At 52.1% G+C, this 115,343-nt stretch carries 109 protein-coding genes, 5 tRNA genes and 1 riboswitch (1 of these 115 running past the window's edge); of the genes, 93 read left to right on the forward strand and 21 right to left on the reverse strand.

The annotated features are described in order from the left end of the window. Window positions 1–136 precede the first annotated feature (136 nt). The 3 genes from menD to ACFR81_RS02525 all read left to right on the forward strand — a co-directional run bounded on the left by menD (window position 137) and on the right by ACFR81_RS02525 (window position 3,757). On the forward strand, window positions 137–1,873 hold the full coding sequence (menD, locus tag ACFR81_RS02515) for a 2-succinyl-5-enolpyruvyl-6-hydroxy-3-cyclohexene-1-carboxylic-acid synthase (RefSeq protein WP_343876265.1): 1,737 nt from the start codon (window positions 137–139) through the stop codon (window positions 1,871–1,873). A gap of 77 nt (window positions 1,874–1,950) precedes the next feature. Further along, window positions 1,951–2,661, forward strand: coding sequence for a demethylmenaquinone methyltransferase (locus ACFR81_RS02520; RefSeq protein WP_068169172.1), 711 nt, complete (start codon window positions 1,951–1,953; stop codon window positions 2,659–2,661). Between the two features lie 25 nt (window positions 2,662–2,686). Further along, the gene (locus ACFR81_RS02525) at window positions 2,687–3,757 is read left to right on the forward strand and encodes a polyprenyl synthetase family protein (RefSeq protein ID WP_343876264.1); all 1,071 of its coding nucleotides are present in this window, start codon (window positions 2,687–2,689) and stop codon (window positions 3,755–3,757) included. A 107-nt stretch (window positions 3,758–3,864) separates the two neighbouring features. Here ACFR81_RS02525 and rarD read toward each other — a convergent pair whose 3' ends face one another. Further along, window positions 3,865–4,872, reverse strand: coding sequence for an EamA family transporter RarD (gene rarD, locus ACFR81_RS02530; RefSeq protein ID WP_068169170.1), 1,008 nt, complete (start codon window positions 4,870–4,872; stop codon window positions 3,865–3,867). Window positions 4,873–4,938: 66 nt separating this feature from the next. Next, window positions 4,939–6,300 (reverse strand): DUF6882 domain-containing protein, encoded by a 1,362-nt coding sequence (locus tag ACFR81_RS02535; RefSeq protein ID WP_068169169.1) that lies wholly within the window; start codon window positions 6,298–6,300, stop codon window positions 4,939–4,941. Between the two features lie 293 nt (window positions 6,301–6,593). Here ACFR81_RS02535 and ACFR81_RS02540 point away from each other — a divergent pair, with 293 nt between their 5' ends. Then, on the forward strand, window positions 6,594–7,922 hold the full coding sequence (locus tag ACFR81_RS02540) for an SseB family protein (protein ID WP_343876263.1): 1,329 nt from the start codon (window positions 6,594–6,596) through the stop codon (window positions 7,920–7,922). 100 nt (window positions 7,923–8,022) lie between these two features. Here the strand turns inward: ACFR81_RS02540 and ACFR81_RS02545 are convergent, their stop codons facing one another. Then, a complete protein-coding gene (locus ACFR81_RS02545) occupies window positions 8,023–8,526 on the reverse strand; it encodes a Fur family transcriptional regulator (protein ID WP_141669357.1) in 504 nt (167 codons plus the stop codon). Window positions 8,527–9,349: 823 nt separating this feature from the next. Here ACFR81_RS02545 and ACFR81_RS02550 point away from each other — a divergent pair. Continuing rightward, entirely contained in the window at window positions 9,350–11,647 is a 2,298-nt protein-coding gene (locus ACFR81_RS02550) for an RNA polymerase sigma factor (protein WP_343876262.1), read from the forward strand. Window positions 11,648–11,780: 133 nt separating this feature from the next. Beyond that, window positions 11,781–12,671, forward strand: a complete 891-nt coding sequence (gene htpX, locus ACFR81_RS02555; RefSeq protein WP_068169178.1) for a zinc metalloprotease HtpX — start codon at window positions 11,781–11,783, stop codon at window positions 12,669–12,671. Between the two features lie 80 nt (window positions 12,672–12,751). On the opposite strand, the gene ACFR81_RS02560 is transcribed toward htpX, so the two are convergent. Further along, window positions 12,752–13,243 carry a YajQ family cyclic di-GMP-binding protein gene (locus ACFR81_RS02560; protein WP_068169165.1) on the reverse strand — a complete coding sequence of 164 codons (492 nt, stop codon included), beginning with the start codon at window positions 13,241–13,243 and terminating at the stop codon, window positions 12,752–12,754. A gap of 179 nt (window positions 13,244–13,422) precedes the next feature. Between ACFR81_RS02560 and ACFR81_RS02565 the strand changes: the two genes are divergently transcribed. The 3 genes from ACFR81_RS02565 to trxA all read left to right on the forward strand — a co-directional run bounded on the left by ACFR81_RS02565 (window position 13,423) and on the right by trxA (window position 14,368). Next, complete coding sequence (locus ACFR81_RS02565) at window positions 13,423–13,671, forward strand: hypothetical protein (RefSeq protein WP_343876261.1); 249 nt, start codon at window positions 13,423–13,425, stop codon at window positions 13,669–13,671. Between the two features lie 111 nt (window positions 13,672–13,782). After that, window positions 13,783–13,867, forward strand: a tRNA-Tyr gene (locus ACFR81_RS02570). Window positions 13,868–13,984: 117 nt separating this feature from the next. Beyond that, window positions 13,985–14,368: a thioredoxin gene (gene trxA, locus ACFR81_RS02575; RefSeq protein WP_068169160.1), complete on the forward strand. Its 384-nt coding sequence runs from the start codon at window positions 13,985–13,987 to the stop codon at window positions 14,366–14,368. 71 nt (window positions 14,369–14,439) lie between these two features. On the opposite strand, the gene ACFR81_RS02580 is transcribed toward trxA, so the two are convergent. Next, complete coding sequence (locus ACFR81_RS02580; protein WP_151145419.1) at window positions 14,440–15,453, reverse strand: DNA-3-methyladenine glycosylase family protein; 1,014 nt, start codon at window positions 15,451–15,453, stop codon at window positions 14,440–14,442. Between the two features lie 110 nt (window positions 15,454–15,563). Between ACFR81_RS02580 and ACFR81_RS02585 the strand changes: the two genes are divergently transcribed. From ACFR81_RS02585 to ACFR81_RS02605, 5 genes are all read left to right on the forward strand, one after another. Continuing rightward, a complete protein-coding gene (locus tag ACFR81_RS02585; RefSeq protein ID WP_343876260.1) occupies window positions 15,564–17,177 on the forward strand; it encodes a DUF2079 domain-containing protein in 1,614 nt (537 codons plus the stop codon). Window positions 17,178–17,539: 362 nt separating this feature from the next. Beyond that, window positions 17,540–19,504: a DEAD/DEAH box helicase gene (locus ACFR81_RS02590; RefSeq protein ID WP_343876268.1), complete on the forward strand. Its 1,965-nt coding sequence runs from the start codon at window positions 17,540–17,542 to the stop codon at window positions 19,502–19,504. Between the two features lie 152 nt (window positions 19,505–19,656). Further along, window positions 19,657–19,728, forward strand: a tRNA-Thr gene (locus tag ACFR81_RS02595). Window positions 19,729–19,767: 39 nt separating this feature from the next. Then, window positions 19,768–19,841 (forward strand) — tRNA-Met (locus ACFR81_RS02600). 1 nt (window position 19,842) lies between these two features. Continuing rightward, window positions 19,843–19,914, forward strand: a tRNA-Thr gene (locus ACFR81_RS02605). A gap of 100 nt (window positions 19,915–20,014) precedes the next feature. Here ACFR81_RS02605 and ACFR81_RS02610 read toward each other — a convergent pair. Next, window positions 20,015–21,313, reverse strand: coding sequence for an Nramp family divalent metal transporter (locus ACFR81_RS02610; protein WP_343876259.1), 1,299 nt, complete (start codon window positions 21,311–21,313; stop codon window positions 20,015–20,017). Between the two features lie 94 nt (window positions 21,314–21,407). Between ACFR81_RS02610 and ACFR81_RS02615 the strand changes: the two genes are divergently transcribed. The 5 genes from ACFR81_RS02615 (at window position 21,408) to ACFR81_RS02635 (ending at window position 25,397) form a co-directional block, all read left to right on the forward strand. Then, window positions 21,408–21,866, forward strand: a complete 459-nt coding sequence (locus ACFR81_RS02615; RefSeq protein WP_145176363.1) for an FAS1-like dehydratase domain-containing protein — start codon at window positions 21,408–21,410, stop codon at window positions 21,864–21,866. Then, window positions 21,866–22,336, forward strand: a complete 471-nt coding sequence (locus ACFR81_RS02620; protein WP_068169146.1) for a MaoC family dehydratase — start codon at window positions 21,866–21,868, stop codon at window positions 22,334–22,336. Before ACFR81_RS02615 ends, ACFR81_RS02620 begins: the two co-directional genes overlap by 1 nt. Window positions 22,337–22,441: 105 nt before the next feature. Further along, window positions 22,442–23,749, forward strand: a complete 1,308-nt coding sequence (locus tag ACFR81_RS02625; RefSeq protein ID WP_343876258.1) for an MFS transporter — start codon at window positions 22,442–22,444, stop codon at window positions 23,747–23,749. Between the two features lie 60 nt (window positions 23,750–23,809). Next, window positions 23,810–24,904: a UDP-N-acetylmuramate dehydrogenase gene (locus tag ACFR81_RS02630; protein ID WP_151145435.1), complete on the forward strand. Its 1,095-nt coding sequence runs from the start codon at window positions 23,810–23,812 to the stop codon at window positions 24,902–24,904. Between the two features lie 91 nt (window positions 24,905–24,995). Then, window positions 24,996–25,397, forward strand: a complete 402-nt coding sequence (locus tag ACFR81_RS02635) for a PGPGW domain-containing protein (protein ID WP_068169136.1) — start codon at window positions 24,996–24,998, stop codon at window positions 25,395–25,397. Window position 25,398: 1 nt separating this feature from the next. Here ACFR81_RS02635 and ACFR81_RS02640 read toward each other — a convergent pair whose 3' ends face one another. The 8 genes from ACFR81_RS02640 to ACFR81_RS02675 all read right to left on the reverse strand — a co-directional run bounded on the left by ACFR81_RS02640 (window position 25,399) and on the right by ACFR81_RS02675 (window position 33,918). Then, entirely contained in the window at window positions 25,399–25,836 is a 438-nt protein-coding gene (locus ACFR81_RS02640) for a GntR family transcriptional regulator (RefSeq protein WP_343876257.1), read from the reverse strand. 18 nt (window positions 25,837–25,854) lie between these two features. Continuing rightward, entirely contained in the window at window positions 25,855–26,994 is a 1,140-nt protein-coding gene (gene asd / locus ACFR81_RS02645) for an aspartate-semialdehyde dehydrogenase (protein WP_343876256.1), read from the reverse strand. A gap of 100 nt (window positions 26,995–27,094) precedes the next feature. After that, complete coding sequence (locus ACFR81_RS02650) at window positions 27,095–27,673, reverse strand: dihydrofolate reductase (RefSeq protein ID WP_343876255.1); 579 nt, start codon at window positions 27,671–27,673, stop codon at window positions 27,095–27,097. Between the two features lie 12 nt (window positions 27,674–27,685). Next, a complete protein-coding gene (locus tag ACFR81_RS02655; protein ID WP_068169125.1) occupies window positions 27,686–28,510 on the reverse strand; it encodes a thymidylate synthase in 825 nt (274 codons plus the stop codon). Window positions 28,511–28,676: 166 nt separating this feature from the next. Then, the gene (locus tag ACFR81_RS02660; RefSeq protein ID WP_343876254.1) at window positions 28,677–29,672 is read right to left on the reverse strand and encodes an NUDIX hydrolase; all 996 of its coding nucleotides are present in this window, start codon (window positions 29,670–29,672) and stop codon (window positions 28,677–28,679) included. Window positions 29,673–29,799: 127 nt separating this feature from the next. Beyond that, window positions 29,800–32,040, reverse strand: a complete 2,241-nt coding sequence (locus ACFR81_RS02665) for an RNA degradosome polyphosphate kinase (protein WP_343876253.1) — start codon at window positions 32,038–32,040, stop codon at window positions 29,800–29,802. Between the two features lie 30 nt (window positions 32,041–32,070). Further along, window positions 32,071–33,108 (reverse strand): mycothiol synthase, encoded by a 1,038-nt coding sequence (gene mshD, locus ACFR81_RS02670; RefSeq protein WP_190617957.1) that lies wholly within the window; start codon window positions 33,106–33,108, stop codon window positions 32,071–32,073. A gap of 117 nt (window positions 33,109–33,225) precedes the next feature. Further along, a complete protein-coding gene (locus tag ACFR81_RS02675) occupies window positions 33,226–33,918 on the reverse strand; it encodes a winged helix-turn-helix transcriptional regulator (protein ID WP_190617959.1) in 693 nt (230 codons plus the stop codon). Between the two features lie 156 nt (window positions 33,919–34,074). Here ACFR81_RS02675 and ACFR81_RS02680 point away from each other — a divergent pair, with 156 nt between their 5' ends. The 3 genes from ACFR81_RS02680 (at window position 34,075) to ygfZ (ending at window position 36,937) form a co-directional block, all read left to right on the forward strand. Continuing rightward, a complete protein-coding gene (locus tag ACFR81_RS02680) occupies window positions 34,075–34,821 on the forward strand; it encodes a hypothetical protein (RefSeq protein ID WP_145176345.1) in 747 nt (248 codons plus the stop codon). Between the two features lie 278 nt (window positions 34,822–35,099). Further along, window positions 35,100–35,792 (forward strand): heme-binding beta-barrel domain-containing protein, encoded by a 693-nt coding sequence (locus tag ACFR81_RS02685; RefSeq protein ID WP_068169111.1) that lies wholly within the window; start codon window positions 35,100–35,102, stop codon window positions 35,790–35,792. Next, window positions 35,792–36,937, forward strand: a complete 1,146-nt coding sequence (ygfZ, locus tag ACFR81_RS02690) for a CAF17-like 4Fe-4S cluster assembly/insertion protein YgfZ (protein ID WP_068169108.1) — start codon at window positions 35,792–35,794, stop codon at window positions 36,935–36,937. The genes ACFR81_RS02685 and ygfZ overlap by 1 nt, the downstream gene beginning before the upstream one ends. 99 nt (window positions 36,938–37,036) lie before the next feature. Here the strand turns inward: ygfZ and ACFR81_RS02695 are convergent, their stop codons facing one another. Together ACFR81_RS02695 and ACFR81_RS02700 are read right to left on the reverse strand one after the other, a co-directional pair. Continuing rightward, entirely contained in the window at window positions 37,037–38,068 is a 1,032-nt protein-coding gene (locus ACFR81_RS02695; RefSeq protein ID WP_343876252.1) for a 6-phosphofructokinase, read from the reverse strand. A 264-nt stretch (window positions 38,069–38,332) separates the two neighbouring features. Next, window positions 38,333–39,538, reverse strand: a complete 1,206-nt coding sequence (locus ACFR81_RS02700; RefSeq protein ID WP_068169698.1) for a pyridoxal phosphate-dependent aminotransferase — start codon at window positions 39,536–39,538, stop codon at window positions 38,333–38,335. 295 nt (window positions 39,539–39,833) lie between these two features. On the opposite strand from ACFR81_RS02700, the gene ACFR81_RS02705 reads away from it, so the two are divergent. From ACFR81_RS02705 to ACFR81_RS02765, 13 genes are all read left to right on the forward strand, one after another. Further along, window positions 39,834–39,906, forward strand: a tRNA-Trp gene (locus ACFR81_RS02705). 81 nt (window positions 39,907–39,987) lie between these two features. After that, window positions 39,988–40,257 (forward strand): preprotein translocase subunit SecE, encoded by a 270-nt coding sequence (secE, locus tag ACFR81_RS02710; protein WP_145175197.1) that lies wholly within the window; start codon window positions 39,988–39,990, stop codon window positions 40,255–40,257. Between the two features lie 86 nt (window positions 40,258–40,343). Beyond that, a complete protein-coding gene (nusG, locus tag ACFR81_RS02715) occupies window positions 40,344–41,180 on the forward strand; it encodes a transcription termination/antitermination protein NusG (RefSeq protein ID WP_343876250.1) in 837 nt (278 codons plus the stop codon). Between the two features lie 263 nt (window positions 41,181–41,443). Beyond that, window positions 41,444–41,872, forward strand: a complete 429-nt coding sequence (gene rplK / locus ACFR81_RS02720) for a 50S ribosomal protein L11 (RefSeq protein ID WP_068169692.1) — start codon at window positions 41,444–41,446, stop codon at window positions 41,870–41,872. Window positions 41,873–41,987: 115 nt separating this feature from the next. Then, a complete protein-coding gene (gene rplA, locus ACFR81_RS02725) occupies window positions 41,988–42,683 on the forward strand; it encodes a 50S ribosomal protein L1 (protein WP_068169688.1) in 696 nt (231 codons plus the stop codon). A gap of 101 nt (window positions 42,684–42,784) precedes the next feature. Continuing rightward, the gene (locus ACFR81_RS02730) at window positions 42,785–43,825 is read left to right on the forward strand and encodes an ABC transporter ATP-binding protein (protein WP_343876249.1); all 1,041 of its coding nucleotides are present in this window, start codon (window positions 42,785–42,787) and stop codon (window positions 43,823–43,825) included. A 287-nt stretch (window positions 43,826–44,112) separates the two neighbouring features. Beyond that, a complete protein-coding gene (gene rplJ, locus ACFR81_RS02735) occupies window positions 44,113–44,655 on the forward strand; it encodes a 50S ribosomal protein L10 (RefSeq protein ID WP_145175191.1) in 543 nt (180 codons plus the stop codon). Window positions 44,656–44,757: 102 nt separating this feature from the next. Continuing rightward, entirely contained in the window at window positions 44,758–45,132 is a 375-nt protein-coding gene (gene rplL, locus ACFR81_RS02740; protein WP_068169678.1) for a 50S ribosomal protein L7/L12, read from the forward strand. Between the two features lie 286 nt (window positions 45,133–45,418). Beyond that, the gene (locus ACFR81_RS02745; protein WP_083147168.1) at window positions 45,419–46,003 is read left to right on the forward strand and encodes a PTS sugar transporter subunit IIA; all 585 of its coding nucleotides are present in this window, start codon (window positions 45,419–45,421) and stop codon (window positions 46,001–46,003) included. A gap of 177 nt (window positions 46,004–46,180) precedes the next feature. Further along, complete coding sequence (locus ACFR81_RS02750) at window positions 46,181–46,819, forward strand: GNAT family N-acetyltransferase (RefSeq protein WP_068169672.1); 639 nt, start codon at window positions 46,181–46,183, stop codon at window positions 46,817–46,819. Between the two features lie 154 nt (window positions 46,820–46,973). Further along, window positions 46,974–48,485 (forward strand): glycoside hydrolase family 32 protein, encoded by a 1,512-nt coding sequence (locus ACFR81_RS02755; RefSeq protein WP_343876248.1) that lies wholly within the window; start codon window positions 46,974–46,976, stop codon window positions 48,483–48,485. Window positions 48,486–48,542: 57 nt separating this feature from the next. Further along, window positions 48,543–50,045 carry a glycoside hydrolase family 32 protein gene (locus tag ACFR81_RS02760; protein WP_343876247.1) on the forward strand — a complete coding sequence of 501 codons (1,503 nt, stop codon included), beginning with the start codon at window positions 48,543–48,545 and terminating at the stop codon, window positions 50,043–50,045. A 173-nt stretch (window positions 50,046–50,218) separates the two neighbouring features. Continuing rightward, window positions 50,219–52,210, forward strand: coding sequence for a sucrose-specific PTS transporter subunit IIBC (locus tag ACFR81_RS02765; protein ID WP_068169665.1), 1,992 nt, complete (start codon window positions 50,219–50,221; stop codon window positions 52,208–52,210). Between the two features lie 105 nt (window positions 52,211–52,315). On the opposite strand, the gene ACFR81_RS02770 is transcribed toward ACFR81_RS02765, so the two are convergent. From ACFR81_RS02770 to moaA, 5 genes are all read right to left on the reverse strand, one after another. Then, complete coding sequence (locus ACFR81_RS02770; RefSeq protein ID WP_068169663.1) at window positions 52,316–53,341, reverse strand: LacI family DNA-binding transcriptional regulator; 1,026 nt, start codon at window positions 53,339–53,341, stop codon at window positions 52,316–52,318. A gap of 86 nt (window positions 53,342–53,427) precedes the next feature. Beyond that, the gene (locus ACFR81_RS02775) at window positions 53,428–54,636 is read right to left on the reverse strand and encodes a molybdopterin molybdotransferase MoeA (protein ID WP_343876246.1); all 1,209 of its coding nucleotides are present in this window, start codon (window positions 54,634–54,636) and stop codon (window positions 53,428–53,430) included. 75 nt (window positions 54,637–54,711) lie between these two features. Then, a complete protein-coding gene (gene mobA / locus ACFR81_RS02780) occupies window positions 54,712–55,305 on the reverse strand; it encodes a molybdenum cofactor guanylyltransferase (protein WP_343876245.1) in 594 nt (197 codons plus the stop codon). A 5-nt stretch (window positions 55,306–55,310) separates the two neighbouring features. Next, on the reverse strand, window positions 55,311–55,586 hold the full coding sequence (locus tag ACFR81_RS02785; protein ID WP_190617981.1) for a MoaD/ThiS family protein: 276 nt from the start codon (window positions 55,584–55,586) through the stop codon (window positions 55,311–55,313). Between the two features lie 3 nt (window positions 55,587–55,589). Further along, window positions 55,590–56,648, reverse strand: a complete 1,059-nt coding sequence (moaA, locus tag ACFR81_RS02790; protein ID WP_190618600.1) for a GTP 3',8-cyclase MoaA — start codon at window positions 56,646–56,648, stop codon at window positions 55,590–55,592. 230 nt (window positions 56,649–56,878) lie between these two features. On the opposite strand from moaA, the gene modA reads away from it, so the two are divergent. The 58 genes from modA to ACFR81_RS03080 form a co-directional block, all read left to right on the forward strand. Further along, window positions 56,879–57,685 carry a molybdate ABC transporter substrate-binding protein gene (gene modA, locus ACFR81_RS02795; protein ID WP_343876244.1) on the forward strand — a complete coding sequence of 269 codons (807 nt, stop codon included), beginning with the start codon at window positions 56,879–56,881 and terminating at the stop codon, window positions 57,683–57,685. Window positions 57,686–57,748: 63 nt separating this feature from the next. After that, window positions 57,749–58,576 carry an ABC transporter permease gene (locus tag ACFR81_RS02800; RefSeq protein ID WP_343876242.1) on the forward strand — a complete coding sequence of 276 codons (828 nt, stop codon included), beginning with the start codon at window positions 57,749–57,751 and terminating at the stop codon, window positions 58,574–58,576. Next, a complete protein-coding gene (locus tag ACFR81_RS02805; RefSeq protein ID WP_343876240.1) occupies window positions 58,573–59,901 on the forward strand; it encodes a molybdopterin molybdotransferase MoeA in 1,329 nt (442 codons plus the stop codon). Before ACFR81_RS02800 ends, ACFR81_RS02805 begins: the two co-directional genes overlap by 4 nt. Window positions 59,902–59,910: 9 nt before the next feature. Further along, complete coding sequence (gene moaC, locus ACFR81_RS02810) at window positions 59,911–60,405, forward strand: cyclic pyranopterin monophosphate synthase MoaC (RefSeq protein WP_068169644.1); 495 nt, start codon at window positions 59,911–59,913, stop codon at window positions 60,403–60,405. A gap of 47 nt (window positions 60,406–60,452) precedes the next feature. Further along, window positions 60,453–60,959 (forward strand): MogA/MoaB family molybdenum cofactor biosynthesis protein, encoded by a 507-nt coding sequence (locus ACFR81_RS02815; protein ID WP_190617987.1) that lies wholly within the window; start codon window positions 60,453–60,455, stop codon window positions 60,957–60,959. After that, window positions 60,949–61,446, forward strand: coding sequence for a molybdenum cofactor biosynthesis protein MoaE (locus tag ACFR81_RS02820; protein ID WP_343876239.1), 498 nt, complete (start codon window positions 60,949–60,951; stop codon window positions 61,444–61,446). The genes ACFR81_RS02815 and ACFR81_RS02820 overlap by 11 nt, the downstream gene beginning before the upstream one ends. Before the next feature lie 6 nt (window positions 61,447–61,452). Beyond that, window positions 61,453–62,631, forward strand: a complete 1,179-nt coding sequence (locus ACFR81_RS02825) for a ThiF family adenylyltransferase (RefSeq protein ID WP_343876238.1) — start codon at window positions 61,453–61,455, stop codon at window positions 62,629–62,631. A 95-nt stretch (window positions 62,632–62,726) separates the two neighbouring features. Next, entirely contained in the window at window positions 62,727–66,482 is a 3,756-nt protein-coding gene (locus tag ACFR81_RS02830) for a nitrate reductase subunit alpha (RefSeq protein ID WP_068169633.1), read from the forward strand. Continuing rightward, the gene (narH, locus tag ACFR81_RS02835; RefSeq protein ID WP_343876237.1) at window positions 66,482–68,119 is read left to right on the forward strand and encodes a nitrate reductase subunit beta; all 1,638 of its coding nucleotides are present in this window, start codon (window positions 66,482–66,484) and stop codon (window positions 68,117–68,119) included. Before ACFR81_RS02830 ends, narH begins: the two co-directional genes overlap by 1 nt. Next, window positions 68,119–68,862, forward strand: a complete 744-nt coding sequence (narJ, locus tag ACFR81_RS02840) for a nitrate reductase molybdenum cofactor assembly chaperone (protein ID WP_190617995.1) — start codon at window positions 68,119–68,121, stop codon at window positions 68,860–68,862. The genes narH and narJ overlap by 1 nt, the downstream gene beginning before the upstream one ends. After that, on the forward strand, window positions 68,859–69,611 hold the full coding sequence (gene narI, locus ACFR81_RS02845; protein WP_190617997.1) for a respiratory nitrate reductase subunit gamma: 753 nt from the start codon (window positions 68,859–68,861) through the stop codon (window positions 69,609–69,611). The genes narJ and narI overlap by 4 nt, the downstream gene beginning before the upstream one ends. Window positions 69,612–69,678: 67 nt before the next feature. Further along, the gene (locus tag ACFR81_RS02850; protein ID WP_068169619.1) at window positions 69,679–70,896 is read left to right on the forward strand and encodes an MFS transporter; all 1,218 of its coding nucleotides are present in this window, start codon (window positions 69,679–69,681) and stop codon (window positions 70,894–70,896) included. Between the two features lie 108 nt (window positions 70,897–71,004). Next, window positions 71,005–71,113: riboswitch (glycine riboswitch) on the forward strand. A gap of 155 nt (window positions 71,114–71,268) precedes the next feature. Further along, window positions 71,269–74,115, forward strand: a complete 2,847-nt coding sequence (gene gcvP, locus ACFR81_RS02855; protein WP_343876236.1) for an aminomethyl-transferring glycine dehydrogenase — start codon at window positions 71,269–71,271, stop codon at window positions 74,113–74,115. A 101-nt stretch (window positions 74,116–74,216) separates the two neighbouring features. Next, window positions 74,217–75,332 (forward strand): glycine cleavage system aminomethyltransferase GcvT, encoded by a 1,116-nt coding sequence (gene gcvT, locus ACFR81_RS02860; protein ID WP_343876235.1) that lies wholly within the window; start codon window positions 74,217–74,219, stop codon window positions 75,330–75,332. Between the two features lie 149 nt (window positions 75,333–75,481). Next, window positions 75,482–76,963, forward strand: coding sequence for an L-serine ammonia-lyase (locus ACFR81_RS02865; protein WP_068169611.1), 1,482 nt, complete (start codon window positions 75,482–75,484; stop codon window positions 76,961–76,963). A 314-nt stretch (window positions 76,964–77,277) separates the two neighbouring features. Then, a complete protein-coding gene (gene rpoB / locus ACFR81_RS02870; RefSeq protein ID WP_068169606.1) occupies window positions 77,278–80,790 on the forward strand; it encodes a DNA-directed RNA polymerase subunit beta in 3,513 nt (1,170 codons plus the stop codon). 76 nt (window positions 80,791–80,866) lie between these two features. Then, entirely contained in the window at window positions 80,867–84,760 is a 3,894-nt protein-coding gene (locus tag ACFR81_RS02875) for a DNA-directed RNA polymerase subunit beta' (RefSeq protein WP_343876234.1), read from the forward strand. A gap of 586 nt (window positions 84,761–85,346) precedes the next feature. Then, window positions 85,347–85,721 (forward strand): 30S ribosomal protein S12, encoded by a 375-nt coding sequence (gene rpsL, locus ACFR81_RS02880; RefSeq protein ID WP_068169596.1) that lies wholly within the window; start codon window positions 85,347–85,349, stop codon window positions 85,719–85,721. After that, complete coding sequence (gene rpsG, locus ACFR81_RS02885; protein ID WP_068169594.1) at window positions 85,721–86,191, forward strand: 30S ribosomal protein S7; 471 nt, start codon at window positions 85,721–85,723, stop codon at window positions 86,189–86,191. The genes rpsL and rpsG overlap by 1 nt, the downstream gene beginning before the upstream one ends. A 75-nt stretch (window positions 86,192–86,266) precedes the next feature. Continuing rightward, on the forward strand, window positions 86,267–88,381 hold the full coding sequence (gene fusA, locus ACFR81_RS02890) for an elongation factor G (protein ID WP_068169592.1): 2,115 nt from the start codon (window positions 86,267–86,269) through the stop codon (window positions 88,379–88,381). Window positions 88,382–88,567: 186 nt separating this feature from the next. Beyond that, the gene (gene tuf, locus ACFR81_RS02895; RefSeq protein ID WP_068169718.1) at window positions 88,568–89,758 is read left to right on the forward strand and encodes an elongation factor Tu; all 1,191 of its coding nucleotides are present in this window, start codon (window positions 88,568–88,570) and stop codon (window positions 89,756–89,758) included. A gap of 478 nt (window positions 89,759–90,236) precedes the next feature. After that, a complete protein-coding gene (gene rpsJ, locus ACFR81_RS02900) occupies window positions 90,237–90,545 on the forward strand; it encodes a 30S ribosomal protein S10 (protein ID WP_068169589.1) in 309 nt (102 codons plus the stop codon). A 14-nt stretch (window positions 90,546–90,559) separates the two neighbouring features. Continuing rightward, window positions 90,560–91,216, forward strand: a complete 657-nt coding sequence (rplC, locus tag ACFR81_RS02905) for a 50S ribosomal protein L3 (protein WP_068169586.1) — start codon at window positions 90,560–90,562, stop codon at window positions 91,214–91,216. Between the two features lie 5 nt (window positions 91,217–91,221). After that, window positions 91,222–91,845: a 50S ribosomal protein L4 gene (rplD, locus tag ACFR81_RS02910; protein WP_068169581.1), complete on the forward strand. Its 624-nt coding sequence runs from the start codon at window positions 91,222–91,224 to the stop codon at window positions 91,843–91,845. Further along, the gene (gene rplW / locus ACFR81_RS02915) at window positions 91,845–92,150 is read left to right on the forward strand and encodes a 50S ribosomal protein L23 (RefSeq protein WP_145175132.1); all 306 of its coding nucleotides are present in this window, start codon (window positions 91,845–91,847) and stop codon (window positions 92,148–92,150) included. The genes rplD and rplW overlap by 1 nt, the downstream gene beginning before the upstream one ends. A 39-nt stretch (window positions 92,151–92,189) precedes the next feature. After that, window positions 92,190–93,026, forward strand: coding sequence for a 50S ribosomal protein L2 (gene rplB / locus ACFR81_RS02920; RefSeq protein WP_068169575.1), 837 nt, complete (start codon window positions 92,190–92,192; stop codon window positions 93,024–93,026). A 12-nt stretch (window positions 93,027–93,038) separates the two neighbouring features. Beyond that, a complete protein-coding gene (gene rpsS / locus ACFR81_RS02925; RefSeq protein WP_068169571.1) occupies window positions 93,039–93,320 on the forward strand; it encodes a 30S ribosomal protein S19 in 282 nt (93 codons plus the stop codon). Window positions 93,321–93,381: 61 nt separating this feature from the next. Beyond that, a complete protein-coding gene (gene rplV, locus ACFR81_RS02930; protein WP_068169567.1) occupies window positions 93,382–93,747 on the forward strand; it encodes a 50S ribosomal protein L22 in 366 nt (121 codons plus the stop codon). Then, entirely contained in the window at window positions 93,748–94,554 is an 807-nt protein-coding gene (rpsC, locus tag ACFR81_RS02935) for a 30S ribosomal protein S3 (RefSeq protein WP_145175129.1), read from the forward strand. Next, window positions 94,555–94,971 (forward strand): 50S ribosomal protein L16, encoded by a 417-nt coding sequence (gene rplP, locus ACFR81_RS02940; RefSeq protein WP_068169561.1) that lies wholly within the window; start codon window positions 94,555–94,557, stop codon window positions 94,969–94,971. It abuts the gene before it with no gap. A gap of 5 nt (window positions 94,972–94,976) precedes the next feature. Then, window positions 94,977–95,219, forward strand: coding sequence for a 50S ribosomal protein L29 (rpmC, locus tag ACFR81_RS02945; RefSeq protein ID WP_068169559.1), 243 nt, complete (start codon window positions 94,977–94,979; stop codon window positions 95,217–95,219). After that, the gene (rpsQ, locus tag ACFR81_RS02950; RefSeq protein WP_068169555.1) at window positions 95,216–95,488 is read left to right on the forward strand and encodes a 30S ribosomal protein S17; all 273 of its coding nucleotides are present in this window, start codon (window positions 95,216–95,218) and stop codon (window positions 95,486–95,488) included. The genes rpmC and rpsQ overlap by 4 nt, the downstream gene beginning before the upstream one ends. 408 nt (window positions 95,489–95,896) lie before the next feature. Beyond that, window positions 95,897–96,268, forward strand: coding sequence for a 50S ribosomal protein L14 (rplN, locus tag ACFR81_RS02955; RefSeq protein WP_068169553.1), 372 nt, complete (start codon window positions 95,897–95,899; stop codon window positions 96,266–96,268). Window positions 96,269–96,271: 3 nt separating this feature from the next. After that, complete coding sequence (gene rplX / locus ACFR81_RS02960; protein ID WP_068169550.1) at window positions 96,272–96,607, forward strand: 50S ribosomal protein L24; 336 nt, start codon at window positions 96,272–96,274, stop codon at window positions 96,605–96,607. Continuing rightward, window positions 96,607–97,167 (forward strand): 50S ribosomal protein L5, encoded by a 561-nt coding sequence (gene rplE, locus ACFR81_RS02965; protein ID WP_068169548.1) that lies wholly within the window; start codon window positions 96,607–96,609, stop codon window positions 97,165–97,167. Before rplX ends, rplE begins: the two co-directional genes overlap by 1 nt. A gap of 78 nt (window positions 97,168–97,245) precedes the next feature. Next, window positions 97,246–97,644, forward strand: a complete 399-nt coding sequence (rpsH, locus tag ACFR81_RS02970; protein ID WP_068169547.1) for a 30S ribosomal protein S8 — start codon at window positions 97,246–97,248, stop codon at window positions 97,642–97,644. Window positions 97,645–97,669: 25 nt separating this feature from the next. Further along, a complete protein-coding gene (gene rplF / locus ACFR81_RS02975) occupies window positions 97,670–98,206 on the forward strand; it encodes a 50S ribosomal protein L6 (RefSeq protein ID WP_068169544.1) in 537 nt (178 codons plus the stop codon). A gap of 2 nt (window positions 98,207–98,208) precedes the next feature. After that, window positions 98,209–98,568 (forward strand): 50S ribosomal protein L18, encoded by a 360-nt coding sequence (gene rplR / locus ACFR81_RS02980; protein ID WP_343876233.1) that lies wholly within the window; start codon window positions 98,209–98,211, stop codon window positions 98,566–98,568. After that, complete coding sequence (gene rpsE / locus ACFR81_RS02985) at window positions 98,568–99,260, forward strand: 30S ribosomal protein S5 (protein ID WP_068169539.1); 693 nt, start codon at window positions 98,568–98,570, stop codon at window positions 99,258–99,260. Before rplR ends, rpsE begins: the two co-directional genes overlap by 1 nt. Beyond that, window positions 99,260–99,469 (forward strand): 50S ribosomal protein L30, encoded by a 210-nt coding sequence (rpmD, locus tag ACFR81_RS02990; protein ID WP_068169536.1) that lies wholly within the window; start codon window positions 99,260–99,262, stop codon window positions 99,467–99,469. Before rpsE ends, rpmD begins: the two co-directional genes overlap by 1 nt. A gap of 2 nt (window positions 99,470–99,471) precedes the next feature. Beyond that, entirely contained in the window at window positions 99,472–99,930 is a 459-nt protein-coding gene (gene rplO, locus ACFR81_RS02995) for a 50S ribosomal protein L15 (protein WP_068169533.1), read from the forward strand. 247 nt (window positions 99,931–100,177) lie between these two features. After that, window positions 100,178–101,488 (forward strand): preprotein translocase subunit SecY, encoded by a 1,311-nt coding sequence (secY, locus tag ACFR81_RS03000; protein ID WP_068169531.1) that lies wholly within the window; start codon window positions 100,178–100,180, stop codon window positions 101,486–101,488. Continuing rightward, a complete protein-coding gene (locus tag ACFR81_RS03005; protein WP_068169528.1) occupies window positions 101,485–102,048 on the forward strand; it encodes an adenylate kinase in 564 nt (187 codons plus the stop codon). The genes secY and ACFR81_RS03005 overlap by 4 nt, the downstream gene beginning before the upstream one ends. Window positions 102,049–102,149: 101 nt before the next feature. Continuing rightward, complete coding sequence (gene map / locus ACFR81_RS03010) at window positions 102,150–102,986, forward strand: type I methionyl aminopeptidase (protein WP_343876232.1); 837 nt, start codon at window positions 102,150–102,152, stop codon at window positions 102,984–102,986. A gap of 65 nt (window positions 102,987–103,051) precedes the next feature. Next, the gene (rlmN, locus tag ACFR81_RS03015) at window positions 103,052–104,236 is read left to right on the forward strand and encodes a 23S rRNA (adenine(2503)-C(2))-methyltransferase RlmN (protein WP_343876231.1); all 1,185 of its coding nucleotides are present in this window, start codon (window positions 103,052–103,054) and stop codon (window positions 104,234–104,236) included. A 177-nt stretch (window positions 104,237–104,413) separates the two neighbouring features. Further along, window positions 104,414–104,635 (forward strand): translation initiation factor IF-1, encoded by a 222-nt coding sequence (infA, locus tag ACFR81_RS03020; RefSeq protein ID WP_005505018.1) that lies wholly within the window; start codon window positions 104,414–104,416, stop codon window positions 104,633–104,635. A gap of 125 nt (window positions 104,636–104,760) precedes the next feature. Next, window positions 104,761–104,874, forward strand: a complete 114-nt coding sequence (rpmJ, locus tag ACFR81_RS03025) for a 50S ribosomal protein L36 (protein ID WP_068169517.1) — start codon at window positions 104,761–104,763, stop codon at window positions 104,872–104,874. 158 nt (window positions 104,875–105,032) lie between these two features. After that, window positions 105,033–105,401 (forward strand): 30S ribosomal protein S13, encoded by a 369-nt coding sequence (rpsM, locus tag ACFR81_RS03030; RefSeq protein WP_068169514.1) that lies wholly within the window; start codon window positions 105,033–105,035, stop codon window positions 105,399–105,401. 73 nt (window positions 105,402–105,474) lie between these two features. After that, window positions 105,475–105,882, forward strand: a complete 408-nt coding sequence (rpsK, locus tag ACFR81_RS03035; RefSeq protein WP_068169512.1) for a 30S ribosomal protein S11 — start codon at window positions 105,475–105,477, stop codon at window positions 105,880–105,882. Window positions 105,883–106,027: 145 nt separating this feature from the next. After that, window positions 106,028–107,020 carry a DNA-directed RNA polymerase subunit alpha gene (locus ACFR81_RS03040; protein ID WP_068169508.1) on the forward strand — a complete coding sequence of 331 codons (993 nt, stop codon included), beginning with the start codon at window positions 106,028–106,030 and terminating at the stop codon, window positions 107,018–107,020. 107 nt (window positions 107,021–107,127) lie between these two features. Next, on the forward strand, window positions 107,128–107,811 hold the full coding sequence (gene rplQ / locus ACFR81_RS03045) for a 50S ribosomal protein L17, sunset domain variant (protein WP_068169506.1): 684 nt from the start codon (window positions 107,128–107,130) through the stop codon (window positions 107,809–107,811). Between the two features lie 106 nt (window positions 107,812–107,917). Continuing rightward, complete coding sequence (truA, locus tag ACFR81_RS03050; RefSeq protein ID WP_198924119.1) at window positions 107,918–108,859, forward strand: tRNA pseudouridine(38-40) synthase TruA; 942 nt, start codon at window positions 107,918–107,920, stop codon at window positions 108,857–108,859. 323 nt (window positions 108,860–109,182) lie between these two features. Continuing rightward, the gene (gene rplM / locus ACFR81_RS03055; RefSeq protein WP_068169713.1) at window positions 109,183–109,626 is read left to right on the forward strand and encodes a 50S ribosomal protein L13; all 444 of its coding nucleotides are present in this window, start codon (window positions 109,183–109,185) and stop codon (window positions 109,624–109,626) included. 32 nt (window positions 109,627–109,658) lie between these two features. Beyond that, entirely contained in the window at window positions 109,659–110,156 is a 498-nt protein-coding gene (rpsI, locus tag ACFR81_RS03060; protein ID WP_068169503.1) for a 30S ribosomal protein S9, read from the forward strand. 198 nt (window positions 110,157–110,354) lie between these two features. Beyond that, window positions 110,355–111,401 (forward strand): polyphosphate kinase 2, encoded by a 1,047-nt coding sequence (gene ppk2, locus ACFR81_RS03065; protein ID WP_083147165.1) that lies wholly within the window; start codon window positions 110,355–110,357, stop codon window positions 111,399–111,401. Window positions 111,402–111,426: 25 nt separating this feature from the next. Next, window positions 111,427–112,785: a phosphoglucosamine mutase gene (gene glmM, locus ACFR81_RS03070; RefSeq protein ID WP_343876229.1), complete on the forward strand. Its 1,359-nt coding sequence runs from the start codon at window positions 111,427–111,429 to the stop codon at window positions 112,783–112,785. Window positions 112,786–112,990: 205 nt separating this feature from the next. Beyond that, window positions 112,991–115,033, forward strand: a complete 2,043-nt coding sequence (locus tag ACFR81_RS03075) for a PTS mannitol transporter subunit IICBA (protein ID WP_343876228.1) — start codon at window positions 112,991–112,993, stop codon at window positions 115,031–115,033. Next, window positions 115,033–115,343, forward strand: partial view of a mannitol-1-phosphate 5-dehydrogenase gene (locus tag ACFR81_RS03080; RefSeq protein ID WP_343876227.1) — the start only. Its footprint extends 844 nt past the window's final position; 311 of the gene's 1,155 nt are visible here — the first part of the coding sequence; it begins with the start codon at window positions 115,033–115,035; its stop codon lies beyond the right edge, outside the window. The genes ACFR81_RS03075 and ACFR81_RS03080 overlap by 1 nt, the downstream gene beginning before the upstream one ends.

Below are 115,343 nucleotides of genomic sequence, written 5' to 3' on the forward strand. Positions count from 1 at the left end.
ACCGGAACCAGACCCTAAAGCCTCTAACCGCCTAGAATAAAACCAGTCCAACTTTCGGGGGCCAGTTCAAACTCGGGGGCTTTTTTATTTAACTACGGTGTCCGATGCAATAAAGGGTACTGTATAGACTGGGAAGGTGAGCAATACTTCTTTCCCTGATTCTTTGATGATGGCTGTTTCAGTCCTCGATTCGTTGGTGCGAGCAGGCCTGGAGCATGTGGTGATTTCCCCGGGCTCCCGCAGTGCTCCTCTGGCATACGCGCTGGCAGCGTTAGATGCCCATGGTGTGGTATCTAGCCATGTTCGTATCGACGAACGCAGCGCGAGCTTTCTCGCATTAGGCCTAGCGAAAAAATCAGCCACTCCGGTGGGCATCGTTACCACCAGCGGAACCGCAGTGGGGGAGCTCATGCCCGCCGTCATGGAGGCATACCATTCGGGCATTCCGCTCGTCGTTCTGAGTGCCGACCGTCCTCCACGACTACGGGGTAGTGGCGCCAACCAAACCACTACTCAACCGGGAATATTTGGCACCTTTGTGCGTGCAGAAGTTGATCTGACCGACTATCCCCACGATGAATCCGGAGCGCAAACGGTAGCTCTTGCCCACGCGCTGTCGGTAGCATTTGGCAAAGATGGTCAGTGGCGCGATAACACCTCAACCCCTCGTGGACCGGTTCACCTCAATTTAGCTTTCGATACTCCGCTCACACCCCCGGCAAAGTTGGGGAAAATCCTTACCCAATGGGCTCGTTCGCTCAAAGACGACGTCGCCTCAGATTCTCATCCAATGAGCCATGCCTCTGCTTTGCAAGTACAGGTCCTAGAAGATATTCCAGATGTTTCCACCGGTTATAAAACTGTGGTCATTGCAGGGGATTCTGCAGGTCAGATAGCCCAAGACTTTGCAGAGTCCTTAGCTCTTCCGCTTTTTGCTGAGCCTTCAGCGGGTCTTACTGGGGCGCAGAATGCGGTCTTGTCCTATCGGGCTCTGCAGGGCAGTGAACTCTGGAAGAGTATTGAACGAGTGGTGCTTTTTGGCCACCCCACCCTATCTCGACCGATTACCGCTTTACTTGAGCATCCTTCGCTGGAAAAAGCCGTATATACCCCAGCAGCGCCGTCGTGGTTTGAGCCGGGGCAAAGGGCTGAGAAACCTATCAGCGACCTGAGGGAACTTGCGCAATTTGCCGGCTCTGCGCAGGATCTGACGGTCCAAGGCGGTGAGAGTTGGCTCAACGCTTGGCAAAATGCTGGACGCGCTGTCCATGAAGATTTGATGGATGAAGTCCGCAGGTACCGAACCACCGGTAAGAATAACGGTCGGGCAGCTGGAATGTCGCTTGCTTTATCCTCGTGGGAAGCTGCGGTGAATAACGGTGAAGTGCTGCTCTGTGGCTCTTCGAATTTGATTCGGGACTTGGATATCATCGCCCCTTGGAACACTGCTAGATCTGCTGGGCAACCTGTGCCACAGGTCTTTGCGTCCCGAGGTCTAGCAGGAATCGACGGGACACTTTCTGTGGGTGCTGGCATATCGCTTGCCTCAGCGCTGAACGGAGAGCCAGCCCAATCGGTTCGAATTCTGTGTGGCGACATCACCTTTTTGCACGACGCCTCGTCGATGAACATTGGTCCCTTAGAGAAAAAACCCCACCTCACCGTGGACGTACTCGACGACAACGGCGGAGGGATATTCGCAACTCTCGAACACGGGCAATTAGGAAAACACCCCGATTTCTCAGCGACAGTTGAACGATTCTTCACTACCCCGCATGCAGTCAACCTGCAGGATGTGGCACACGCCTTTGGAGAACACAACGGGATTACCGTGAATATTCACAGTGTTTCCTCGCAAGAGGGCGGAAAATAGGCGAAGGTCATGCAATTCATGAGGCAGAAATGCGAACCCGCCGTGAGCTTTGCAGATAAACGTGAAACAATAGCAAAGTGAATCGTGCAGACCTCAATAAAAAAACTTCTGATATCGCCTCTATGTTTGATCAGGTAGCGGAACGCTATGACCTGATGAACGGTCTGATGTCCGGCGGGCAACACCTGCGGTGGCGCCGTCATACCGTTAAAGCGGTTGAAGCATCGGCAGGGCAGCGAATTCTGGATATTGCCGCCGGCACCGGTACCTCGTCAGTTCCTTTTGCGGACGCCGGGGCAGACGTCGTGGCTGCAGACCTTTCCGAGGGCATGTTGGCTGTTGGACGCCGCCGTCGCCCCGACATTACCTTTGTGCAGGCGGACGTCACCAATCTTCCTTTCGAAGATAACGAGTTTGACGCGGTCACCATGTCTTACGGTTTGCGTAACGTGGCAGATTATCCGAAGGCGTTGCGCGAGTTGTACCGCGTGACCAAGCCTGGCGGACGCATCGTAGTGTTGGAATTCTCCACGCCGACGATTAAAGCCTTCCGCCCCTTGTATAAGAATTACATTCTGAAGGCTATTCCTCCGGTAGCGCGTGCCGCGTCGTCAAACCCTGAGTCTTATGAATACTTAGCGGAATCAATTATGACCTGGCCTTCTCAGGACCAGTTGGCTCAGAGCTTTAGCGAAGCCGGCTGGCAGGACATTCAGTACCGCAACCTCACCGGCGGAATCGTGGCAATCCACCGCGGTTTCAAGCCTTCAGCCCTCAGCAATTATTAAGCACGAGAAGAAAAGAAACCCCATCGTGACTGATACCCAGCACCCCTCAGAGTCCGGTTCAGCAACTGAGCTCTATGGCGATTTTGACTTCAGGCTTCCTCGAGGTTTTGAAGTTATTGCGCAAGACACAAAGCTCGGCCCACAGATTCTTGAGTCATTGGCAGAGATTGAGAACCGCCTCGAACAGGCAGTCGCACAAACCTCTCGCATCGCTGATGTTGCTTCTCGCCACCTCCTCAACGCTGGCGGTAAGCGCGTTCGCCCCTTGCTGACTCTGTTGGCAGCGGCTGCAGGCGGTGAAATCTCGGATGAGGTGCTGGATGCCGCTGTGGTCGTGGAATTGACCCATCTCGCTACGCTTTACCATGATGATGTCATGGACGATGCTCCCAAACGTCGAGGCGTCGATACCGCCCAGCATATCTGGGGCAACTCGGTAGCTATCCTTACCGGCGATCTTATTTTTGCCCGCGCATCAGGAATAGTTGCCGATTTGGGTCAGCGTGCGATGACCATCCAGGCGACGACCTTTGAACGCTTAGTACTGGGGCAGTTGTTTGAAACAACCGGGCGCGATACCGATGAAGAAATTTTGAGTCACTACATCAAGGTGATTGAGGGGAAGACCGGTTCTCTGATTGCTGCTGCTGGTCTTTATGGCTCGTCGCTTTCTGGTGCTCCTGAGTCTGTTGTGCAGATGCTCGGCCGCTATGGTGAACTCGTGGGGGTTGCATTCCAGCTTGCTGATGACGTCATTGACGTCACCGGCGAAGGAAAGGTTTCCGGTAAGACGCCCGGCACCGATTTGCGCGAAGGCATCCCGACTCTCCCTACGATTTTGTTGGATCGGCAGGCCGCGGCGGGCGACGTCGAAGCACTTCGAATCCAGGGAATTATTCGGGGTGACCTTTCTACCGATGAGGCATTGGAGGAAGCTGTATCAGCCCTGTCTGCGCACGCAGTAACGCAACAGTCCTGGGATATTGCCTATCAGTGGGCCGACGACGCTATTGCGGCTATTGAGCCGCTGCCAGAGTCCACCGCTAAAGAGGCACTCAAATCGTTCGCTCACGCTGTAGTACACCGCGAAGCGTAGACTTTTCTTTCTTCCATCGCGAGATGGTTCTGCACTCTAAGAAGGGGTCACACCGTTGTTCGGTGTGACCCCTTCTTTATTTATTTCTGAGGAGGGGTTGGCTGAGGCTAGCAATGATCTGAGCGATCCGCCCGGTCGATGTCAATTATTCCCAGGGAACCGGTAGCAGCGACGTCCTGAATTTTTTCTGCCCGGCGTGTGACTCGCGACGAGTTGACGGCATCAAATGTGAAGAGAATGCACGCAATCCAAACTGCGATATAACCTGCCCATTCCATGGGCGCCAAACGTTCATCAAAGATAAAGAGAGCAATCAGAAACTGAATGGTGGGGTTAATATACTGCACCATCCCTACCACGCTCAGGGGTAGCTTGGACGCGGCGTCAGCAAAGAGAAGTAGCGGAACTGCGGTGACGATACCCGAAGCCGCCAGAATCCAGAAATGGGCTGCCCCGGTAGAAAAAAGCGTCATACTTCCTCGAAAAGCTAGAAACGCCATGCACGCTGCTGCCAGAGGAGCAAGTAACGCTGACTCCACCGCAAATGAATGAAGTGGGGTAGCTCGTTTTCCCACTTTGCTTTTGACCAGCCCATACAGACCAAATGTGGTGGCAAGACCTAACCCAATCCAGGGAACATGTCCGTAAAGGACGCTCATGGCAATCACCCCAGAGGCGGCTATACCTACTGCAGTCCATTGCATGAAGCGGAGCCGCTCGCCTAAAAAGATAACTCCCAGTAGAACCGATACTAAGGGATTCATAAAGTAACCTAGCGAGGCGTCCAGAGTATGCCCGCTAGTGGTTGCCAGTACGTAGAGCAACCAGTTGCACCCAATCAAAAGGGAGGCAATAGTGAGCGCAAAGATAACCTTATTATTTCTTAGAAGCGCAAAGAGATTCTTCCACCCATTCTTCAGCACACTCAAGAACAAGGAACAAAAGACGATAGAAAACAACACACGGGCTGCTACCACCTCAACAGCAGACGCCGGCGCGGTGAGCGCAAAATACAGCGGCAACATGCCCCACAGCAGGTGAGTGGCAAAGATTGAAGGGTAACCCGTTGCCAACAGATCTGCGGAATTTTTATCAGCAGCAACCCGTTGCGTCATCTATTTTCCTTTTACTTAGACAGAAAAGTCCCGGTTCGTGTAGAACCGGGACTTCTCATGGTGTTCTTACAGACCAAAGAAACGGGAGAAAAAGCCCTTCTTTTCCTTTTCTTCCTTGACAGGCTTTTCAGTGTCTGCCTCGGCGCGTTCAGCTTCAAGGTCAGGAGCTGAACCGGCTACTCGGAAGGGTGAAGGACGGCGGCGCTCGGTTTCGAGCTCCTCTTCCACGTCTTCCTGGGCAAGCTTTTCAGCTTCTTCATAGCGCTGTTCAGCAGCGGTCTCTGATTCTGCTGAGGAGTCGTAGCGATCTTCGCTTTCCTTAGATTCTGAGACAAGTTCTTCTTCTGAAAGTCCAGAAGTAGTAACACGACCTGGTTCGGCGTTTTCGCTGGGGTCCTGGTCGTAGGGCTGCTCGGCATGGGGGTAGACGCGATCGGTAGTGGTGACACCTTCGACATCTTCTACAGTCTCGGTCTCGGGCTGAGGAGTGGCGACGGTAGAGGGAAGTTCTTCCTTCTTCTTATCTTCTTGTTCACGAGCTTCAGCTTCCAGACGGGCTGCTTCTTGTGCTTTGGCCTGTGCCTGAGCTTCTGCCTCTGCACGTTCGCGTACTTCTGCATCGTGAGCAGCCTCGCGAGCGGCAATTTGCTGTGCAGCTTCAGCGGCAGCGATGCGCTCAATTTCCTGGCGCTCCGCAGTCATTTTTTCGCGCAGTTGCGCCGCGTGCTGTGCACAGCGGTTGAGTTCGTGGGAATCAACGCTGGGCTCTGCGCCTTCGATGCCGGAAATCTTGCCGTTGTCGAACCACAGACGCAGCGCACCGTCGGTTGCAGTGATGACGGCAGTTGCCTCAGTGTCCCAGGCAATGTGAGCACCGCGCAGACGGGCGTATGAATCTACGGCACGTTGCTGGTTGACAATGGTGTTGTTTTTGAGGGATTCAGCCATTACTCGACCCATACGGTTTACCGTAGGAGCTTCGAGTTCTAGCGCCTCCCCATCTACCAAAATCCATGCCCGCACTCCGGCGCCAGCGGTGACGGGGTAGTGCGCGTACAAACCGGTGACAGCTTTGGAGGCAAGAGTCAGACGGCGAGCTAGACCATCGGAGAGAACTAGTTCGTCGGTGGTGAGCTCGGAGATACCGTGTTGTGCGCCAGCTTCACGAGCCTGAATTGCCGCTGAAACTACGGTATCGGGGAAATGTCCAAGTTCCTGCCAGGACCAGATCCAGGATCCGCGGTTCTCAGACTCAGTACCCAAAAGATAAGGGGTCAGAGTCACGGAGCTATCAGACTGAAGGGTGAAAGACGGGGCAGCGAAATCAACGGTCCACTCTGAGCCGCTGCTAATTTCAGCCAGACGCGCCTGGTATTCAGTGGAGATAAAGATTGATTCGTCAATCAAATCCTGCAGTGTTTTAGTCATGTTATTAAGGCTAGCAACCAAAACTGCATTTCAGCGGGTCATTTCGCTGAAAAGGGAGAGCGAAAACAGACCAATCTTGAATAGGGCTGGTACAGTGCGAAACCCAACCAGCCTTCTAAGTAGGGGGCATCCTGTAGCCTTAAGTGCTGGCTGAAATTCGAAAGAGTCATACTTAAGTTGAGTGATGGTAGGCCTCATTTTGAAGTAATTCTTGGGATAATACTTCAGTATCAAGAGTCAGGGAACATCACAGCACTCAGGGACACCGCTTGCACTCGGCCAGAAAGAACAAGATGAATCACAAACCTCGTTATCAAGCTTCCGAACGACCAGCCATGATTGAAGAGGCTCTCGTTCAGATTGGAAGCTGGCTTCTGAGCACCGTTAAAGCTGAGCCAGGTTGGAATGAGCTGGTCTTAGATATCAAGCCGTTGTCCGAGCAAATCTTTGTACGCATTACGGAATCTCGTGATGATCAAGATTTTGTAGGCAGCATTGGGCCGCTGAAAAAAGAATCTCCTGTGATTCCTGAGATCGAAAAATTGCAGCATGGTGCCTACGACGAGCGTGAAGGCACCTGGTTTACTGCAACCGTTGTCGTCACAGCAAAGAACTGGCCTGAGCCTGAATATGAAATTGGGGCGGCCTACAACCGTCAAGATGAGCCCCAGGACTGGGAGGGCGAAGGACGTCTGACCGCTCGTGAGCTGCGTGCGCATTTAGCTGATTTCCCCCGCGAAGAGAACCAGATTCCTGAGTGGGGCCGCCAACGTTTGAATGGACGTCGGTTGGCTGAGGTCTCTGAGACCTCTTCGCCTTCTGCAGCGCCTGAGTTTGAGATTCCCAATTCTTATCTTTCTACGGCGTTGGCACGTACCGAAGGCATCCGAAACGACGCGAATGTCATCAGCGTTCTGCGGGCTTCTTTGGGCGGAGAAGTTCTCCTCGATATTTCTGACTCTGATTTTGTTCCGTTGGGAAATCAGAAGATGGGGCCGCAGTCTACTATCCGCTACCGCGTTCTGCGTTTGAACAATGGTCTGCGCGCACTGTGCCTGTACTCCAGCTCTCAGTATGTGTTTGAGGAACACAAACGTCATAATGCAGAGTCCGAACCTGTTATCTTGCGCGACCACGCTGGAAAAGTTTTCCGGGAGTTTTTGGCGGATGAAACCTGCGATGTCATTGTGATCGATCCAGGTGCTCCCCATGAGTGTTTTATCGAAAAACCGCAGGTGGGCTGGGTGCTACAGACCCCTCATAATGATGCAACCAAGAATGCTTTGATGAGCGGTAATATGCAGATTCTTCTGGCATCGCTTGTTGCTCCAGGTGCTGTGTTGCTGATGGGTGTACATCCCGGAGGGGATTCACCTGTGTTTGTTCCAGTGCCTGCAGATCAAGAGCCCGATACTATGTTGGTCTTTACTTCCGCGGCTGAAATCGCAGCTTTGGATCCGTCTCTAGAGGTTCGTTCTGCGCCTGCGTTAGATGTTCTTAAGTTTGCAGATCAACTGGGTGTGAGCGCGGTTCGTATCAACGCTTTGAATCCTTCAGCGACCTTGCCCATGAAGCAGATTCGTGAACTGATTTCGATTGTGGTGTCGGCTGCCGCAGCATAAGGATAGAGCCTGCACATAATTCAGGTATGAAGCGTCAGTAGGAGAAAAGAGGGTAGCGCTAGGAATTCCTACCGCTACCCTCTTTTATTTGTAAAGTTCTTTAGGGGTCGCGAAGCTGCTGAGCTTGACGTTGCTGCTGCTCGGCAATTTCTGCCTCGTAATCTGTTTGGCAACGGACACAGATTCCTTGATAGAGCACATCCGCTGAAATGAGAGCCATCCCATGGTAGTCGCTGGGGGTAAGGCAAGGCGCTGCTCCCACCGCACAGTCGACGTCCTCTACTTTCCCGCATCTGATGCAGAAAGCATGGTGGTGGTTATCTCCCGTGCGGGTTTCGTAGAGAGCGGGAGTCCCTGGGGGTTCAAAACGCTGGAGCATGCCGATTTCTACTAAATCGGCGAGAACAACATAGACCGACTGAACCGTAATGGTGGGAATTTCTTGGCGTACACCCTGCACAATTTCTTCGGCAGTTGCATGCGGGTGGTTTTGAACCGCGTTAAGAACTGCAAGACGTTGTTTGGTGACTCGCCGACCCTTAGCTCGCAATGTAGTGGTCCATGCTTCAGCCAGTATCTCAGGTGTGAGCATGAGTGATTTCATCGCATAGTCTTTCTCGGTCGGGTTAGTAGTAAGAAAATATTCTATTGTGAATAATTCAGAATAACAACTTTGATAGCAGGCTGGCCCTTTGCGAGAGGTGGCTTGCGAGCGAAAAATAAAATTTCTTCAAACTTAATTTTTCAGTATTTGCCCTAGTCAGGAGGCAATTCTGCTAAATTTTTAAAAAGTTTTGAAAATTTCTCAGATTTTCGCGTCATGATTTGTGCGTAATTCGCTCTTAACTAGTGACGGCGTAAAAACCGGGCTTCGCGCCAACGATTTGATGTATGTGCCATTTTCGAGAAAAGATCTCGTCGCACCGGTGGTAACAATCAAGTCTTCGCCACCCACGCCCCCGCGAAGGTGAAGAACGCGAAGGTAAGGCTCCTCATTTAGGGAACAGGAGCCACAAGAAAATAGGGAATGCAAGATCGGGAAAGAGGCACTTGGGTGCTCATAGGGAACCGAAATTGCTCATTACACCTTTCGACCAGAGTTGACTCGCAATCAACTTCTTCGGTTGAAAAGGGAAGATTCCAGCTCAATGGAGAGATGGAAGGCAATGTACCTTCGGGTGCATTGCCCCGATAAGAGCCCGCGCTTTTGGGAGCGCGGGCTCTTTCTTGTTTGCACAGTTAATACTTAAGTCGGGTTCTAGTTTTTTCCTCTTCAGGTATATTTAGAAATGTGTCCTCTAAAATGTTGCACAGCCTCTGGGCTGATATCTAAAGATGTAGCGACAAGTTGGGGAAATAGAGGGCTCGCACACTTTGACAATCTGAATCGATTCTTTGAAGAATCACCACGGCACAGGACTTAAGAAATGCAAACGCAACATACGCTCGCCGCGTCAGGAAAAACTGATGAGGCGCTGCTACTGGCGGTTCTCGAGGGCAAACTTGAAGCTTATGGAGAACTCTATGAGCGCTATTACCCTATGGCTCGTGCTATTGCGTTTAAACACACTTCTGATATCAACCGGGTTGATGATATTGTCTCTGAATCTTTTGCCCGCATCCTTCAAGCACTCAAAAACGGTAAAGGTCCCCACTCCTATATGGGCGGCTACCTCTCTACCACCATCGCGCATCTAGCGGGGGAATACGGGCTGCTGGCGAAGAAGGAAGTCCCCAGCGAGCAAGAACATCTTGAGGCAATGGGAACCCTTGACGAAACCGTGGTACAACTTCACGAATCTGATGAAGTAATTTCCGCGTTCACTTCTTTGCCTGAACGATGGCAAACCGTGCTGTGGATGAGCGAGATTGAAGCAAAGAAACCACGTGAAATTGCCGCGGCAATGGATCTCACCCCCAATGCTGTGTCAGCCCTTGCGATTCGCGCTAAAGAAAGCCTCAAAGAAGGTTTTCTTCGTGCCCACCAGAATGCCCCTGCGACGGCGGACTGTAACCGATTTTCTTCTCATATCAGCCCCTATGTGCGTGGATCGCTCAGTCAGAAACGTTCAGACGCTCTGCGCTCACACATGGAAACGTGCAATTACTGCACCTCCGAATATCTTTCTCTAGTCGGTATTAATAAGTCCATGCGTAGCTGGGTCTTCCCAGTTTTGGCTGGACTTTCTATCTGGACGACGGACGGCTCTGCGTTGATTGCGCCTGTTGCGGCGGCGTCGGTGGGAGGAACTCAGAGCGGTTCAAACGCAACAACCTCTTCTGCAGAAAATGCATCTGCTTCCTCTGCATTTGCTACCGGTTCTAATTTCTCTCTTCTTTCTCCGAGGAGCTGGGGCACGCCCAGCCAAATCCTTGCGGGTGCCGCAACTTTAACTGCGGCAGTAGTTGCAGTGGTGGGCGGTGTGGCGATGAGCGAACCAGCGCATCAAGATGCTCAGCAAATTACTGCAGAAGGGTTTTCTACCAAGATTCCAGATCAGAAAACTCAGCAGACACCTAGCCAGAAGAAAACTGAAAAGCCTTCGCCGCTGGGGCGTCAGTTTGAATCGAATCCCTTTAGTGGCTTCTCTTCTGATGAATCCATACGCAGCAGTGATGTTCCTGTTTTGGAATCCCTGGCTCAGGGACTTTCGCAAGGGAGCGGCGAAGATCTTTCTGCTTTACCTACCTTGGTAACTGCAACTGCAAACGAACATGTGCTGAAAGCCGCTGAATCGGCGTTGCTCGCAACAGAAGACGAACAGAACGCTCTTAGTAGTCTTGCTCAGGCAACAAATAATGAGAGTTTAGTTGCGATTTCATCCCAGTCTCCATCTTCGGAGGGAAGATCTGCTGCGAATGATTCGTCCATGGCTGATGAGGGTGCGGTAACTTCAGCCGTAGGAACAGCAACTGGTTCATCCGGTGAGGCGCTCGCAGATAACCCTGGTCACGAAACTGCTCCTCGCATCGTTACCGAAGAAGCTGCCCCAGTCGCTGAAGCTCAGAATCCTCCTGAAGCTGAGGCTAAAGTTGCAGCTCCTGTAGACACAGTGCCTGCCGAGGCTGCGCCTCCAGCCCCTGTTACCCAAGCACCTGCAGAAAAGGCAGACCCCGTTGTCGCGCCAGTGGATCCCATCACACCTGCGGATCGAGCAATGCCTACTGATCCTACCGAGCCAGTTACACCTACTGATCCTACCGAGCCAGTTACGCCAACTGACCCTACGGAGCCGGTTACACCTACTGATCCTACCGAGCCGGTTACACCTACTGACCCTACGGAGCCGGTTACACCTACTGACCCTACGGAGCCGGTTACACCTACTGACCCTACGGAGCCGGTTACACCTACTGACCCTACGGAGCCGGTTACACCTACTGATCCTACCGAGCCAGTTACGCCAACTGACCCCACCGAGCCGGTTACACCTACTGAACCCGAGAACCCCGTTATCCCGGTTATCCCTGATAACCCAGGTGAAGTTCCCCAATGGTATAGCGGGGCAGATTTCAAAGCGTGGTCCCAGGCAGTTCCTTGGCACGATTTCGATCAGAAAAACGTTGCAACCAATAAGCGGTGTCTGATTCGATACCAGGATCATGGTCACACACATGTGATGCATCGGTATATTCCTGAGAAGGCCCTCAACTCTATATACACAACGTATGTGTTGACAGCGATCTATGGAGTGGACCATATCAGCTACATTCAGTGCCGATAAGACATAAAGCGAGAGACAGGATAATCCTGTCTCTCGCTTCGTTTTGAGCAAACATGATGTTTTTGTTCAATCATTATCGATACTCTGTAATAAACCGAGGCTGAAACGTGGAGAAAGAGAGCCTAAAATGAATATGCACAATCATCAGAATGGTTTGAAGACCACTTTGCTATTAGGCGGAATGGTTGGAGTTCTGCTTCTTATCGGCGCGGTGCTCGCCGGTCTGACGCGGAGCAGCTTGTTTATCTATCTCTTTGCCCTCATCAGCGTAGGTATGGTGGCATATTCCTATTGGAATTCCGATAAAATCGCTATTCGCTCTATGAATGCTTACCCTGTCACCAGGGAGCAGGTTCCGGGACTTTATCAAATTGTTGAGGAGCTTTCTGCTAAAGCCAACCAGCCCATGCCACGGCTGTATGTAGCTCCGTCCTTGACTCCTAACGCTTTTGCAACCGGCCGTAATCCTCAAAATGCGGCTGTCTGCGCTACCGAAGGAATCTTGCAACTCTTAGATGAGCGCGAAATGCGCGGGGTTCTGGGGCACGAGCTGATGCACGTGTATAACCGCGATATTCTTACAAGTTCAGTTGCTTCAGCAATTGCAGCTGTCATTACGTCGATTGCTCAGGTGCTGGGATTCGCCGGTCTCTTTGGTGGTAATAATCGAGAGGGCGGTGGTGGCAACGTTCTGGTAGCCATATTGATGTCCTTCTTGGCACCAATTGCAACGGGAATAATTCAAATGGCAATTAGTCGAACCCGGGAATACGATGCAGATCAGGACGGCGCTGAATTGACGGGGGACCCGTTGGCATTGGCGTCGGCATTACACAAATTGCAGGACGGCAATACTCGTTATCCTTTGCCTGCTAACGATCAAAAAGTAGTCTCTACCGCCGCTATGATGATTGCCAACCCATTCCGTGGTCGGGACATGCAAAAGTTGATGTCCACACACCCTCCGATGGAGGATCGTATCGCCCGTCTAGAGAACCAAGCTCGGGCAATGGGGCAGCTGTAAAATTAAAGATTTACCGCTTTTGAACTAAAGAAGGACGACGCCGGAGGCGCCGTCCTTCTTTATGAACCGTAAAGTGGTGCTTAGCGGTAGTTGACGAATTGGAGGTCAACGTCAAGTTCTGAGCTCTTCAAGAGCGCGATGACGTCCTGGAGGTCGTCACGCGATTTGGAAGATACTCGTAGTTCGTCTCCCTGGATGGTTGCTTTGACGCCTTTGGGTCCTTCATCGCGAATCAGTTTAGTGATTTTCTTTGCCTGATCCTGAGCGATACCTTCTTTGATGGAGCACTCAATGCGAGTTTCCTTGCCGGAGGGGTAAGGGTCACCCGCCTCCAATGACTTCAAAGAAATACCACGCTTGACGAGCTTGGACTGGAAAACATCCAGGACAGCTTGAGCGCGCTCTTCTGCATTGGCTTTAATCATAATTTTTTCACCGGAGAAGTCGATGGATGCGCCCACTCCGCGAAAGTCGTAACGCTGCTCTACTTCTTTGGAAGCCTGGTTCAAAGCGTTTGATACTTCTTGCTTGTCTACTTTTGAAACAACATCAAATGATGATTCGCTAGCCATGTTTCTCCTTAGATGGTGGTGGTAAGGGAAAATTTCTTGTGCTCTTGCTATGCACTTACTAAATTATAGGGTTCCTTGGATGTAGCCTAGCGGGCGCAGAAAATGGGTGGGGAAAAATTGTTATAAAGATGTGACCGATTTCTCAGCTAGAGTTCATCTTTGAGTTGAAGACTTAAAGCATGAGTAATAAAAATCGCAGTCTGCAAGCAACATCGCTGAGAGACGCGGAGCTGGAGATTTCTCGTTTAGGAGAGAGTCTCAAGGATCCGATGGCGCGAGAGCGTTTCGCTGGAGTCCAACGGGATATTTTGCATGAAGTAAAAAGCGGTTTGTGCACTGCGGAGCAGGCCATCGTTTATGCGCAAAATTTTGTGACATGGCTGGGCGAAGAGCAGATGGTGAGATCGCAAAATTTGGTAGCGGCCTAAGCAGGAGAGGTTGTATTAGTCACAATCCTCGTATTCGATTTTGGTTTTTGGAAAATGTTCGGTAGTGTTATCTCGTTCGCTCATGCGAATAGAGTACCAATTTTTGGTCTCGGCAGATTACCCGAGCGGCCAAAGGGGGCTGACTGTAAATCAGCTGGCACTGCCTACGGGGGTTCGAATCCCTCATCTGCCACCAATGAGTCTCGATCTGAAAACAGGTCGAGACTTTTTGTTTTAAGTTCGAAAGTGATTTGGCTTCATCGTGAGCATAAATGAGTTGGAACTTGAATCTGTGCCAGGTAAGGTTTGAGATATGTCTACACAAGAAATTACTCAAGAAAATTTGAATCAAACAGTTCAAGACAGCGACATTATGTTCTTGGATTTCTGGGCTGATTGGTGCGGACCTTGCAAACAGTTCTCACCTGTATATGAAGAGGCATCAGAGAAGCATCAGGACATCACTTTTGGCAAGGTTGATACTGAAGATCAGCAGGAGCTCGCTGCTGCTGCAGGTATTACCTCGATTCCTACTTTGATGGCATTCCGCGAGGGCATTCTTGTTTTCTCGCAGCCCGGTGCATTGAACAGCTCGCAGTTCGAGCAGGTTATTTCTGCAGTTCGTGAATTGGATATGGACGAAGTGCGCAAGCAAGTTGAAGAAGCACAGAAAGAAGAAGGTAACCAGCAGGCATAGTTTGCTCAGAGGTTAGTTCCTGAAAATATGTTGAAGTATCGGAGGTGGTGTATGCTGCCTCCGATACTTTATTAATGGCTGCGGTGGTCTTGGGGGCTATAACGGGGTGCTCGTCGAGGTTCTTGAATGCCTGCAACTTTGATGAGAGCTACTACTCGATTTCTATTGCCACTAAAAGGTGCTAGCAGCCTGACCATTTGTTCGTCGGTAGCGCGTTGACCTTCAAATACCCAACCTACGTGGTGGGCTAAATGGAAATCTCCCACGCTAATTGCGTCGGGGTGGCCATGAGTTCGTTGCAGTACCTCCGCGATGGTCCAGGGGCCAATGCCTCGGATGCTGGAAAGAGCAACAGAAAGTTGATCGGCAGTCGCTTTCTGAGCAAGTCGCTCGATGCTTTCAGCCCGTTGGGCAAAAGAGACGATGGTATCGGCGCGTGCGCGATCGTAACCGGCCCTGTGCCATATCCACGAAGGAAGAGACGCCAAAGTTTGAGGTGAGGGAAAGAAAAGCATTCCCCGGGGCTGGTCGGGTAGTCCTGTTTGGGGTGCTGCAGACGCCGTTTGCCGAAGGATGGCGCGTAGTCCGCCCATAGCTTCGATGCCGGTGACCCGTTGTTCTGTAATAGAAGCAACGGTGTTTTTGAAGATCTCGCCGGTAGCGCCCAGTCGTACTCCGGGATGCTCTTGGTGGGCACGAATAAGCGTTTCAGGGAGCGCATTCCATTGAGGGGATTTTTGAAATTCTCTCCAGTTATCTTCGGTGCCTACCCAGCGGGGGAGTTGCGCCAGTAAATTTTCGATATCCTCTGGTGATTGGGGTGTACGAGGTGCCCATAACCGAATATGGATGGGAGCCAGATATTTTTCTCTCAAACTGCGAGCTGTACCTTTTTCTTGGTGAAAGCGCAGGAGTATATCGGTTTGTCCGGATCGGGTGGTGGCCCAATACGTCGTTGCTCCGGTTCGGTCTGGTCTGGTTCCTGCCTGAGCGAGAGGATCTGAAATTCCTCGACGCCACGGTGCGACGACGCTTGCCAAACTGATGGGAAACGGAGGCGTAATAGAAACAGAAACAGAGTACACACCTTTATTTTCGCATGTGAGTACCTGCAAGGTAGCGTAGGGATAGAAATTGACTCACGGTTGTAGCGAACAGTGTAATTCTGAAGTACTAGATGAATGAGAGGTTGGAGATGGGCGTTTTTTTCAAGCGAGATAGCGCAGAGGTATCGTCGCGTCTCTCCCCATCTCAACGCCAAAATTCGCCTGGCTCTCGCCTGTTAGCTTTCGTCCTAGCGCTAGCCTTTTTTGCTCTCTATAGCGTGTATTCATTTTTTCAGTACCGCCACTTTGTGACTCCTTCGTGGGATTTAGGGATATTTACTCAGCTTGCCCAAAACTATGCCCGTGCTCAGGCGCCGATTGTGCCGATTAAAGGTCATGGTTTCAATCTTTGGGGAGATCACTTTCACCCTATTTTGGTGCTTCTCACTCCGTTCTATTATTTTTTTCCTAGTCCGCAGACTCTGCTTTATGTGCAGAATGGGCTAATCGCGGTAGCTGTATTTTTGCTGTGCCGGTTTGCTCAGCAAGGTTGTGGAAAACTGTCTGCTTTCCTTCTGACGATTGCTTTTGGGCTCAGCTTCGGCGTCCAGCAGGCGGTGTCTGTTCAATTTCACGAAGTCGCTTTTGCGCTACCCTTTTTCGTACTTTCTTTGGGAAATTTGGTGTTGGCATCTCGGGAACCAGAGCGAGCTCCGCGTATACGCCGTGCTCTGCTATGGGCTTTACCGCTTGTTTTTGTCAAAGAAGACATGGGAATTACCGTGGCGATGATAGGGATTGTGGCATTGTTGCGCACCGGATGGCTCCGGGTAGGATGGAACATTCTGTTCCCTCATGCCGCAGCCCGATCTGATGATGCGCAGCCGGTGGAGCCGTTCAGCCGCCGTTTTCAAAAAGTGGCATCTTCTGCCATTACTTCACCGGCTGTTCTTGAGTCTTTTCTCACTGTCGTATGGGGAATTAGCTGGTCGGCAGCCGCGGTTGCACTCATTCTTCCCTTTTTTAACACTGCCGGTCAGTTCGATTACGCAGATAAGGTAGATTTTGCCGCCGCCCTCGGGGACCCGCTGCAAGCCTTTGCAACCCTGTTCTACCCATGGACAAAGACTTTCTCTTTGCTACTGCTTTTTGCTGTCGGTGTACTTCTCTGGGTGCTATCCCCGTTGGCGATTATCGCCTTGCCCACTCTTTGCTGGCGACTTCTCTCACCGAATGAGGGCTACTGGGAATCAACGTGGCACTATTCTTTGGTTCTCATGCCAATCGTTACGATGGCGCTTGTGGATGTCCTTGCAACCCCTCCTGCTTTTTTGAGCCGGATGGGGCGAGGAGTTTCTCTGCCAATCTTTCGACGCACGGTAGCAGCTGCCGCATGCGGAGTTGCGCTCGTCCTTCTGCCTTTCCAGCCCCTCAAAGAGCTGGCAAACCCCCGGTTTGCTACTACAGAACTATCTGCAGTTGATCAGGCAAAACAGCAGGCAGTGAATGCCGTACCCCAGGGGGTCACCGTTGCTTCGGATCTTTCGATCCTCACATACCTGGTGCCTGACCGAACCGTCTACTGGATTGGGCATGAGGGTAAACCAGCTCCTGACTACGTCGTCATTGATTCCATGGGGTCTGCATGGGGCAATAATTCCCCGCAGAATCCCGCGGGCTATGCCAGTGAAAGATTCAATGCAACCTACTTCACCGTTAGAACCTTCGGCACAATATCCGTTATGAAGCGTACGGACCTTTAGTCGCTTGCCCTCATTGTAGGTTGTGTCACCAGCGACCCCATTAACGTCAAACGTACTGTAAGGTAGGGAAAGTACATTACCGGTTTCCCTAGACACCGATGGTTGCGCCGACCGACTGAAAACAGGCGCTGAAATCAGTTTCCTTTTGAAGTCAGATACTTCAGAAGACGAAGAGAATAGCTCGCTCAAAGAGCGCAACCCTTTTACCGCTTACAGAATTCTTTTCTAAGATGAGTGTGAGTATTTTGCACCGCGGTGCAGATGAGGTGGCGCCCACCGAAGATGGCCCACCCACCTTGAGGCGAGCACAGGGGGATCACCGGAGAAAAGCACCGAGTTACTTGGTGCGCCGATCCCATGCGATGAGGAATAAATTGACTAAAGATAACTCTGCTTCAGCAGGTATTGAATTCATCGAACCCGCAGAAAATACTGCACCTAACAACGAAGCTCAGACCGTTTCAGCATCTGCTGAAGAAGAAGGCGCACGCTTCACCGATCTCGGTCTGGACGCCCGTGTGCTTTCAGCTCTTGAAGACATCGGTTACGAAAAGCCCTCACCCATTCAGGAGCAGACCATTCCTTTGCTTTTGGGCGGCCGCGACGTCGTTGGTCTAGCACAGACCGGCACCGGCAAGACCGCAGCATTCGCTCTTCCCGCACTGTCTCGTTTGGCTGAACTGGCAGACATCAACGGACACACCAAAGACACTCAGGTGCTTGTTCTTGCACCTACTCGTGAACTCGCGCTTCAGGGCGCAGAAGCATTCACTTCTTTTGCTACCCATATGGAAAACGTAACCGTTCTTCCTATTTACGGTGGCTCACCTTACGGTCCTCAGCTCAACGGTTTACGCCGCGGTGCTCAGATTGTTGTGGGTACTCCCGGTCGTGTGATCGACCACCTCAAGAAGGGGTCTTTGGACCTTTCGAACCTGCAGTACTTGGTATTGGACGAAGCTGATGAAATGCTCCGCATGGGCTTTGCCGATGACGTCGAGGAAATTCTCAGCCAGACTCCCGATTCCAAGCAGGTTGCTCTGTTCTCGGCTACCATGCCCAAGACCATCCGCAAGATCGCAGAGCAGTACCTTAACGATCCTGCCGAGGTTCGCGTAAAGTCTAAGACTTCTACCGCTCCTAACATTCGTCAGCGCTACATCCAGGTCATGCACTCGCACAAGCTTGATGCGATGACCCGCGTGCTCGAAGTAGGTAACTACGATGGCGTTATCGCCTTCGTTCGTACCAAGAAGGAAACTGAAGAGCTCGCTGAAAAGCTCAAGGCTCGCGGTTACCAGGCAGCAGCTATTAACGGTGATATTCCTCAGCAGTTGCGTGAGCGTACCGTTGATTCGTTGCGCGATGGCCGTATTGATATTTTGATTGCTACCGACGTCGCAGCTCGCGGTCTTGACGTGGAGCGTATCTCCTTGGTTGTGAACTTCGATATTCCTCATGACACCGAATCTTACGTTCACCGCATTGGCCGTACCGGCCGTGCGGGCCGTGAAGGTGAAGCAATTCTCTTCATGACTCCCCGTGAGAAGTACATGTTGCGCCAAATCGAGAAGGCAACCCGTCAGCAGGTTGAACAGATGCATATGCCTTCTGTTGCTGATGTAAACGAGAATCGTAAATCTCGTTTCGCTCAGCAGATTACGGACACTATTGAGACCGAAGATCTCTCACTGTTCCGTGACATCATTACCAGCTACCAAAATGAGCATGATGTTGATCCTTTGGAAATCGCGGCTGCTATTGCTGTGATTGCTCAGGAGGGTCGCCCCTTCTTCGTAGAAGATATTCCTGAGCCCAAGGGCCGTAACCGCGACGATCGTGGAGACCGCGGCGACCGGGATGGCGGCCGTGAGCGCAAGCCCCGCCGTCAAGAAGAGGGCATGGTTAACTACAAGTTGCAGGTTGGACACAAGAATCGTGTTAACCCCGGCATGATTGTGGGAGCCTTGACTAATGAAGGTGGCATCAAAGGATCACAGGTTGGTTCCATTGATATTCGCCCGCATTTCACCATTGTTGGTTTGCCTGAAGATCTTCCCCGTGATTTCTTCGACCGCTTGGAAAACACCGAACTAAACGGTGAGTTCTTGAACATCCAGCGTGACCGCGGCCCCAAGGGTAGCGGAAATGGTGGACGCGGCGGACGTCGCTTCAATGGTGGACGCGGCGGAGACCGTGATGGTTTCAAGAAGCGTTTCAACGACGATCGCCGTGGCGGCGGATTCCGCGGGGGCGATCGTGATCGCGATGACCGCCGTGGTGGTGGCCGTGACGGTGGCTTCAAGAAGCGCTCGAACAAGTACTAAAAAGAATAATCCAGCCTTTGAAGTTTAGGCTTGGAGCATTCTAAAGAAGGGGTGGATTCCTCCCCTTCTTTATTGAGGTGGTGTAGAACACCTGAAAATATTCTGCAAGAATTTGCACCCCCTTTAGGGCGTCCTGTAGAGTATTCTCTGTTGCCCCGATAGCTCAGTGGTAGAGCGCCATCTTGGTAAGATGGAGGTCCCGGGATCGATTCCCGGTCGGGGCTCTCGCAAGAGCCAAAATTGAATAATTTTAGTGATTGCATGGCGGTGTAGCTCAGCTGGTTAGAGCGCACGACTCATAATCGTGAGGTCGACGGATCGAGCCCGTCCACCGCTACGCCCCGATAGCTCAGTGGTAGAGCGCCATCTTGGTAAGATGGAGGTCCCGGGATCGATTCCCGGTCGGGGCTCAGCTTATATTTTCAAATATTTTATTCATAAGAGACCCAGCAGGTTTTCCTGCTGGGTTTCTTTGCGTTTTTAACTTTTCAATGCCGGGGATAGCTAGATTTAGTTGAGAACCTTCACAATTGCTTCAGTGCATTGGTAGATTCCCAGAGAAATAAAGAGTACAGCACAGATAGTTAGAATGCTGTTGGTGAACCAGCCGTTGCGCCATCTCTCTGGTACTCGTTTGGTGTTGAGAATCCAGAGGAGAGTGACGGCAAGGAAAGGCATGAAAAGCGCCCCTAGTACTCCGTAGAGGAGAATGAGGAAAATGGGGCGATCCATGAGAAAAAGAATCATGGGCGGGAAAGTAAGCCACAGTACGTAAAACTTAAAGTATTTTCCACCGGTGAGGGTATCGGGGTGATTCGTAGGCTTGCGGCGGATGCTGCCCCAGAAGTCCGCAAACATGAGCGAGACTCCTGACCAGACTCCGATAATGGAGGAGTAGGAGGCAGCCCAGAAACCTATCAGAAAGAGATTTCCAATTACCACACCGTAACGATCCTTGAGAATATCGGCGAGATCAAGGAGCCCTTTATCGCTAGAGGATACTGCTAGTCCTGCAGAATAGAGCACTTCTACGCCGAGCACGAAAGTTGCTGCTACGAATATGCCGGAGATGACGTAAGCTACGGTGTTATCAAGCTGCATGACCCGCATAAACTTGGGGCTGTACCACCCTTTTTCGCGTAGCCAGTACCCGTAGGCCGCGAGAGTGATGGTGCCGCCAACACTACCGGCTAGCGCAAGAGTGTAGGTGACGCTTCCGCCGGGAATCATGGGAACGAGACCGCGAAATAGGTCGGGTAGGTTCGGGATGGTGTAGATAGCTAAACCTACAATGAGCAGGAACATGAGTCCCACCAGGACGGCGGTTATTTTCTCTACCACGCTGTATTTACCCAGCCAAACAATCACGAACCCTGAGAGCCCCATGATGATGGCCCATGCCCACAGTGGAAGGGCGGGAAAGAGCACAGCAAGCGGCATAGCGGCCGCCGACATCCCAGTGGCTCCGTAAACAAAGCCCCAAATCAGGATGTAGGGGCCAAAATACCAGGTGGTCCAGGGGCCGAGAGTGCGCCATCCTTCAAAGATGGTACGTCCGGTGGCAAGACTGTACCTGCCGGCGCCTTCGACCAAGACGATTTTCATAATGACGCCTATGACGACCGTCCATAGGAGTGCGTACCCATATTTTGAACCAGCTACAAGGGTGGCAACTAAATCGGGTGCGCCAATTCCTGTGGCGGCAACGACGAGTCCGGGGCCGATAATTTTATATTTGCGGGCTGTATCTACCGGCTCGTTGGGGTCAACGAGATGCGGTGGAAACTTCTCATGGGGCGTGCGGTTCATGTGTTCTCCAGGGATAGTGAGAATTACTTGCACTAAGTGTCCCATATCACGTAGGAAAGATGAGGCAGATTAAACCTTCCGTTAGACTTTTATTATGTCTGAGACCAAAACTATTAATCCCCAAATCGTCGGGAAAGTATTTACTTCTGATGAGGTATTCCAAGTAGGACGGGAGCGAATCCGCGAGTTTGCTAGCGCTGTAAAGGCTACCCACCCCATCCATTTCGAAGTAGACGCGGCGCAAGCAGCTGGATACGCCGACGTCGTTGCTCCCCCGACCTTTGCCATTATTCTGGCGCAAAGGGCGGATGCTGCACTCATCGAAGATCCCGATTCAGGAATCGATTTCTCTCGTGTGGTTCACGCTGACCAGCGTTTCACCCATCATCGACCTATCGTGGCTGGTGACGAACTCACAACTGAAGTTCACGTAGATAACGTACGTACCATGGGTCCTGGCGCTATGCTCATCACTCGCGAAGAAATTACTACCGTCGGGGGAGAAGCTGTGGCTACCTGCGTCTCCTCTCTCTTAGTTCGAGGAGAAGACTAATGGCACTATCTATTAATTTTGCTGAGCTAGAAAAAGGTCAAGAAATCGGTTCTCGTACGATTTCGGTGACTCGCGCCGATCTTATTCGCTACGCGGGGGCTTCTGGCGACTTCAACCCAATTCACTGGAATGAACGATTCGCCCAGGCTGTCGGACTTCCCGGCGTCATCGCCCACGGCATGTTCACCATGGGAGTTGCGGTACAGCTAGTAACCGATTGGGTGGGGGATCCCGGGGCAATCGTTGATTATCAGACCCGTTTCACCAAGCCCGTCATCGTACCTGATGCTGAGGGCGCTGAGAATCCGGCAACCGGTGGCAACCAGCTTAATGTATCGGGCAAAATTGGCGCTCTTGACGCCGAAGCCCAGACCGCTCGAATTGATCTCACCGTCTCTGCCCCTGACATCGAGGGGAATCTCCAAAAAGTGCTGGTGAAAGCTCAAGCTGTGGTTGCTTTCGCCCATTAGCGTGTGGAACTACTCACGAAAATGGAATCACAGCCGGAGGCATCTTTAAACTGGAAAAGTCTTGTGTCTGCGCACACTATATGTTTTCCGTGCTGAAAGGGAGTTATGGAAAGGGTAGAGAAACTGGATCAGCAGGAAATTAAGACGTGGTACAGAGCTGTCCTTGCAATATTTTTTGCCAGCGGACTTTTGACCTCGTCCCTTCTTGCGCGACTCCCTGATGTCTCCACCGGTCTTAACCTCTCCGCCGGACCGATGGGTATGCTGCTCTTGGGTATGACCGTTGGTTCTTTTTCCTCAGTGACGTTCTCTGGCTATCTGGTCAGCAAGATAGGGTCACGAAAAACTCTTATTCTGGGGTATTCCCTTGCCTGTGCGGGAATTGCGCTGGTCGGTATCGCCGTTTCGATATCGAGCATTCCGCTAGCTGTTCTGGGGCTCGTGCTCGATGGCGTTGGCATGGCTTCTTCAAATGTGGCAGCTAATGTGCAGGGTGTTTCAGCAGAGCGAGCACTCGGTCGATTCGTTACCCCGATTATGCATGGATTCTTTTCCATCGGCACGGTGATAGGCGCGGGGCTGGGTACCTTGGACACCCGCTTGGGCGTATCTTTCATGTGGCACATGATTTATTTTGCCGTCATTATTTTCGCCACCGTGTTGTGGGCATTGCGCGGGTGCCACAGCGAGAACTACGGGCAGGACGACACTCAGGCGCTCTCCCAGGTTGGTTCCTACCGGGTGCGGGATGCTTGGCGCGACAAGCACACCATTTTTATTGGCATTTTTGTGCTGGGCATGGCGCTGGCTGAGGGTTCTGCCAACGACTGGGTGGCGCTTGCTCTTACCCACGATTACGGTGCGGATAAGACAGTTGGTTCGCTGGGATACACGTTCTTTGTTATCGCTATGATGACCGGTCGTTTCATGGGTACTGGTCTGCTGAATAAGTTTGGACGTGTGAAGGTTCTACGCGTGACCTGTTCGATGGCGATTATTGGACTAGCGGTGTTTATTTTTGCGCCGAACGTGCCGCTGGGCTTCATTGGTCTGTTCATCTGGGGGCTGGGCGCTTCCCTGGGATTCCCCACGGGTATGTCAGCAGCATCTGATGATCCAATGAAGGCTGCAATTCGAGTTTCCGTAGTTTCTACCATTGGCTACGCCGCATTCCTTGGCGGACCTCCTGCGTTGGGCTTGCTTGGCGAGCACTGGGGCATCCGTAACGCCCTCCTGGCTGTGCTGGTGTTTATCGTTATCTCACTCTTTCTCACCCGCCATCTTCAGCCATCGTCCCAGCGCGAAATTCTGAGCGAGCGTACCACTAACGTATCGACTTATGATCCACAGACCAGCATGAACCCCGTGATTACTCCAGAAACAGGTGCGCTTTCGCAGGTGGATAAGAAATAGCGTTTCTTCGCTGATAGACGAGCGTGCCTGAGCGCAATGAGCAGAAGCTAAACTAAAAAGGTGACTACTATGCATCTCAAAGACATCACTACCGCCGCTGTAGGCGGAGCAGCTCGCAACTATGTGCGAGCTACCACCGAACAAGAAATTATCGACGCCGTATCTGCGGCGGATCGCCAAAGCGAGAACCTGCTGATTGTGGGCGGTGGTTCGAATATCTTAGTTGCTGATGCAGGATATGACGGCACCGTAGTTCATATCGCCTCTCACGGCATTGAAGATCTGGGTGTTCCTCAGTGCGGTGGGGCTAATATTCGAGTTCAGGCAGGGCACCAGTGGGATGCATTCGTAGCTCATGCTATTGAAAATGAATGGGTAGGTATAGAAGCCCTCTCAGGCATTCCCGGCACCGTTGGTGCTACCCCGGTGCAAAACGTAGGCGCTTATGGCGCTGAAGTATCCCAAACGATTTCTCAGGTGCATACATGGGATCGACAGAAGAATGCCCGTAAGACTTTTGCTCTAGCAGACCTCAAATTTGGGTATCGAGATTCTATTCTCAAGCAAAACACTGTTAATGGTTCACCTCGTTATGTGGTGCTCAGCGTTGACTTCCAATTCACTCTTGGAACTCTCTCAGCCCCTATCCGCTACGGCGAACTTGCCCGGCAACTCGACGTCGAGGTGGGCCAGCGTGCGAACTCGCAACTAGTTCGCGATACCGTGCTGAAGCTTCGCGCCTCCAAGGGGATGGTGCTTGACACTGAAGACAGAGATACATATTCCACCGGCTCGTTCTTTACCAACCCCATTGTTGATTCAGATGAGTTGGATAGTTTGCCAGAGGACGCCCCGCGTTTTCCGGTCACCGATGCCAGCGGCCAGAACGTTATCGAAGGCAAAACTAAACTCAGCGCCGGCTGGCTCATTGAGCACGCTGGCTTTGACAAAGGATTTGGTTTAGAGGGTGAGAGCCGAGGAATTGCCGACGGTCGCGCCTCCCTTTCCACCAAACACACCTTGGCTATCACTAATCGAGGTGAAGCAAGCTGCTCAGATTTGCTCGCCATCGCCAGCTCAGTTCAGGATGGTGTGAAGAAGGCATTCGGCATCCAGATGGAACCCGAGCCGGTCATCGTTGGAACTTCTCTGTAGAAGCACATAAACCGCGCATCACAGATGCATTCTGTGGTGCACGGTTCTCTGAGAATCAGTTTGTTTTAGCCGGCAAGGGTGAGGGGAGCACATGGCTTTAGACCGGGAGATAGCTGGAAGCGAATCCGGGCGCTTACACGGAGCCATGGCTCGCATGCGCACTTTTATGGCGCACCACCTGCTATTGCTCATGTTCTACCGCTTGCTGGTCATTACTCTAGGTTTCCTGTTGCTCGTAGCAGGGCTCGTTATGCTGGTCACCCCTGGTCCGGGCTGGCTCTTCATTTTTCTTGGAATGGGGCTGTGGGGCACAGAATTTCATTGGGCGCACCGACTCAATACCTGGGGCAAGGCGAAAGTGCTCAATATCTGGCGTGAAATTACGACTCAAGCCGAGAAACGCAACCAGAAGAAGCAGAATGCTCGGTGGCTAAAATTCGGTCGGCAGAATCATTTCTGCCCCACGGGAGAGCACTACCACGAACACCCCTAAGTTAGTGATCCAGCCCCAGCTCGTGGGTACAAACTTCGAGTATCTCAGCATCTTCCAACCCTAGTTTCCGCATGGATGCTATATAACGGCTGGTTAATTCGTGCTTTTTCTGTGAGGTTGAATCCATCGCGGTGATAAAACTACCTGCCCGCCCGTGCGTCTCGATGGCTCCTGCCGCTTCGAGTTCCTTGTAAGCTTTCGCAACAGTATTGACGGCAAGACCAAGTTGCTGAGCTAGCATCCGCATAGGAGGTAGACGGTCACCTGGCTGTAAGTTGCCAGCGGCGCGGGCTGCAATCACCGCGCGTCGAATCTGCGAATAAGGGGGCACGTCTGAGTTCTTATCCACCGCAGGGATAAGACCAGAAATACCCTCGCAAAATTCAGCGTGCTTAGGTTGGGCTCGCACGTCATGCGAGGGCACATCTAGTGAAGGCATAGTAAAAGCTCTTTCGGGTTACAGAGTTCCGGTAGCAATCTTAAGCATACGGCGCACAGGCTCAGCAGCTCCCCATAGTAGCTGATCGCCTACGGTGAAGGCACTGATGTACTGTGGCCCCATAGCCATCTTACGAATACGTCCCACGGGGATGGTGAGAGAGCCCGACGCCGCTACGGGGGTCAAATCATTCATCGAGGCTTCCTTCTCGTTAGGAACAACCTTGGACCACTCATTGTCTTCATCGATAATCTTCTCAATTTCAGAAACTGAAAGGTTCTCGGTGAGCTTGAGAGTGAGCGCCTGTGAATGGGAGCGCATCGTGGCAATACGTACGCATAGACCATCTAATATGACGCGGTCCTCGCCTTCTAGTCCCAAAATCTTGTTGGATTCGGCATCGGCTTTCCACTCTTCTTTGGACTGACCGTTTCCTAAATCGGCGTCGATCCAGGGAATGAGCGAACCCGATAGCGGCACGCCAAACTGAGTAGTTTCTAATTCTCCGGAGCGTTGTAGTTCGAGCACCTTGCGGTCGATTTCTAGAATTGCCGATGCCGGGTCTGCAAGCTCGGAGCTCACCACGCCTGATAAATCGCCAAAGCCCTGGAGAACTTCGCGCATATGACGCGCTCCACCACCGGATGCGGCCTGGTAAGTCATCGATGTGCCCCATTCAACCAAACCCTGCTTGAACAGGCCGCCAAGACCCATGAGCAAGCACGATACCGTGCAGTTACCACCAATGAAATCTTTGATACCCGAATCAAGCCCCCGGTCAATGACGTCGCGATTGATGGGGTCAAGAACAATCACGGAATCGTCATTCATCCGCAAAGTGGAGGCAGCATCAATCCAGATACCATCCCACCCACGTTCGCGGAGCCTGGGATGAACTTCCTTAGTATAGTCACCACCCTGAGCGGTAACGATAATCGGCAACTGGGCAAGAGCCTCAAGATCGCGGGCGTCCTGCAGAATGTTTTCGTCGAGCTCACCGTTGAAAGTAGGAGCAGGTTGCCCTGCCTGGGAAGTGGAGAAGAAGACGGGGGTTATGTTTTTAAAATCGCCCTCTTCGACCATGCGCTTCATCAGCACAGAACCAACCATGCCGCGATAGCCAACAAAACCTACTGAGTCACCGGATGTAAAAGTCATAGTGTCAGTCTATCGGGACAGGATGAACGAATTCAGCCATATTTCACAGAGTAAACCGAAGATTTAGGGCACAGCAGGTTTTAACAGGACCGTGCCCGTTTTAGGAGCCGCGTGTCCATCTCTCAAAGCGGAACGATAAGGGCTTCTTCTCTCCGTCTGAGTGAGGCAGAATCCAACCGCGATCGCTCGTCTTGTAGGCCGTGGCTGAGTCTAGAAGCCACTGTGCATCCAGGTCAGGGGCGTTCGAGTCGCCTTCTACAACGCCTTCAAACACGGTTCGCTCCACCACGGTAATTGCAGAGCCTTGGACTCCATCTAAATCATGTCGATCAATCACCGCCGAAAAGAGGGAAGAACCGCCAATCAGCCAGACTTTTTCGGCGCCCTCACAAGCCAACCGAAGGACAACATCGAAGGACGGCACCCACAGCGCTCCATCGGCTGCCACCGGCCGATCAACACGGGAAGTAACCACAAAATTTTCACGGTCAGGAAGGGGGCGATACTGCTCGGGGAAAGACTCCCACGTTTTCCGCCCCATAATGACCGGAGAACCCAGCGTTACCTCTTTGAAATGAGCTAAGTCTTCTGGGGCGTACCAGGGCATACCTCCATCGCGGCCGATGACGGCGTTGAGCGACTGCGCCCATACGGCACCAAGGACGGGAAGGTCAGACATAGTAAGAGACTCCTATACAGCAATCGGTGCTTTGATAGTGGGGTGATGCTGGTAATCCTCCAGCTCAAAATCCTCGAACTCATACTGAGCGAGTGAAGGCTTCTTGTTCTTGATATTCAAACGAGGGTAAGGGTAGGGCTCGCGAGAGAGCTGCTCTTTTACCTGCTCGAAATGATTGGAATAGATATGGCAGTCTCCACCGGTCCACACGAATTCGCCGGGAACCATTCCCACTTCTTCAGCGATGATATAGGTTAGTAACGCATAGGAGGCGATATTGAAGGGCACCCCTAAGAACATGTCGGCACTGCGCTGATAAAGCTGACACGAGAGCTCATCGGGACCGTCGTCCACATGCTTCACATAGAACTGGAACAACGCATGGCACGGCGGCAAAGCCATCGAATCAACTTCTGCTGGATTCCATGCAGAAACAATATGACGGCGAGAATCAGGGTTAGTTTTGAGCGATTTCACGACATTGGCTATTTGGTCGATCGTTTCCCCATGTCCCGCAGGCCAAGAACGCCACTGAACACCGTAAACCGGACCTAGCTCGCCGTCCTCATCTGCCCATTCGTCCCAGATACTGACACCGCGCTCCTGCAACCACTTCACGTTAGATTCCCCGCGCAAAAACCACAGAAGCTCAAGAGCTACCGACTTGAAATGAACTCGCTTGGTCGTGATAAGCGGGAAGGAATCTTTCAAATCAAAGCGCATCTGACGACCAAAAACAGATCGGGTGCCGGTTCCGGTGCGGTCAGATTTATCGTCCCCGTGTTCTAGGACTTCGCACAACAAATCTTCGTAAGGAGTGGGTACAGAGGAATTCATGTCTCCATCCTAGCCATAAAATGCTTCATTAATTCGGCATCGCATCAGCAAACGATCCCTCTCGCCTGGATTCGCGAGCGCTCATTGAGGCGATTGACGCCAGACCCAGCCAGCTTGCTTACCGCGGGGCCGAATAAAAGTCGTAATTCCCTCTGCCAATAAATCTCTAGTCACCAAACGGGCGAATCTGCTCCAAAGAGATCATTCGGTGGTTGTTGCGGCGAGAAATCTGCATCACCAACATTTCGCCGGGAACCAGGTAAGGGTCTTCTGTAGGTAGTTGCGCCGCAAGATGCTTGTTTCCATGTGTTCGGAGAACATCCAGGACAGTAGGGAGCACAGGGCGGTGGGTGCACAGCGCCACCGAGTAATCTTTTTCGAAGAGCTGCTCGATGACGCGCGCAGCTCGCTTGGGATGGCGCTTATGGGCTGCCTCAGTTATCTGCGACTTAGTTTTGATAGGTGTGCCGGATTGCTTCTGAAAATTAGCAACCGTCTGCATACAACGTATCCAGGGGGAAGAATAAACTTTTTTCGGCATCCAGGCATGCAACAGGCGGCAAACCGCCAAAGCCTGACGTTTACCGGTAGCTGCTAGTGGGCGCTCGCCTTCTGCCGCACTCCAGGATGAGCGGGGCTTGGCTTTCGCATGGCGCACAATAATGACAGAACGGGTGGCGAGATCGCCGTCTTTCCAGAGTTTCTCGAGGGCATCGAGAGGCTCTGTATCCGTTGCATTGGTGAGAAGCTGACGTGCTTCTTTCGGGGTGACCCAGCGAAGTTTATCTACTTCGTCGCCGTCTGCCTTGGGTTTGGTGGAGGAATCGACCTGTGCCGACCAGTAGTAGACATCTTTAGTTCCGTGTTTGACCTTGTAATGGGTGACAGCCAGAGGGACGCCGAGGGTTACGTGGAGCCCAACTTCTTCGCGAACCTCACGGATAGCGGTTTCGGGGATAGTTTCGCCGTCATCGACTTTGCCCTTTGGCCAGGACCAGTCATCGTAATGAGGGCGGTGAATTATGAGTAGCTCTAGTCGCTCTTTGGCATAGCGCCAGATGAGACACCCAGCAGCCGTAACATCTACATCGGGCACAGCACGGCGGATTTTTGAGTATTCACCATCGCAACGAAAAGCAGAATAAACCGGCGTCTTGGGCATAGATATCGGAACCTTTTTCGAGAATAAGAATGTCCATGAACAAAAACTTGTTCATGGACATTCTATGGCTAGATACCTGCCTGTAAAAACGTGGACAGGCTATCTGGCATGATGTGGGCTAAAGAGTCTATTTTCTCTTTCGCTTATCTCGAGACTCCAAGTAGTAGGACTGGATATCAACCAATCGGTTTCCTTGATCGTCCTTGCTGTGGCGCTCCCAATGACCATCTGCCTCAAGGTGCCATGTTGAGGTCTTCTTAGACATGTAGCGGTCGAACATATCCAGCAGATATTCGCGGTTACGCTGTGCCTTGATACTTACCAGAGCCTCCACACGGCGATCAAGGTTGCGGTGCATCATATCTGCTGAACCAATGTAGACCTTGGGGTTCCCTGCATTTTCAAAGGTGAACACACGGGAGTGTTCCAAGAACCTACCCAGCACAGAACGCACACGGATATTCTCTGAAAGACCGGGAACACCGGGGCGCAAAGCACAGATGCCACGAACCACTACGTTGACTTCCACACCAGACTGCGAGGCGCGGTAGAGCGAATCGATAATTGCCTCATCCACCATGGAGTTGCATTTAATCTGAATCTTCGCCTTGCGTCCTGCCATGCTGTGTTCGATTTCTTTATTGATGTAATCAATCAAACCGGATCGAATCGAGCGTGGGGCTACCAGCAATGAACGGTAGGTGGTTTTGGGAGCGTAACCCGAGAGCTGATTGAACAGGCGGGAAACGTCCTCAGTAATCTGCGGGTCGCAGGTGAGCAAACCGAGATCCTCATAGAATCGTGCAGTTGAGGGGTGGTAGTTACCGGTACCGATATGGCAGTAACGGCGTAGCGAATCGCCTTCTTTTCGAACCACCAGCGAAAGCTTACAGTGGGTCTTCAAGCCGACGATGCCGTAGACCACATGCACGCCAGCACGTTCGAGCTTACGCGCCCACTTGATGTTGGCTTCCTCATCAAAGCGCGCTTTGATTTCTACCAGTGCCAAAACCTGCTTACCAGCTTCTGCAGCTTCAATCAGCGCATCGACAATGGGGGAGTCGCCAGAAGTGCGATACAGAGTCTGCTTGATAGCCATGACGTTTGGATCTGCAGCAGCCTGTTCCAAAAACGCTTGCACGCTGGTCGCAAATGAATCATAGGGGTGATGGAGCAAAACGTCGTGAGCGCGGGTTGCCGCGAAGACATTTGCGGCCTTAGACGTTTCGTTCTCGTTGAGCCATCGGGAGGTATGCGCAATGTGCTTGGGATAGTGCAAGGCGGGGCGGTTTGCGTTAACGATGGCGCCCATTCCACGCAAATCCAACGGAGCGGGTAGGCGGTAGACCTCTGACTCATCAATGCTGAGCTCAGAAATGAGTAGTTCAAGAACGTTGGGGTTGATGGTATCTTCAACTTCCAAACGAACCGGAGGCCCAAAACGGCGGCGCAAAAGCTCCTTTTCCAATGCCTGCAGAAGATTTTCGGCGTCGTCCTCTTCAACTTCGAGGTCTTCATTACGGGTCACGCGGAAAGCGTGAACTTCCAACACCTCCATGCCGGGGAACATCATGTCCAGGTGCTGAGCGATGACGTCTTCGAGCGCAATGAAGCGGGCTTCCCGAGACGGCGAATTCACCGCTCGTGAGCCGTCGATAGAAATCATACGGTTAAGCTGATCGGGCACCTTCAAACGGGCAAAGAGCTCCTTACCGGTTTGTGGGTTACGCACAACGACTGCCAGATTGAGCGAGAGCCCCGAAATATAGGGAAAGGGGTGCGCAGGATCGACTGCCAGCGGGGTCAAGATGGGGAAAACCTCATCGCTGAAGAAAGAGGTCAAGCGAGCTTTCGCTTCGTCCTCCAAATCTGACCATTTAACAATGCGGATTTGTTCCTTTTCGAGCGCAGGCAAAACCTCCTCATGGAAACAGCGATGCTGGCGCTCCATCAGCTGGTGAGCTGATTCGGAGATTTCTTCCATCTGCTCATCGGGGGTCATACCTGCGGCAGAGGGAACAGCGATACCGGTTGCAATACGGCGGCGTAGACCCGCCACGCGAACCATAAAGAATTCATCAAGATTCGAGCCTACAATCGACAGGAAATTGAGGCGCTCTAACAAATAAAGATCGGGATCTTCAGCCAACTCCAGAACGCGGGTATTGAAGTCTAACCAGCTGATTTCCCTGTCGAGAAAACGGTCGGTTCCGAAATCACCGGAAAGATGGGGAAGTTTGACTTTCTCTACCGCTTCAATGCGATCCCCCTGCGTCTGAGCGCGTTCAATCTTAGTGATGTCACCGCCGATATGGTAGTGATCTGAGGGTTCATTGGATTCTGTATTTACTGTTTTTTCAGCGCTCACAGTGTTCCTTCCTATCTTGAAATAAAAAACTTAAGCCTGGTGGGAGTACATGATGTCTACGGTTTCTTCGACGAAACCAAGTGACTTATAGAGCGAAACCGCTGCAGTATTGTCTGCATCCACGTAAAGAACGATTTTGTCGAGAGGCTTTCCCCCTTCGTCGACGAACTGCGCGAGATAATCCATTCCTGTGAGGGTAAGAATTTTGCCTAACTTCTTCCCCTGCCATGAGGGAACAATTCCTACAGCATAGACTTCGCCTTCGGTCAGTTCGCCCTGGTCGGAGGGGATTTTGGTCCAGTGAAAACCTGCCAGCCCTTCATCTGCGCGGGCAACAAAAAATCCCTCGGCGCGGAACCAATCCGCGCTCTTTCGCTCGTTGAGATCTTCGGCGGTGAGGGAACCCTGCTCGGGGTGGTTGGCAAATGCCTCCGCATTAGCTGAAAGCCATGCGGCGTCGTCCATACCTGGCTTAAATGTATCGATTTTCGTGCCCTCAGGAAGATGCGCCTGCCCTAGATCGCGGGCAATGTTCTGGCGAACCTCGTCGGTGAGCCATAGCTGTAGTTTGCGGAGTTCCCTGACCGGTGAGTAATCGAAAGAACGAGCTAAAAGCTCTGCTGCTTTGCGCTCTCCTGAGGCATCCTCACCCTGAATCTGATGAACCCACAAATTGTAGAGTTGAATAGGGGTTTCGGAAAGAGCCTCGTTGATGGAACGAGCCAACTCCGTTCCGATGCCCTGGCCACGGTGGGTAGAGGCAACAGCACCTTCAATGGTTGCAGTGTCTTTTTCTGTATCGAGAAGGGCAACTACCGCACCAAGAATTTGTTTCTCCGTTGTGAACTCAGCGTCATCGTTTTCTCCGGCGAGCGCCAAGAGCAGGGAATCTGCGATGTGCGGATTCTTTATTGCCTTGTGTACTTCAACGAGCGTCTGCTCTGAAAACGCTGGTGTGCTATCCTGCGCCGAAATAGTTCGTGCAAAATCTAAGAAAGCGGTTGCGTTCGTAGCATCCAATTTTAGGGTCTGAACAGAGAACGTCTGCTCTGATTCTATTTCGCTCACAGTTATTCCTCCTAGGCAATGTACCTTATCTACTCTACCGAAAGCAGACTTACTTCAGGAGCTGATGGTCTCATCTAGCAGAATAATCGAGAGCATCGGCGCATAATTCATACGGAGTTAACTGAAATCTTTAGAAGCTGCTCCTGATCGCGAGGTATCGAGACTATAACCCACATTGCGCACCGTAGAGATTAAGTGCTCGTGCTCTGTTCCTAACTTGGCGCGAAGACGGCGGACATGGACGTCTACCGTGCGGGTACCTCCAAAGTAATCGTGTCCCCACACCTCTGAGAGCAATTGTGCTCTGGTAAAAACGCGACTGGGATTTTGGGCAAAGAATTTGAGAAGTTCAAACTCTTTATAGGTGAGGTTTAGAGGAAGTCCATTAATGCGAGCGGTATATGAGGCTTCGTCAATGAGGATGGCACCGCAACGAATGGTAGTCTCTTGCTGCGATTCGGTTGGTGCGCTAGATAACATACGCAAGCGCGCTTCTAATTCAGCAGGGCCTGCAGCCTCGAACACGATGTCATCTACCAGCCACGTAGGGGAGACGGCGGCGAACCCGCCCTCGGAAAGAACCATCAGCAAAGGAAGATCCGGAAGAGCCGCCCGAATAAGCTGCGCACCATTTCGAGCCTCCATGAGACGGTCGGTGCCGTCAATAATGCCCGCTTGACAACCTTTATCCTGAATTGCCTGAATGGAGGCATTAAGGGGTAGCAATACCGTTTCATGACTCAAGAGCTGTAATGCGGGCAGAAAATCGGGATTAGGTAGCTTGGCAGGGGACAGGAGGACAAGATGCATCTGCAAAAATCCTCTCTGTTCTGTTGTCGCAGCGGTGTTTTTTCTATCTTATAGAAATCCACCTGCTCTAAGGTTGGATTACTCGCTAAACATAGGCAAAGATAGAGAAGAAGTAGAGCACCTACGCATACTGTCCATCGAAAGCAAGGGTCATTCGTGAATAAAGAGAACGTCGTGGCAAAAACTCACAGGTTTGAGACTTTCGTGCCCCAGCTTCGAGAACGCCGTGATCGCATAGTCTACGAAGGCCGTGTTGGACGAATCGGTGCTACGAGCTCTTCTCGGTATCGACTGGTAGCAACAGCAGCTACGCTCACCCTCATTAGCTTTCTCATTGCGACAGTTATTCACCCTATTCTGACTGCCGCCGTCGGTGTATTGGCTGTGGCGTTTATCGCAGGTGGTTGGCCTGCAGCAACCGGCGTGGCTGAACTACGCCGCGTCAACCGCGTGGTACCGCATTCCTGCATCATCCTAGGTGCAGGATTAGCAGCCGTTGCAGTATCGCTCGTTGATACCGGAGTTGAACGCCTGACTTTCTTACCCGCTATTGCTGCCGTGGGCGTGGTAGCTAGCTTCATTGTTGAACTTATCCGAGGCGAAGGTGCCATCGGCCGCCTCGAATCGGTTATTTCATGCATCACAGGCGTTCTCGCCGCTGTATCCGTTGCAGGCTGGGTCGCGCTCGCAGATTTCTACCGAGCCAGCCAGAGCTCCAGTTTGCTGATTGGTATTGGCGTAGGAATCGCTTTAATACTTGGAACGTTTGGTATTCGGATGATTTCGGCAGGACCTAAAGAAGGACCTCGCCGCGGTGCTATAACCCTGGGCGTAACACCGGTAGCTTTTGTTGGAGTTTTGGGTTATCTAATCGCCCTGTTCATCAGTCACGTGGTAGTCTAAAACACATGTTAGTAGCACTAGAAATTTTCTTCCTTTGCCTTTTGGCACTTGCCGGAGTCATGATTTTCGGTAGCATCGCTGTCGTTTTGATGGGTCTCTTCAAGGGCCAGAAGTAAGTCCCTGAAATCAACCTCCTCCCAAGAATGCGGTGAGGCTTCTTGCGGAGGTACCGAATGCGTTCATGCATCCTGCTCAATTTATGGATTGAGCAGGATGTATTTTTATGCTGGCAGACAGAATCTTGCTGTGGGAGGCGAGAAAGGTTTTAGACTTTTAATATGCCTATTGAAATTCCAACTAACCTAACTCCTGAACTTGTTCCCTTCTCCTGGTTACTGGGCCAGTGGGAGGGCACCGGATCCCTCTGGTACGAGGGGGAAGACGGTACTCCTTTCGGACAGATTATTACTTTCACTCAAGACGGTCTTCCCTTTATCGAATACCGTGCTGAATCATTCCTTCTGGACGATGAAGGCAACAAGTTACGCCCTCTCACCGTTGAAACCGGTTTCTGGCAGATTGACCGCCCCCAGCAAGACGGCGACGTCGGACCGGGGCTGAAATCAGCAGATGTAGTTCCGGTTTTACCCGACGCCGAGTCGGTAGAGAAGCTACGTAACGGCGATGATGGCTTCAACCTCATTGCTACTATCTCCCACCCCGGTGGTATGAGCGAAAACTACACCGGTCTGATTAAGGGGCCCGTAGTAAGAATGCAGACCGCAAACCTGATGCGCGATGATATTTCCAAGGATTATGCGGGTTCCGTCCGTCTGTGGGGTCTAGTAAATGGCAATCTCATGTGGGACTGGGAGATTGCAGATGAGCAGGGCAAGCTTCACAAGCACGCATCAGCTGAACTGCGTAAGACCGGTTCAATGAACGGACTAGATTTAGGGTCTCACCTGTTTAATACTGAGATAGATTCGGCAACTGAACCCGACCAAGAGTCAGACTCTAAGGGCGAATAATAGTGGCAGATTTCAAGAGCCCCCTCCTGCAAAAATTCGGCGTCTTTGAAGCATCAGGAGTCGATGCCGGCGTCGCAGCACATTACGGGGAGCCTCTCAAAGAACAGCGCCGTTTCATTCTGGGGGCTGAAAAGTTTGTGGTGGCAGATTATTCGCATCTCGACGTCGTAACGGTTTCCGGACCTGACCGGCATTCGTGGATGACCACGCTTTCGTCGCAGATTATGGACGGCATGAGACGCGGCGATTCGCGAGAGCTCACCTTACTCTCAGCGCAAGGGCGAGTTGAATTTGTGCCCTTTGCTGTGGAAGATGGCGATAAGCTGTGGCTCATCGCAGAATCGGGGCAGGGCGAGGATCTCGCTGCGTTCTTGAACTCCATGAAATTTATGTTGCGCGTGGACATTGAGAACGTTTCTGCAGAGTATGGAATTTTGGTTTCCTTCGACGATCCGCGCACTTCGGAAAAGGCTCCAAAAGCATTGCAGAAAGCGCTGATTTTCAGTGATCCCTGGCCCGGAGTGGTTGCTGGCGGTACCGCCTATACCGAGATTGACCCCGGTGAACATCCGGGGCAGGGTTTGCGTCGCTTCTTCTCCATCATTCCGCTGGCAGATTTGCTCGACATTGCCCCCGAAGTTTCCCTCTCTGGAATGTGGGCTGCAGAAGCTCTGCGTATTGAAGCCTGGCGCCCTCGCTATGGAAATGAGGTAGACGAGAAAACTATTCCTCATGAGCTCGATTTGATGCGTACTGCGGTTCACCTTGAAAAGGGATGCTACAAGGGGCAGGAGACGGTTGCGCGCGTGCATAACCTGGGTCACCCGCCTCGCCGCCTGGTGTTCTTAGACCTCGATGGTTCAGAGCACACCCTGCCGGAAGTTGGGGCCAGCGTTTACGTGGGTACCAAGAAAGTAGGCAAGGTGACGTCGGTGGCGCAACACTGGGAAGCCGGGCCGATTGCTTTAGCGGTTATCAAACGCAACGTGGATCCAGCGGCAGTGCTATCGGTGGTAGATGAGCCACGCGAGGACGACTCCTCAACGCCTTCCGTCCAGTACGCTGCTACACAGACCGTCATCGTTTCTCCCGACGCCGGGCAGGTTGCTGGGCGGCGCGATATGGGAAATTTCTTCCGCGGGTAACGTCCTCTGAGAATCCTTTTCGAGAAGGCTCCATATCCATTGAGAAAAGATGCCCCCTACTTTTCAGTAGGGGGCATCTTTTTTGAAGTGTTCTAGAGCTTAGCGTCCGAAGAGCACTTTAGCTTCTTCCCAACGTTCCTGGGGTACGGTCTTCAGACCGTCTAGAGCTACCGAAAGATCAACACGCTTAACGTCGGTGCCCTGCAGAGCAACCATCTTGCCCCATTCCTTGTCGTGGACCATGTCGACAACGCCAAGACCCAGGCGAGTTGCAAGCACGCGGTCAAAACCGGTGGGTGCGCCACCGCGCTGAATGTGGCCAAGAATGGTGTTACGTGTTTCGATACCGGTGATACGTTCTAGCTCCTGGGTAACGTATTCGCCAATACCGCCGAGTCGGGGGCGGCCGTCTTTTTCGGTGCCCTTGTCGTGTATGACTTCTTCAAAGCCTTCAGGAATGAAGCCTTCTGCTACTACAACGAGGGGTGAGCGACCGCGTTCGTGAACTTCGGTGACCCATTCAGCAACCTGTTCCATCGAAACTTTTTGTTCGGGAATCAATACGGCGTGGGCACCTGCAGACATACCTGAGTGCAAGGCAATCCAACCTACGTGGCGGCCCATTACTTCTGCGACCATGGCACGGTGGTGTGATTCGCCGGTGGTGCGGAGGCGGTCCATCGCGTCGGTAGCAATCGATACGGCGGTATCAAAACCGAAAGTGTAGTCGGTTGCTTGAAGATCGTTATCGATGGTCTTGGGAACGCCGACGACGGGTAGCCCTGCATCTGCTAGACGCTTTGCGCCTGCCAGAGTACCCTCGCCACCAATTGCAACGATGGCGTCAATCTGGTTGCGCTCCATCATGATTTCAATGTTTTCAGGGCCACCATGGGGTCCGTCGAAGGGGTTGGTGCGGGAGGTGCCCAGGATGGTTCCGCCTTGGCGAGCGAGACCGCGAACTTTGGTGCGGGGGAGATCCATATAGTCTCCTTCAACGACACCTCGCCAGCCGTCGCGGAAACCTACGAATTCATGCCCGTATGTTTTGACACCGTTGAGTACAGCGCCTCGAATGACGGCGTTGAGTCCGGGGCAGTCTCCACCTGAGGTGAGTAGGCCGATCTTCATGGCGGTTATCTCCTAGCTTCCCCCATTGATGAGGGTTTGATGATTTTTTAGTCCCCATGTTGTGTTTGTGTGTTTTTCTCGGTTGAGTACTGGAGAAAAACGACGGATTTCAGGGGAAATCTTCTCACTTCCTATTGTAAACAAATTGGTGTTGTGTTGGAAGGTGTGGGAGCGGGTGGATTGAAGTATTAACTTAGATGTAAACAGACATAAACAGACCCGCACTATTTTGTGATAATGCGGGTCTGATGGCTGAGAGTGAGATTAGGCTGCGTTGCTCAAAAGCTTCTGAATGCGTGCAATACCTTCTGCCAGATCGTCGTCGCCCAGGGCGTAGGAAAGGCGGAGGTAGCCGGAGGGGCCAAACGCTTCACCGGGTACAACAGCGACTTCCGCTTTTTCCAAGATGAGTTCAGCAAGTTCTGCTGAGGTCCGTGGGGTGACTCCATCAATGGTCTTCCCCAATAGTCCTTGAACATCGGGGTAGACGTAAAAGGCACCTTTTGGGGTGGGACATACGACTCCGTCAATCGCATTGAGTCCCTCTACAATTGCCTTGCGGCGACGGTCGAAAGCTTCATGCATCTTATCCACGGCATCAAGTGAGCCTGAAACCGCGGTGAGCGCTGCATGCTGGGCAATGTTGTTGACGTTGGAGGAAAGGTGCGACTGGAGATTGGTCGCTGCTTTGATGACGTCGGTGGGGCCGTACATCCAGCCCACCCGCCATCCGGTCATGGCGTAAGTCTTTGCCACGCCGTTGAGAACGATGGTGTTTTCTGCCAGCTCCGGTACAGCCTTCAGGATGGAAATGAAGGGCACGCTGTCGTAGGTGAGGTGTTCATAAATTTCATCGGAAATAACGAAGATGCCTTTGGACAGCGCCCATTCGCCGATTGCTTTGGTCTCTTCGGCGGTGTAAACAGCACCGGTGGGATTCGAGGGGGAAACGAAGATTAGTGCTTTAGTTGCCGGGGTATATGCTTCCTCCAGCATCTCGGGGGTTACCTTGTATTCCAGGTCGGAGCCCGCAAATACCTCGATGGGGTTAGCCCCTGCCAGGCGGATTGCCTCAGGGTAGGTCGTCCAGTAGGGAGCAGGAAGCAGGACGTCGTCGCCCTCGCCTAGAACTGTCGCGAACGCTTCATAAACCGCTTGCTTGCCGCCGTTTGTCACGATGATCTGAGAGGGATCGATGGTTACGCCTGAATCGCGCAGAGTCTTTTCTGCGATTGCTTTTTTGAGTTCGGGCAAGCCCGCAGCAGGGCTGTATCGAAAATTCTTGGGATCTTTTAGAGCTTCAGCCGCAGAGTCGACAATGTAATCAGGAGTGGGAAAGTCAGGTTCGCCGGCACCAAAGCCGATGACCGGGCGTCCTTCAGCTTTGAGAGCTTTTGCTTTAGCATCGACTGCAAGTGTTGCCGACGGCGCAATAGCCGCGATACGGGGTGAAATGCGGGCGGAGACCATGAGATGAACTCACTTTCTACACACAGAGTTCTGTGTTGTACCTTGTTGGTTTCGTTGGTTCTATCGTATTCAACTCCCGCTCATATTCAGAAGCGATTGCACAGAATGTTTGTATGTTGAGCAGTAATTTTGTTCCCCGGAGTCGCGGGCATGACGAAACCCACTGCATAAAAATTGCCAAAGAGAAAAAAGTGTCCTAAAGTTGTCACTGTTGTTCGCAACCGAACAGCACTGGTTTACGCCTAAAAACGAAAACCAAATGAACTTTTTAGTTCATACCCGAACGAAAGTTCAAAGGGTGGTGGCTCAATTGGTAGAGCAGCGGTCTCCAAAACCGCAGGTTGCAGGTTCGAGTCCTGTCCGCCCTGCAAAAGCCTCCAGAAATATTCACGGTTAGCTTCTTTTCTCAGAGGCACCTGGTGGAAGTACTACGAAAGGGGCGGGCCGAAATGGCTAAATCTGCCGCATCCGGAACCGCCGCGTCGCGTCGTGTAAATAGCGAAGAAAAGCGTCGAGGGTTCTTCGGACGAATTTTCCAATTCCTGCGAGAAGTAATCGCTGAACTCAAAAAAGTTACTACCCCCTCAGGTCGTGAACTTTTCAATTATGTAGTTATCGTTCTTTTCTTTGTTTTATTCATGATGGTTTTGATTTTTGGTCTTGACTATTTATTTGGTCAGGGAGCTTTCTGGGTTTTTGGTAACGGAACAGTTCAATAAACCTTAAAGTAATCAAGACTTTTAAGACGCACTTAGGGCATACTTTGTGAGAGAAAACGCCCACACCATACGAAAGTAGGAATAACGTGTCCGAGCAGGAACTTGTACACGAAGTAGAAGAAGTTGAAGAGACTTCTGAGCAGGCAAACGCCGACGACGCACAGGTAGAGTCCGTATCTGACGTTGAAGAGGTAGAGGCATCGGATGAAGATGCTCCTGCGGACTCAGTTGAAGCTCCTGCGGACTCAACTGAAGGGGCAGAAGAGGCTGGAGACTCAGTGGAGACCGTTGAGGAATCTGAAGAAGCTTCTTCAGAACCGGCCGGTAATCCCTTGGAGGAATTCAAGTCGAAACTTCGCCGTCAAGAAGGCGAATGGTTCGTTATTCATACCTACGCAGGGTACGAGAATCGCGTAAAAACTAATCTTGAATCACGCTCTCAGACCATGAACATGGAAGACGATATTTTCGAAATCCAGGTTCCCATGGAAGAGGTTATGGAAATCAAGAACACCACCAAGAAATTGGTGCGTCGTGTTCGTATCCCCGGTTATGTGTTGGTTCGTATGAACTTGACCGATGAGTCGTGGGGCGTTGTGCGCCATACTCCCGGTGTGACTGGTTTCGTGGGTCAGGACGCTTACAACCCCGTGCCGCTTCGCTTGAACGAAGTGGTGGATATGCTCGCTCCTGTCTTTGAAGCAGAGCAGGTTGAAGCTGGCGAGGCAACTCCAGTTGCTCCTCAGATTGAAACCGGTTTTGAAATCGGTGAAGCAGTTACCGTCAAGGATGGCCCCTTCGAAGGTATGCCTGCTTCCATCGCCGAAATCAAACCAGAGTCTTCTTCACTCGTTGTTTTGATTTCAGTCTTCGAACGCGAAACTCCTGTTACTTTGCAGTTCAACCAGGTATCCAAGGTCTAAGTACCTGCTTTTGACTTGAGCTAGGAATGCCCTGCGCTTACGAGTGCAGGGCATTTTGCTTTCCAACGAGCGGGGTCTGTGAAGAAGCAGACAGTCCGGACGACGTCGTATCCATGGCTTAAACGCTGAAAAAACACTAAGATAGAACTTTGCATGTGCACACTCACGCTTTTGTGCGCCATGCACGGCAACCGCGCCACGGTTGCCACCTGCCGTCGTACGCTCCTGTGCGTCGGTCCATCAGCTCAGAAAAGGACCTTACATTGGCTCCAAAGAAGAAGGTTTCAGGCCTCATTAAGCTGCAGATTCAGGCTGGCGCCGCTAACCCGGCTCCTCCCGTTGGTCCCGCGCTCGGTCAGCACGGCGTCAACATCATGGAATTCTGCAAGGCTTACAATGCTGCAACTGAATCCATGCGCGGAAACATTGTTCCCGTTGAAATTACCGTTTATGAAGATCGTTCATTCACCTTTATTACTAAGACTCCTCCGGCATCTGGCCTTATCAAGAAGGCAGCTGGCGTAGCTAAGGGCTCTGGCGTTCCCCACACCAGCAAGGTTGGGTCAATTACCGAAGCTCAGGTTCGCGAAATCGCTGAAACCAAGATGCAGGACCTCAATGCAAACGACATCGACGCAGCAGCGAAGATCATTGCAGGTACCGCACGCTCCATGGGCATCGAAGTTAAGTAACTTCCTGCTTTACCCAAACATCAGTTTGGATGACCGAACGTAAATAGCCCGAAAGGGCATGTGGCAGAGTCGAGCGCGATTCATAGTGACCACAACTGCATAAGGAGATAAGCAGATGGCAAAGCGCAGCAAAGCGTACAAGGCAGCTGTAGCCAAAATCGAAGAGGACAAGTTCTACACCCCCGCAGAAGCTATTGAGCTTGCGAAAGAAACCTCTTCCACCAATACCGATGCAACCGTTGAGGTTGCAATGCGTCTTTCCGTTGACCCCCGTAAGGCAGACCAGATGGTACGCGGTACCGTCAATCTTCCTCACGGAACCGGTAAGACCGCTCGCGTTGTTGTTATCGCCGCTGGCGACAAGGCAGCAGCTGCTGAAGCAGCTGGCGCAGACTTCGTTGGTTCAGATGACCTGATTGCAAAGATCGCAGGCGGCTGGACTGACTTTGATGCAGCAGTTGCTACCCCTGACATGATGGGTAAAGTTGGCCGTTTGGGTAAGATTCTCGGTCCCCGTAACCTCATGCCTAACCCCAAGACTGGCACCGTCACCATGGACGTGGCTAAGGCTGTTGGCGACATCAAGGGCGGCAAGATTGACTTCCGCGTTGATCGTAACTCCAACCTTCACTTCATCATCGGCAAGGCTTCCTTCTCAGCTGAGAAGCTCACCGAAAACTTTGAAGCAGCACTTGAAGAAATCAACCGTCTGAAGCCTTCATCGGCTAAGGGTCGTTACATTTCCAAGGTAACCGTTGCAACTACCTTCGGCCCCGGCGTTCCCGTCGATCCTGCTGAAGTTGCAATCTAAGTTTTAGCTCATCCTGGGTTTTAGCTTTAGAGGTCATCCGCTTGTTGCGGATGGCCTCTTTTTTGTCGTTGTACAGCAAAGTGATATGGGAAAATGAGGATATGAGTTCTAGAGAGTCCCGCGGTTTGAGCCTGCGTGCAGTGTCTAAATCTTTCGGTAGAGGGTTCAAAACGGTGCCTGTGTTGCGAGAGCTAGACCTTGAGATTTGCTCTGGAGAACTAGTGACGGTGATGGGTGCTTCGGGTGGCGGCAAGACCACTTTGATTCGGATCATCGCTGGGTTGGAGCAGCCAGATTCCGGCGAGATTACGCTGGACGGACATACGATACAGCCGGGGGACGTTGGCTATATATTTCAGAAACCGGTACTGTATCCGTATCTGACAGTCAAAGAAAATATTCTTTTTGGTGTCACCTTGAGTCGATTTACCGGAGAAATCGATGTAGATCACTACCGTTCGTTGCTTTCAATCCTAGGGTTAGAAGGTCTCGAAGGACGCCGTCCAAACGAACTTTCAGGAGGGCAGCAACAGCGGGTTGGGATAGCCCGGGCGCTTATCCGTAAGCCGCCCTTAGTTCTTTTTGATGAACCGCTTGCCAGCGTGGATGAATTCTTAAGCGCAACAATTAGAGACCAAATAGATCAACTTCATGCTCGCTTAGGCTTTACGGGTTTATTTATTACTCATCATTTGAATGAAGCTTTCCAGGTAGGGCAACGAGTTGCCATTATGGTTGATGGAGCTATCGCACAAATTGACTCTCCGCCGAGACTCCTAGAAAATCCCAAGAGTCTTGCGGTCGCACGCCTGGTGGGGGAGCCCGCATTGAACGTGTGGTCTCTCGGGCTGGATGGGGACGCTCATCAGCGCGTAGTCGCTTTCCGATCGGCTTCCGTCCATCATGGTGTCCGCCCACATGCAAACTCTGCCCAGGCTAGGATTTCTAAATTAAGACCGTCTGCCCACGGTTGGTTACTGGATGGAACATTAGAAGATGAAGTGAACTGGCTGTCATCCTCAGGGGAGAGAGCGCAGGTGCAGGCAGGGGAACGGGTACTGCTCTTTTCCCCTCAGGCTCAACGGCAAGAGAGCTTCGTTTTTTCAGTCTTGCCACAACATTGCTGGATATTTTCTCAGTAGTGGGAAGTACCTCGTAACCTTCTTAAGTGATTAAGACTTCTTAAAGAGCTGTAGCACTTGCTATCTTGCTTACTACCGTGATTCAATTGAGTAACCAAAGACCGCTGGTCTATCTATCTGTGTGTTTTCACGGAGAAGATAAGAGTTCAAGCATGAACCGCCCGCGTAGGTGAATGAAGATACATTTGATTTCCGTGTGGAATCGCTATGTCAGCCTCGTCGCCTATGCGCCGAGGTTATTTTTTTGCTTGCGACTTGACCAGTGAACAAGAATCGGAAGGAATACCATGGCGACACAGGAAAAGATCGCTGCTGTTTCCGAGCTGAAAGAACTTTTCTCCAGCTCAAACGCAGTCATCCTCACTGAGTATCGTGGTCTCACTGTAGCGAAGCTCAAAGAGCTTCGCCGCGCACTTGGTGCAGAGACCGAATATGCCGTGGTGAAGAACACCCTAGCTGGTATTGCAGCTAAGGAAGCTGGTATCGATGCATTCGAGGATCAGCTTGCAGGCCCCAGCGCAATCGCATTCATCAACGGTGAAATGATTGACGCTGCGAAGGCACTGCGTGACTTCGCCAAGGAAAACCCCCAGCTCGTGATCAAGAGCGGCTTCTACGAAGGCGCAGCACTTGATGAAGCTGAAATCAACAAGTTTGCAAGCCTCGAATCACGCGAGGTTCTGCTTTCCAAGGTTGCAGGTGGCGCAAAGGGTGCAATCGCCAAGATTGCTCGCACCGTCGACGCTCTGCGTATCAAGCTCGAAGAATCAGAAGGCGCTCCTGCGGAAGCTACCGCAGAAGAGGCAACTTCAGAAGAAGCTGCAGAGTAATTACTCTCCTCTGATTTTCAGTTAGCTCGCAGCAGCGGGCAAAACCCCACAGATTTCACATGTAGGATCAGCCCTACACCTGATAAAGAAGGAGCCAAACAAATGGCTAAGCTTTCCATCGAAGAACTCATTGAAGCATTCAAGGAACTTTCACTCGTTGAGGTTTCCGAATTCGTTAAGGCATTCGAAGAAGAATTCGACGTAACCGCAGCAGCTCCTGTTGCAGTTGCAGGCGCAGCAGGCGGCGAAGCAGCAGCTGAAGAGCAGTCAGAATTCGACGTTATCCTCGAATCCGCTGGCGATAAGAAGATTGCAGTTATTAAGGAAGTTCGCGCACTTACCTCACTCGGGCTCAAGGAAGCAAAGGACCTGGTTGATTCAGCTCCTAAGGCTGTCCTCGAAGGTGCTTCCAAAGAAGACGCTGAGAAGGCTAAGGAACAGCTCGAGGGCGCTGGCGCAACCATTACCCTCAAGTAAATTCGATTCTTATCGAAGTCTTTGTACCACAGGGCGGTACCGTGCAAACGGTGCCGCCCTGCGGCTTTTAAGTGAAACAAGAACCAGTTCTAATCAGCGCAAAATAATAGAACGTTCATTTTAGATAGCAGAACGTCTGTGCAGCGACGTCAAAAATAGAAACTAACTCAGGGGTGAGGGCGGTGTCATGATATATTCAAACAAATTGATTCTCACCTGGATGTTCTCATTCCGGTGAGAATGACAGCGACTATAAGCCCCTGCGAAACTGCTAAGGAGAGTCACCATGAGCCTAAAATCAATGGCAAATCGCTTGTTTTCTAAAGACAAAAATCCAGCATCAGATAACTCGCAGCAGACAACCACTGCAGAGGGAGGAGCTGTCTCGAAGACTACTTTGGCGGCTCACCTTACAGGTACTGCAGTTTCTCTGGCAGAAGTATCTGATCAGACCTTTGCCAGTGGCGCATTAGGTCCTGGCGCAGCGATTGAACCTGCCCAGGGCAAGCTCGTCGCTCCTGCAAATGGAAAAATCACCGTAGCTTTCCCCACCGGACATGCCGTAGGTATGCGTACGGAAGAAGGCTTGGAAATTCTCATGCACATCGGTTTCGATACCGTTGAGCTTGATGGAAAGTTCTTCAATCCTGTGGTAACAAAGGGGCAGGAAGTCAAGCGCGGCGACGTCCTCGTAGAATTTGATATCGAAGGTATTAAAGCGGCAGGTTATCCGCTCACTACTCCGCTTGTTATTACCAATGCAAAGACTGCTGTAGAGAACACGACACTTGCGGATTCGGTACGCTCAGACGAAGAGATTTCAGCCGGTGATGTCTTTTTAGAGGTAGAGGTAAAAGGCACTGCTAACTAGGTTTTTATCGTCGTCAGCCCGAGATTTAACGACAATCTCGGGCTGACCTGTTTAATAAACGTCAGAAGCCGCTACAAGTAACCGGAATATTTCATTTTCTTGGGTTAAAAATTGCTTTAAATCCCTCTAATAGTGAAAGAATAAGTAGCAATTTGCACCCTAGAGAAATGCGCAAGAATGTTTACTCCACCCAGTACGTTTGAAGTACGTGAAGCACAAGATTCAGAGATAGAAGGAGCTATAGAAGCTCTCTCTGACGCATTTCAAACAGATCCTGTGATGAGCATGGCGGTCGGGGGGGTTAACAAGCTTAGTACCGTGCGCCGACTCTTTCGCTTTCAAATCGAAACCACTTACAAGCCTCGCGGGAAAATAGATGTGGCTGTAGACGAAGAAGGAACAGTTCTAGGTGCTGCTCTTTGGCTTAATCCCGAGGGGCAAAAAGGTAATTTTCTAGGTGATGTGAAAGCACTTCCACGCTATTTTAGAATTTTGGGGCTAGCTCTTCCCCGGGGTGTAATCACCGAGTTGAAATTATTACGTGCACGCCCACAGTTTAAGCACTGGTACCTTTACACCATCGGGGTACATTCTGATGCTCGCTCACGGGGAGTAGGTGGAGCGCTCTTGGATTTTCGCCGTCAGCAGTTGGGGGAATCCCCTGCATATCTGGAAGCGTCTACCTTTCGTAGTGCCGCCCTCTATCGCCGTCATGGTTTCTTCGAACTGGGCACATTTAAAGGCGGAAAGCCTGCGGTGGGTATGTGGCATCCAGCCCCCAGTAGTAGCATTGACGCCGCTGTGGAGAATAAATGAGTGGTGAACCCCTGAAATAAACTCGAGGCTTCACCGGTATGCGTGAGGCTACCATGTAGTCAGCAGTAGGGGCGCCTTTAAAATATTTTGAATCGTTAATCTCAGTAGTCTACTGTGAATATGACAAACGTTTGACATAAGAGACGATAGAAACATGGTCAATCACCAGATGAACCCCCGCGCCCAAGAAATTCTTGATGGTGCAGACGCCTCCTACCGTATGTATCACACCGCAGTCATCGCGGACCCAGATTACCCAGCGCTACATCTAGCGCCCCCGGTTGGTCGACTCAATGATCCCAATGGGCTGGTCTATAAAGATGGGGTATACCACGCCTTCTACCAGTACGCACCTGAGCATCCCGGGCGAGACATCTTCTGGCGGCATGCTCAGTCAACCGATTTAGTTCACTGGGACAATCACAGAAACGCCATTGCACCCATTTATTGGTACGACCGTAACGGATGCTACTCGGGCTCCTGTTTCTTAGCAGAAGACGGCACCTTCGAACTGTTTTACACCGGCAACGTCAAAAATCCTGACGGCACCCGAGAAACCTATCAGAACCTTGTGCTTTCCCAGGATGACTGCAAGACCTTTGAGCGAAGCGCTGATAATCCGCTGATTTCTGGCACCCCCGCCGGGTACACCCCTCATTTTCGCGATCCGTATGTTTTTGAACGCGCGGGAATGTTCTACGCAATGATTGGCACGCAACGTGAAGATCTGACCGGCGCCGTCGTCCTCTATTCTTCGCCCAACCGGAGGAACTGGAAATTTGAAGGAGAGATAGACTTCTCGGATCCTGCTATTAACGCCTACGGATATATGCTCGAATGCCCGCAGATTATTGAGTTGCAGGACCAAATAACGGGACAAAAGAAGGATGTCATGCTCTTTTGCCCCCAAGGAATGAGCGCTGACGGCGAACGATTCAATAATAAATATCAAGCCGGGTACATTGTGGGCCACCTCAACGGGCTTTATTTTGAGGTAGAAACTCCCTTTACCGAATTTGATGCAGGTTTTGAGTTTTATGCTCCACAGGTATTTCACGGTAGCAATGACGGTAACCGGGCATTAATTGCCGCATGGTTTGGTATTTCTGACCAAGATGAGATGCCATCCTGGGATCATCGGTGGTTGCACCTGCTGACTTTTCCCCGCTGGATTTCCCTGCGGGAAGGTAAATTATTCCAGCAGCCGGCGGAGGGATTGAACCAAGCGATGCCGCTGGAGATGCAGAGTCTGGACCACCATGGAACCATCGAAGCGGTAGAAGATTCCAGGGTCTTCCGGGTGTCTGGAGAGCTTGACGTAGAAACCGGCCCAGTCACCATAGCCATAGGAGATCAGCGGGGCGTCGCTTTCAGCATAGAAATTTCTGCGCATGCTGTGAAGGTAGACCGAACCGGCACCAAATACACCGTGTGGGGGCCTCAGCGGACGCGTACAGCAACCGTTCCTTCCTCCACTAAAACCTTTGATTTATTGGTGGATGCTTCGGCACTAGAGCTCTTTATTGATGAGGGTGAAACCACCGTCAGCGGACGCTCCTTCTTCCACGGCACCCGACGCACAGTGCAGGTTCTGAACGCGGCAGGGGAACCAGCGGTTGAGCAAGTAATTCATCTCAGCGCTGTGAAACTCGCCGAAGAACGTTAATACCTGCCGTTGCGGCGTCCACCCTTTCTGAACTTTCGAATTGAGGATTATTTCTCTATGGGTTACATACCTTCCCAGTACACCCCCGAAGAACTATTAGTAGAAGCCCAAAAGTCGTTTGATGGTTTTTCCAGATTGGCACATTCGGATCCCGATTATCCCGCGTTGCACCTTGCCCCTCCCGTCGGGCGTCTCAATGATCCCAATGGGCTGGTATATAAGGACGGCGTGTACCATGCGTTCTATCAGTATTCGCCCGTGCATCCGGTGCGCGCTGTCTTCTGGCGTCATGCGACCAGCTCAGACTTGACCCACTGGAACGATGACAAGACCGCCATAGCTCCGGTGGAATGGTATGACAAATCGGGGTGCTACTCCGGTTCTGGCGTGGTCACTCCCGACGGCACGATGGAATTCTTCTACACGGGCAATGTCAAAGACACCCAGGGAAATCGTGAAAGCTACCAGTGCCTTTTTACCTCCATAGACGACGGCGAAACTTTCGAGCGATATTCTGATAATCCTTTGATTAGCGGACCGGCTGAAGGTTACACCGCTCACTTTAGAGACCCGCACGTGTTTTGGCGCGACGGCAAATGGTGGGCCGTGATTGGTGCCCAGCGCGAAGACCTAACCGGTGCCGTCGTCTACTACACCTCTTCTGACCGGCGAAACTGGAAGTTCGGGGCGGAAATCTCTTTCTCAGACCCCACTTTGACGGGGCTGGGATACATGTTTGAATGCCCCATCCTTTTCTCATTACCCGACCAAGTCACCGGGGAGACCCTGGATGTGTTGATGTTCTGCCCGCAGGGGATAGACGCAGACGGCGAGCATTTTAATAATATTTTTCAGTGCGGCTATGTGGTGGGGCGGCTGAAAGACAACCATTTCGAGGTTCTCACCCCCTTTACCGAAATCGATTCGGGCTTCGAATTTTATGCGCCGCAGATTATTAGTAATACAGGCGATGAAGAGCGAGCAGTGCTAATGGCATGGCTAGGTAACGCAGATGAAGACGACCAACCCTCATGGGCTTACCACTGGATTCACATGCTCACTTATCCCCGGTATTTGACTTTGTCAGGCGGCAAAATCATGCAGGCTCCTGTGGAGCAGCTCGAAGACTCCATGCCTTTTGAACCACTCCATTTGAACTCCAATGGTCGAATAGGGGAACTTGAAGGTGCCCGTACTTTCCGCCTGCAGGGCACTGTCGATGTCGCCCAGCAACCCGTGATGCTCAGCTTCAACGATGAACAAGGGCGGGCATTGCAGATTACTTTTGATCGAGATTTGTTGATTATGGATCGCGATGGATCTCGGTACACAGTTGGTGGGGCGTTGCGGCGTCGTTCTATTCCTGCGCAAGGTACCCATACCTTCGATATTCTCTTCGATGGATCGGCTATCGAGGCGTTTTTCGACGATGGTGCCGAATCATTTACAGGGCGGATTTATCTGACGGGCGAACTGGAAAGCGCGATATTCCATGATGTGCTGGGGGAGCCGGCGTCGGATGTGGTGAGCGACGTCAAAGTAGCCCGTTTATCCCGATGAGATAGGGAGAAAAATCCTTCGGTTGACCAAGAGCGATGGACGTAACGCAGGTTACAAAAACATGAAATTATGGTAATGTGTCAAACGATTAGCATAAGGGCGCACATACAGTATGTAGCTCTCTTTTGATGGGGCATAGCGCGCATCAAAAAGTAACTCAGTCAGGAGAAAACATGGATCATAAATCCGTGGCTGAAGACGTTCTGAAAAGTGTTGGCGGCGTCAACAACATTCAAGCAGGTGCGCACTGTGCCACCCGTCTGCGTCTCGTCCTCAAAGATCAAAATGCCGTCGATCAAGCCGCGCTTGATTCCAACGAAAATCTCAAGGGCACGTTCGAAAACGCCGGCCAGTTCCAAATTATCGTAGGCCCTGGCGACGTCAACGAAGTTTATAAGCACATGTCCGCCGCAGGCATGCCTGAGGCAAGCAAGGACGAGCTGAAGTCGGTAGCGGCAGGAAAGGGCAACTTAGGAACGCGTTTTCTAAAAACGGTCTCTGATATTTTCCTTCCCATCATTCCTGTGCTGGTTGGCGCAGGTATTTTGATGGCGCTCAACAACGTATTGACCGCTCCGAAGCTATTTGACCCCGAACTTTCTTTCGTGGACTTGCATCCTGAGTGGGCTGGTTTCTCTGAAATTGTCAATATGCTTTCGGCGGCTGCATTTGCATTTCTTCCGATTCTTGTGGGATTCTCGGCCACTAAAGTTTTTGGTGGTAATCCATACCTCGGTTTAACGATGGGCGCTGCCATGGTTTCACCTGCTTTGGTGAATGGCTATGAGGTAGCGGTATCTCTTCAAGATGGCACCATGCCCCACTGGGATCTTTTTGGTCTACAAGTAGCTCAATCGGGTTATCAAGGTACTGTTTTGCCGATTCTGTTGGTGGCATTCATCCTTTCTCACATCGAGAAGTTTCTCCATCGGATCCTCAAAGGCGTCATCGACTTTATCTTTACCCCTACTCTCACACTTTTGATTACTGGGTTCTTGACGTTTATCGCGGTCGGTCCTGTGATGTTCAAAGCGGGAACTCTACTTGGCGATGGCATTAACTGGCTCTATACAACCGCTGGACCAGTGGGCGGCTTTATCTTTGGTTTGTTTTATTCACCCATCGTTATTACTGGTTTGCATCAGTCGTTCCCGCCCATTGAGTTGCAGCTTTTCACTCAGGGTGGTTCCTTTATTTTCGCGATTGCTTCGATGGCAAACGTGGCGCAGGGTGGTGCTGCCCTGGGCGTTTTCCTTACCACGCGTGATGAGAAGTTGAAGGCTCTAGCTGGAGCGACGGCGCCGTCCGCTTTCCTCGGAATCACTGAACCAGCTATCTTTGGTGTCAATCTTCGCCTTCGTTGGCCGTTCTATATCGCTATGGGTGCTTCTGCTATCGCAGCCACGATTATCGCCATCACCGGCGTCAAAGCGTCTGCCCCTGGCGCTGCAGGATTCCTAGGATTCGTCTCTATTGATCCGTCTGTTGGTGGGGGATGGGGCGCATTCTTCATCGCAATCTTTACATCGGCAATTCTTGCAACAGTTGCTTCATATCTCTGGGGTCGCCGCGTCGCCGCTCGCCAGGAGAAGATTGATGCAGCGATTGAAGAATCGAAAGCGGAAGCAGTTGCAGCGATTCCTACCCTGGCAGGAACCCCCGGTTATGAGCTCACCGCTCATATGAACGGCAGCGTGGTTGCTCTGGCAGAAGTTTCTGACCCTACCTTTGCCTCGGGCGCGCTGGGCCCCGGCGCAGCTATCGAACCTTCTACCGGGCAACTGGTTGCGCCGGCAGACGGCAAAATTACCGTAGCGTTCCCCACCGGGCACGCCGTAGGTATGCGAGCTGACAACGGTCTAGAGCTCCTCATGCACATCGGTTTTGACACCGTTGAACTCGACGGCAAGCACTTTACTCCTCAGGTCACTAACGGTCAGCAGGTTAAGCGAGGCGACGTTCTGGTCGAGTTCGACTCAGCAGCCATAGCTGACGCCGGTTACCCGCTGACTACGCCGCTCGTCATTACCAATGCCAAAAAGACGGTTGAAGAAACCGGATTTGCACAGGGAGTTCATGACGGGGCTGTACTTCGCAGTGGAGAAGCCTTCGTGAACGTAGAAGCAAAAAATCTAGAATCAACAGCAGGTTCAAAAGCTGTATAGCTCTCTTGCCCTCAATCGCTGATGGGCAGAAATCAAATGAGCATTATGAACATAGCGCTCCGGGAGAATATCTCCCGGAGCGCTATATTTTGTTGAGTTCAGGTATTACTCTGCGTTTGACTGAGCTTTGACGGTCTGCCCCAGATACAGCTCAACCGGTAAATTATGGTCGGCAGGAGAATCTTCTGAAGGGTCTGAATCTGTTCTTTTGGAGCCGGCGCCATCTATCGCCGCAAGTAACAGTTGTACAGTTCGCTCTGCCATCAGCTCAAAAGGCTGGACGACGGTCGCCAACTGCGGAAGTAACGATCGCACCGCGGGGGTACCGTCAAACCCGATGACCGAAAAGTCCTCGGGCACCTTCTTGCCTCGGACGTACGCCCATTGGAGAGCCATCGCCGCATATCCGTCGTTGGACGCAAAAACTGCTTCCACGGTGGGTTCCGAATCGAGAAAATTATTAATCGTTTGTCGATGCTCGCCATCGCTCGATCTGAAACCCAGCTCCACTATTTCCGGCTCTAAACCAGCGGCGCTCATAGCCTTGGAATATCCCTGCTGGCGCAGATTTTGTTCGGAGACGGTAGAAGTAAAATGCACGATGCGACGAACACCCGTAGCAATAAGAGACTCTGTAGCCTGGAGCGCACCTGTGAAATTGTCACAGCGGATATTTGGGTATCCACCGCCATTAATGCGGTCGATAGTGACCAGCGGAGCTTCAAGATGGGGAGCCAACGCCAAAACATCCGAATGCGCGCCAGTGACCAACCCGTCTACCTGATTGCCCATGAGCATATCCAGATAACGAGCCTCTAATTCTGGGTGATCTTCGCTGTTACACAGAATGACCTTGTACCCGGCGTCCGCTAACTTCGACTCAATCCGATACGCTAACTCACCATAAAAAGGGTTTGAAACAGTCGGAAAAACTAAACCAATCAGATGCGTTTTCTGCTCTTGAAGGGAGCGAGCAATGGCATTGGGTCGATAGTTAATCTCCCGCATAGCTTCATAGACTTTCTCGCGAGTTTCTTGCGAGAGGTAACCCCGGCTATTGAGTACGCGAGAGACCGTAGTGGGGGAGACGCCAGCGACCCGGGCAACATCAGCAAGTTTTGGTTTAGCCACGGTTTCTCCTGACAGCTGGAAAGATATACTCCCTGATTATAGAGAGAACTGCGCTCTCCACCTAGCACAGGAGCATCTAACGAGGACTAAACGGTGAGTGGCAGCGCCTGAACTTTTTCACCGGCAACTGCACCCTCAGGAGGAATAACCACCAACGCCTGAGCTTGAGCAAAAGCCGAAAGCATATGCGACTTAACGCCTCGACGGAAGGGGCGGGCTTTCACACCAGTGACGCGGGCAGGTATCAACCGCGCGTCAGCTTTCTTGAATCGAGGAATATCTTCGGTCAACTCCACAGAGAGAAGCTCCGGTAGATTCTGACCCGCTACTCCTGCTAGATAGGCAGGCAGATAGCTATAGAGCGCGGTGTGAGCTGCCAGCGGGTTGCCTGGCAAACCGAGGACGATTCGACCGTCAGGCAATTCTGCAGCTAGGCAGGGATGCCCGGGGCGAACCGCAACTGCCTCAAAAAGATAATGGGCATCAAGCTCGCTCAGCAATCGACGCACAAGATCAACTTCTGAGGTAGAAGAACCACCGGTGAGAACCAACAAATCTGATGCCATACAGCTATCTGATTGGAACCAGCGGTGGAGTTCATCCATATCATCGTGCAGGCGAGCGGTGCCTTGCACCTTCGCACCCATGGAGCTCAAAATCGCTGGGAATTGGGCAGAATAAGCATCGCGAACTTCACCGGGGGCTGGTATCCCCTCGGTAATGACCTCGTTGCCGGTGTATGCAAGGGAGACAGTGGGCTGAGTAACCACCGGGACGGTATCAAACCCGCACACCGCTAGAAAAGCTATATGCCGCGCACCCAAGCGGGTGCCACGAGACACCGCAAGGCTTCCCTCAGCGAGCTCTTCACCTCGGTTGCGCATATCAGACCCCGGTAGCGGTTCACCGCGATCCGAAACCACCAGCGTTGATCCATCCTGCTCTTCCAGATGAACCCACTCCAGCCGGATTACTGCAGTTGTCCCCGGGGGTATCAATCCGCCGGTGAGGATGGTGGCGGCTTCACCGTCCTGTAGCTCTACCGTCCGACGATGACGGTTCTCATGGGTAGACGGTTCTTCGGCATCCTTAAGTATCCAAGGTCCAGAACCGCACACTGCGTAACCGTCCATAGCGGAAGAATTGTAATGAGGCAGGGGAACTAAAGTGTGCACATCCTCTGCTAGGACTCGTCCGATGGCATCAGCAAGACCGACCCGTTCATGGGTTTGAGCGGCGCGAGTGCCACGCTGGTGCATGAGGGAAACGGCATCTTCCCAGCGGGTATGGTGCATATTCTGTTCCTTGTGATGGTGCAATAAAGTTTGGTGCCACTGGACGGCAACATTCGTAAATTTCACGAGTTTTGTTTAGTTCCACTGCGGGGAGTCAAACCCGGTGGCGTGGGCGCTTTCCCAAGTATCGACGTCGTCGGTTACTCCGCCGTCCAAGGGTACCGCCTGAAGGTTAAGCTGACGCAAAAAGCGTCGTACCGATTGGTGAGCGGTATCAGTATCGAAGACCCGCCGGAGATTCTCCGTGCGGTAAATACCTACCAGCGGCTGCGCGATTTCTCCCGAGACGCCGAAGAACCCTTCAATATCTGCCGGAGCCTGACGAGATACTTCCAATAAAGCATCGATAGCTTCTGCTATGCGGGGCATATCGACGGCGATGACGCAGGTCCACTCGCAGGATGGCGATAGCGCTCGTACCCCCGCTGTGATTGCAGCGGCAGGCCCGGAAAAGGGCGGGTCTTCTCGGGTGAGTTTAACATCGGCGGGTACGGGTAAATCGCTTGGACCTACCACCACACGTTGCCGTGCGGTTGCAACCGCCTGTAGGGAGGATGCTAAAAGTGTTTTCGAACCGTTGGAGAGCGATGCCTTAGGAGTTCCTCCCAAGCGTGAAGAACGACCACCAGCGACCACAATCGCTGCATACTCAGGATAAGAGTTTTTCATGGAGCTTAACCGCCGGCAAAGGGAGGTAGAACATCTAGGCGGACGCCGTCGGGCACCTTCACATCCAGATCAGCGCGAGCGCCGTTCACCAGAAAAGAGCACTGTTCCAGTACCTGGCCCAGGCTCATGCCCGAAGGTGTACGCCCTGAATGGGTATTGCCGAGGTAAGCGACAATTTCACCCACCGTGGGCTGGTCAGAAGATATTTCTGCGGGAATAATAGATTGGTTGCTTTGCCCGGCTGCTGCGCGCGCCGCGGCAAAAAAATGAACGGTAATCATGCGTTAGCCTCCGATGGCACTCATAGAACGGCTGGGTTGTACAAATTCTTGCGTTTCGAAGCCCGCATTGTTGGCACCGTGGGCTGCAGGTTTCTCCCACATTGCCTCTCGCCAGCGCACTGCCACTTCCTGGTCGGTGGCATCGGAACGCAAAATCTCCATGAGGTCTGTTTCAGTTTGCGAGAAAAGGCAAGAGCGGACTTTACCGTCTGCGGTCAGTCGGGTGCGGGTGCAGGTGGAGCAGAAGGGCTCGGTCACTGAAGCGATAATCCCTACTTTGCCCAGTGCCTTCGCGGGGTCAAATTCTTGGGTACCTAAGGGGTAGACATCCCACAGAGCAGCAGGGGCAGAGCCGCGGGGTCCGGGCTCTTGATGTAGCACAAATTTTTCAGAGAGTTTTTCGCGAATCTCGGCGGCGGTGATGGTGCCTTCGCGCGTCCAGCGGTTGTCGGCGTCGATGGGCATTTGCTCAATGAAGCGTAGCTGATACCCCTTGGTCACTGCCCATTCCAACAGATCCGCTGCTTCGCCGTCATTAATACCGGGCATCAGTACCGCATTGATTTTGACGGGGTTGAGCCCGATGGATGCTGCGTAGTCCACGCCTTTGAGGACGTCGGAGAGCCGGTCACGGCGGGTCAGCTCGGCAAAGGTTTCGGGGCAAATGGAATCTAAGGAAACGTTGATGCGTTTCAGCCCTGCGGCTTTGAGCTTATCCGCGTGTTTTTCTAACCCCATGCCGTTGGTGGTTATCGACAGAGGAATTTCAGGGTGGGCGTGGTGGATGTCCCGGAGAATATCGGGAAGTTCTTTGCGCAACAAAGGCTCACCGCCAGTAAAGCGAATCTCTTCCACCCCTAGTTCTTCAATTCCAATGCGAGCCAGGCGCACGATTTCTTCGGCGGTTAATAGCCGGTTGTTGGGCAACCAATCGAGACCCTCGGCGGGCATGCAGTATTGGCAGCGTAAGTTGCATTTATCGGTGAGAGAAATGCGCAGGTCAGTGGCGTTGCGCCCCCACTGATCAACGAGAGGGCCAGACTTTTTGAGCTCAGAGGGCATGGTCGACTCGTGCTGGGACACAATGGGTAAGGTTGCGCCGGCAATGAGGGTGCCAGATCCAGAAGTCGCAGGCTTTTCGCTAGCACCGGCGGAATTCGCATCGGGGCTAAACTTCAATGCCAATTGTTACCTCTCTTCACAAATTTGGTATCAAAACGGTTATATTTACATTAGTCGGAAAAACCTTCGATAACCATATTCTCGTTTTGGGCTGAATAGGCGGTTACCCTGTGGGAGTACACTCTCATATCAAAAAAACTTTACTCAGTGCAGGTGTTATTTCTACCGTTTCCTTAGCTGGATGCGGGGCTAACTCTGATACTGCCAGCTCAAGTTCTTCTCCTTCTCAGGAAGGTGGAACCGTAGAAGTATTCGCCGCAGCTTCCCTCAATTCTGCCGGTGCTGAACTAGAGAAAGCGTATGAGAAAGAGCATCCTGGAGTGGACGTCTCTTTCAACTTTGCAGGGTCTTCGAAGTTGGTACAGCAGATGCAGCAGGGTGCTACCCCTGATGTGCTCATTACCGCAGATCAAAAAACGATGGACGGCGCCCGTACATCGATAGAAGACCTCAAAGAATCTGAACCTAGGGTTATTGCAACGAACCGCCTGGTCCTGGCTACCTCAGCAGGGAACCCCGGCAAGATTTCTGCTGTTAAAGATCTCGCCTCAGACTCGGTGACCACCGCAATTTGCGCCGCTGAGGTGCCCTGCGGCAATCTTGCTCATCAGGAGCTAGACAACCAGCATGTAGAACTGGGCAATGCAACGGAGGAGAAGAACGTATCTGACGTTTCTACCAAAGTAGCCAGTGGTGCAGTGGACGCTGGATTTATTTACTCCGCCGACGCCGCCCACCTGAAAAAAGACCAGGACATCACGGTGATTGACCTTCCTGATCTAGAGGATAATGTCTATCCCATGGCTCTTACTAACCAGGGGAAACAGAACTCAGTAGCTTCTGACTTTGCCGCTTGGCTGAGCGGGGACGAGGCTCAAAAGATAATGAGCCAGTATAACTTTGGTTCTGCAAAGTAGCCTGCGCAAACGTAGAATAGTGCTTCTAGACTTCTGAAGATACTACGCAACCCACGGAGACTGATGAAAAAGCACACTGCCTTTCGTTCGGTTCCGTGGGTTTTTGCTCTTCCTGCCTCCCTGGGCGTCTTTGCAATTCTTGGTCCTTTAGCTGGTCTGGCATTTCATATCCCCTGGAAAGATACTGCGCAACTACTGTCTAATCCCGATGCTCTTGCAGCTACTCGGCTCTCTGTGCTCACGGCACTGATCTCTACGGCGGTTTGCGGTGTGCTCGGTCTGCCCCTGTCGCTAATTTTTACCCAGGTTCTGGACCGTACGCGGTGGAAAAAACTGAGTATGGTTCTCTATGCTTTCCTTTATACGCCGGTCATACTTTCACCGGTTGTCTCTGGTTTGGCGCTGACCTTTTTCTGGGGACGACGGGGGCTGGTAGGGCAGTGGCTCAATGAGGTTGGAGTTTCGATTCCCTTCACTCCGTTCGCCGTCGTGCTGACTCAGATATTTGTTGGTTTGCCCTTTTTCGTTGCGACGGCGGTCACCACTTTGCGTACCATTCCGCGGGAATTTGAAGAACTAGCGTATGTAGAAGGTGCTACTCCGTGGGAGATTACCCTCAAAGTGCTACTACCTCTGTCCTATCCCGGTCTTGCCACTGCTTTTCTGCTGGCATTTGCCCGAGCTCTGGGGGAGTACGGGGCGACTGTCACCTTCGCGGGAAATATCGCTGAAAAGACCCGTACGATTCCCCTCAACATCGAGCTGATGCTCAGCTCAAACTTGATGCCCGAGGCACTGGGATCTTCACTGATGCTCATGAGCCTGTATCTCATCATTCTTGGACTAGCTCTTTTACTCATTGCCCTACAACGCTTACGAGGTGCGCGATGACCACAACCTATTCGAGCGAACAATCACTCTCGCCAAAGAACTACCAAACATTGGTGCGCGAACGCTTTCTACAGCTCCCTGACCTCGAGCCCGAACGCGTTGCTCTGGCGCAATCAAATGGGCGGGTTTTGGCCGAAGATATTCTTGCTCCCGAGAACGTCCCGGCATTTCCTAATTCCCAGATGGACGGTTATGCCCTCACCGCCCATGCTGCCGTGAGTACCTCACGCATCTTCACCGTGGGAGCAGATATTGCAGCGGGAGCAAGTCTCAAAAACTTTGTACCCGAAGACGGCACCGCCTACCCGATTATGACCGGCGCAGAAGTCCCCGCCGGATTGAGCGCCGTCGTCCCCGAAGAAAAATGTGAACCGCAAGGGGAAAAGGACGGAAGTTTCGCAGCTTTTCAGAGCGAGGTCTATATACCGACGACACAACCGGGGCAGTTTGTGCGTCAGCCGGGAGAGGACATCAAAGCCGGGGAGATTCTCGCTCGCGCCGGGGAGAAAATTTCTGCTGTACTTGTGGGCGCTCTAGCTGCTCAAGGTATCAAGGAAGTCACGGTTCAGGGCGCACGGCGTGTGCTAGTGGTAACCGGCGGCGATGAAGTAGCGGCTAACGATACCCCCGCACCTTCCCACATCCGCGACGCCAATGGGCCCATGCTCATACAGCTTCTTGCAGAAGACTCTGCCATCAGCAAGCATCTGCATATCCAAGATGATCCTCAGAAGCTCATTCATCATCTGGACCAAGCTATCCATGAATTCTCCCCGCATCTGATCATCTCCTCCGGCGGCATTAGCCACGGAAAATTCGAAGTCATCAAGAACGCGATTCACCTGCTCATGGAGAATCCCACCGAACTTACTGTCCAAAAATTATGGTTCGGCCACGTCAGCCAGCAACCGGGCGGCCCTCAAGGAATCATGGAACTAGCGCATCGAGGTAGCTCAGAGAACATCCTCTGGCTGGCATTTCCCGGCAACCCCGTCAGCACCCTCATCTCCTACCGCATGTTCCTCAGACCCCACCTTAATACCTCCTGGTACTATACCGGCACCCATCTGGGCAAACTGCAAACCGCGGAACCCCTCGAAGGTTTAGCCGGCAAAACCCAATACCGCCGCGCCACCATCACCCGCGCGTCATCAGAATCCAACGCCACCGCAGAATGGCTGATTGAACCAGACCCACAAACCGGATCGCATCTTCTGCACCGCGCCGCCCAAGCAAATGCGCTAGTAGAGATAGAACCGAACAAGCACTACACCAACGGTGATATTCTGCGGTGGTACCCCCTTTCAACAATCGAAACGATGTAGGAGCAAACTTTGGCAGAATCAGACCACCTCACCCACGTGAGAGAAGACGGTTCAGCGCACATGGTTGATGTCACCGAAAAATCAGTGACCACCCGGATCGCGCTCGCCGAAGCTACGGTGCTCACCCGCCCCGACGTCGTCGAACAAATCTTTGATGCAGACCTTCCCAAAGGCGATGCTTTGCCCGTAGCCCGGGTAGCCGGAATCCTCGGTGCCAAACACACCCCAGATATCATTCCCCTGTGCCATCCCCTCCCGCTGGGTAAAATCACCGTTGATTTTGAGCGACTAGAAAATGGGGTGCGCATCGAAGCCTCCGTTAAGACGCGCGGAGTGACCGGGGTTGAGATGGAAGCACTCACTGCAGTGTCCACAGCCGCACTCACCGTGTTCGACATGATTAAAGCAGTAGATAAATTCGCCGTGATTACCGATATTCGTGTGCTCGAAAAGTCTGGTGGAAAATCAGGGGACTGGTCTGTTCAGAACAAACCCCAGTCATAGAACTTGACCCGGCAAAACACCATCGACCCCTGAGAGGGGAGCTTTCAATGAAAGACGAATCGTACGACATGCCAGAAAATCGCAGCGGACTAGTCATTGTCTGCTCCACCCGCGCGTCCAAAGGAATCTACGAAGATAAATCAGGACCAATCGCGGTGGACTGGTTGCGCTCGCAAGGTTTTGAAACACCCGATGCGACCGTGATTGCAGATAGCCAAATCGTTGAACACTTTGCTGACTTGGTGGAACAGGGAAATCTGCCGACCCTCCTTCTGCTCTCAGGCGGAACGGGATTGAACACCGATGATCAAACGGTAGAAGCTGTCCGGCCGCACCTGGACAAAGAAATCCCGGGAATTATGCATGCCTTCTGGCAAAAGGGTATGGAAAGCACACCCGCCGCTGTACTGAGCAGGGGGGTTGCCGGCGTCATTGGCCGAACCTTTGTGATGACTCTGCCGGGTTCACAAGGGGGAGTGAAAGACGGCTGCGCGGTCTTGGACCCCATCATTGAACACATCTGCCGACAGCTTAAGGATTACCATGACCACTAACCTTCACTCCACCGATGCGCTGGAACCTTCTGAATCGCTGGTTCTGCACACCGATATCACCGAATCGCCCTTGGAACCCCTCCTCGCCTCTGCGAAAATGCACGTAATGACTGACCAAATGGGTGCGCTGGTCATTTTCGACGGCATAGTGCGCAATCACGACCACGGCGCAGCTGTTGCCGGGCTTTCCTACTCTGCCCACCCCCAAGCTCGCGAATTCATAGCACGCACAGTGCAAAGCGTCGCTGAGGAAATCGATGGCGTTCGGCTCTGGGCGGTACACCGCGTGGGGCCTATAAAGATTGGCGAATCTGCACTGACCGTCTTAGCAGCGGCGGCTCATCGCGGGCAAGCTTTTGCCGCGTGCCAGAACGCAGCAGATCGGATCAAAGCAGAAGTACCCATCTGGAAAGAACAAGAACTGGTAGACGGCTCCGTCGAATGGGTCGGTATCGACACCAACCCGGCCTCTTCAACCGAAAACTAGGCAAATATGCACGAGAATTTTTCACCGAGCGAATATAAGCTCTACGGCCGTCAAATGATTCTGCCCGAACTCGGAATGGAAGGGCAGAAAAAACTGAAAAATTCTCACGCAGTGGTAATCGGCGCGGGAGGACTAGGTGCGCCGGCCTTGCTCTATTTGGCGGGAGCCGGGGTAGGCACTATCACCATCATCGACGACGATGCAGTGGAAATTTCCAACCTGCACCGGCAAGTGATACATACGTTCTCGCGGGTCGAAAACTCCAAAGCTCAGTCCGCAGCGGACTCTTTGCGCTCGCTGAACCCGTTTATCACGGTGCGAACAGTAGAGAAACGCCTGACGGAAGAGAACGTTGATGTACTGTTTGCTGGCGCATCGGTTGTGCTTGACGGCAGCGATAATTTTGAAACCCGCTATATCGCATCTCGCGCTTGCGCACGGGCAGGAATAGCGCACATCTGGGCGGCGATTTTAGGTTTTGACGCACAGATGAGCGTTTTTTGGCAGGGTCATGGGCCGGTCTATGAAGATCTCTATCCTGTTCAACCTGCTCCTGGAACTGTCCCCACGTGCTCGACGGCGGGCGTCATCGGTGCGCTGGCGGGTGTAGTGGGCACATCTATGGCGATGGAAGCCCTGAAGATTCTTGCCGAAATCGGAAACCCTCTGATAGGGCAGGTGGGCTACTATTCTGGGCTCGAAGGACGCTGGGAATATATACCTCTTCTAGCACAGAATGAGGAAGTGCAGGAGCCGCATTCGGATAAGTCAGAACAGGGTAAAGGTAAAAAAGAGCCAAACTTAATAAACCGTCACAATTCGGTTTCTTCTCCCCCGAAGGACAGTAACTCGTCCCTAGACGAGCTTTCCTGGGAAGAATTTGAGCGCGCCCAAGATAAAGAAAACACTTTCCTCATTGATGTTCGAGAACCTGCGGAGCATCTGGCATTGACAGTGCCGGGGTCTATTAATTTGCCCTATGGACAGCTTCAGAAAATGGGGCAAGAGGGTACTCTCAAGGCTTATATTTCTGCGCATTTTGGCGGAGAAACTGCGCTTTTAGGCTTTTTCTGTTCAGGCGGACCACGGTCCTCTGCGGCGGCGGAAATCTTCCGAAATCACGGGGCAGAACGGGCATTTAATATTGCTGGTGGTCTTGCTCAATGGTTGAATCAGAAAAGCTAAATATCTAAAGCAAAGATTCTTCCCTTATGAAAGCCCTAATTAGCGCAAATTTTTATTTGGTATTTTTCATACCTAAATTTTCGTACGATTGAGGTATGACTGAGACAGCTAACACCAGGGGGCGCAGTACCCCCTCCGGGGCGAAAGTCGACGGCCCCTTTTCGGACCAACTCCTCAAATTCGGCAAATTCTTCTCCAAATGGGACGAATCTGACGACGGACGCGCAGTTTTTCGTGAAGGCGGGCGCCGCGGCGACGTTTTCTATCGTGACCGTTGGAGCTACGACAAAGTGGTGCGCTCCACCCACGGTGTGAACTGCACCGGTTCCTGCTCCTGGCAAGTCTTTGTCAAGGACGGCGTTATTACCTGGGAAGCTCAGGCAACCGATTACCCCACCGTCGGTCCTGATCGCCCAGAGTATGAACCTCGTGGTTGCCCCCGTGGTGCTTCTTTCTCCTGGTACACCTATTCACCTTCTCGTGTGAAGTACCCCTACATCCGCGGACCTCTCTTGGAGATGTACCGCGAAGCTAAAGCCATCCATAACGGCGATCCTGTATTGGCGTGGAAATCTATCGTCACTGACCCCGCCAAACGCGAGCGCTACGTAAAAGCTCGCGGTAAGGGCGGTCTAGTGCGCGGAACCTGGACCGAAGCCCTAGAGATGGTGGCATCGGCACAGATTCATACCATTCAGGAATACGGTCCCGACCGCAACATCGGTTTCTCACCTATTCCTGCTAAATCTATGGCATCGCATGCTTCGGGCGCTCGTTATATCGAGTTGCTCGGCGGCGTCATGACTTCTTTCTATGACTGGTATGCCGACCTTCCGGTGGCATCCCCTCAGGTCTTTGGTGACCAGACTGACGTTCGTGAATCGGGTGACTGGTGGGATGCAACCTACCTGATGATGTGGGGTTCCAACATCCCCGTCACGCGTACTCCAGATGCTCACTGGGTTGCTGAAGTTCGTTATCGCGGAACCAAGGTTGTCTCTGTTTCCCCTGACTACGCTGATAACACCAAGTTCGCCGATGAATGGCTACCTGCTCAGCCCGGTACTGATGCTGCTTTGGCGATGGCGATGGGCCATGTCATTCTCAAAGAGAACTTTGTAGACCAGCGGGTGGAATTCTTTGAGGATTACACCACCACCTTTACTGATTTCCCCTTCCTTGTTCGATTGGAAACCCGTGAAGACGGCATCAAGGTGCCTCATAAGTTTGTGAAAGCTGCCGATTTGGCACAGGGTGCCTCGATGGCGGATCCTGATTTCAAGACGGCTCTTCTTGACCGCGCGACAGGTGAAGTAATCGTTCCTAACGGCACCTTGGGCCACCGCTATAACGCTGAAGATATGGGCAAGTGGAATCTTGATCTTGACGGGATTAAGCCTGCTCTGTCAGTAGCTGATATTCCCGGTGGTGCAACAGGCGTGGCTGAAATCAAGATGCCTGCCTTTGATACCCCCAATGGTGCCGGACATGTGGTTTCTCGTGGTGTTCCCACCATTTTGGTGGAGGGAATGGAAGTGTGCACCGTATTTGACCTGATTTTGGCTCAGTACGGTGTGGCTCGCCCGCAACTCCATTTGCCGGGGCAATTTGCCCGTGATTTCGAGGATCTCGAAACTCAGTACACTCCTGCCTGGCAGGAGGAAATTACTTCCGTTCCTGCAGAAGCTGTCATTCGTGTGGCGCGTGAATTCGCTCAGAACTCGATTGATTCAGGCGGTCGCACCATGATTATCATGGGTGCAGGTATCTGCCAGTGGTACCACGGCGACGCTACCTACCGCGCTATTTTGGCTTTGTTACAGATGTGCGGTTGTGAAGGTCGCAATGGTGGCGGCTGGGCTCACTACGTGGGGCAGGAAAAGGCTCGCCCCATTACCGGCTGGGCACATATGGCAAATGCCTTGGACTGGGTTCGCCCTCCTCGCACTCAGGCAGGTACTTCGTTCTGGTACATGCATACTGACCAGTGGCGTCAAGACGGCTATTCTTCCGATTCAATACAGTCTCCGCTAGCTAAGGGTGAGCTGAAGGGCGTTCATACGGCAGATATCGTGGCGCGTACTACCCGTATGGGGTGGATGCCGATGTATCCACAGTTCAATGAAAATCCCACCCAGTTGGCACAAGAAGCAGCTGCTGCCGTTGAATCCGGTGCCGCAGACACTCCTGCTGCATATGTAGCGGATCGTCTCAACGAGGGTAGCTTGCAGTTCTCGGTAGAAGATATCGACAACCCTGTGAACTGGCCCCGTACCCTCATGCTCTGGCGTAATAACTTGCTGGGCTCCTCCGCAAAGGGCGAAGAATACTTCCTCAAGCACCTGCTGGGTACCCACAACTCGGTGATGGGTAAAGACACCGTAGAAAGCAAGCCGCGCGAGGTTAAGTGGTACGACGAGGCGCCCCAGGGTAAGCTGGACTTGTTGGTCACCGCGGATTTCCGCATGACCTCTTCTACGCTGTCCTCGGATATCGTGTTCCCTGCCGCTACCTGGTATGAGAAATTCGATATTTCCTCCACCGATATGCACCCCTACATCCACGCTTTCACTCCGGCCATCGATCCGCCGTGGGAGACCAAGACTGACCACCAGATTTTCAAGGAATTGGCATGGGTCTTCTCGCAGCTGTCCAAGAAGCATCTGCCGGCGCAAAAGGATTTGGTCTCTGTTCCGTTGCAGCATGACACCCCAGGGCAGATTGCTCAGCCCGGTGGTCACTCCTGCGATTGGAAGAACGAGGGCAAGAAAGGTGTACCAGGTAAGAACATGCCCATCTTTGCGATGGTCGAACGTGATTACCCTGCCCTCTACGAGATGTACACCTCGGTCGGCCCCTTGCTCTCTACCTTAGGTACGACGACCAAGGCAATTACCGTTGACGTCAACGACGAGCTGGCAAAGCTCGCCGAGGAGAACGGTGTAATGGATTCGGGTAAGGGTGCAGGTCGCCCGGCGATTGACACCGATTCCAAGCTCTGCGATACCATCCTTGCGCTATCAGGTACCTCAAACGGTCCCGTAGCTATCAAGGCCTTCAAAGAGTTAGAGAAGCGCGTGGGCAAGAAGTTCGTGCACCTGGCTGAAGGCAATGAGGAAAAACGCATTACCTTCAAGGACACCCAGGATCGCCCCTGTCCCGTGTTTACTTCGCCCGAGTGGTCTGGTTCGGAAACTGGCGGACGTCGCTATGCGCCGTTCACGCTCAATACCGAGCAGTTGAAACCCTTCCACACCCTCACCGGTCGTATGCACTTTTTCTTGGACCACGACTGGATGAGCGAAATGGGTGAGCAGATGCCTACCTACCGCCCGCCGTTGGACATGAACCAGCTCTTCAACCAGCCCAAGCTGGGGGAGCAGCAGGATGAGGTCACTATCGCGGTGCGCTACATGACCCCGCACAATAAGTGGTCCATTCACTCGTCCTACCACGACAACCTCTACATGCTGGCGCTCTCACGCGGTGGCTCTCATGCCTGGCTGAACCCCGACGACGCCGCCAAGATTGGTGTCAAGGATAACGACTGGATCGAGTGTGTGAACGATAACGGCGTTTTCGTGGGACGCGCGGTGGTTTCGCACCGTCTGCCCACCGGCGTCGTCTATGTTCACCACGCCCAGGAGCGTCTGGTGGATATTCCTAAGTCAGAAGCAACCGGCAAGCGTGGCGGTATCCACAACTCCGTCACCCGTATCTTGGTTAAGCCCACCCACCTCATTGGTGGTTATGCTCACCAGGCATACGCTTTCAACTACCTCGGTCCCACTGGTAACCAGAGAGACATCGTCTCTGTTATCCGTCGCCGCAACCAGGAGGTCACCTACTAATGCGAGTAATGGCTCAAGTATCAATGATTATGGCACTGGATAAGTGCCTGGGTTGCCACACCTGTTCCGTGACCTGTAAGCAAGCATGGACAAACCGTGCCGGTACTGAATACGTCTGGTTCAATAACGTGGAAACCCGCCCCGGTTTGGGTTACCCCAAGCGTTATGAAGACCAAGAAAAGTGGAAGGGCGGGTGGACTCTTAATAAGAAGGGGCGTCTGGAGCTGAAGGCGGGTAACCGTTTCAAGAAGCTTTTCACCATTTTTGCTTCACCCATTCAGCCTCAGATGACCGACTATTATGAGCCCTGGACCTATGACTACCAGAATCTGATTTCGGCACCTTTGGGTGATGATTTTCCGGTCGCTAAGCCTAAGTCTCTGATTACCGGTGAGGACACCGCTATTGACTGGTCTGCTAACTGGGACGATGACCTTGGCGGTACTTACGTCACCGGTAACGAAGACCCCATCGTGCAGAAGATCCGTCAGGAATCTGAAGAGAAGATCAAGTTCGAATTTGAGCAGACCTTCATGTTCTACCTGCCTCGCATCTGCGAGCACTGCCTGAACCCTTCCTGCATGGCTTCCTGCCCCTCCGGCGCGATCTATAAGCGTAGCGAAGACGGCATTGTCCTGGTGGACCAAGACCGTTGCCGTGGTTGGCGTCAGTGCATTACCGGTTGCCCTTACAAGAAGATTTACTTCAACCACAAGAGCGGTAAAGCTGAGAAATGTACTTTCTGCTACCCCCGCTTAGAGCACGGTATCCCCACCGTTTGTGCCGAAACCTGCGTGGGTCGTATGCGCTACATCGGTATTTTCCTGTACGACGCCGATCGCGTGACAGAGGCTGCTTCGGTCGAGAACGATCAAGATCTTTACGAAGCGCAGTTAGATATTATGCTCGACCCGTTTGACCCTGAAGTGATTCGCGAAGCGAAGAAGCAGGGCATCCAGCAGTCGTGGATTGAAGCGGCGCAGAAGTCACCGGTCTACAAGCTGGCGAAGGAATGGAAGATCGCCCTTCCCCTTCATCCCGAATACCGCACCATGCCCATGGTCTGGTACGTTCCGCCGCTTTCACCCATCATTGACCTTCTCAAAGAGCAGGGTCACGATGCTGAGTCCCAGGAAAACCTCTTCGGCGCTATCGACTCCCTTCGCATTCCGGTGGAGTACCTCGCAGAGCTCTTTACTGCTGGTGATACCAAGATTGTGGTGGATGTCCTCAAAAAGCTCGCAGCAATGCGTGCTTACATGCGAGATATCACCCTCGGCGGCGTCGGCAAAGAAGAAATTGCTGAGGCAGTGGGCATGACCGGCGAGCAAATCTATGAGATGTACAGGCTTATGGCTATTTCTAAGTACAACGAGCGCTACGTGATTCCTCGTGCACATATGGAAGATGCTCATAACCTCGAAGAAATTGGTTGCTCTCTGGAGGGCGACGGCGGTCCAGGAATGCTCTATGATGACGCATTTAGCGGCACCGGCGCTCGCCCCAACCCTGTATCAGCTGGCTCCTACGCCAACACTGCTCGTGCAGACGGCAAGGTCAATATCTTCATGTGGGACGGAAACAGCCGCCCCGATGCGATGTTTCCTAATACCGCCGGCTCAACGAGGGCGAAATAGTGGCTGGTTTCTTTTCAAAACTGCTGGGAAAGTCGGGAGATGAAGCGGAGCCTGTCCGCCCCTCCAGCGGGGATCCTTTTGACATGGATTGGGGGAGCGGCGCTGAAGAAGATGCGGTAATTTACCAGGTATCTTCAGTGCTCTTCCGCTACCCGTCTGAGGAGATTCGGCAGACCATTCCAGAGCTATTGGAACTGGCTCACCGTATCGATAACCCCGCTTTCGTAGAGGCAGTAGAGCAGATTCGTGATTGGTATGCGTCGGCACCATTAGAAAAAATTGCTGCCGAATACGTGCAGGAATATGATCTATCCCGCCGCCACGCGCTACACCTTTCCTACTGGACCGAGGGCGATACCCGTCGTCGGGGTGAGGCTTTGGGCCGGTTCAAAAAGATGTACCGCGATTCGGGAATGGTCACCGATTTACACGGTGAGCTGCCCGACTATCTGCCGTTAGTCCTGGAGTTTGCAGCACTGATTGACCGTAAGTCAGGACGCGCGGCGCTTCAGGCATACCGGCCGTCTCTGGAGTTACTTCGTTTGGCTTTACGCGATGACAAGTTGGCGTTTCACGGATTGGTGGAATGTATCTGCGCGACATTGCCGGGGGAATCTCCTGAAGACGTACAACACATTCAAAAATTGGCAGGATTTGGCCCGCCTACCGAGCAGGTGGGTTTGGGCGCCTCAGATCCTCGTCTTCTTCCCCTTCTTCAACCTCAGTCAGGAGCTCACCGATGAATATCCTTGATACTTTCCTCTGGGGTGTCTTGCCCTACATGGTGATTGTCATTCTTATTGGCGGCACCATCTGGCGTTACAAATACGACCAGTTTGGGTGGACCACCAGGTCTTCGCAGTTCTATGAGTCAAAGATTCTTAAAATTGCGTCTCCACTTTTTCACTATGGTTTGGTCGGTGTTTTAGGCGGTCACATTGTAGGTCTGATGATTCCTGCGAGCTGGACTGCGGCTCTGGGGATTACCGATGAGATGTACCACGCGGGTGCACTCATCATGGGCATCCCGTTTGGTTTGGCGGTTCTGTTCGGGCTGATAGTGATGATCTTCCGCCGTCGTACTAATAAGTCTGTTTTTGCGGCGACTACTATCAGCGACAAGATTATGTACGTGTCTTTGATGGCTGTCATCGTGTTCGGAATCGGAGTCACTATTTTCAGTGCGATGCAGGGTCATCACGGGCATAACTATCGAGCAGATATCTCTCCTTGGTTCCGCTCGCTATTCTTGTTCCAACCCGAAGTGGGTTTGATGCGTGACATTCCATTCACCTTCAAAATGCATATCTTATTGGCTTTTGCTCTCTTTGCGCTGTGGCCATTCACACGCCTGGTTCACGCTTTTACCGCGCCGATTCACTACCTTTTCCGCCCCTACATTGTGTACCGCTCACGTGGGGGAGAAAAGGTCGGACGACGCCGCGGTTGGGATCCGGTAGGAACTTCCGATAACAGTAGCAATCTGAAATAGATATTTCTAAGGAGCTAAAAAAGATGTACGGCAGGTTCCTTCACACACATCAACAAATGAGGAAAAGATGAGTACTACGACTGTGGAACGCGATCCACAACTGAAGGGTCAGCTTAAGAATGTCATCATGGCTACCCTAGCTTCGTTGATTGGTTTCTGGGGCTGGACCATGATTGGTCCACTGGCAAAGTCTTACTACAAGGAAGCCTTTCATCTCACTCCTGGGCAGTTGAGTTTGCTCATTGCTATGCCGGTTATTGTGGGCGCGGTTGCTCGTATTCCGGTGGGCGCGATGACTGACCGCTTTGGTGGCAGGGTTATGTTTACCGCTCTATTGACTCTCACCGCTGCTATGGTGCTCGTCGTGGGCTTGGTGGGCGCTTTCACTACCAGCTTCCCCTTGCTGCTGGTTGTAGCCTTCTTCCTGGGTATTGGTGGTTCTATCTTTGCTGTGGGTATTCCCTTCGCGGCGTCCTGGTATGAGCCGCACCGTAAGGGACTAGCCACCGGTATTTTCGGCATGGGTATGATTGGCACCGCTGTAGCGGCGTTCTTCAATCCTCGTATGTTGAAGGCTTTTGGATATTTCCCCACCCACGTCATCATTGCGTGCATCGCTCTGTCTTATGCAGTCATCGTGTGGTTCGTGATGAAGGATTCTCCGAAGACTGCAGGGCGTGTGCCCGAGCCGATGATGCCTAAAATCATGGCTGCTACAAAGAAGGTAACCACCTGGGAGTTGTGCTTTATCTACGCTGTAGTTTTCGGCGCTTTTGTTGCTTTCTCTAATTACTTGCCCACATACATGGGTAACGTCTACAACTTTGAGGCAGTTCAGGCAGGAACCTTTGCGGCTCTGTTTGCTACATGCGCTGTGATTGCTCGCCCCTTTGGTGGCATGGCAGCGGATAAGGTCGGACCCCGCCCGGTAACTATCGTCATGTTCTTGGCGATTGCGGCACTGTCTGTGCTGATTGCTCTGCAGTTTGAATCGCCTGCGATGTATTACACCCTCTTCATTTTGATGGCTATCTTCATCGGATTTGGAACCGGCACCGTTTTCGGCTGGGTAGGGCGAGCTACCAAACCGGCAGAAACCGGAACCGTGGGTGGTCTGGTGTCAGCAGCCGGTGGTCTTGGCGGTTACTTCCCGCCGCTGGTCATGGGTGCAGTTTATGGTGCAAACGGTCACTACTTCTGGGCACAGATCGCTCTGATGATGGCGGCCCTTGTTTCCCTCGCACTATCCTTCGTTATTAAAAATGGTGGAAAACCCAAGAAATAACGACTGACTCCTAAATTAGCTGGTAGCAAATACGCCATACGATTCAGAACATCGTATGGCGTATTTTGCGTGTGATATGGCAAACTTTAAGGTGTTCATAAACTACCGCTATACCATTCGGGAGAGACCGTTGAGCTAGCAATGAAGCAAAGCTTGCGGCGCCGAAGGAGCAAAACCTCCCCGGGAAACTCTCAGGCACCCGTACCGCTTGGTTAGGTAACTCTGAAAAGGAGAACCCATTCTCCACCGTAGGAGCAAACTTTGGTGTATAGCGTGCATGCGCTCGTGCTGAAGATAAAACTCGCAGGTAAAAAACAGAGTGGGGAGGTCTCTAGTTCATCCGTGAACTGGAACTGACAAGGAGTATTTCGTATGTCATTTATCGACCGTCATCTTGGTCCCCGCGATACCGACCTCGAATCGATGCTGAGCACCGTTGGCTATGATTCTTTGGGTGATTTGGTAGACGCTGTAGTGCCCTCTTCTATCCGCATGGATAGTGCGCTAAACCTACCTCAAGCTCTTTCAGAGCGAGATGCTCAGGAAAAGCTAGCTGGATACGCTAGCCAAAATATCGTCAAAGCACAGATGATTGGTGCTGGTTATTATGACGCTATTACCCCGCCCGTTCTACGCCGCAACATTCTAGAGGCACCGGGTTGGTACACCTCTTACACTCCCTATCAGGCTGAAATTTCCCAGGGTCGTCTGGAAGCTTTGTTGAACTTCCAGAACACCGTGATGGAATTGACCGGCCTTGAGGTTGCAAACGCTTCTTTGCTGGATGAATCCACCGCTGTAGCTGAAGCTGCAACCATGATGAAGCGTTCTAACCGCAAGGTGAAGAACGGTAAATTCGCTATTGATTCCCGTTGCCTGCCTCAGACTCTGTCTGTTGTGCGAGGTCGTGCAGAAGCTTTGGGCATTGATTTTGTGGTCACCGATTTTGCAGATGGTCTGCCAGAGGGCGACCTCTTCGGCATTATCCTGGCTTACCCAGGTCACGACGGCGAAGTACGCGATATTAAGCCGTTGGTTGACGAAGCTAAAGAACGCAATGCCTTGGTCACGGTGAACGCTGATTTGCTCGCTTTGACCTTGCTGAAGTCTCCGGGCGAGATGGGTGCAGACATCGTCGTCGGCAATACCCAGCGCTTCGGTCTGCCCCTGTGGTACGGCGGTCCTCACGCTGCATACATGGCTGTTCATAGCGGTCAGCAGCGCAATATGCCCGGTCGCCTGGTGGGTGTTTCTCAGGATGCCACCGGTCGCCCCGGTTACCGCCTGGCACTGCAGACTCGCGAGCAGCACATCCGCCGCGAAAAGGCTACTTCTAACATTTGTACTGCTCAGGCACTATTGGCAATTACCGCAGGTGCTTACGCTGTCTACCACGGCCCTGAAGGTCTGAAGAAGATCGCTGAGACTTTGCACGAGAACGCATCTCGCGTAGCTGTTGCTCTGTCTGATGCTGGCTTGAAACTTGTTCACGAATCCTTCTTCGACACCGTAGCTTTCGACGTCGACGGTAAAGCAGATGAGTATGTAAAGAAGGCTTCAGACGCTGGTATCAACATCCGTAAGATCAACGACGATCGCATTTCAATCTCTGTTGGTGAATCCCATGATGACGCCATATTGACTGCTTTGGTAGAAGCATTCGGCGGCAAGCTACCAGAATCTGGTAAGCATCAGATTGCTTCAGACCTGTTACGTACTGATGAGTACATGCAGCACCCTGTCTTCCACCTTTACCGTTCAGAAACTTCCATGATGCGCTACCTGCGCCAGCTTTCCGATAAGGACCTGGCGCTGGATCGCACCATGATTCCTTTGGGCTCCTGCACCATGAAGCTGAACGCTGCTGCTGAGATGGAACCCATCTCCTGGCCCGAGTTCGCCACCATTCACCCGCTGGCACCTGCCGATCAGACCAAGGGCTGGAAGTCACTCATTGATGAGCTTTCGGACTGGCTCGTAGCCATCACCGGTTACGATGCAATTTCATTGCAGCCTAACTCGGGTGCATCCGGCGAATACGCTGGTCTGCGCGCTATCCGTGCCTACCATGAGGACAACGGCGATACCCAGCGCAGCATCGTGCTCATCCCCATGTCTGCTCACGGCACCAACGCAGCATCGGCTGCTTTGGCTGGACTGGACGTCGCTGGTGTTGCTACCGCTGAAGATGGCTCCATTGACGTCGAGGATCTCAAAGTAAAGATTGAAAAGTACGGCGATAAGATTGCCGGCATCATGATTACCTACCCTTCAACCCACGGTGTATTTGAGGACAAGGTGGTTGAGGTCTGCAAGCTGGTTCATGAAGCAGGCGGACAGGTCTACGTTGATGGTGCTAACCTCAACGCGCAGATGGGTCTTGCACAGCCCGGTCAGTTCGGCGGCGACGTCTCCCACCTGAACCTGCACAAGACTTTCTCTATCCCTCACGGTGGCGGTGGTCCCGGTGTTGGTCCTGTTGCTGTAGGCGCACACTTGGAGAAGTACCTGCCTGGTGATGGCTACCTTGCAGATGAAGAGGGCAAGCTTGAAGGTGCTCCGTTGCCTATTTCTCAGGCAATGTTTGGTTCTGCAGGCGTTCTGCCCATTACCTGGATGTACATTGCGATGTCCGGTGCCGAAGGTCTCAAGAGCGCTTCTGAATACGCTATCTTGAATGCTAACTACATTGCCCGCGAGCTGGGCGAGAAGTTCCCCGTGCTCTACACCGGTCCTGGCGGTTTGGTAGCTCACGAATGCATTCTGGATTTGCGCGAGCTGACCGCCCAGTCCGGAGTCACTGCAGAAGACGTCTGCAAGCGTCTGATGGACTACGGCTTCCACGCACCCACCTTGGCATTCCCCGTACCAGGAACCTTGATGGTTGAGCCTACTGAGTCCGAAAGCAAGGCTGAACTGGATCGCTTCATCACCGCAATGAGCACTATCTTTGACGAAATCAAGTATGTAGCTGATGGCAACATCTCCGTAGAAGATTCGGTGCTCCGCAATGCTCCTCACACCGTTGAGGTTGTCTCTGCTGACGAGTGGGATCGTAAGTACCCCCGTAGCGAAGCTGCATTCCCCGTACCTTCGTTGCACCGCAACAAGTACTTCACTCCCATCGGTCGTATCGACGGTGCTAACGGTGACCGTAACTTCGTATGCGAATGCCCTCCGATGGAAGCATTTGACATTGAGGTAACCGAAGCTAGCTAAAGGTTCATAGCTGTTTAGCTGAGAACTTATCGAATCAGATGGAATTTTTCACCGCAGAGGGGTTCCACCTGATTTGATACATCTTTGAAAGGAGAGTCATCATGGCTCCGCAGAAAACTTCCCTTTATGAAAAGCACGAAGCTCTTGGTGCTTCATTCACTGATTTCGGCGGCTGGAATATGCCCTTGAAATATGAGAACGACGTTGAAGAACACAAAGCTGTTCGTTCAGCTGCCGGTCTATTCGATTTGTCCCATATGGGCGAATTCCGCATTACTGGTCCTGATGCCGCTGCATATTTGGACTACACCCTGGTGTCCAACATGGGCATCCTCAAGGTGGGTAAAGCTAAGTATTCGATTCTTGTTGATGAGAACGGCAAAATCCTTGACGATTTGATTACTTACCGCCTGGGCGAAGAAGAATTCTTGGTAGTTCCTAACGCTTCTAACGTTGCAACTGACTTTGAAGCTTTTCAGGCACGCGCTGAAGGGTTCGACGTCGAGCTCAAGAATGAGTCTGCTGAAACTTCTTTGGTGGCAGTTCAGGGACCGAAGTCAGAAGAGATACTTTTGGCAATGGATCCTTCAGATGCCGAAGCTATTAAGGAACTGAAGTACTACGCTTCTCTTCCTGTGAAGTTTGGGGGAGTAGAAGTACTGTTGGCTCGCACCGGCTACACCGGTGAAGACGGATTTGAAATCTACGTTCCTAACGCAGAAGCTGCAAAGATTTGGGACGCTGCAGCTGAGGCTGGTAAAGAATTCGGCATTAAGCCCGCAGGTCTTGCAGCGCGTGACTCGTTACGTCTTGAAGCAGGTATGCCGCTTTACGGTAACGAGTTGGGCAAGGATATTTCGGTTTTCGAGTCCGGTCTTGGTCGCCTGGTCGAAATCGCTTTGGAGAAGAAAAAAGCTGATTTTGTGGGTCGTGAGGCTCTGGCAAAATTGGCGGAAACCGAATCTGAGCGTATCCTCGTAGGCTTGAAGGCTCAGGCAAAGCGTCCTGCTCGTGGCGGTGCCAAGCTGGTAGATGGGGAAACTGTTATCGGTGAGGTGACCTCCGGTATTCCTTCACCGACGTTGGGTTACCCCGTTGCAATGGCTCTGGTTAACCGGGATCATTCAGAATTGGGTACTACCGTGGACGTTGATATTCGCGGCAAGAAGGCTCCTTTCGACGTTGTCGCTTTGCCCTTCTACAAGCGCGAATCTTAGTTCGTGCTGTATTTCCTCTCGTGAGAGGTAAATAAATATTACAGTTCAGCCCGGGTACTTTCATATGTGCTCGGGCTGAACTGCCAAAGTGCTCTAAACCCTAGTATGGATAGAGCTTACTTATAACTTTTAGGGTGGAAGGAAAGTGTATGGATATTAGTTCTGCACAGATTAAGGCCGAGGCGTTAGAGCATGACATATCGGTGTTCGAACTCTTCTCAATCGGTGTTGGCCCGTCGTCGTCTCACACCGTTGGGCCCATGCGCGCCACCAACCGGTTTATCTCGGAGCTTATTGATAGCGGTAATTTTAATCGCGTGGATCGGGTTCATATTGACCTCTATGGCTCGTTGGCTGCTACCGGTGCTGGCCACGGCACCATGAGCGCAGCTATCAAGGGTCTTGCGGGGTTTGTTCCTGAGACAATTAACATTGGGGAAGCTGAACAGCTGATGGCCAATAACTCGGTAGACGGTGTTCTACCCCTGGCAGGCTATGCCTCAGCGGATTTTGCTGGCGGTGCTCCAGCTTCGACCGAGAAGTTGATTTATGGTCCGGTCGTTACCTATAAAGAATCCGATATCACGCTTCGTCCACTGACGATTTTGCCCCGTCATACCAACGGCATTAAGGTTGCCGCATGGTCGGGGGAGGAGCTCTTGCTTGAGCGCACATACTTCTCTATCGGTGGCGGATTCATTATTGAAGAAAATGAAGAAGCTACCGGCGGTTCTAGCTTGGAAAACCCGCCTTACCCCTTCGGATCAGGTGCAGAATTGCTGGATATGGCTAATTCAGCGGGGCTCTCTATCGCTGCTTTGAAGATGCAGAATGAGCTTTCGGTACGTAGTGAAGAAGAAATCCGCGAAGGCATCTTGCATATTTACCAAGTAATGCGTGAATGCGTTGGTTCTTCCCTCTCTCGTATTGGTTACCTTCCGGGTGCTTTGAAGGTGCGTTGTCGTGCAGCTCAGTGGCACCGAGATTTAGTGAGTGAAGATCCGCAGAAGTCACCTGAGTACGCTCTTGACTGGGTCAACCTCATTGCTTTGGCTGTCAATGAAGAGAATGCTTTTGGCGGTCGAATCGTGACTGCTCCTACTAACGGTGCTTCGGGCATCATTCCTGCTGTGTTGCATTATGCGATGAATTACACTGACGGAATTCGTGGTTGTGGTCAAGCAAAGCGGGAACAGGTTGTCGTTGATTTCTTCCTTGCTGCTGCTTCTGTGGGAGCGCTCTATAAGAAGCGTGCTTCTATCTCTGGTGCGGAGGTGGGTTGTCAGGGTGAAGTGGGTACCGCTTCATCGATGGCGGCTGCTGGACTCGCTCAGGTGATGGGCGCTTCAAATGAGCAGATTGAAAACGCCGCAGAGATTGCGATGGAACACAATCTGGGCTTGACCTGCGACCCCGTAGGTGGATTGGTGCAGATTCCTTGCATCGAGCGTAACGCAATGGCTGCAGCGAAAGCTATCAATGCTGTGAAAATGGCTTTGCGTGGCGACGGCGAACACCGCGTCTCACTGGACCAGGTCATTGAGACGATGCGCCAAACGGGCGAAGATATGTCTACCCGTTACAAAGAAACGTCTATGGGCGGCTTGGCGGTAAACGTCGTCGAGTGCTAAAAGACTTCCGATAGATCCTCTGTCTTCAATCCTGAAGACAGAGGATTTACGTTTACGGTTGCAAAACCCCGATGGAAAGGGTATAGACATCAAATTTTGTTTGGTGTATTGTGAATATTTGCGCTATCCCTAACCTTAGTGCCTTCATATAGCGGTGGGCATGGGTGATACAGAGCAATAACGACCAGTTCACGCAAAGATCCCAGCAACCGACTTATCATAATTCGCCGCGCGCCGAGATTTTTCACGACTGTTTTCGTTCCCTTGTTCCGGGGTAGTGAGTACGAACAGACAGGTCTGTGGAAGGATCCAACTTGGTCGCCTCGAGCACCTCAAATCACGAAGCCGCTAACGGCGCAGTGAATTCAGACGGTACGAACCGTCGAATTTCATTCGCAAAAATTTCAGAGCCATTGCAGGTTCCTAACCTGCTCGCTCTTCAAACTGATAGTTTTGACCGTCTCGTAGGTAACGAGAGATGGGCAGAACGTCTGAAGCAAGCTGAAGAAACCGGAGATACCTCGGTTCAGAGTGTTTCAGGTTTGTCAGAAATCTTTGAAGAGATCTCTCCGATTGAAGACTTCCAGGGCACAATGTCCCTGTCATTCTCCGAACCCGAATTTGCTGACCCTAAGTACACCATGGATGAATGCAAGGATCGCGATGCGACCTATGCAGCTCCGCTGTACGTCAAGGCCGAATTCATGAATAACAACACCGGCGAAATTAAGCAACAGACTGTGTTCATGGGCGATTTCCCGCTGATGACCGAGTCCGGCACCTTTGTTATCAATGGTACTGAGCGCGTTGTTGTTTCTCAGCTGGTTCGTTCACCCGGTGCTTACTTCGAAAAGGTTGCCGATCGTACTTCTGATAAAGACATCTACACCGCGAAGATTATCCCTTCACGCGGTGCTTGGTTCGAGCTAGAAATTGACAAGCGAGACCAGGTCGGCGTCCGTCTTGACCGCAAGCGTAAGCAGTCCGTAACTGTACTGCTGAAGGCTTTGGGCTGGACCGAGGCTAAGATTCTTGAAGAGTTCGGTGAATTCGATTCGATTCGCGCTACCTTGGAAAAGGACAGCGTTGAGACTCGCGAAGAAGCTTTACTTGATATCTACCGCAAGCTTCGTCCTGGTGAACCCCCAACAGTCGATGCAGCTCAGAATCTGCTCGATAACATGTACTTCACCCCTAAGCGTTACGATCTGGCAAAGGTAGGCCGTTACAAGGTCAACCGTAAGCTCGGTATCGATATGCCTATGGATGATCCTTCGGCAATGGTTTTGAGCCAGGATGACATCGCAGCGATGATTCGTTACCTGGTCACTTTGCATGCTGGTGGAACGACCATCAAGGGTATCCGTGACGGTGAAGAAACTACTTTGCGCGTTGATACTGACGACATCGATCACTTCGGTAACCGCCGTATCCGTGCAGTAGGCGAGCTCATTGAGAACCAGATTCGTACCGGTTTGTCCCGTATGGAGCGCGTGGTTCGTGAGCGTATGACTACTCAGGACGTTGAGGCTATTACTCCTCAGACACTGATTAACATTCGCCCCGTTGTAGCTTCTATCAAGGAGTTCTTCGGTACTTCTCAGCTTTCCCAGTTCATGGATCAGAACAACCCGCTTGCAGGTTTGACCCACAAGCGTCGTCTGTCCGCGTTGGGTCCTGGCGGTCTTTCACGTGACCGCGCAGGCATGGAAGTTCGAGACGTTCACCCCTCCCACTACGGTCGTATGTGCCCCATTGAAACCCCTGAAGGCCCCAACATTGGTCTGATTGGTTCGTTGGCAACTTACGCTCGTATTAACCCCTTCGGTTTCATTGAAACTCCCTACCGCAAGGTAGAAAACGGTCAGGTGACCGATAAGGTTATCTACCTGACTGCTGACGATGAGAAGGGCGCAATTATTGCGCAGGCAAACGCTCCTCTGAATGATGAGATGCGTTTTGCTGAGGACGAAGTTCTCTGTCGTGCAGCAGATGGTTCAGGCGAAGCTGTGCTGGTTGAAGTTGAAAACGTTGAGTTTATGGACGTTTCTCCTCGCCAGATGGTGTCTGTTGCAACTGCTTTGATTCCTTACCTGGAACACGACGATGCTAACCGCGCGCTGATGGGCGCCAACATGCAGCGTCAGGCTGTGCCGTTGCTGATGTCAGAAGCACCTGTTGTTGGTACCGGTATGGAGAAGTACGCAGCGATTGACTCCGGTGACTCCGTTCTTGCTAAGAAGGCAGGCGTAGTTTCTGAGGTCTCCGCTGATTTGGTGATTGTCCGTAATGACGATGGAACCACTTCTTCTTACCCCATTGCTAAGTTCCAGCGTTCCAACCCCGGTAACTGCTACAACCACCGCGTAGTGGTCAAGGCAGGGGACCGCGTTGAAGCTGCTGGTCTGATTGCAGATGGTCCTTCGACCGATAAGGGCGAGCTGGCTCTAGGTAAGAACCTCCTTGTGGCTTACATGTCTTGGGAAGGTTTCAACTTCGAGGACGGCATCATCCTGTCCCAGCGTATGATTTCCGACGACGTTCTCACTTCAATTCACATTGAAGAGCACGAGATTGACGCCCGCGATACCAAGCTGGGTGCTGAGGAAATCACTCGTGATATCCCCAACGTTTCTGAAGAAGTTCTTTCTGCTTTGGACGAGCGCGGCATCATTCACATCGGTGCTGAGGTTGAGTCCGGCGATATCCTCGTGGGTAAGGTTACTCCTAAGGGTGAGACCGAACTGACTCCTGAAGAGCGACTTCTCCGCGCTATCTTTGGTGAAAAGTCACGCGAAGTTCGCGATACCTCTTTGAAGGTTCCTCACGGTGAATCCGGTACCGTTATCGGCGTCCGTATTTTCGATCGTGAAACCGATGAAGAAGATTTGCCGTCAGGTGTTAACCAGCTGGTCCGCGTTTACGTGGCTCAGAAGCGCAAGATTACTGTGGGCGATAAGCTCGCAGGTCGCCACGGCAACAAGGGTGTTATTACCAAGATTCTTCCGATTGAAGATATGCCCTTCATGGAAGACGGTACTCCCGTTGACATCATTCTGAACCCGCTGGGCGTTCCCGGTCGTATGAACATTGGCCAGGTGCTCGAAGTTCATACCGGCTGGTTAGCTAAGCAGGGTTGGAAGATCGAGGGCAATCCTGCATGGATGGACAAGCTTCCTAACTTCCCCAAGGAAACCGGCCCCACTAACGTGGCAACTCCGGTATTCGACGGCGCTGGTGAAGATGAATTGTTCGACCTGCTCGATCACGCTAACCCCAACCGCGACGGCGATCGTTTGATTAACCGTACCGGTAAGGCACGTTTGCTCGATGGTCGTTCCGGTGAGCCTTTCCCTGAGCCCGTTTCGGTGGGCTACCAGTACATCTTGAAGCTACACCACTTGGTGGACGATAAGATTCACGCTCGCTCCACCGGTCCGTACTCCATGATTACTCAGCAGCCCCTGGGTGGTAAGGCTCAGTTCGGCGGTCAGCGTTTTGGTGAGATGGAAGTTTGGGCACTGGAAGCATACGGTGCTGCTTACACCCTTCAGGAAATTCTGACTATCAAGTCTGACGACGTTCACGGTCGTGTAAAGGTCTATGAGGCAATTGTTAAGGGTGAGAACATCCCTGAACCGGGTGTTCCTGAGTCTTTCAAGGTTCTCATCAAGGAAATGCAGTCACTGTGCCTCAATGTTGAAGTTCTTTCAACTGATGGTAAGACCATCCACATGCGCGATGCTGAAGACGAAGGCTTCCGTGCTGCAGATGATCTGGGTATTGACCTGTCCCATGCAGAGCCCAGCTCTGTTGAAGAGGTCTAATCCGTTTTTCGGATGTACTCCATTCATCATTTCTACGAAATAGTCTTCACCACTACTGAAAAGAGATAAGGACCAAATGTCCAACGAATCTTCACTCGGTTTGATGCGTATTGGCCTAGCCACTGCTGAGGATATCCGCAGCTGGTCATATGGCGAGGTCAAGAAGCCTGAAACCATTAACTACCGAACCCTGAAGCCAGAAAAAGAGGGCTTGTTCGACGAGCGTATCTTCGGACCTACTCGCGACTGGGAATGCTACTGCGGTAAGTACAAGCGCGTACGTTTCAAGGGTATTATCTGTGAGCGCTGTGGCGTTGAGGTAACCCGTGCAAAGGTACGTCGTGAGCGTATGGGCCACATTGAGCTTGCTGCTCCTGTGACTCACATCTGGTACTTCAAGGGTGTTCCTTCACGCTTGGGTTACCTGCTCGATTTGGCACCGAAAGATCTTGAAAAGATTATTTACTTCGCTGCTTACATGATTACTTCTGTGGATGAAGAGGCTCGTCACGAGGATCTTCCAAATCTGCAGGCTGCTTTTGATCGCGATAAGAAGGTTCTTGCTGATCAGCGCGATGCTGATATCAACCTGATTGCTCGCGAAACTGAAGAAGAACTGGCTCGTATTGAAGCTGAAGGCGGTAAGGCTGCAGAGAAGCGTAAGCTTCGCGATGCCGCTGAGCGCCAGATGGCTTCAGTGCGGAAGAACGCTGATCGTGAGATTGAATTCGAAGAGCGTGTTTGGGATCGCTTTAAGAACCTGAAGGTAGCTGACCTTGAAGGTGATGAGGCTCTTTACCGTGCCATGGTCGATAAGTACGGCATGTACTTTGAAGGTTCAATGGGTGCTGAATCTATTAAGAAGCGCCTTGAGAACTTTGACATGGAAGCTGAAGCTGAGTCGCTTCGCGAGATTATTCAGACAGGTAAGGGACAGCGTAAGACTCGTGCCTTGAAGCGTTTGAAGGTTGTCAACTCATTCTTGACTACCACCAACTCGCCTTTGGGTATGGTTCTTGAAGCTGTGCCTGTGATTCCTCCGGAATTGCGCCCCATGGTGCAGCTCGACGGCGGTCGTTTCGCGACTTCAGACCTTAACGATCTGTACCGTCGCGTCATCAACCGTAACAACCGTTTGAAGCGTCTGCTTGATCTCGGTGCTCCTGAGATTATCGTGAATAACGAAAAGCGCATGCTTCAGGAAGCTGTTGACTCCTTGTTCGATAACGGTCGTCGTGGTCGTCCTGTTACCGGCCCGGGTAACCGTCCTTTGAAGTCTCTCTCTGACATGCTCAAGGGCAAGCAGGGTCGTTTCCGCCAGAACCTTCTGGGTAAGCGCGTTGACTACTCAGGTCGTTCGGTTATCGTCGGCGGTCCTCAGCTTCAGATGCATCAGTGCGGTCTGCCTAAGCAGATGGCGCTTGAGCTCTTCAAGCCTTTTGTGATGAAGCGTCTGGTTGACCTCAACCACGCTCAGAACATTAAGTCCGCTAAGCGCATGGTGGAGCGTTCACGCTCACAGGTGTGGGACGTTCTGGAAGAAATCATTACGGAGCACCCCGTATTACTCAACCGTGCACCTACTCTGCACCGTCTTGGTATTCAGGCGTTCGAACCTCAGCTTGTTGAGGGTAAGGCTATCCAGCTGCATCCTCTCGTTTGCTCTGCGTTCAACGCTGATTTCGACGGCGATCAGATGGCTGTTCACCTACCTCTCTCACCTGAGGCTCAGGCTGAAGCACGCATTTTGATGCTTTCTTCAAATAATATTTTGAAGCCTTCAGATGGCCGCCCCGTTGCGGTTCCTGACCAGGATATGATCATTGGTTTGTTCCATTTGACCACTCCTCGTGAGGACGCAGCCGGTGAAGGCCGTACCTTCTCCTCACTTGCTGAGGCGCTTATGGCTCTTGATCTGCACGAGATTGAGCTGTATTCCAAGGTCAAGATTCTCACAGATAACTTTGTTGCTCCTGAGGGTTACGAGTTCCCCGAGGGTTACAAGGAGGGCGAGCCTCTTCTCGTAGAGTGCACCGTGGGTCAGGTTATTTTCAACCAGGCTTTGCCTGCTGATTACCCCTGGTTCGATAAGGTTGCGGATAAGAAGACCCTTGGTTCTTTGATTAATGATCTTGCTGAGAAGTACCCCATGATTGAGGTTGCTCGCTCACTAGATAATCTGAAGAACACTGGTTTCTACTACGCTTCGCGTTCAGGCGTTACCGTTGCTGTTTCTGATATTGCTGCTCCTCCTTCGAAGCCCGCCATTATGGAGAGCTACGAGAGCCAGGCTGCTGATATTCAGAGCCAGTTTGATATGGGTCTGATTGACGACAACGAGCGTCGTACCGAGCTCATCGACATCTGGACCAAGGCAACTGATGAAGTTGCTGAGGCTATGCGCGATAACTTGGCTAACCTGAATACCACTATTAACCGTATGGTGACTTCAGGTGCTCGTGGTAACTGGATGCAGGTTCGTCAGATTGCGGGTATCCGTGGTCTGGTGGCAAACCCCAAGGGTGAGATTATGCCTCGCCCCATTAAGTCTTCCTACCGTGAAGGCTTGACCGTGCTCGAGTACTTCATCGCTACTCACGGTGCTCGTAAGGGTCTTGCTGATACCGCGCTTCGTACCGCTAACTCGGGTTACTTGACCCGTCGTCTGGTGGACGTTTCTCAGGATGTCATCGTTCGTGAGCACGATTGTGGTACTCACCGCGGTTTGACCTTGCCATTGGTTCAGGTTGACGAAGAAATCGGCACCATTTCGCTTCATGAAAACGTTGAAAGCTCGATTCACGGTCGTGCCTTTGCGGTTGATGTGAAGGCTGAAGACGGCACCGTTTTGGCTGAGGCCGGTACTGATGTTTCTGATCCTATGATTGAGAAGCTGTACAAGGCTGGAATCCAAGACATTAAGGTTCGTTCGGTGCTGACCTGCGAGTCTGCAGTGGGCGTTTGTGCGCTTTGCTACGGTCGTTCGATGGCATCGGGTAACCTGGTTGATATTGGTGAGGCAGTGGGCATTATTGCTGCACAGTCCATCGGTGAGCCCGGTACCCAGCTGACTATGCGTACCTTCCACACCGGTGGTGTTGCATCAGCGGACGATATTACTCAGGGTCTTCCCCGTATTCAGGAGCTTTTCGAGGCACGTACACCTAAGGGTGTTGCACCGATTTCGGAGGTTTCAGGTCGTATCTCTATTGAAGATACTGAGAAATCGCTGAAGGTTGTTGTAACTCCTGATAATGGTGATGAAGCGATTGCTTACCCCGTTCTTCGCCGTGCGCGTCTGAACGTTGCAGAGGGCGATCATGTCACCGTTGGTGATCAGCTTGTTGCCGGTGCAGTTGACCCGAAGGAAGTTCTGCGTATTCGTGGACCTCGTGAGGCTCAGAAGCACCTGGTGGACGAGGTTCAGGGCGTTTACCGTTCACAGGGTGTAGGTATTCACGATAAGCACGTTGAAGTTATCGTTCGTCAGATGCTGCGTCGTGTGACCGTGATTGACTCTGGTGATACCGATCTTCTTCCCGGTGAGTTGGTGGAAAACATTACTTTCCAGAATGCCAACCGAAAAGCTATGTCCGAAGGAGTTCGTCCCGCGGCAGGCCGTCCGGAAATGATGGGTATTACTAAGGCATCGTTGGCTACCGAATCATGGCTCTCCGCTGCGTCCTTCCAGGAGACCACCCGAGTTTTGACTCAGGCGGCTATGGAACGTAAGTCTGATCCTTTGGTGGGTCTGAAGGAGAACGTCATTATCGGTAAGTTGATTCCTGCCGGTACCGGTTTGTCTCGTTACAACAACATCGAGGTTGAACCTACTGATGAGGCTCGCGAGCAGATGTTCCAAGCTTCTGCAGGTGGCTTCAATGACTTCAGCTACGCTGCTGAGAATGAAGGCGCAATTTCAGCCGAGTTCCAGGCTATCCCGCTGGATGACTACGATTTCGGCAAGTAAATTGTAAACTAACGCGGTAGCGTGTAAAAGATGGGCTTCTTTCCTTCTCAGGAAAGGAGCCTATCTTTTTGTGAAGACGACCGGTGCCAGCAAGTAGGGGAGCGCCTATAGACCGGTCTCGTACCCGTGCGCCGTGTCTTCGGCGGGGCTCAGGTCAGATTAAGTGACTGAAATCTTAAGGAATAACCGCTGATAAAGAGACACATCGGTAGGCATGGGGTGGATTAAGAAACAAAAGACCGATATAGTTTTCTACGAAGTACTTAGTCTCAGTTCTAAATGCAGGGTAACTCAGTGCATTTGCTATCAACGTCTCAGTTGTAAGAAGACTAAGGTGGGCTTCGAATCAATGGCAGTATGGATACAGTCCTTTGGTGTTGGTCATTTTGACCTGACTCCTAAATGCCAATTTTTCGCGTGCCCACAAGTTTTCAGCCTGTGCGAAGGCTTGGATTTCAAAGATTCATCTCAAGTTTGAGACGTTTTTTCGAAACAGACTTCACAACATTAGTTGTCTGAGCAAAAGATAAAACTGAGGTAAAAATACGTAGGGCTGTGAAAATCAGTCCGATTATCAGGAGATAATGTGCCTACAATTCAGCAGCTGGTCCGTAAGGGCCGGACTCCCAAGGTCGTAAAGACCAAGGCGCCCGCACTGAAGGGCAGCCCCATGAAGCGTGGCGTATGCGTTCGCGTATACACCACAACCCCTAAGAAGCCTAACTCGGCACTCCGCAAGGTTGCTCGTGTGAAGCTCAACGGCGGCGTTGAAGTAACCGCTTACATTCCCGGTGAAGGTCACAACCTTCAGGAACACTCCATCGTGCTTGTGCGCGGTGGCCGTGTGAAGGACCTCCCCGGTGTTCGTTACAAGATCGTTCGTGGTGCTCTGGATACCCAGGGTGTAAAGGGACGCGGCCAGGCCCGCTCCCGCTACGGCGCTAAGAAGGAGAAGAAGTAATGCCTCGTAAAGGTCCCGCTCCCAAGCGTCCTCTCGTCAACGACCCGGTTTACGGTTCGCCGCTGGTAACCCAGCTTATTAACAAGGTTCTTCAGGACGGTAAGCGTTCCGTTGCAGAGCGTATCGTATACGGTGCACTCGAAGGCGTTGAAAAGAAAACCGGTTCTGAGCCCGTAGCAACTCTCAAGAAGGCAATGGATAACATCCGTCCTTCACTCGAAGTTCGCTCACGCCGCGTCGGTGGCGCAACCTACCAGGTACCTGTTGAGGTTCGCTCCGGCCGCGCAACTGCTTTGGCTCTTCGTTGGTTGGTTGGCTTCTCCAAGCTGCGCCGCGAAAAGACAATGACCGAGCGTCTCATGAACGAGATTTTGGATGCATCCAATGGTCTCGGTGCCGCTGTGAAGCGTCGCGAAGACACTCACAAGATGGCAGAGTCCAACAAGGCTTTTGCACATTACCGCTGGTAATTTCTCTGAATAGCCTGTCGAAATGGTTTTCCATCTTCGACAGGCTTTCGGAGTATCTCACAAAGGGAGATTCAAGTGGCACAAGACGTGCTTACAGACCTCAAGAAGGTCCGCAATATTGGTATTATGGCGCACATTGACGCCGGTAAGACCACCACTACTGAACGCATTCTGTTCTACACCGGTATTAACCACAAAATCGGTGAGACTCACGATGGCGCTTCAACTATGGACTGGATGGCTCAGGAACAGGAACGCGGCATTACTATTACGTCTGCTGCAACTACCTGCTTCTGGAAAGGCAACCAGATTAACATCATCGATACCCCCGGTCACGTTGACTTCACCGTTGAAGTTGAGCGTTCACTGCGTGTTCTCGACGGTGCGGTAGCAGTATTCGATGGTAAAGAAGGCGTTGAGCCTCAGTCTGAGACCGTTTGGCGTCAGGCTGATAAGTATGAAGTTCCTCGTATCTGCTTCGTCAACAAGATGGACAAGCTTGGTGCAGATTTCTACTTCACTGTAGACACCATCGTTAAGCGTCTGGGCGCAACCCCTCTCGTTATGCAGCTCCCCATCGGCGCTGAAAACGACTTCGTGGGTGTTGTTGACTTGCTTACTATGCAGGCATTTGTATGGCCTGGCGACGCCAAGGGCGACGTTACTATGGGTGCTTCCTACGAAACTCGTGAGATTCCCGAGGATCTCAAGGAACGCGCTGAAGAGTACCGCAACCAGCTCGTAGAGACTGTTGCTGAGTCTTCGGAAGAGCTCATGGAAAAGTACCTCGAAGGTGAAGAACTCACCATTGAGGAACTCAAGGCTGGCATTCGCAAGCTCACCGTGAACAACGAAGCATACCCCGTATTCTGTGGTTCTGCATTCAAGAACCGCGGCGTGCAGCCGATGCTCGATGCTGTTATCGATTATCTGCCTTCACCAATTGAGGTCGAAGCAATGGTCGGTCACGATCCCAAGGACGAAGAAAAGGAGCTTACTCGTAAGCCTAACTCTGACGAGCCTTTCTCAGCTTTGGCGTTCAAGGTTGCAGCTCACCCGTTCTACGGTCAGCTCACCTACATCCGCGTTTACTCGGGTAAGGCGTCATCAGGTCAGCAGGTTCTTAACTCCACTAAGGGTAAGAAAGAGCGCATCGGTAAGCTTTTCCAGATGCACTCCAACAAGGAGAACCCTGTTGAAGAGATTCAGGCAGGTCACATCTACGCAGCGATTGGTCTGAAGGACACCACCACCGGTGATACCTTGTGCGATATCGCAAATCCCATCGTTCTTGAGTCCATGAGCTTCCCCGCTCCCGTGATCTTCGTGGCAATTGAGCCTAAGACCAAGGGTGACCAGGAAAAGATGTCAACCGCTATTCAGAAGCTTTCAGCTGAAGACCCCACCTTCACCGTTTCTTTGAACGATGAAACCGGTCAGACTGAAATCGGCGGTATGGGTGAGCTTCACCTTGACATCATCGTGGATCGCATGAAGCGTGAGTTCAAGGTTGAGGCTAACGTTGGTAAGCCTCAGGTTGCTTACCGCGAGACCATCAAGAAGGCTGTTGAAAAGGTCGACTACACTCACAAGAAGCAGACCGGTGGTTCAGGTCAGTTTGCGAAGGTTCAGGTTTCATTCGAACCTATTCCTCTCGATTCTGAAGAACTGTACGAGTTTGACAACGTTGTGACCGGTGGTCGTGTTCCTCGTGAATACATTCCTTCCGTTGACCACGGTATCCAGGACGCTATGCAGCTTGGTATCCTCGCAGGTTACCCTGTTGTTGGTGTGAAGGCTACCCTTATCGACGGCGCTTACCACGACGTTGACTCCTCTGAAATGGCCTTCAAGATTGCTGGCTCCATGGTATTCAAGGAAGGCGCACGTCGCGCTAACCCCGTACTGTTGGAACCTTTGATGGCTGTTGAAGTTCGTACTCCTGAGGAGTACATGGGCGATGTTATCGGCGACCTTAACTCTCGCCGCGGCCACATTCAGTCCATGGAAGACGCCGCTGGTGTGAAGATTGTTCACGCTAACGTACCGCTTTCTGAAATGTTCGGTTACATTGGCGACCTGCGTTCAAAGACTCAGGGTCGTGCAGTTTACTCGATGACTTTCGATAGCTACTCTGAGGTTCCCAAGGCAGTTGCTGACGAAATCATCCAGAAGAACCGCGGCGAATAATCGCCTCGCGCGGTTCCACTATGTGAGCCGCATCTAATTTACTAAAAATAAACTATTGAAATCTCACAAAGGTTTCTCCTCACCGGCGTAATCCGCTAATGTAGACGCTAGACCGTTTTATAAACGGACTGCGCCGGTGAGAAACCCGAGTGCATGTTTTTCAATTTCGTTCTAGGAGGAACACCCTTGGCTAAGGCTAAGTTCGAGCGCTCCAAGCCTCACGTAAACGTTGGTACCATTGGTCACGTTGACCACGGTAAGACCACCCTTACCGCTGCTATCTCCAAGGTTCTTGCTGAAAAGTACCCTGATCTGAACGAGCAGCGCGACTTCGGTATGATCGACTCCGCTCCTGAAGAGCGCCAGCGCGGTATTACCATTAACATTGCTCACATTGAGTACCAGACCGAGAAGCGCCACTACGCACACGTTGACGCTCCCGGCCACGCTGACTATGTCAAGAACATGATCACCGGTGCTGCTCAGATGGACGGCGCAATCCTCGTTGTTGCTGCAACTGACGGCCCCATGGCACAGACCCGCGAGCACGTTCTTCTTGCTCGCCAGGTTGGCGTTCCCACCCTGCTTGTTGCACTCAACAAGTCAGACATGGTTGATGACGAAGAGCTTCTCGACCTCGTCGAGATGGAAGTTCGCGATCTGCTTTCCTCACAGGAATTCGATGGCGATGACGCTCCCGTTATCCGCGTTTCTGCTCTCAAGGCTCTTGAAGGCGACCCTGAGTGGGTTGCAAAGATCGAAGAGCTCATGGAAGCTGTCGACGACTACATTCCGGACCCCGTTCGTGAAACCGACAAGCCCTTCCTCATGCCTATCGAGGACGTCTTCACCATCACCGGTCGCGGTACCGTTGTAACCGGCCGTGCAGAGCGTGGTACCCTCGCAATCAACTCTGAAGTTGAAATCGTAGGTATTCGCCCCATCCAGAAGACCACCGTTACCGGTATCGAGATGTTCCACAAGCAGCTCGACGAAGCATGGGCAGGCGAGAACTGTGGTCTGCTTCTTCGTGGTCTAAAGCGCGACGACGTTGAGCGTGGCCAGGTTGTTGTAGCTCCCGGCTCCATCACCCCCCACACCGACTTCGAAGCTAACGTCTACATCCTTTCCAAGGATGAAGGCGGACGCCACAACCCCTTCTACTCAAACTACCGTCCTCAGTTCTACTTCCGTACAACTGACGTAACCGGCGTTATCACTCTTCCTGAGGGTACCGAAATGGTTATGCCTGGCGATAACACTGAGATGACCGTTGAGCTCATCCAGCCCATCGCTATGGAAGAGGGCCTCGGTTTCGCTATCCGTGAGGGTGGCCGCACCGTTGGTTCAGGTCGCGTAACCAAGATCATCAAGTAATTGATGTAAGACGCGAACTGGCTCAGGCTAGTTGAAAAGATGCTCCGAGTACTAGCTCGGGGCATCTTTTGTTTAATATTGCATATTAGGTGTGAAGCTAGGCACTAATCCAAGAAAGGGGTTGCAAGCGGACGGTAGCTCTGTAAGAATAGAACACGTTGTTCAAGCGCTTACTACGTTTGATTAGCTTATTCTTCTTGAATCTATGCGAAAACTTGCAGCACAGAGGTTGTGCTGAATGAAGTAGTAAGACCAAATATGACCCGGTTCTGACTGATCGAGGGATTAGTGCGCATAATATATGCGACACGCCCGAGTTCGGGGGTCGGTGCTTGAGTGAGTTGAGGAACCCGGAATTATTCGGATTCAGCTTGCATCAGGCGGCGCGAAAGAGTGTACAGATGCTCTTTACCTTAAGCGCCTAAAAAGGGGCATTGCCCCGTTACAGGGAAGTACTTCAAGAAAGAGAGTCCGACAGATGGCGGGACAGAAAATCCGCATCCGTCTGAAGTCTTACGACCACGAGGTCATTGATTCTTCAGCACGGAAAATCGTTGAGACAGTTACGCGTGCAGGCGCGACGGTAGTGGGCCCCGTACCCCTTCCGACCGAAAAGAACGTTTACTGCGTTATTCGTTCGCCTCACAAGTACAAGGACAGCCGCGAGCATTTCGAAATGCGCACGCACAAGCGTCTGATCGACGTCGTTGATCCGACCCCTAAGGCTGTTGATGCCCTCATGCGTCTTGACCTTCCGGCAGACGTGAACATCGAAATCAAGCTGTAGAGGATCGCATCTAAATGACTAACAAATTTGAGCGCCAGGTGAAAGGCCTGTTGGGCACAAAGCTCGGCATGACTCAGGTCTGGGACGAGAACGGCAAGTTCATTCCCGTTACCGTCGTTAAGGCTGATTCTAACGTCGTCACCCAGCTGCGCAACAAAGACACCGATGGCTATGAAGCTGTTCAGATCGGTTTCGGTGCAATCGATTCTCGCAAGGTCACCAAGCCTTTGGCTGGTCACTTCGAGAAAGCAGGCGTAACCCCTCGCCGTCACCTCGTTGAACTCCGCACTTCTGATGCTGCAGAGTACTCCCTCGGACAGGAACTGTCCGTAGAGCTCTTCGCAGAAGGCCAGAAGGTAGACGTTGTAGGCAAGACCAAGGGTAAAGGTTTCGCCGGCGTTATGAAGCGTCACGGCTTCGCAGGTGTTGGCGCATCACACGGTGCCCACAAGAACCACCGTAAGCCTGGCTCAATCGGTGGCGCATCCTACCCCGCACGCGTATTCAAGGGTATGCGTATGGCTGGTCGTATGGGTGCAAACCGTCACACCACTATGAACCTGACTATCCAGGGTGTAGATACCGAAAACAATGTTCTTTTGATCAAGGGTGCTATCCCCGGTCCTAAGGGCGGCGTTGTTTTGGTCCGCACCGCTGTGAAGGGAGCCTAAATACAATGGCTGTCAATACTGTCAAGGTAGACCTGCCTGCTGACCTGTTTGACGCTCAGGCATCTGTGCCTTTGCTTCACCAGGTAGTTGTAGCTCAGCTCGCTGCAGCACGCCAGGGTACCCATAAAACCAAAAACCGCGGCGAAGTTTCGGGCGCAGGTCGCAAGCCTTTCAAGCAGAAGGGCACCGGCCGCGCACGTCAGGGCTCAATCCGTGCACCCCACATGACTGGTGGTGGCGTTGTACACGGCCCGACCCCTCGTAACTACGCACAGCGTACTCCCAAAAAGATGATTGCAGCTGCACTTCGCGGCGCGCTTTCAGATCGTGCACGTAACGGTCGCATCAGTGTTGTTGAGAACTTGGTAGAAGGTAACACTCCTTCCACCAAGGCAATCAAGGCATCAATTGCTTCGATCACTTCACGTAAGAACGTTCTGTTGGTTATCGACCGCAAGGAAGATGCAGTAGCGCTGTCAGCACGCAACCTGGAGAAGGTACACGTTCTTTACGCAGATCAGCTCAACACTTACGATGTGCTGGTTTCTGACGACGTCATCTTCACCAAGGACGCATACGACGTATTCGTCGCAGTTGCATCCAAGGCTAAGAAGGGGGCTGCTAAGTAATGAGCGTCTCTATCAACAAGAATCCCCGCGACGTGATCATTGCTCCCGTCGTGTCGGAAAAGAGCTATGGTCAGTTCGATGAAGGTAAGTACACCTTCCTCGTTGACCCCAGCTCAAACAAGCTGGAAATCAAGCAGGCTATCGAAGAAATTTTCGACGTCAAGGTTGCTTCCGTCAACACCGCAAACCGCCAGGGCAAGCGCAAGCGCACTCGCTTTGGCTGGGGTACTCGTAAGAGTACCAAGCGCGCGATTGTGACTCTTTCAGAAGGCACCATCGACCTCTTCGGCGGTCCGCAGGCATAGTCCCGCGGAGACCACTTTAGCGAAGGAAAGAAATACTAAATGGGTATTCGTAAACACAAGCCGACGACCCCGGGTCGCCGCGGTTCGAGCGTTGCTGATTTCGCAGAAATCACCCGTTCAACCCCGGAGAAGTCCCTGCTTCGTCCGCTTTCAAAGACCGGCGGTCGTAACAACACCGGCCGTATCACCACCCGTCACAAGGGCGGTGGACACAAACGCCAGTACCGTCTCATCGACTTCCGTCGTCATGACAAGGACGGCGTAAACGCACGCGTTGCACACATCGAGTACGATCCAAACCGTACCGCTCGTATCGCACTGTTGCATTACGTCGATGGCACCAAGCGTTACATCATCGCTCCCAACCGTTTGAGCCAGGGCGACATCGTTGAATCAGGTCCGTCAGCTGACATTAAGCCTGGTAACAACCTGCCTTTGCGCAACATCCCCGTGGGTACTGTTATTCACGCTGTAGAACTTCGCCCCGGTGGCGGAGCCAAGATGGGCCGCTCCGCTGGCGCATCTATTCAGCTTGTTGCTCGTGAAGGTCGCTACGCTCAGCTGCGTTTGCCTTCAGGCGAAATCCGCAACGTAGATGTTCGTTGCCGCGCAACCGTTGGTGCAGTTGGTAACGCCGAGCAGGCAAACATCAACTGGGGTAAAGCAGGACGCAACCGCTGGAAGGGCATCCGCCCGACCGTTCGTGGTGTTGTCATGAACCCTGTTGATCACCCGCACGGTGGTGGTGAAGGTAAGACTTCTGGCGGTCGTCATCCGGTTAACCAGAATGGTAAGCCCGAGGGTCGTACTCGTCGCCCCAACAAGGAAAGCGACAAGCTCATTGTTCGTCGCCGTCGTACTGGCAAGAAGCGCTAAGGAGCCTAGAACATGCCTCGTAGTTTGAAAAAGGGTCCTTTCGTCGATCAGCACCTTTTCCTAAAGGTTGCAGCTCAGAACGAGAAGGGCACCAAGAATGTAATCAAGACTTGGTCACGTCGCTCAATGATTATTCCCGACATGCTCGGACATACCATTGCAGTTCATGACGGACGCAAGCACGTACCCGTGTTCATCACTGAGTCGATGGTCGGACACAAACTCGGTGAGTTTGCTCAGACCCGCACTTTCCGTGGCCACGTGAAGGACGATCGTAAGGGTAAGCGTCGCTAATATCGGTTTTCCGATATAAGAACGTTTTTCCTTTCGAACCAAGACGAAAGAAAGATAGGCAATGGAAGCTAAGGCATCAGCGCGCTATGTACGCGTAACGCCTATGAAGGCACGCCGAGTCGTCAACCTGATCCGTGGTAAGCAAGCGGAAGAGGCTCTGGCAATTCTGAAGTTCGCTCCTCAGGGCGCTTCGGAACCGGTATTCAAGATCGTTGCATCAGCTGTTGCAAACGCTCGCTCCAAGGCATCCGCTTCAGGCGAATCCTTCAAGGAAGAAGAGCTTTTCATCAGTGAAGCATTTGTGGATGAAGGACCCACCATGAAGCGTTTTCAGCCTCGTGCACAGGGTCGCGCATTCCGCATCAACAAGCGCACCAGCCACATCACTGTGGTAGTCGCTACCCCCGAAAAGGAGGAGGGCCGCTAAATGGGACAGAAGATTAACCCTAACGGTTTCCGACTTGGCATCACCACTAACCACGTTTCCAAGTGGTTCGCTGATTCCGCCAAGGAAGGCGAGCGTTACTCGGACTTCGTTCGTGAAGACGTCAAGATCCGCGAGCTCCTCTCCGAGGGTATGGAGCGCGCAGGTATCGCCAAGGTTGAAATCGAGCGTACTCGTGACCGCGTTCGTGTGGATATCCACACTGCACGCCCCGGTATCGTTATCGGTCGCCGTGGCGCAGAAGCTGACCGCATCCGCGGTGAGCTCGAGAAGCTAACCAACAAGCAGATTCAGCTGAACATTCTCGAAGTTGCTCAGCCTGATCTGTCCGCTCAGCTCGTAGCTCAGGGCGTTGCAGAACAGCTCGCATCACGCGTTGCTTTCCGCCGCGCTATGAAGAAGGCAATCCAGTCAGCACAGCGTGCCGGCGCTAAGGGTATTCGCATCCAGTGTGCAGGTCGTTTGGGCGGCGCTGAAATGTCACGTTCAGAGTTCTATCGCGAAGGTCGTGTGCCTCTGCATACCCTGCGTGCGAACATTGATTACGGTTTCTTCGAAGCTAAGACCACTTTCGGCCGCATCGGCGTGAAGGTATGGATCTACAAGGGCGATTTGACCGACAAGGAACTTGCTGCACAGCAGGCTGCCGCCGGTAATCGTCGTGGTGGAGACCGCCGTGGCAACGACCGTCGTCGTCCTGGCGGCAACCGTGGCCCTCGTCGTGAGCGTCGTAATGACAACGCTTCAGCTAACACTGAAGCCAAGACTGCAGAAAACGGTGAGGCATAAATGCTTATTCCCCGTCGAGTAAAATATCGTAAGCAGCACCACCCCAAGCGTTCGGGTATGGCAAAAGGCGGAACCGAGGTAACTTTCGGTGAGTGGGGCATTCAGGCTCTTACTCCCGCATACGTCACCAACCGTCAGATTGAAGCTGCACGTATCGCAATGACCCGCCACATCAAGCGCGGCGGTAAGGTATGGATTAACATCTTCCCTGACCGTCCCTTGACCAAGAAGCCTGCTGAAACCCGTATGGGTTCCGGTAAGGGTTCACCCGAATGGTGGGTTGCAAACGTCAAGCCCGGTCGAGTCATGTTTGAACTCTCCGGTGTGTCCGAAGAAGTGGCTCGCGAAGCAATGCGCCTTGCGATTCACAAGCTCCCGATGAAGGCACGCGTTGTGCGTCGCGAAGGTGGTGAGTAAGCGAAATGGCAGTTGGATCAAAGGATCTGAGCATCGATAAGCTCGTTGAGCTTTCTGATGAGGCTCTATCAGAAGAGCTGCGTAAGTCAAAGGAGGAACTTTTCAACCTCCGTTTCCAGGCAGCCACCGGTCAGCTTGAAAATCCCGGTCGAATTCGTTCCGTAAAGCGCGATATCGCACGTGTTTACACTGTGCTGCGTGAGCGCGAACTCGGTATTCGACCCTCAACCGAAGGTGAAGCCAAGTGAGTGAAGTAACTAACGAAGAGCGTAATTACCGCAAGACTCGCCGCGGCTACGTAACGTCCGACAAAATGGACAAGACCGTAGTTGTTGAAGTTGAGGATCGCGTAAAGCACGGTCTGTATGGCAAGATCTTGACTCAGACTTCCAAGATCAAGGCACATGACGAGCAGAATACTGCTGGCGTTGGCGACCTTGTTCGTTTGGCTGAGACTCGTCCGCTCTCCGCTACCAAGCGTTGGCGCGTCGTCGAGATTATCGAAAAGGCTAAGTAAGTCTTTTTGAGCTTGTCTTACACAATATAGATAGCCCTTCCCCGCGAAAGCAGGGGAGGGCTATTTTTGACCCAATACGGTGGATATCACAGTGGGTTCCTGCCTGTGTGTGGGGCAAAACTCTTTTGAAGATGAATAAACCCTGATAGAGTTTTAGGTCTGTGTGGATAATTCCACGCAACCACGGATTTTTTCGTGCCAAAGCATAATGCCGCCAAATGCGGGTACTCCCGCTTTATTGCGGGTCAGATGTTCCTGGCATGGCTAAATCCTAGGCGTATCCGCCAACCCGCTTCCTCTGAATCAGGATCGTCGGGACCGGTGCGTCAACACATCCCGTAAAAATGTTCCGCAAGGCTGGCCCACAACATACCGTGCGGTCGGAACCGGCGAGACGACAGGAGAAATATGATTCAGCAAGAGTCACGACTCAAGGTTGCTGATAACACCGGTGCGAAGGAAATCCTGACCATCCGTGTTCTCGGTGGATCTGCGCGTCGTTACGCAGGTATTGGCGACATCATCGTCGCAACCGTTAAGGATGCAATTCCTGGCGGTACCGTAAAGAAGGGCGACGTCGTCAAGGCGGTTGTCGTCCGCACCAAGAAGGAAACTCGTCGTGCAGACGGTTCCTACATTAAGTTCGATGAGAACTCCGCAGTCATCATCAAAAATACTGATGGTGATCCTCGCGGCACCCGTATCTTCGGCCCAGTCGGTCGCGAGCTGCGCGATAAGAAGTTCATGAAGATTATCTCGCTCGCTCCGGAGGTGCTGTAACTCATGGCTAAAATCAAGTCAGGTGACCTGGTTCAGGTTATTTCCGGCGCTGATAAGGGCAAGCAGGGTAAAGTTCTGCGCGTTATCCCTAAAGAAAATCGCGTCATTGTCGAAGGTGTCAAGATTGTCACCAAGCACAACAAGGCAAACCCAATGACCGGTGTTGCCGGTGGCATTGAAAAGGTTGAAGCTCCGATTCACGTTTCTAACGTTGCAATCGTTGATCCAGAGACCAAGAAGCCCACTCGCGTTGGCTTCCGCCTCGAGACTGAAGAGATCAACGGCAAGACTCGCACCAAGCGTGTACGTGTTGCTAAGAGCTCAGGTAAGGACATCTAATGACCGAAACCAAGATCACCCCTCGTTTTAAGACCAAGTTCAACGAAGAGGTTACCCCTGCACTTCAGGAGGAGTTCAACTACTCCAACGTTATGCAGGCACCTAAGTTCGTAAAGGTTGTAGTTAACATGGGCGTTGGCGAAGCAGCACGCGACGCAAAGCTCATGGACGGCGCAATCCGCGACTTGACCGCGATTACCGGTCAGAAGCCTCTTGTAACTCGTGCAAAGAAGTCAATTGCGCAGTTCAAGTTGCGTGAAGGTCAGCCCATCGGCGCGCACGTCACTCTTCGTGGCGATCGCATGTGGGAATTCCTTGATCGTCTGATCACTCTCGCTCTGCCCCGTATCCGCGACTTCCGCGGTCTCTCGGATCAGCAGTTCGACGGCAATGGTAACTACACCTTCGGTTTGACCGAACAGTCAATGTTCCACGAAATCGATCAGGATTCCATCGATCGCGTTCGCGGTATGGACATCACCATTGTTACCTCCGCAAAGACCGATGACGAAGGCCGCGCACTACTTAAGGCGCTTGGCTTCCCGTTCAAAACCAAGTAACGACTACGTTGTAGGTCCCTCCCGCTGATTAACCAGCAACGGATGAGGAAACCGCAATGAGGAAGGGCAAGAGCCCACATGACTATGACAGATCCTGTCGCAGATATGCTGACCCGTTTGCGTAACGCAAACTCAGCACATCACGACACCGTATCTATGCCTTTTTCCAAACTGAAGGGTCACATCGCTGAGATCCTGAAGTCTGAAGGCTACATTGCTAATTTCGAAGTTGAAGACGCAAAGGTAGGCAAGACTCTTACCTTGGCTCTGAAGTTCGGTCCCCAGCGCGAACGCTCCATCGTAGGCGTACGCCGTATTTCCAAGCCGGGTCTGCGTGTATACGCAAAATCCACCAACCTACCTCAGGTACACGGTGGCCTCGGCATCGCAATCCTATCCACCTCTTCAGGTCTGCTTACTGACAAGCAGGCTGCGAAGAAGGGTGTTGGCGGCGAAGTCGTCGCTTACATCTGGTAGTCGGTAGAAGAGAAAGGAAGAGTAAATGTCACGTATTGGACGTCTCCCCATCTCGGTTCCTGCCGGCGTTGAGGTAAAAATTGACGGCAACAACGTTTCTGTGAAGGGTCCCAAGGGCGAACTATCCCGCGAGATTTCTGCACCGATCACTGTTGCTCAGGAAGACGGCACCATCACCGTTTCCCGCCCCAATGACGAGCGCGAATCACGTGCCCTGCACGGTCTTTCACGCACCTTGATCAACAACATGATCATCGGTGTTACTGAGGGATACACGAAGAAGCTTGAAATCATTGGTACCGGTTACCGTGTGGCAGCCAAAGGCCAGGATCTTGAGTTCGCTCTCGGTTATTCACACCCCATCTCCATTAAGGCTCCTGAGGGAATCACCTTTACTGTAGAGGGCCAGAATAAGCTGACCGTTTCCGGCATCAATAAGCAGCAGGTCGGACAGGTCGCTGCTAACATTCATGGTCTACGTAAGCCTGACCCCTATAAGGGTAAGGGCGTTCGCTACGAAGGCGAGCAGATCCGCCGCAAGGTCGGAAAGGCTGGTAAGTAATAATGGCTATCAAAACAAAGTCAGTTGCACGCGCACGTCGTCACGCACGCGTTCGCAAGTACGTATCTGGCACCGCTGCACGTCCCCGTTTGAGCGTTACACGCTCAACCCGTCACATGTTCGTTCAGGTTATCGACGATGTTCAGGGCAAGACCTTGGCATACGCCTCCACCATGGAAGCTGATCTTCGTAACGCTGATTTGGACAAGACCGCTAAGGCTAAGCGCGTTGGTGAGCTCGCTGCAGAGCGCGCCAAGGCAGCAGGCGTTGAAGCTGTTGTCTTCGATCGCGGTGGCAACAAGTACCACGGTCGTGTAGCTGCAGTTGCTGAAGGCGCACGCGAAGGAGGTCTGGCACTCTAATGAGCGAGCAGGCAGTAAACGAAAAGGAAACTCAGGTGACTGAAACAACCGCAGAAGCAGTTGAAACCACCGAGAAGTCTTCCTCTGAAGATCGCCGCAACAACCGTGGCGGTGAACGTCGCGGAAACCGTGGCGGTGAGCGTCGCAACAACCGCGGTCGCGATGAAGAGAAAGACAAGTTCATTGAGCGCGTTGTAACCATCAACCGCGTTTCCAAGGTCGTCAAGGGTGGTCGTCGCTTCAGCTTCACCGCACTTGTCGTTGTTGGAGACGGCCAGGGTATGGTTGGCGTTGGATACGGCAAGGCTAAAGAAGTTCCTGCAGCTATTGCCAAGGGTGTTGAGGAAGCGAAAAAGAATTTCTTCCGCATTCCCCGCATCGAAGATCGCACCATTCCTCACCGTGTGCAGGGTGAAGCAGCCGCTGGCGTTGTAATGCTTCGTCCCGCAACCGCAGGTACCGGTGTTATCGCTGGTGGTCCCGTTCGCGCGGTACTCGAAGCAGCAGGTATCCACGATGTGCTCTCCAAATCACTCGGTTCTTCGAACCAGATCAACATTGTGAAGGCAACTATCGCAGCTCTCAAGATGCTTGAAGAGCCCGTAGCTGTTGCGGCACGTCGCGGTCTGCCTAACGATGAGGTCATCCCGAGCTTCTTGCTCAAGTCCAAGTCTGAAAAGGCAGGTGCGTAATGACCGGTAAGCGAATTCAGCCCAGCGACGCTCAGCTTGAGATTACTCAGCTCAAGTCTTACGTCGGCCAGAAGCAGAACATGCGTGACACCCTTCGTTCCTTGGGTCTTAAGCGCCCCGGTAACAAGGTTGTTCGTACTGCAGACCCCGTCACCTGCGGCATGGTTAACACCGTTGCTCACCTGGTGAAGGTTGAGGAGGTCAAATAAAGATGGCAGAGATCAATAACGAAGCTATCAAGATTCACGACTTGCGCCCCGCTCCGGGTGCCCACAAAGCAAAGACCCGCGTAGGCCGCGGTGAAGGCTCGAAGGGTAAAACTGCAGGTCGCGGCACCAAGGGTACCAAGGCACGCTACCAGGTTCGTCCTGGCTTCGAAGGCGGTCAGCTTCCGCTGCACATGCGTCTTCCCAAGCTGCGTGGCTTCAAGAACCCCTTCCGCACCGAATACCAGGTTGTAAACCTGGATCGTATTTCGGAACTTTTCCCCGAGGGTGGCGACGTAACTGTTGACACGCTTATTGAAAAGGGCGCAGTTCGTAAGAACGAACTGGTTAAGGTTCTTGGTAACGGCGACATCTCCGTCAAGGTTAACGTCACCGTTGATAAGGCATCCAAGTCCGCAATCGAAAAGATTGAGGCAGCTGGCGGTTCTGTAACCGTCAAGTAGTTTGTGAGTAACGTGAGTTACTGAAAACTATGAAAGATCCTCCGTTCCCTTTGGGGAGCGGAGGATCTTTATTTCTCGTGGGGAGGGGATAAGAGTGAGCATTGACATTATGGGCATATCTCCTCCGGTGTCCCCAATTGCTGTTTTAACCAGCTAAACTAAAAATGATGTGTTAATTGTTTGATTTTGTGCGCCCTTTTTGATGCGCTATCAAATATATTGACTTCCCAATTTTTCAGGAGGACATGTGCTTGGCGCGTTCGGACGGGCATTCAAAACCCCCGATTTGCGGCGTAAGCTGCTGTTCACCGTTGGCATTATCGTAATTTATCGGATAGGCGTTTTCATTCCTGCTCCCGGTATCTCTTACGGCAACGTTCAACAATGTCTGGCTCTAGGTAACACTACCGGCGGAGTTTACGACATGGTGAATCTATTCAGCGGCGGCGCCCTATTGCAACTATCTATTTTTGCTCTAGGCGTGATGCCGTACATCACCGCATCGATTATCGTTCAGCTGTTGCGCGTGGTGATTCCACGTTTCCAAGAGTTGCATGAAGAAGGTGCACAAGGTCAGACAAAGCTTACTCAGTACACTCGTTATTTGACGATTCTGCTGGCTTTGTTGAACTCCACCACTATTATTTCGTTGGCACGATCTGGCACACTACTGGGTAACTGCCCCCTGCCGATTATCCCCGACGATAGCTTTATCAATATTTTACTGATAGTTATCACGTTGACTGCCGGTACAGGCGTCATCATGTGGTTGGGTGAACAGATTACTGAAAAGGGCGTGGGCAACGGTATGTCCCTGCTCATTTTCACTTCAATCGCTGCATCGTTCCCCACCGCAATGGGTAATATTGCAACTGCCAATGGCTGGGGGATTTTCGCCGCTGTTTGTGCAGTGGGGCTGCTCGTAATCATCGCCGTCGTGTTCGTGGAGCAGTCTCAGCGTCGCATTCCTGTTCAGTATGCAAAGCGAATGATTGGACGCCGCACCATTGGCGGTACTTCAACTTATATTCCGTTGAAGGTCAATATGGCTGGTGTTATTCCATTGATTTTCGCTTCATCGTTGTTGATGATTCCTGGTCTTCTGGCTCAGTTCAATACTCCATCTGACGGTACTCCGCCGCCGGCTTGGGTTTCTTGGATTAATGACTATTTGGTCAAGGGTGATCATCCGCTCTATATTGCTCTGTACTTCTTGCTCATTCTCGGCTTCGCATACTTCTACGTTTCCATCACGTTCAATACAGAAGAAGTTGCAGGCAACATGAAGAAGTATGGTGGGTTTATTCCTGGTGTGCGTGCAGGTAAGCCCACGGAACGTTACCTCACGTATGTGTTGAACCGTATTACCCTTCCTGGCGCTCTCTACCTTGCTGTTATTGCAATGATTCCGCTGGTAGCTCTCATTCTGTTCAACGCTAATCAGAACTTCCCGTTTGGCGGTGCATCGCTGCTAATCGTGGTCGGCGTTGGTCTAGATACTGTGAAGCAGATTGACGCTCAGCTCCAACAAAGAAACTATGAAGGATTGCTCCGATGAACCGTTTGTTGATTATTGGTCCTCCCGGTGCCGGTAAAGGCACCCAGGCTGTGAAGATTTCTGAACAGCTTTCGATTCCTGCTATTTCTACTGGCGATATCTTCCGTAAGAACATCAAGGAAGAGACCGATCTCGGAAAAGAAGCTAAGAGCTACATCGATTCTGGAAATCTGGTTCCAGATTCAGTAACGAATAAGATGGTTCGTGCTCGTTTAGCAGAAGACGACACCAAGGATGGTTTCCTGCTAGATGGCTATCCTCGTAACCCGGAGCAGGTTCACGAACTTGATACCATCCTCGCTGAGAATAATGAGGAAATTGATCAGGTTCTGCTTCTTGTTGCGGATAATGAGGAGCTCGTACAGCGTCTTTTGGGTCGTGCCGCTGAGCAAGGACGTACAGATGACAATGAAGAAGTCATTCGCCACCGTCTGAACGTTTATGAAAAAGAGACCGCTCCGTTGTTGTCAATTTATCGTGAACGCGGTCTGATTAAAGAAGTAAACGGTCTCGGCGAAATTGATGAAGTTACAGAGCGTTTGTTAGACGCTTTGAAATAAATTTATGAGCACTGTGCCCCCGGTCATTGCGGGGGCACAGCCGTTTAAATGAAGATGGACAGGTTTGCTAGACAGGAAATCTAGCATAAGAAGGAGTAAGAGTGCGCCGTATTGAATACAAAACTGATGCTCAGCTAGCTTGGATGGTTAAGGCTGGAGTCGTCACTTCTCGTGCATTGGATGCGGCGGTTGCAGCTGTTGCTCCTGGGAAGACCACTGCAGATTTGGATTCTGCCTTCCGGGAGATAATCACTGCCAATGGTGCTACTTCAAATTTCTTGGGATATTACGATTATCCGGCGATGATTTGTGCTTCTGTCAATGACGAAGTAGTTCATGGGATTCCTGGACCCCGAGAGCTGCTCGCGGGGGATATGGTTTCCATCGATGGGGGAGCGGTACTCACCGACCCTGCAACGGGTAAAACTTGGAATGGCGATTCTGCCCGCACCGTAATGGTAGGGAATGCATCTGCAGAGCGACGTGAGCTTTCTGAAATTACCCGAGCGGCTCTGTGGCATGGAATCGCTGCTGTTGCCAGTGCTCGAAAAGTCGGTGAAATCGGCGTAGCTATCGAACAGTTCGTCCGTGAAGAAACTGGCGATAAGTACGGAATTATTGAAGACTTTGTCGGGCACGGCATCGGTACTTCCATGCACATGGCTCCCGACGTCCTGAACTATGCCGCTAGAGATCTTGGCCCCCGCTTGAAAAAGGGGATGGCCCTCGCTATAGAGCCCATGCTAGTGACCGGCTCGATTGAGACACACGTGCTAGCAGACGACTGGACAATCAAAACCAATGACGGCGGCGACGCCTGCCAGTGGGAACATTCCGTTGCTATCCACTCTGATGGTATTTGGGTTCTCACGGCAGAAGATGGCGGAGCATCGGAATTGTCTAAACTTGGAGTTACCGTCAAACCCATTCTTGCCTAATACTTTTTACCTCGCTATCGGTCTAATTGCTCAGTTCAAGAAACTGAATAGACAGCGGAAGGAACATGAACATGACTGAAACCACTAAAGTACCGGTTGAAATTTCAACCATACGCCCTGAACCAGGTCAAATCGCCCTTAAAGCTCCTCGACGAGAACAACCCCCGTCTCATATTGCGGACTTCGATATGGCAGGACGCAAGAAGTTCCTGGAAGAGCTAGGCTATAAGCCATTCCGCGCGTCTCAGCTTTCAAAGCATTATTTTGAAAGGCTCATTGATGATCCCGCTCAAATGACTGACCTTCCTGCCGCCGATCGCGAGGAGATGGTAGCTAAAGCTATGCCCAAGCTGCTAACCAACGTTCGTACGTTAGAGGCAGACGGCGGCGATACCCTCAAGATTGTTCACCGTCTGTTCGACGGTGCCTTGGTGGAGTCCGTGATTATGCGCTACCAAAATCGCGTGACCATGTGTATCTCCTCGCAAGCAGGTTGTGGAATGAACTGCCCTTTCTGCGCCACTGGGCAGCAGGGCCTCACCCGAAACCTTTCTACCGCAGAAATTGTAGAACAGGTTGTGGCAGGTGCGCGCTATCTGCAGCAGATGAAGGGCATCGAACAGGCTGAGGATGGGCACGAGGATACGCGTCCTTTGCGAGTCTCCAACATCGTCTTTATGGGCATGGGCGAAGCTCTAGCGAATTATAAACGCACCATGGGAGCAGTCCACCGTCTGATTGACCCTGCTCCTGAAGGACTAGGTATTTCTGCGCGTGGACTCACAATGTCCACCGTTGGACTGGTACCCGGTATGCGTAAATTTGAAATGGAAAAGCTTCCCATCACTCTGGCGCTCTCTCTTCATGCACCTGATGATGAACTACGCGACGAGCTTATCCCCATCAACACTCACTGGAAAGTAGATGAAGCGCTGGATGCCGCCTACAGCTACTACCGCACCACGGGCCGCCGCATCTCTATCGAGTACGCCCTCATCAAAGACATCAACGATCAAGGATGGCGTGCTGACCTCCTCGGCAAAAAACTTGCATCGCGTGGGCGCGGTTGGGTTCATGTTAACCCCATCCCACTCAACCCCACTCCAGGGTCAAAATGGACAGCATCCCGTAAGGGTGTAGAACAAAACTTTGTAGAACGACTGCGTGCTCACGGGATACCGACGACCATCCGGGATACGAGAGGTTCCGATATCGACGGCGCCTGTGGTCAGTTGGCCGCTCAGGAGTAAAGCGAAAACTGCTGCCCGCAGTTAATGTGACGAGAAACCAGTTAACTTTTAAGAATAGTTCCCGTACACTTGATAGTTGGTTGTCACTACCGTGTACTTTGTGCGCGCTGAAAGACAATTCAACTATCAAACTGTTGTTCGTGGCGGACGTTACGAACACCGACGTTAGCGGAGGATATGGCCAAAAAAGACGGCGTCATTGAGATTGAAGGTTCTGTAGTAGAAGCTCTACCCAACGCAATGTTCCGCGTTGAGCTAGATAACGGACACAAGGTTCTTGCGCACATCTCAGGAAAAATGCGTCAGCACTACATTCGAATTCTCCCCGAGGATCGGGTTGTAGTGGAACTGTCTCCTTACGACCTCTCACGTGGTCGTATCGTCTACCGCTACAAATAAGCCCATGAAGTTTACGTCGGTTTGCCGGCGTGCATTTCATGTTAAGGGGTAACGTGTTCCAACGGAAACCTCTTATCCCGTAAATCAATCAATGCAAAGAATTGCAATCAACGCAAAGGAATGCGATGAAGGTCAAGCCGAGCGTTAAGCCGATCTGCGATAAGTGCAAAGTGATTCGCCGTAAAGGCAATGTCATGGTGATCTGCGAAAACCCGCGTCACAAGCAGCGCCAGGGCTAATTTAGCTGTTGACTGCTTGAGTCCTTAGGGACAAATAATGATATAGGCACCGCTCCTCTCTTTTGATGGGATACCTCCGGATCCAGAGGCCGGGGACCGAGAATACTCTCGGGCAGTGATGCCATAGACCTCTGAAACAAATAAGGAGAACAGCCAATATGGCACGTCTCGCTGGAGTCGATCTTCCCCGCGAAAAGCGCGTGGAAGTAGCTCTTACTTACATTTACGGCGTGGGCAAGACCCGTGCTCACGAAGCACTCGAGGCAACTGGCGTTAGCCCCGATGTACGGGTAAAGGATCTTGATGATTCGCAGCTCGTTGCACTTCGTGACTTCATCGAAGGTAACTACAAGGTTGAAGGTGACCTTCGCCGTGAGGTTGCTGCTGACATTCGTCGTAAGGTCGAAATTGGTAGCTACCAGGGTCTGCGTCACCGTCGCGGTCTTCCGGTTCACGGTCAGCGTACCAAGACCAACGCACGTACCCGTAAGGGTCCCAAGCGTACTGTCGCTGGTAAGAAGAAGTAATAACGCGTTGTTTCAGTTCAACAATTTCTTCGTTGAACCAACGTATAACCAACCTTTGTAGGAGAATCAATACATGCCTCCCAAGACTCGCGCAGCGGCACGTAAAACTGCTGGCCGCCGCAAGGTAAGCAAGAATATTGTTGCCGGTCAGGCACACATTAAGTCAACTTTTAACAACACCATCGTATCGATTACCGATCCTACCGGTGCTGTTATTTCATGGTCCTCAGCTGGCGAAATGGGCTTCAAGGGCTCACGCAAGTCAACTCCTTATGCTGCACAGATGGCTGCTGAAACCGCTGCAAAGCGCGCTCAGGAACATGGTGTTCGTAAGGTAGACGTATTCGTTAAGGGCCCGGGCTCAGGTCGCGAAACCGCAATCCGCTCACTTCAGGCTACCGGCCTGGAAGTTGGTTCGATTCAGGACGTTACCCCCGTTGCACACAACGGTTGCCGTCCTCCGAAGCGTCGCCGCGTCTAATTGATGCCGTCTCCCGGATCCGTCCGGGCGGTTACCCAGCCCAAGGCTAGGTGATCATTGGACAGACTGCTTCGTCTGCTTCCTTATCCCTTGTTTTCCCAACCCTGTGAGCTCATATAGCGGATGCTCACCGAAAGGAAACATCGTGCTTATTGCACAGCGCCCCACTTTGAGTGAAGAAGTAGTAGCGGAAAACCGCTCTCGCTTCACCATCGAGCCCCTCGAACCGGGCTTCGGCTACACCCTGGGTAACTCGCTTCGTCGAACCCTGCTCTCATCAATCCCCGGTGCCGCTGTAACCAGCATTCGCATCGATGGCGTGCTGCATGAATTTAGCACCGTTGAGGGCGTTACCGAAGATGTCACTGAAATCATCTTGAATCTCAAGCAGCTTTCAATTTCATCTGAGAACGATGAACCTGTTGTTGCATACCTGCGCAAGCAGGGTGAAGGTGAACTCACCGCAGCAGACATCGAGGTTCCCGCAGGTGTGGAGATCCACAACCAGGATTTGCACATTGCGCACCTGAACTCACGAGCAAACTTCGACGCTGAGCTGACTATTGAGCGTGGTCGCGGCTACGTTTCAGCAGCTCAGAACAAGAGCGGAGATAGCGAAGTTGGCCGTATCCCGGTTGACTCCATTTACTCACCCGTTCTGAAGGTTACATTCCGTGTGAATGCAACTCGTGTGGAGCAGCGCACTGACTTCGACTCCCTTACTTTGGACGTCGAAACCAAGGAAGCTATTGCTCCTCGCGATGCAGTCGCATCGGCAGGTAGCACCCTGGTTGAGCTGTTCGGCTTGGCACGCGAACTCAATACCGCAGCTGAAGGTATTGAGGTTGGTCCGTCACCTGCTGACGAATCAATGGCTGCTGATCTTGCTCTTCCGATTGAAGATCTCGAAATGTCAGTACGTTCCTACAACTGCCTTAAGCGTGAGGGCATCCACACCGTGGGTGAGCTCGTTGCACGCAGTGAAGCGGATCTTATGGATATTCGTAACTTCGGTGCAAAGTCTATCGATGAGGTCAAGGCGAAGCTTACCGAGCTTGGTCTAGCACTCAAGGATTCACCTCCCGGTTTTGAACTTGCTCGTATGCACGATGACGAAGACGGCTACGGAGATATCTAAATCCTGCTTCGGTCCAGCCTATAAAGGCGAACCTAAACGTCAAAAGCTTGGTTCCAAAAGACTCCATGATGGAGACCACGGAACTGTAATTCCATGGAGAAATAATTATGCCTACTCCCACTAAGGGTCCCCGCCTCGGCGGTAGCCCAACACACGAGCGTCTGATGCTCAACAACCTGTCCCAGCAGTTGTTTGAGCACAAGCGCATCACCACTACCGTTACCAAGGCTAAGCGGATGCGCCCTGTGGCTGAACGCTTGATTACCTTCGCTAAGAAGGGCGATCTTGCTGCACGCCGTCGCGTTCTGCGCTCCTTGACCGACAAATCTGTAGTTCACGAGCTCTTCACCGTTATTGCGCCTGCAATGGCAGAACGCCCCGGTGGCTACACTCGTATCACCAAGATTGGTAACCGCAAGGGCGATAACGCTCCCATGGCTGTTATTGAACTTGTGATGGAGCCTGTTGCATCTGCTGCAGTTGTTGAAGAAGCAACTCAGGTAGCTACTAAGTCAGTTCCCGCTGAAGAAGCAAAGACTGAAGCTCCTGTAGCAGCTACTGCAACCGATTCTTCAGACCTGCCTGCTGGCTCACATGCACCTCTTGAGTCCGGCGAGGCTCCCGAGGGCTTTGAAGTCAAGGGTAATTCTGACTCCATGAAGTACCACGTGCCTGGTTCACGCTGGTACTCATCCACCAGGGCTGAAATCTGGTTCGATAATGCTGAATCAGCTAAGGCTGCAGGTTACGCACCTGCTGGTGGCGAAGCTGCTCAGAAAATTTCCGAATAATCGGATTTTGAGCTTTTAGCTCTAAATTGCCGCTCACAGGTAAACTGTGGGCGGCAGTTTTGTTTTAAAGAATGTGAGGTATCGGGTGATACGAAGGGGAGAGACCGTGGCAGACGAAGATCTTGGTGAGGTAAGTACCCAACGCGTTCGGGTGGACTTAGCTTACGATGGTTTCCCCTTTGCAGGGTGGGCAAAGCAACCTCAGCTGGTGACGGTACAAGGAGTGGTTGAAGAGGCCCTCGCCATGATTTTTCGCCAGCCCATCTACGTCACTGTAGCTGGTCGTACTGACGCGGGAGTGCATGCTCTACATCAAGTCATACATTGCGATATCCCCGAAGATAAGTGGGAGAGTGCTGCCGGAAGGAGCGGGCTCTCGCCAGCGCAAGCTCTGCCACGTAAACTCCGGGGAGCAATGAGTAAATGCCTCAACGACGCCGAACAGGAGCTGGGAGTACCAACTCGATTGCACGGTATTCTCCAAAAAGCTATTACCGTGTTCTCTGCCCAGGAAGTGCCTCATACTTTTGATGCGAGGTTTTCCGCATTAGAAAGAAAATATCGCTACTTAATTGAAGACGGTTTCATGTCTAAGGGATCTGACCCGCTCGTCCGGCATATGGCATGGCAGATTGACGATGAGCTCAATCTGGACTTAATGAACTCAGCGGCTCAGAATTTACTGGGGTTACATAATTTTCTTTCGTTCTGTAAGCCGAGAGAGGGCTCGACTACCATTCGCGAATTGCGAGAGATTTTTTTTACTCGTAGAGATGATGGTCTAGTGGAGGCATCTATCCGTGCGGATGCTTTCTGCCACAATATGGTACGGACTTTGGTTGCATCGCTGGTGCTCGTAGGGCAAGGCAAAAAAGACCTCGTGTGGTTGGGAAGTCGTATTGAAAATCCACGGCGCGATTCTGATGTGCGACTTGCTAGCCCTCGTGGTCTTGCTTTAGCACATATCGAGTATCCGGCGGCGGACCTCTATCGAGTACAAGCAGATCAGGCACGGGCGATGAGAGAGCTCCCTTTAAATCCACGTTAGAACTGTGGAAAACATAATGGCTGGCTCTTAAGAGAGTTGAATTACAAACATGGTATTTCAAAGATTAAACCAGTGATTTACAGCTAGTTCATGTGGATTAAGCAAAATACCTGATGTATAGTTTCATACGTTGTGCGTGTTCCGCCCTGATTCACGTGCGCCTTTCTACAGCTTGGTTGCAGAGCAGAAAAGAAAGATGCGCCCAGGGAGTTTGTGAACGAGTAGATGCGTTTGGTCCTCACCCAAACCCTGCTAATCGCACGTTGAAAGAGGCGCGATACCCAACTAAGCGCCATATGTACATACGAGACAAAGGCGAAATTTTGCGCACTTACACTCCCAAGCCCGGTGAAGTAGAGCGCCAGTGGCACGTCATTGACGCTACTGACGTTGTCCTGGGTCGTCTTGCCAGCCAGACCGCAACACTGCTGCGCGGAAAGCACAAGCCGACCTTTGCTGCTCATGTTGATACCGGCGATTCTGTCATCATCATCAACGCTGAAAAGGTTGCACTAACCGGTGCAAAGCTTGAACAGAAGCGTGCATACCGTCACTCAGGCTACCCAGGTGGTCTGAAGTCGGTATCTTATGCTGAACTCTTGGAAACCAACCCCGTTCGCGCCGTAGAAAAGGCTGTTAAGGGTATGCTTCCTAAGAACAAGCTTGCGGCTCAGCAGCTGAAGAACCTCAAGGTTTACGCAGGTGCAGAGCACCCGCACGCTGCTCAGCAGCCCAAGACCTTCGAAATCACCCAGGTCGCCCAGTAATTCGGGCCAACGAAAGAACATTAGGAGAAATCGTGGCTCAGAACGAAGAGCAGATTGTAAACGAAGAAGAGGTCACTAGCTACACCTCTGAATCTTCCGCTCCCGTAGCAGAAGAAGCAAAGGCAGCTCGCCCCGCGCTTACCGTTTCCGGTTCAGCAGTGGGACGTCGCAAGGAAGCTGTTGCACGCGTTCGCGTTGTGCCCGGCACCGGAAAGTGGATTATTAACGGTCAGGAACTTGCTACCTACTTCCCCAATAAGCTTCACCAGCAGGAAGTAAACGATCCTTTCAAGCTTCTTGAGCTTGAAGGCGCTTACGATGTCATCGCACGTATCAATGGCGGCGGCGTATCAGGTCAGGCAGGCGCTCTGCGCCTGGGTATCTCACGCGCACTCAATGAGATTGACGTAGAGAACAACCGTCCTGCCCTGAAGAAGGCTGGTTTCTTGACTCGTGACGCACGCGTTATCGAACGTAAGAAGGCAGGCCTCAAGAAGGCACGTAAGGCTTCACAGTTCTCCAAGCGTTAATCAACGCTTCGAACGTCAAGTTCTTACTCAAAAGGCAGAGCCGATTTCGGCTCTTCCTTTTGCTTTATGTTCAGATATACCCAAGATACAGGCTGAATGAGATTTTCATAAAGTCTAAATAGATGTAACAAATACTTGTAGGAGCTCTCTCACATAGAATATGACTGGAACCACATGTCACTCTATGAAAGGTAAGCTATGGTAGCCCCTCGTAAAACCTCGGCGGACAAAGAAGTTTCGACCCAGGATCAGGCAAAAACCGGTGAGACTACTCCCGGTGGCGAGCACAACAATGCTATTAAATCGGCATTGAAGAAAGAGACTCGACGCGTATCTGTCGTGGAGGACTACTCTGCTGAACTGGACGAAATTTCGTCGCTACAGAAGAAACTAAAAGGCGATAGCAAAAAATCGGATGCTTGGAAAAAGGGGTACCCCTACGACGAGAAGCTAGGCCGAAAAGAATACGAGCGGGAGAAGCGCGCCCTCCAGATTGAACTGCTGAAGCTTCAGCTCTGGTTCAAAGATACCGGGCAGAAGCTACTTATTATTTTTGAAGGTCGCGATGCAGCTGGTAAGGGTGGAGCTATTAAGCGCTTCACTGAGCATCTGAACCCCCGCGGGTCACGCGTGGTTGCGCTGGAAAAACCGACCGAAATTGAACAGACCCAGTGGTACTTCCAACGCTACATTAAGCATCTGCCTGCTGGCGGCGAAATCGTGCTGATGGACCGCTCCTGGTACAATCGCGCCGGCGTCGAGCGCGTCATGGGTTATTGCAACTCGCAGGAATACTACGAATTTATGCGCGAAGCTCCCGAGTTGGAACGCATGCTAGTAAACTCGGGCATTAAGCTCATTAAGTTCTGGTTCTCTGTAACCCGCGCAGAGCAACTGGCTCGCTTTGACTCCCGCCGGACCGATCCCGTGCGCCAGTGGAAGCTGTCCCCCACAGACCTTGCATCCTTAGATAAGTGGGATGACTACACCGAAGCTAAAGAAGCTATGTTCTTCTACACTGATACCGGTGATGCTCCTTGGACGGTAGTCAAATCTAACGATAAGAAGCGCGCACGTTTGGAAGCTATGCGTTACGTTTTGACGCAGTTTGACTACCCCAACAAAGATCACAAAGTAGTAGGAACGGTGGACCCGCTCATTGTTGGTTCTGGTTCTGATGTGTTCGAAGACGACGAACCTGAAAATCCTGAGGGCTTCCCAGTACTGAAAGAAGATACAAAGTAGCCTTCAGGGCGTAGAATAACCAGTGATGTCTAAGAGATTATTTGGAACTGACGGTGTACGCGGACTTGCAAACGAGCTAATCACTCCGAGTATGGCACTCGAGCTTGCTCAAGCCGCCTCCATCGTTTTGGGGTTCAATACGGTAAAAAAGGGTGCGCGACCCAAAGCTGTTATTGCCCATGACTCTCGCATTAGCGGTGAGTTCATTGGGTCAGCAATGATGGCGGGCTTTGCCGCTTCCGGTGTAGACGTGTGGGACGCTGGCATGGTCCCCACACCGGCAGCAGCATATTTGGTCAGCGCAACCGATGCGGACTTCGGTGTCATGATCTCGGCTTCACACAATCCTGCAGAAGACAACGGAATTAAATTCCTTGCTCGCGGGGGTAAGAAGCTGGATGATTCGCTTGAAGATTCTATTGAAAAGTTATTCAAGGAGAAAGATTTTCGTGCTCCAATCGGCGGCGAAGTAGGGCGAATTCGCCCGCTTGCTGACGGCGAGGATCGTTACATCACTCACTTGCTTTCCACCATGCCAGAGCATCGTCGTCTTAATGGTCTGACTGTTGTTCTTGACTGTGCTAACGGTGCAGCATCCGGTGTTTCTCCCGACGCGTTTCGCACGCTGGGGGCGAAGGTTATTGTTTTGGCGGCCGAGCCAGATGGCACGAATATCAACGACGGCGTGGGCTCTACGCACCCCGAAAAGCTCCAGGCTGCCGTGGTAAAACACGGTGCTGATATGGGTATTGCCCATGACGGCGATGCCGATCGCTGCTTGGCAGTGGATGAGCAGGGCAACATGGTGGACGGCGACAAAATTATGTCCATTATCGCTGTTGCGATGAAGGATGCAGGTCGCCTCAAAGACAATACCTTGGTTGCTACAGTGATGAGCTCTTTGGGTCTCGAGCTGTACCTGAAAGAGCAAGGCATTAAGCTGGAACGCACTTCTGTCGGGGACCGCTACGTTCTTGAATCGATGAACGCTAACGGGTTTAACCTCGGTGGCGAGCAGTCTGGTCACGTGATTATGAGTGATTATGCAACAACTGGCGACGGCGTTTTGACCGGTCTTCATCTTGCCGCTGAGGTCGCTCATACGGGACTCCCTTTGAGTGAGTTGGCAGCACGGATGCAACCTACGCCGCAGAAGCTCATCAATGTCAAGGGCGTTGATCGCGACGGCGTGAAAGATTCGGTTGCTCTGCAAGATGCTGTAGCTGAAGCAGAGAAGGAGCTGGGTGAGAGCGGTAGAGTTCTGCTGCGTCCCTCAGGCACCGAACCTTTGGTGCGCGTCATGGTTGAAGCTGCTGACCAGGAAACAGCGGATAGCGTGGCTCAACGTCTAGCTGATGTAGTGATTGCAGAGCTTTCACTGTAAGAATTTCCATCAATAGGGGGAAGACGCCGAACGGCGTCTTCCCCCTTCTCATATCTGGGATAAACCTGTACAGATATGTGACTTAAAAGTGTAGAATCTAGACATCTGAATTGTCTTTTCAGCCTAGAAATGATATGTGAGCTTAGTGTTTTCAGAGATATCTGTTAGCAGAAAGGTTCACACATAAAGTAAGTTAGGGGTTTCAATGACTGAAACCAACGTGGAGCGCACCTCTATTCGCGTTCGCGTACAAAAGCTGGGTACATTCCTCTCCAGCATGATTATGCCCAACATCGGTGCATTTATTGCCTGGGGCCTAATTACCGCACTCTTTATCCCTAAGGGCTTTTTCCCCAACGAGAAAATTTCGTCCATGGTCGACCCCATGGTCTTCTTCTTGCTCCCCATCCTGATTGCCTACACCGGCGGCAAGCTCATTTACGAACACCGCGGCGGTGTGGTTGGTGCAGCTGCAACTATGGGAGTCATCATGGGTACCTCTGCAGAGGTATTTGTCGGCGAAGATGGTGCAAAGTCGCCCATGTTCCTCGGCGCTATGATTATGGGCCCTCTGGCTGCATGGTGCATGAAGAAGCTTGACGGTCTGTGGGACGGCAAAATCCGCCCCGGTTTCGAGATGCTCGTTAATAACTTCTCAGCCGGTATCTTTGCCGCCGTTGCCGCAGTAGCTTCAATGTTCTTGCTGACTCCAGTGATGAACGTTATCCAGCATGCTGCCGGAGTTGCAGTGGGCTGGCTGGTTGACCATAACCTGTTGATGCTTACCTCTTTGCTGATTGAGCCTGCAAAGATTCTCTTCCTGAACAACGCTATCAACCACGGTGTTCTTACCCCGTTGGCAGCTCAGGAATCTCTGGAACACGGTAAGTCAATCCTTTACCTTCTGGAAGCTAATCCCGGCCCCGGTTTCGGTATCTTGTTGGCTTACATGTTCTTCGGTCGCGGATCTGCTCGGGCAACTGCCCCCGGTGCAGCGGTTATTCACTTCCTCGGTGGTATACACGAAATTTACTTCCCCTATGTTCTGATGAAGCCCCAGCTGATTGTTGCAGCTATCGCCGGTGGTATGTCCGGTATTGCCGTTGAATCCATTTTCAAGGTAGGTTTGGTCGGACCCGCAGCACCCGGCTCGATTATTGCCATTTCTGCAATGACCGCCCGTGATAGCTACCTGGGTATGGCACTGGGTGTTGGCGCTGCAACCCTCGTTTCATTCCTGGTTGCCGCTCTCATTCTTCGCTTCTCCAAGAAGGAAGATGAGGATCTTGAAGCAGCAGCAGAGAAGATGCAGGCGATGAAGGGCAAGAAGTCCTCGGTAGCCGGTGCATTTACTACTACCGGTAAGACCAACAAGCAGATCAACAAGATTGTTTTCGCTTGTGATGCTGGTATGGGCTCTTCTGCAATGGGTGCTTCGGTACTGCGCAACAAGATTAAGGACGCCGGTTTCGGCAACGACGTCACCGTCGTCAACTCTGCGATTAACAACCTCAAGGACGAATTCGACCTGCTCGTATCCCACCAGGATCTTGCCGATCGCGCAGCTCGCCCCACCCCCAGCGCCGTTCACGTAGCAGTAGATAACTTCATGAATTCACCTCGCTACGATGAGATTGTTGAAATGATTCGTGAACAGCGTACCGGCGGTTCCGCACCTACCGATGCGGCAACTACTGATGTAACTCGTGAAGAGGTCGTAGCATCGGGTGTTGCTGGTTCAGCAGCAGATGCAAATGTTGCACGAACCGGTTCTGCTGACTCCGTGGCAGAAACTGCACCTGTATCAGATAACCGATCTTCAAAGATTCTGACCGAAGACTCAATCGTTCTGGGCGCATCGGCAACCGGTCGCGACGACGCCATCGACCAGGCTGGACAGCTCTTGGTGAAGTCCGGATCAGTCGATAGCTCCTATGTGACTGCTATGCATGACCGAGAAGCGTCCGTCTCCACCTTCATGGGTAACGGACTTGCGATTCCTCACGGAACCAATGAAGCGAAGTCAGCGATTAACTCCTCCGCGATGAGTTTCACTCGCTACGACCAGCCCGTAGACTGGAACGGTAAGCCCGTGAAGTTCGTCATCGGCATTGCCGGTGCTGACGGTGAGCACCTCGAGCTTTTGCAGAAGGTCGCAAAGATCTTCAGCAACAAGTCCTCTGTAGCCCAGCTTGAAGAAGCTAAGACTGCTCAGGAAGTACTCGATATCTTCGGAAAGGTTAACTAATGAAGAAGGCTGTACATTTTGGTGCAGGCAATATCGGACGCGGTTTCGTGGGCGTATTGCTGAAGGAAGCCGGCTACGAGCTGGTCTTTTCAGACGTCAACGCAGAACTGATTGATTCCATCAATGCAGCGGATACTTATACCGTTCATGAAGTAGGTAATGAATCTAAGGACATCGAAATCTCAGGTTTCTCGGGCATCAACTCTGCTCAGAACCCCGAGGCGCTGACCGAAGCAATTGCGACTGCTGACGTCGTCACCACCGCTGTTGGGCCCACCGTGTTGAAGTTCGTAGCGGCAAACATTGCCGA

Source organism: Rothia amarae (genome assembly GCF_042677725.1).
GTDB classification, from domain to species: Bacteria; Actinomycetota; Actinomycetes; order Actinomycetales; family Micrococcaceae; genus Rothia; species Rothia amarae.

Excerpts from the sequence above, each read along its gene's own strand:
- secE (WP_145175197.1), top strand. The coding sequence starts at position 39,988 with ATGGCTAAATCTGCCGCATCCGGAACCGCCGCGTCGCGTCGTGTAAAT.
- ACFR81_RS02785 (WP_190617981.1), bottom strand. The coding sequence starts at position 55,586 with ATGATTACCGTTCATTTTTTTGCCGCGGCGCGCGCAGCAGCCGGGCAA.
- ACFR81_RS02830 (WP_068169633.1), top strand. The coding sequence starts at position 62,727 with ATGACTGAGACAGCTAACACCAGGGGGCGCAGTACCCCCTCCGGGGCG.
- ACFR81_RS02620 (WP_068169146.1), top strand. The coding sequence starts at position 21,866 with ATGGCACTATCTATTAATTTTGCTGAGCTAGAAAAAGGTCAAGAAATC.
- ACFR81_RS02800 (WP_343876242.1), top strand. The coding sequence starts at position 57,749 with ATGAAAAAGCACACTGCCTTTCGTTCGGTTCCGTGGGTTTTTGCTCTT.
- glmM (WP_343876229.1), top strand. The coding sequence starts at position 111,427 with ATGTCTAAGAGATTATTTGGAACTGACGGTGTACGCGGACTTGCAAAC.
- ACFR81_RS02760 (WP_343876247.1), top strand. The coding sequence starts at position 48,543 with ATGGGTTACATACCTTCCCAGTACACCCCCGAAGAACTATTAGTAGAA.
- htpX (WP_068169178.1), top strand. The coding sequence starts at position 11,781 with ATGCACAATCATCAGAATGGTTTGAAGACCACTTTGCTATTAGGCGGA.
- ACFR81_RS02730 (WP_343876249.1), top strand. The coding sequence starts at position 42,785 with ATGAGTTCTAGAGAGTCCCGCGGTTTGAGCCTGCGTGCAGTGTCTAAA.
- ACFR81_RS02540 (WP_343876263.1), top strand. The coding sequence starts at position 6,594 with ATGAATCACAAACCTCGTTATCAAGCTTCCGAACGACCAGCCATGATT.
- ACFR81_RS02755 (WP_343876248.1), top strand. The coding sequence starts at position 46,974 with ATGGTCAATCACCAGATGAACCCCCGCGCCCAAGAAATTCTTGATGGT.
- ACFR81_RS02550 (WP_343876262.1), top strand. The coding sequence starts at position 9,350 with ATGCAAACGCAACATACGCTCGCCGCGTCAGGAAAAACTGATGAGGCG.
- trxA (WP_068169160.1), top strand. The coding sequence starts at position 13,985 with ATGTCTACACAAGAAATTACTCAAGAAAATTTGAATCAAACAGTTCAA.
- narH (WP_343876237.1), top strand. The coding sequence starts at position 66,482 with ATGCGAGTAATGGCTCAAGTATCAATGATTATGGCACTGGATAAGTGC.
- rplO (WP_068169533.1), top strand. The coding sequence starts at position 99,472 with ATGGCAGAGATCAATAACGAAGCTATCAAGATTCACGACTTGCGCCCC.
- ACFR81_RS02815 (WP_190617987.1), top strand. The coding sequence starts at position 60,453 with ATGAAAGACGAATCGTACGACATGCCAGAAAATCGCAGCGGACTAGTC.
- ACFR81_RS02700 (WP_068169698.1), bottom strand. The coding sequence starts at position 39,538 with ATGGTCTCCGCCCGCATTTCACCCCGTATCGCGGCTATTGCGCCGTCG.
- rplE (WP_068169548.1), top strand. The coding sequence starts at position 96,607 with ATGACCGAAACCAAGATCACCCCTCGTTTTAAGACCAAGTTCAACGAA.
- rplJ (WP_145175191.1), top strand. The coding sequence starts at position 44,113 with ATGGCGACACAGGAAAAGATCGCTGCTGTTTCCGAGCTGAAAGAACTT.
- narI (WP_190617997.1), top strand. The coding sequence starts at position 68,859 with ATGAATATCCTTGATACTTTCCTCTGGGGTGTCTTGCCCTACATGGTG.
- rpmJ (WP_068169517.1), top strand. The coding sequence starts at position 104,761 with ATGAAGGTCAAGCCGAGCGTTAAGCCGATCTGCGATAAGTGCAAAGTG.
- rpsH (WP_068169547.1), top strand. The coding sequence starts at position 97,246 with ATGACTATGACAGATCCTGTCGCAGATATGCTGACCCGTTTGCGTAAC.
- asd (WP_343876256.1), bottom strand. The coding sequence starts at position 26,994 with ATGACTTTTACATCCGGTGACTCAGTAGGTTTTGTTGGCTATCGCGGC.
- rplW (WP_145175132.1), top strand. The coding sequence starts at position 91,845 with ATGAGCGTCTCTATCAACAAGAATCCCCGCGACGTGATCATTGCTCCC.
- rpsE (WP_068169539.1), top strand. The coding sequence starts at position 98,568 with ATGAGCGAGCAGGCAGTAAACGAAAAGGAAACTCAGGTGACTGAAACA.
- rpsG (WP_068169594.1), top strand. The coding sequence starts at position 85,721 with ATGCCTCGTAAAGGTCCCGCTCCCAAGCGTCCTCTCGTCAACGACCCG.
- ACFR81_RS03075 (WP_343876228.1), top strand. The coding sequence starts at position 112,991 with ATGACTGAAACCAACGTGGAGCGCACCTCTATTCGCGTTCGCGTACAA.
- ACFR81_RS02590 (WP_343876268.1), top strand. The coding sequence starts at position 17,540 with ATGAGGAATAAATTGACTAAAGATAACTCTGCTTCAGCAGGTATTGAA.
- ACFR81_RS02655 (WP_068169125.1), bottom strand. The coding sequence starts at position 28,510 with ATGAATTCCTCTGTACCCACTCCTTACGAAGATTTGTTGTGCGAAGTC.
- rplC (WP_068169586.1), top strand. The coding sequence starts at position 90,560 with ATGACTAACAAATTTGAGCGCCAGGTGAAAGGCCTGTTGGGCACAAAG.
- ACFR81_RS02675 (WP_190617959.1), bottom strand. The coding sequence starts at position 33,918 with ATGCATCTTGTCCTCCTGTCCCCTGCCAAGCTACCTAATCCCGATTTT.
- ACFR81_RS02545 (WP_141669357.1), bottom strand. The coding sequence starts at position 8,526 with ATGAAATCACTCATGCTCACACCTGAGATACTGGCTGAAGCATGGACC.
- rplA (WP_068169688.1), top strand. The coding sequence starts at position 41,988 with ATGGCAAAGCGCAGCAAAGCGTACAAGGCAGCTGTAGCCAAAATCGAA.
- rpsS (WP_068169571.1), top strand. The coding sequence starts at position 93,039 with ATGCCTCGTAGTTTGAAAAAGGGTCCTTTCGTCGATCAGCACCTTTTC.
- ACFR81_RS02585 (WP_343876260.1), top strand. The coding sequence starts at position 15,564 with ATGGGCGTTTTTTTCAAGCGAGATAGCGCAGAGGTATCGTCGCGTCTC.
- gcvT (WP_343876235.1), top strand. The coding sequence starts at position 74,217 with ATGGCTCCGCAGAAAACTTCCCTTTATGAAAAGCACGAAGCTCTTGGT.
- rpsM (WP_068169514.1), top strand. The coding sequence starts at position 105,033 with ATGGCACGTCTCGCTGGAGTCGATCTTCCCCGCGAAAAGCGCGTGGAA.
- rplX (WP_068169550.1), top strand. The coding sequence starts at position 96,272 with ATGGCTAAAATCAAGTCAGGTGACCTGGTTCAGGTTATTTCCGGCGCT.
- ACFR81_RS02695 (WP_343876252.1), bottom strand. The coding sequence starts at position 38,068 with ATGAAGATCGGCCTACTCACCTCAGGTGGAGACTGCCCCGGACTCAAC.
- ppk2 (WP_083147165.1), top strand. The coding sequence starts at position 110,355 with ATGGTAGCCCCTCGTAAAACCTCGGCGGACAAAGAAGTTTCGACCCAG.
- rpmD (WP_068169536.1), top strand. The coding sequence starts at position 99,260 with ATGACCGGTAAGCGAATTCAGCCCAGCGACGCTCAGCTTGAGATTACT.
- ACFR81_RS02560 (WP_068169165.1), bottom strand. The coding sequence starts at position 13,243 with ATGGCTAGCGAATCATCATTTGATGTTGTTTCAAAAGTAGACAAGCAA.
- rpsJ (WP_068169589.1), top strand. The coding sequence starts at position 90,237 with ATGGCGGGACAGAAAATCCGCATCCGTCTGAAGTCTTACGACCACGAG.
- mobA (WP_343876245.1), bottom strand. The coding sequence starts at position 55,305 with ATGAAAAACTCTTATCCTGAGTATGCAGCGATTGTGGTCGCTGGTGGT.
- gcvP (WP_343876236.1), top strand. The coding sequence starts at position 71,269 with ATGTCATTTATCGACCGTCATCTTGGTCCCCGCGATACCGACCTCGAA.
- rplB (WP_068169575.1), top strand. The coding sequence starts at position 92,190 with ATGGGTATTCGTAAACACAAGCCGACGACCCCGGGTCGCCGCGGTTCG.
- ACFR81_RS02615 (WP_145176363.1), top strand. The coding sequence starts at position 21,408 with ATGTCTGAGACCAAAACTATTAATCCCCAAATCGTCGGGAAAGTATTT.
- rlmN (WP_343876231.1), top strand. The coding sequence starts at position 103,052 with ATGAACATGACTGAAACCACTAAAGTACCGGTTGAAATTTCAACCATA.
- moaA (WP_190618600.1), bottom strand. The coding sequence starts at position 56,648 with ATGCCCTCTGAGCTCAAAAAGTCTGGCCCTCTCGTTGATCAGTGGGGG.
- rplV (WP_068169567.1), top strand. The coding sequence starts at position 93,382 with ATGGAAGCTAAGGCATCAGCGCGCTATGTACGCGTAACGCCTATGAAG.
- ACFR81_RS02805 (WP_343876240.1), top strand. The coding sequence starts at position 58,573 with ATGACCACAACCTATTCGAGCGAACAATCACTCTCGCCAAAGAACTAC.
- rplD (WP_068169581.1), top strand. The coding sequence starts at position 91,222 with ATGGCTGTCAATACTGTCAAGGTAGACCTGCCTGCTGACCTGTTTGAC.
- ACFR81_RS02535 (WP_068169169.1), bottom strand. The coding sequence starts at position 6,300 with ATGACTAAAACACTGCAGGATTTGATTGACGAATCAATCTTTATCTCC.
- rplQ (WP_068169506.1), top strand. The coding sequence starts at position 107,128 with ATGCCTACTCCCACTAAGGGTCCCCGCCTCGGCGGTAGCCCAACACAC.
- ACFR81_RS02745 (WP_083147168.1), top strand. The coding sequence starts at position 45,419 with ATGAGCCTAAAATCAATGGCAAATCGCTTGTTTTCTAAAGACAAAAAT.
- ACFR81_RS02640 (WP_343876257.1), bottom strand. The coding sequence starts at position 25,836 with ATGCCTTCACTAGATGTGCCCTCGCATGACGTGCGAGCCCAACCTAAG.
- ACFR81_RS02775 (WP_343876246.1), bottom strand. The coding sequence starts at position 54,636 with ATGCACCATACCCGCTGGGAAGATGCCGTTTCCCTCATGCACCAGCGT.
- ACFR81_RS02765 (WP_068169665.1), top strand. The coding sequence starts at position 50,219 with ATGGATCATAAATCCGTGGCTGAAGACGTTCTGAAAAGTGTTGGCGGC.
- rpsC (WP_145175129.1), top strand. The coding sequence starts at position 93,748 with ATGGGACAGAAGATTAACCCTAACGGTTTCCGACTTGGCATCACCACT.
- ACFR81_RS02685 (WP_068169111.1), top strand. The coding sequence starts at position 35,100 with ATGCCTATTGAAATTCCAACTAACCTAACTCCTGAACTTGTTCCCTTC.
- ACFR81_RS02565 (WP_343876261.1), top strand. The coding sequence starts at position 13,423 with ATGAGTAATAAAAATCGCAGTCTGCAAGCAACATCGCTGAGAGACGCG.
- rplF (WP_068169544.1), top strand. The coding sequence starts at position 97,670 with ATGTCACGTATTGGACGTCTCCCCATCTCGGTTCCTGCCGGCGTTGAG.
- ACFR81_RS02625 (WP_343876258.1), top strand. The coding sequence starts at position 22,442 with ATGGAAAGGGTAGAGAAACTGGATCAGCAGGAAATTAAGACGTGGTAC.
- infA (WP_005505018.1), top strand. The coding sequence starts at position 104,414 with ATGGCCAAAAAAGACGGCGTCATTGAGATTGAAGGTTCTGTAGTAGAA.
- ACFR81_RS02660 (WP_343876254.1), bottom strand. The coding sequence starts at position 29,672 with ATGCCCAAGACGCCGGTTTATTCTGCTTTTCGTTGCGATGGTGAATAC.
- rplN (WP_068169553.1), top strand. The coding sequence starts at position 95,897 with ATGATTCAGCAAGAGTCACGACTCAAGGTTGCTGATAACACCGGTGCG.
- ACFR81_RS02635 (WP_068169136.1), top strand. The coding sequence starts at position 24,996 with ATGGCTTTAGACCGGGAGATAGCTGGAAGCGAATCCGGGCGCTTACAC.
- ACFR81_RS02875 (WP_343876234.1), top strand. The coding sequence starts at position 80,867 with ATGTCCAACGAATCTTCACTCGGTTTGATGCGTATTGGCCTAGCCACT.
- ACFR81_RS02825 (WP_343876238.1), top strand. The coding sequence starts at position 61,453 with ATGCACGAGAATTTTTCACCGAGCGAATATAAGCTCTACGGCCGTCAA.
- ACFR81_RS02610 (WP_343876259.1), bottom strand. The coding sequence starts at position 21,313 with ATGAACCGCACGCCCCATGAGAAGTTTCCACCGCATCTCGTTGACCCC.
- ACFR81_RS02865 (WP_068169611.1), top strand. The coding sequence starts at position 75,482 with ATGGATATTAGTTCTGCACAGATTAAGGCCGAGGCGTTAGAGCATGAC.
- rarD (WP_068169170.1), bottom strand. The coding sequence starts at position 4,872 with ATGACGCAACGGGTTGCTGCTGATAAAAATTCCGCAGATCTGTTGGCA.
- ACFR81_RS02820 (WP_343876239.1), top strand. The coding sequence starts at position 60,949 with ATGACCACTAACCTTCACTCCACCGATGCGCTGGAACCTTCTGAATCG.
- rplL (WP_068169678.1), top strand. The coding sequence starts at position 44,758 with ATGGCTAAGCTTTCCATCGAAGAACTCATTGAAGCATTCAAGGAACTT.
- rplP (WP_068169561.1), top strand. The coding sequence starts at position 94,555 with ATGCTTATTCCCCGTCGAGTAAAATATCGTAAGCAGCACCACCCCAAG.
- ACFR81_RS02750 (WP_068169672.1), top strand. The coding sequence starts at position 46,181 with ATGTTTACTCCACCCAGTACGTTTGAAGTACGTGAAGCACAAGATTCA.
- ACFR81_RS02850 (WP_068169619.1), top strand. The coding sequence starts at position 69,679 with ATGAGTACTACGACTGTGGAACGCGATCCACAACTGAAGGGTCAGCTT.
- rplR (WP_343876233.1), top strand. The coding sequence starts at position 98,209 with ATGGCTATCAAAACAAAGTCAGTTGCACGCGCACGTCGTCACGCACGC.
- rpsK (WP_068169512.1), top strand. The coding sequence starts at position 105,475 with ATGCCTCCCAAGACTCGCGCAGCGGCACGTAAAACTGCTGGCCGCCGC.
- ACFR81_RS02650 (WP_343876255.1), bottom strand. The coding sequence starts at position 27,673 with ATGTCTGACCTTCCCGTCCTTGGTGCCGTATGGGCGCAGTCGCTCAAC.
- ACFR81_RS03005 (WP_068169528.1), top strand. The coding sequence starts at position 101,485 with ATGAACCGTTTGTTGATTATTGGTCCTCCCGGTGCCGGTAAAGGCACC.
- rpmC (WP_068169559.1), top strand. The coding sequence starts at position 94,977 with ATGGCAGTTGGATCAAAGGATCTGAGCATCGATAAGCTCGTTGAGCTT.